The organism is Hymenobacter mucosus (assembly GCF_900188255.1).
Taxonomy (GTDB): domain Bacteria; phylum Bacteroidota; class Bacteroidia; order Cytophagales; family Hymenobacteraceae; genus Hymenobacter; species Hymenobacter mucosus.
The window spans coordinates 115343-209899 of sequence record NZ_FZNS01000007.1 but is presented as its reverse complement, the minus strand read 5'-3'; the positions used below and the strand labels follow the sequence as shown (position 1 = coordinate 209899).

Genomic DNA, 94557 nt, shown 5'->3' with positions numbered 1-94557 from the left:
GCCGGGCGAGTAGGCCAGGGCCAGGTCGAGCTGGGTGCTGACGGGCTTGGTGGGCACTACTTCAATCTTGCCGGCGGGCTCCTGCGAGTGGTAGTCGAGCGCGTCTTGTTTGTTAATCGTAAGCATGGAAAACAAAGGAAGTAGAGAGGGTACGCAGGCTTAGCAGTAAATAGCAGGGCGCGCGTACCCCCTTTTGTGGTTCATGAGGTGCAGCCTACAGAATCACCTGAAGCTGCATGGTCACTTCCGGCCGGTAATCGATATTCTCGACGTTGTTGAAATCGGGGCGGGCGCGGTAGTTCAGGGTTACTTTGGCTTGGTGGCCGTCGAGCAGCACATTCACCCCACCATCCAGGATGTGTACGTCCTGAATGTCGCCGTCTTCGCGGCGCAGGCCCTCGTAGCGGCCGTGGATGTAGGACGCGTACGGCTGTAACCGCACCTTGGGGCCCAGCAGGCGGCGGGGCAGCAAAAACCCGGTTTGAATGGTTTGGGCCGTGCCGGTACCCACTACGGGTACTGAGTTGCCCCGGAGCGCCCCCGACCCAGAGCCTGGGTTTAGCGTGCCACCGTAGCGCACATAGTTCGGGCCCATATTATACTTGTAAGCGGCCGCATACACCGTAAAGGCAGTTTGGTTGCGTGCGGCAGTATCTACCGGCGTATCATAAAACAGGTCGGCCGACAACACGCTCAAGTCGTGTTTGGCGTAGGGAATGGCCCAGGCCCCGGCCGTGGTGGTAGGCAAGGGCGTGGGCGCCTGCTGGGGCCGCGCATACATGCCGTTGGCGTAGTACAGGAAACCCGTACCCAGGTTGAATACCCGCCGGGCTCCGAGGTAATTGCCCACCGCAAAAGGCACCAGGTTCAGCTCTTTATCCAGAAACTCCCAGTCGAAGTAGCCTTGCAATACTTTGCCGCGGCTGCGGGGGTTAAACTGGGCCACGTTGGTAGCCAGCGTAGCCGGCGTGCTGCTCACGTTGTTACGAAACGCATCGTTCACCGCGAGCCGATAATCGAAGTTGCCGACCCGGCCCCGGGCGTACATCCCCAATCCCCGGCCAGTTTGGTCAATAGCATCAATAACCGGCGACTGGGTACCGGGTACGTCGAGGGCTATCAGGGAAAAAGCGGCAAAGCTAGTTTGGCGTGAGATGCCATTGTAGTAGTGCAGCCCACCCCCAACGCTCAGGTACTTGTTCACCTTGTACTCTACTAGCGCGTCGTGCAGGTAGAACTGGGGCTTTTTGCCGGGGCCGGTTGGCTCGCCGGGGGCCCCGCCCGAAATGGTGCTTTGCCCATTGATGCCTAGCTGCGTAACTACTAGAAAGCGCGGGTTTAGCTGCGAAACCAGCAGCACCCGGGAGCGGCGCAGGCCAAAATCAACTTGATCGGGGGTGGCCTCCTCGGTGGCCGACACGGTGCCGGTGTTGTTTTCGTTGTAGCGCACCCAGAGTTGGTGGGCCGTCATAATGCGCACGTACTTCGACCCATCGGCCGAAATATTGATTTTCATGCCTCCCGCATACGGGGCAGACTTCGTGGGCGCGGGTTTGGCTTGGGGCAGGTTGGTGGGGGCGGGGTCGGGGGCACGGCCGGTGGTAGGAGGCACCACCACCTGGGCCTGAGCGCCAGCAACGGTTAAGAGCGTACCTGCCGCTAGCACACAGCGTAACAAGTTATTCATCGGGAAGAGAGCGGAGAAGTGGGAGTTCAGTAGAGGCAAGGCGGCGCCCACATTCCCGGTGAAACCGGGAAGAAACGGAGCCTGGACAGCAGAAGGAGGTTGGGGCAGACGTAGGGAAAGCCTAGCCCGCTACATTGCGGGCCAGGCTCGCCAGCAATGCTTAGTGTTTTACGGCTACCATGGGCACTTCCTGGTGGGAGTGGCCGGGCACTTCTACGCGGGGCAGCAGGGAGGCGGGCTCAGGTGCTAGCTCCTCGGGTACAGAGCGGCCGGCTAGGGCCAGCTGGTGACGGTTCTCGTCGAACTCACCCTCGCTCTTAGCAATTACCAGCGAAGCTACCCCGTTACCAATGACGTTGGTAATGGCGCGAGCTTCGCTCATGAAGCGGTCTACGCCCAACAGCAGAGCCACGCTTTCCACCGGAATGACATTGGTGGCGGCCAGTGTAGATGCCAGCACGATAAAGCCCGAGCCCGTTACGCCGGCCGCGCCCTTGCTGGTAACAATAAGGATGGCAATGAGGCTAAGTTGCTGGGTGAAGGAAAGTGGAATGTTGAAGGCCTGAGCCAGGAAAATAACGGCAATAGAAAGGTAGATGCTCGTGCCATCGAGGTTAAAAGAGTAGCCGGTGGGAATTACCAGGCCTGCTACCGAGCGGGAGCAGCCATAGCGCTCCATCTTATCAATCATGCGCGGCAGCGCCGACTCCGATGAGGATGTGCCCAGTACCAGCAGAATTTCTTCCTTGATAAAGCGCAAGTAGGGCCCCAGCCGCAGCTTGTAGTAGCGCAAAATCAGGTTCAGGACCACGAACACGAACAAGAACATGGTGACATATACCACCAGCATGAGCTTGCCCAAGGGCAGCAGCGTGGCAATACCGTACTTGCCAATGGTGAAGGCCATACCGCCAAAGGCACCCAGCGGGGCCAGCTTCATTACCATGGCAAGCACCCCGAACATAGCGTGCGAAAGACGGTCAAACGTCTTTACCAGGGGCTGGGCCATGTCGCCCATGCGGTTGAGGGCCAGCCCGAACAACACCGAGAACAGCAGCACCTGTAGGATGTCGCCCTTGGCGAAGGCACCTACCACGTTGTCGGGCACGATGTGGGTAAAGAACTCCACCCAGTTCATCTCCCCGGCCTGAGACGTGAACTTGGCCGCTTCCTCGGCTTTCTTGGAGTCTTGCATGACGGCCTGGGCAGTGTCTTGCACGCCGGCGCCGGGCTGGGTTAGGTTCGCCACCACAATGCCAATACCCAGGGCCAGAGTGGTCACAACCTCGAAGTAGAGCAGGGCCTTGCCGCCCACGCGGCCTACCTTCTTCATGCTGCCCATGCCGGCAATACCCAGCACCACCGTCAGGAAGATGATGGGAGTAATCAGCATTTTGATCAGGCTGATAAACGTATCGGCAATTGGCTTGAGCGCGGCCCCGAAGGAAGGAAACAGCGCGCCAACTACCACGCCGAGGGCAATGGCCGTCAGTACCTGCACGGTTAGGTTAGAATACAGTCGTTTCATGGGAGGGAATGAAGAAGAGGTGGGAGATTTCCGGCGCGAGCGTCGGATAGCAAAGGCGTGGCCCGCAACCACCGCCCGGGTGGCGGCACGCTGCTAAGGCCAAATGGGAAAATAGCCGCAGCGGCTAGGGAATATGGTCCGCATCGAGGCGGGAGGCATTTTTGGTTTCTGGCATGCGCAGGAAAACCAAAAACGAAATGGCAATGCAGCCGGCGATGTACCAATAGAAATACGATTCGTGGCCGGCCCCTTTAAACCAGAGGGCAATGTACTCGGCAGTGCCCCCGAACAAGGCTACCGTGAGGGCGTGGGGCAGGCCAATGCCCAAGGCCCGAATTTCTACTGGAAACAGCTCGGCTTTCACTACAGCATTGATGGCACTGTAGCCACTCACAATCGTAAGCGCCACTAGCAGGAGGGGCAGCGCCAGCCACGGGTTGGTGGTGTGGCTCAGGGCCGTGAGCAGGGGCACGGTGCCCACGGCGCCCAGCAGCCCAAAGCCCAGCAGCAATGGTCGGCGCCCAATCTTATCGGACCAGCTACCAAACAAAGGCTGCAAGGCGGCGAAGAAGATCAGGGACAAAAAGCAGACGTTGGTAGCCGTAGCTTTAGCCATGTGGGCAGTATTTACCAGAAACTTCAGCATGTAGGCCGTGAACGTGTAGAACGCCAGCGTGCCGCCCATGGTGAGCCCCACTACCGTAAGCACGGCCCGCGGGTGTTGCCGCAGTACCCGCAAGCTGCCGCGTTGTTCTTCTGGCACCTCGCGTTGAGCCTCAAAAGCGGTAGTTTCATCCAGGTTCTGCCGTAGGTACAGGGCCACAATGGAGAAGACAGCGCCCAGTACAAACGGGATGCGCCAGCCCCAGTCCTGCAGCTGCGCATCGGTGAGCAGCACGTTTTGGAGCACCAGCTGAACCCCGAGGGCCAGCAGTTGCGCACTAATCAGGGTGAAATACAGCACGCTAGAATAAAAGCCGCGCCGGCCCTGGGTAGCCATTTCGCTGAAGTAAGTAGCCGATACCCCGTACTCCCCTCCCACGCTCAGGCCTTGCAGCAGCCGGGCCGTGAGCAGCATCACGGGTGCCACAATGCCCACCGTTTGGTAGGTAGGCGTAAGCGAAATCAGCAACGACCCCAGCGACATTAGCAGCACCGATAGGGTCATGGACTGCTTGCGGCCTACCTTGTCGGCAATGCGGCCAAACATCCAGCCGCCAATGGGGCGCATCAGAAACCCCAAAGCGAAAATGCCAGCTGTTTGCAGGAGCTGCGCGGTGGTATCGTCGGAGGGGAAGAAGGAGGCCGAGAAGTACAGGGAAAACGCCGAGAAAACGTACCAGTCGTACCACTCCACTAGGTTGCCTACCGACCCGCTAAAGATGGCCTTTAGCCGCCGCCGGGAAATCTTTTCCACACTCTGTGCTGACTCCGGCAAAGCAGAGGAGGTAGCAGGAGCAAAGGGAAAAGAAGACGTCATGAAGAAAGGTTAAAAGGCCTACTCTAGGGTGTTTGTTTAAGTGAGTCATTACTCACTGCATTGTATTAGGCAAATGAAGGAATCGATTTTGAAGGAATTTTAAAGAAATGTTAAGTCAGACCTGAAGTTTTGCATTTTGCCAAAATTTGATTGGTCTTTTGCGCTTCCGTAGCTATGCAGAAACTGGAGCAAAAACCACGCGCATGCGGTGCCAACCATCCGCGTAGGTATACTCAATCTGGTGACCATATAATTCGCAAATCCGTTTTACAATGGCCAGGCCAATGCCAATGGAGTCGAGGGCGGCGTTGCCCTTCTTAAAGCGGCCGAACAGTTCATTAACCGGAGTAGAGGGGGCATTACCGGTATTTTCAATTAGCAAGGCGCTAGTAGACAGTAAAATACGGACTTCGCCGTTGGGTAAGTTATGCCGGATAGCGTTGCTGAGCAGGTTGTTGAGTAGCAGTTGGGCCAGGGCTGCATCCAGGGGTACTTGTACGCCGGGGGTAATGTGCTGAACTGTACGTAAGCCCTTCATTTCTGCCAAGTCGGCGAAGGCGGCTTCGGTAGCAGATACCAGGGTGCTTAGGTCGGTGAGGGTGGCCGGGTGCATCTCGAAGTGCTCCAGCTTAGCCAGCAGCGTCAGCGACTGGTTGATTTTAGCCAGGCGCTCCAACTCGTCGTGCATGGCCGTAAGCATCAGCAGCTGTTTCTCCGATAAATCAGAGTCAATGAGCAGCTCAATTTTGGCTTTGATGCTGGCAATGGGCGTTTGCAGCTCATGGGAAGCGTTTTCCGAAAACTCTTTTAGCCCCTGATAATCACTCTGGGCCCGCGTGGTCATGGTCACCAGAAAGTCGCTGAGCACATTAAACTCGGCGGTGCGGCTTGGCTCCAGGCGAAGGGTAGTAGGTTGGCCGAGCTGAAACCGTTGAATACCCCGCAAAATGGCGTTGAAGGGCTTGAGGATGCGCCAGGAAATGACTTCGCTGAGAATAACCACCAGGGCCAGTAGGAACACAAACGTCCAGGCAAACACTAGCACCAAGCCCGTCAGGTACACGTCGCTCGGCTCTACTACCACAGCCTTGCTGGTCACGATATAGTACTGCCCCCGCACTACGGGGTAGGTAGTAAGGCGTACCGCAGTTACCATCGACTGCAGGGTGGAGTCCCACTCGTCGCGCACCTGCACTTGGTCTCCCCGATTAGCCGGAGTAAGCCCCTCCACCTGCTGCACCTGCACGTGCGCCCGCGACGGATGCCGAGAATAGTCGCGGCCGGAGCGCAGCTGGGCAGCTACTACCTCGTTTAAGTGCCGCAGCTTGCCAATGGTGGTTTGCGTGACGCTACGCGACAAGGCCGCGTACACAATGGCAAACCCAATGGACAGCACGAAGAAGGTAATAACCGCGTAAGCTATGGTGTAGCGGTAGTTGAGTTTCACTCTTCCCCGGCGTTTAGTTTGTAGCCCAAGCCATATACCGTACTGATGTAATCCTTGCCACCAGCGTCGGTAATTTTCTTGCGCAGATTTTTTACATGCTGGTACACAAAGTCCACGCTATCAAGGTTGTCGGTGTAGTCGCCCCAGAGGTGAGCAGCAATGGCCTGGCGCGTCAGCATTCGGCCTTTGTTGTTGATAAAGTACAGCAGCAGGTTGGTTTCCTTGCGGGTAAGGTGCAAAAGCTTGCCATTTACCCGGCACTCCATTGATTCCAGGTCGGCGGTGAGGTCGAGAAAGGTAAGGACGTTGTTTTTGTGGGGGCTGCGCCGGCGCATAATGGCCTTGATGCGGGCGTGCAGCTCGGGCAGGGGAAAAGGCTTGGTGATGTAGTCATCGGCGCCTTCGCTCAGGCCGGTCAGCTTGAAGTCGAGGGCATTTTGGGCCGATATAATAATCACGCTACTCTCTATGCCATCCTTGCGAAGCAACTTCAGCAAGTTGATGCCGTTGCCATCGGGGAGCATAATATCGAGCAGCACGCAGTCGTACGTAAACAGGATCAGCTTCTCACGGGCCTCGTCGAACGTAGACGCAACTTCGCAGATATAGCGTTCCTGGGTGAGGTAGCTGGCAATGCTTTTGGCCAGTTCGGGATGATCTTCTACCAACAGTATCTTCATGGGCAAGCAGACTAACGTCGGCTGAAAATACAGAAACCATCCATAAGCTGCTCGGTGCCGGGAGCGAACAGCTCGTTGGCATAAGGCGCACAGTAAGCCAACTCGCCATTCCGAAAGCAAATAGTTTTTGCGTGGAGGCTTAACCAGTAGGTATATACAAAGCAACGTCCTACCCGGCTGAGGGTAGGACGTTGTAAAGTGAGAGATGCTGCTTTTCCGTTCGGCCCGTGGCGAGCCTGCTTACTTGCTTTCGGCTTGGGCAGTGCGGCGCGTTGCCAGCTCGGGAAGGATGCGGTTAATGACGGAGTAGTTGAGGCCCGTCCAATATTCAGAGCGGACTTCATCGGTGAAAGATGCCTCGTCGGCTTCGATAGCCTGGTATTCCGCCGCAAGCAGGTAGTCTTCCACGTCATTCATCGACGCAAACGACAGCACGGAAATAGCATCCATCGGGCTGCCTTCGGGGTCAAACTGCGTGGAGCCGATGTTGTGCAGCTGGGCGTAGCGGCGCACGTAGGTATGCGTGGCCGCTTGGGCCAGGACTAAGTCGGCGTGCTGGTGCAGCAATCGGGCCTGAAACTCCTCCCGTGACAGCCCCGCGCGCCGGTAGTGAATTTTCACCAGGCTGATGGGGTCTCGGTGGGCAGCGCTGGGTAGCAGAATGTACTCGCGGGTGATGGAGCGCGTAACCATGCGAAAAGCCGTTTGCTCGTCGGCCACTACGCGCTTGTCATACTGGGGCTGCTTGAGCACCCGGTTGATGTCGGCCTCCGTGGCGTAGGCGATGTACGCAAACCCATCCCAGCGGGGGCGCTGGTAGGTGGGCACCTGCGCATGCGGGTCGGCCACCAGCTTCTCATCGGCCGCTACCATGGCCAGGTAGGGTGGCCGAAAGAAGGACGACGGCCCCGCCGCCACGCGGTGAACCTGGTCGTAGCGCAGTACTGGTTCGGAGGTGCTGCCGGGTTCCTCGTAGGCAAACTTGGGTCCGTGCACTTTGCGCCAGTACTCGTCCCAATGCTCAAAGGCCAAGTTCGGGTCAGCCTCCAAGGCTATTTCGGCCGGCTCGGTATCGGGGTTATCCAGGGCGATGCCGTGGCGACTACGGGTAGCGCCTTCGTCCAGGGGCCGTTCGGAGCGCGGGGTAGCATCGGCCCGCGTCAGAAACGTAGGCGTCACAATCAGGGGCTCCGTGGTGGTCTGGTAGCTGGTACGGTGTGGAGGGCGGTGCCGGGTGTCGGCCCGGGGGTCGTGAGAAGGCGTGGGAGTAGTAGCCATGAGGTGGACTAGCGAAAGAGAAAACGGCAGTGCGGGCGGCGTGGCCTACGGAATAAGCCGATCCGTACGCAACTGCTCAAACAGGTCGAAGAAGGAGGCTTGCGTAGATTGATAGGCCGTGAAACCCAGCTCCCGACTCTTGCCCATGTCGGTCATCACTTCAATTGGCCGGCCCAAATCCAGATCGGTGTGCCAGGCCGAAGCCAGGCGGTTTAGCTCCGGCTCGGCGAGCTGGTAGCGAGTAGCCATTTCGCGCCACAAGGGACCATCCTGGGCCATTTGCTCTTCCAGTGGGTGCACGGTCCCGTCGAAGCCGGCGGCTTCTACTCCAAACCAATCGGCTAATCGGCCCCAGAGCCAACTCCAGCGGAAGAAGTCTCCATTCACAATATTGAAGGCCTGGTTGCGGGCGCCTTCCGTGGTAGCAGCCCACACCAACTGCTTGGCAATAATGCGGGCGTCGGTTACGTCGGACAGGCCCGACCACTGCGCTTCGGAGCCTGGCCATTGGAAGGGGCGCCCGGTTTCCTTGCAGATGCTCGCGTACACGGCCAGGGTAGTGCCCATGTTCATCAGGTTGCCCACTGCTTTGCCAATAATGGTGTGCGGGCGGTGAATGCTCCAGCTAAACCCGTCGCGCGTGGCAGCGGCGTAAACTTCATCTTCCTGGGCGTAGTAGAAGTTTTCCAGATCGAGGCGTGGCAGCTCTTCACGCAAGGGCGTGGGCGGTAGCAAACCGCCCGTAGCGTAGGCATCAAACGGCCCCAGGTAGTGCTTAAGGCCCGTTACCAGGGCCACGTGCTGCACGGAGTGCTTGGGCGCCAGGGCATCCAGCAGGTTGCGCACCAGGGTGCTGTTGACGCGGATATTCTCGGCCTCGGTGTCTTGGCGCATCCACGTAGTAATAAATACGTGGGTAGGGTTGATATCGGCCAGGGCAGCCTGCAAGCTAGCTGGGTCGAGCAAGTTGGCAGCTACTGGGTGCAGGTTGGGAATGCTGGTGCTAGGGTTGCGGGCAAGGCCGTAGGTAGTCCAGCCATTGGCCACTAATTCGCGGCTCAAGTTGCTGCCAATGATGCCACTGGCCCCAACTACTAAAGCAAGGTTGTTCATACGAGAGAAAAGCAAATGCCCCGCGCTGACCATCGTAGCAGTAGGTTACGTACAGCGCAAGGCAAGGTGAAAGCCGCCTTACGGCGACTATACAAAGATCAGTACGCCCGGTTTGTTCTCTTTGTACAAATGGCGGATTTACTTGTACGCGGCAAATTGCTGCCGGTAGGCAGAAGGGGCTTGTTCGGCGAGTTGCTTAAACCAGCGCGAGAAGTGAGCCGGGTCGTAAAAGCCCAGGCGGTGGGCAATTTCTCCTACCGATAAGTGAGTGCCCGTGAGCAATACTTTTGCTTCCGTCAGCACTTTTTCGCGGAGGATGGCCGCTGCACTTTGACCCGTGGCCTGGCGGCAAAGCGCACTCAGGTATTTGGCGTCCAGGCACAGGTCGTCGGCGTACGATTCCAATAAGAGCACTGACTCCTGGCCCGTGGCCAAGCGGGTTTCTACCAGTTGCAGGAAAGCCGAGACTACTGGCGGCGTGGCCGGTGTTGCCGAAGATGGTGCTAGCGGCGCCGTGCCCCAGCAACGAATATCGGCCAGCAGTAGCCGCAAGTAGTGCTGGGCTTTTTCTAGCTGGTGCTGCTGGGTTAGAAACTGCTCACCCGTTTGCCGAATTTGGGCGTACTCATCGGCCGAGCAGGGGTGGTAGATGTAGGCCACATCTGTGGGCAACACCGAGTTAAGCTGGTAGGTGGGCAGCAGGCCAGCATTGTAGAAATCAGTGGAAAAGAAGCTGTAGAGGCCCGTTTGCGCCCCATCATGCAAGCGCCAGCTCAGGGCCACGCCGGGCTTTACCAACAAAACCGACTGCGGAGCAACCTCTATTACTTCATCGTTGAGGTAGAAAAACCCCCCACCCTCATCAAAAAACGACAGCTTGTAGAAGTGACGCCGGTGCCGCTCGATGTGCTGACGACAGGTGGCAAACTTATCTTCCCGCCGATGCACCACCAGTTGCTCTAAGGCCTCCGTTGCCGAGACTTGGGGAGTAGGCTCCAGCGTATGGGGGTAATCATTAAACGTAAAGGTGGGAATAGCAGAGTTTTCCATGGTGTGCGCGCGCTGCGTGGTCTGGTCGGGTTTGTACAAAAGCGTCTGCTGTCTCGCCTTGTTTTAGCCGGGTGGCTTGCAAAGTCAGGTTACAACTCCGCAGGACCAGCGGCAGCACCCTCCTTCGGGTAGTAATGTCACGAGACGAGAATAGGAATAATTAGGTTAGTAAGGTGGGGCAAACACGCCAAAAGCAGCGCCCTATACGCTCATCTTTGGTAAGCGGGCAAAGCAAACTAACCACTACTCATAGGAGTAGCCTTGCTCTAGTATGAAGCAAGCCAGCAAGAAACTGTATGAGGAGGCGTAAGGGGAGGAGTGCAATTATTCGCTGCAGTGTGACGAAGCTCAACAGTACTGTGTGGCCGGAAAAAATAGGCGAAGCATATGAAAGTCATTTTCCTAGTTTAGTCATATATTTAAACATGCTAAAGCAGCATAAATCAGCTTGATCAAACTTTTTGCTGGATTATTTATAATTTATAGTCCTTGTTATAAGGAAGCAAAGAAAAAGTTGAACCTGGTTGATTTCGTTGGTGGTTTAAACCTTTCTCATTTCCGTAGCGCATGCAAACTTCTACTTTTCAACAAGGCGGTATTAATGTTGATGCCGTTAAGCAACTTCTTCTCAACAACCGGGAGGACCACGTGATGGCCTACTTGCAAGAGAAGCTGCAAGGGGTGTGCTGCCCGGTGCATGGCAGCATCCCAGAAATTAAACTAATTCCGGAGCCAGGAGGGTACTCCGTTGACTTGCTCAACGACTGCTGCCCCGCTTTTACTGCCCTCTGCGCCGCCAAGGTTAAGTAATCAGCCTCGCTTTTCATGTACAGCCTCGCCCAGCGGCGGGGCTGTGCTGTTTCTAAGCAACACCTCGTGAACAGGCCACAAAAAGCGCGTTGCCCTCACGCCTGAGCACGACTCCATGAGTCTCAACACGGCTGTAAGCGGCCGGCCACTTCTAGCTAACTCTGGGTAGCCGTATCGGGTAAACTGTTGATATAACGCTGCACCACGGGAAGCAGGAGGGGCAAAGCAGCTTCTAGGTACTCCCGTTCGGCAGCCGTCCAGTGGTGGGGGTGGGCAAATACGCAGGGCTGTAAAATCCCCCATAACTGGCCCTGGCTAGTAATGTGCCCGTGCACCAGCGCCCGATGACCAAACGTGCGCCGCTCGAATTCCTGGTTCAGCACTTCGGGGCCCGCTTGCAGCACGTCCTCTACGTACACCGATGGCTTGTCGGCTAAGGCGGCCCGGAATAGGGGGTCTTGCTGGGGCAAATCAGTAGTGTCGTCCTGCCAGTCGTGGCGCGGGTCCGGAACAGCCTCATCAAGGCGCCACACAAACGCAATGTGACCTTTCCCCTTTGCGGGGTCACGCACGTACAAAAAGCAACGGTCGGCGCGCACCTGGGGGCCTACCAGGTCAAGGGCTTGCTGTAGCTGCTCGGCTGGTACAAGAGCAGTTGAAAGCACTGCTTCCAACTCGGTAAGGGGAGAAGGCATCAGAGGAAAAGCTAAGGTGTAGCACGAAGGTGGTTATTTACCTACCCCCTCGTGAGTGAAAAATAGGGTAGAGCGGCTTGCGCATCCTTTTAACGGCCCGCTGAGTTACGCGCCTACTTTTATCCCCCCTTTCTTTCTTGCATTTGCCCTCAAGAAGACGATTCTTACCTATCCACTTTCCTCTTAACACCTGCGGCGGAAGGGTGTTTTCCTCGGCCGTGGCTGCGGGTTACACGGTGAGTCGCACGGAACTAGGTAGAAAAAATCAGTAAGAGCGGCAGCGTATTTGCGTAGTTTCTCGGAGGTTACTAGCCTTGTAGAATGCAGACCTTTGTGGCAGAAACATTTGCTTTATTAGTCTGCCATTATGCTTCTAACCTGGCTACACAACGCTGGTTTTTTCCCCATCCGGTGGTTGTCTGTTGGAAATCATCCGCAGCCCCACGCTACCTACGTGCGGCCAGGAGTAGCAGGAGTAGTGCGCGTGGTAGTGCTTGACACCGGCCAGGATGCGGAGGTGTACACTGGCACGCTCTTTGGAGCTCAACTGTACTACCGGGGCCCTATCCGCAACGAGGCAGAGTTGCAGCTGCTGCTGCCCACCTGTGCAACTGCGGGCTGGGCTGCGTAGCATACTGTCTGGCTTTTGCGGCCATCGGGCAGCTTGCTTATTTCTTTACTACCCGTGGTTGGTTTCTGAATGCTTCCTACTACCCAATTTGGGCCCCAGGCCCAAACACCCGAACAACGAGCGCGCGTATTAGAGCAAATGCTGGCGTACTATGCCCAAATGGGTATTAAGCTTTCACCGCATGTTGTTGCCTTGCACCAGCGCTACGTAGCTGGCGAGCTGAGCTGGACAGACGTGTGTGCCCTACGGGCAGCGGCTTAAGTCTTTGTGACCCACCCCTGCTCCAGCGCCAGCTTCACCAAAGACGCTGTGTTTTTCGCCCCCGACTTTTCCAAAATGTTCTGGCGGTGGGTTTCAATGGTGCGCTTGCTGGTGAACAGCTTGTCCGCTATTTCTTGGTTGGTAAGACCGTCGGTTACTAAGTGCAAGACCTCCCGCTCGCGCTGCGACAGGCCATTCGTGGTCTTTCCAATTTCCGTAGGAGCCTCCAATACCTTGCCCAGCATCAGCAGGCCTAGCTCGGAGCACAAGAAGCGCTTGCCGGCAGCTACGCTCTGAATAGCCAAAATGATTTCGCCCTTTTCGGCATTCTTGAGTATGTAACCAGCCGCGCCTGCTTCCAGCACTTGCCCAATACTCAGTTCATGGTCTTCCATGGAAAGAATGAGCACGCGCACTTCCGGAAACTCCTCGCGCAGGCGCTGAGTAGTAGCCAGCCCATCGAGCACAGGCATATGCAAATCCAGCAGCACTACGTCGGTAGGGATGGATGGGAGTTGGTCGAGGAGCTGCTGCCCATCGTCGGCGTCGCCTACTACTACCAGGGAAGGTTCATCGGCGAGGAGCATGCGCAAACCTTCGCGTAGCACAGCATGATCGTCAACTAGGAATAATCGGATCATACGAGCTAAGTAAAAAGCAGGGGGTGAGGGAAGCGAATGCGCACGTAGGTGCCAAATTCGGGCGTAGAGCCAAGGTCTACTGTACCACCGAGCAGCTTTACCCGGTCGCGAATGGTTCGTAAGCCCAGGCCCGTAGCCTCGGCCGGCGAAGTAGTAAAGCCTACTCCATCATCTTCCATTCGCAACAGTACAAATCCCGGAACAGTTTCCAGCGAAAGAGTAGCCTCCTTGGCCTGCGCATGCTTTACCACGTTTTGAGCCAGCTCCTGGGCCATGCGGTACACGGCTACCTGCAAAGACTGGGGTAGCTTTTCTTCCAAATTGGTGTAGCAGTGGAAGAAGAGCTGCCGGGTGCTCAGTGCGCGGCAAATGTCGTGTAGGGCCGCCTCCAGGCCGAACTCTCCCAGTACGGTAGGTACCAATTCGTGAGAAAGGGTGCGCGTTTGGCGAATAGCACTAGACAGCAAGTTGTTAGCCCGCGTCCAGGCTTCCATGGGCGTAATTTTTTCCAGTTGGTCGAGCTGAAGTTTGGTTGCGTAGAGGACTTGGCCCAGGCCGTTGTGCAGGCTTTCGGCAATGCGCTTACGCTCGGTTTCTTGCGCTTCCAACACGGCGTTGAACAGCGCGTGCTGCTGCTGGAGGCGTATGCGGAGGTTTTCTGCTTCCAGGCGTACCACATCAGAAATATCAAGGTCTACACCCAGCATCTTCATGGGTTGGCCTTGCTCGTTGCAGGTTACTTCGCCTCTTACTTGCAGCGTGCGCACCTGCTTATTTACTTGAATGCGCAAGGTTGTGTCGATAGGCCCCCGCCCTTCGCGTAGTTGCTGGATTAGCTGCTCCGCCACGGGGTAGTCTTGCGCAATGGCCGCCTGCGTATACATATCCGGGGTGATGGTGCTATGCAGCGGGATACCAAACAGGCCGTACATACCCGCCGACCACGTAAAGGCTCCCGTGTGCAAGTTGTACTCCCAGCTGCCCAGTTGGGCTACCTGCTCAGACTGTTGCAAGAATACCAGCTGCTTACGTACTTCGTCCTCGGCCAGCTTGCGTTCTGTAATGTCGAGGTTGGTGGCTACAACCCCATCGTCGAGCTTGACGAACATGCAGGAAAACCACTTGTCGAAGCCTTCATAGGGGTAGAAATACTCCATCTGTTGGGCCTCGCCGGTTTCCACGGTGGTACACAACAAGGCAAACAAGCCACTGGCAACAATGCCCGGGTACTCCTGCTTGTAAAGCTTGCCTACCAAGTCGGTGCGGCCGGTTTCGCGTTCCAACTCCTTATTGACGGAAACGAGTCGGAAGTCCTCAATAGCTCCCGTACTATCTCGTACTGCCTGCATCACCGACATGCTGATTAGGCTGGTATCGTACACCGACTGTAGTAGCTCTGTGCTGGCTTGCAGGGCCTTGGTGCGCTCGGCTACTTGCTGCTCTAGCCAGGTTTTGTTAGCCGCCATAGCTTCCTCTGCTCGTTTGCGCGCCGTGATGTCGTCATAAAGGGCCGCAAACTGTTCGCCACCGTAGGGAATGTTGGTAATTTCGTACCAGCGCCCTTGGGAAGCCACGTAGTATTCCGAGCGGCTCGTTTCGGCGGCACCTATCACCTGCTTGGAAACGCTTCCCCACCAATCATCGGGACCCGTTGCCAAATCTCGTAGCCGTTTGCCGATGGCGTCCCGGTTCAGGCCGGTAAGGTGCTCAAAAGCGGGGTTTAGCTCTAGCAGGCGGTAGTCGGGGTCCTGGCGGCTAGCGTTGTGCACTACCCGGAACACGGCGAAGCCTTCGTCCATGGCGTTGAACAAGGTGCGGTATTTCAGTTCCGACTGCCGGAGGGCTGCCTTGGCGCGGACTCGCTCAATGCGCGAAAACAGGCGGCTGTTAATTTCGCTCAGCAACTCAATTTCCGCGGGTTGCCAAGCCCGCGGCACGGTGTCAGAAACACAGAAGAAGTACTTCCACTCGCCCTGCCGGTGCACGGGTAAGCCAGCAAAAGAATGCATGCCCAAGCTAGCAAAGGAGGAGCCGTGCACCCTGGAATCGGCCTGAGTATTCTCTATAATGATGTTGCGTCCCTCGCGGGTTGCCTGGGTTAGTGCCGGGCTCAGAAAATCCTGGCTGCGCAACGGCCCTACCGTGCGGGGCACTCCTGGCTTACTCCAGCTGTAATTGACCGTTAAATCGTGGCCCTGGGTGGGATTTACTTCAAGGAAATTGGTAGTAGCCAAGTCTAGGTAAATACCAATTTTGGCGCCGGCCGTTTGCAGTATCTCGCTGACCAACGTGAGCTGGGCAATAGCATCCTGCAACTCCGCTAGAAAAGTCTTGTTTGCCTCGCGGCGCTTACGTTCGGTAATGTCCTGAAAAATGACGGCCACTTGGTGGCGCTGGGCATTTCCGGCCTTGAACACGTAAAAATTATACCACTGCCGAGTTGGGCTGGCGTATTGCTCTAGGCGCTGACCTTCCCCGGTGCGGGCCACCTCCCCAAAGATGGTGTACCAGTAGTCTTCGTAACCCGGGTTGATGTCGCGTAAGCGCCGCCCTGCAAATTCCTGCCCTAAGATGCGGGTAGCTGCCGGGTTGGAGTCGAGGTACACAATGTCGATGGGTTGCTCCTGGTCGTTGAATAAGACTTCGGCCAGAAAGTAGCCTTCGTCCATCACCTTGAACAAGGCGTGGTACCGGTCGGTAGCTTGGCGAGCCAGTTCTTCTTTCACCCGAAGCACCTCGGCTTGGGCCTGCATGCGTTCGGTTATGTCCTGTACCAAGCCCAGCAGCTTCACAGGCTCACCCTGCGGGTTCATAAACACATTGCCATGCGCTTCCAGCGTCCGCAGTTGCCCATCGGTGCGGTAAATGCGGCGCTGGTAGTGGTAGGCGCTTTTGTTCTGTATGGCCGCCGCCAAAATCTCCTTCACCGCCGCTGCGTCCTCGGGGTGGGAGCGGGCATCAATGAGCTCCAACGTAGGAACAAAGGATTGGGGAACTTCGCCGAACAGGTGGAACAGGCCGTCGGAGAAGTGAATGGACATGGTCGATAAGTTGACCTCGTAGCTGCCCACGTGGGCCACAACTTCCACAGTGGCTAACAGTGGGCTGGATTGGGGCTGGGCCTGCTTGGCCACCGTCACATTATCCCAGTACACCCACACCTGGCCATCGGGTGCCGGGGCCACGCGCATGCGGATCCAGACCTGAGTGTGCGGTAACCAGAACGAGGCATCCGGGCGCAAGTCGGTACCGTGCGTGGCTAGGGCAGCTACCAGCTCCGCAGAAAGCAGGGCGGGCTGTACGTCTGTCGGAGCCTTATGTAAGATACTAGCCACCGGTAAGCCCCACCACGCGGCCGCCTGCGGATTGAGGAAGGTTACCGTACCGTCGGGCGCTAGGCGTATTATTCCCCACGGTGCGCTTTCCAGCGCCGCATGCATAACAGCCGCGGAGGAGGTTGAATCGGGGTTGGGGGTAGGAGTCGGGCGGGAAGCAGGCATACACAGCGCAACAAAAGGGCAGAGAAACATAGCCCTAAGGCCATTTAGAAGCCTTTGGTCCCGCGGGTTACGCTAGCAGGAGAAAAGAACAGCCGGAATCGTGGGGCAAGTAACGGGGTTTGGTTGAGCTCTGCAAGCCTAGCAGCAAGCATCTATGCTACCCCGTTTGCACTAGCCTACTGCTCAGTTTCCTCAAAACATTAACTGATGATAATGCACTGATTATTTGTTTGATGGCCCGCCACTACGACCAGTAAAGTAGTGTTGGGCGCTACGTCAGCTGAACGAGCTTCCTGCTCAGCCAACTGCCTTAGACGCTACTAAACCCACCAAAGCAGATGCACCAAGTAAGCCTGAGAAACGGGACGCAACGCGTCAGCCTACCCCAGAAACAGAACGGCCCCGACAATGTGCCGGGGCCGTTCTGTTTCTGGAGTAGTTGGTAAGAATACTGGCCAATTACGATGAGCTTGCTCTTACGCTGAGCCGGGTCGGTAGCCAACTCGCCACGGCCTGGCCATTCAATGGGATTGAATAATCGGAAGAAAGAAGAAGTATTAGTAACCAGCGTTTTGCTTAAGCTGAGCGTTCAAGGTCAGCTCGGTGGTTGGGATGGGGAAGATACGGCGGTAGGTGTCGGCGTTGGTTTTCATGCCTTGGCCCCACACCGATTCCCATCTGCCGAAGCGGATCAGGTCGTTGCGGCGCCAGCCTTCCCAGGCCATTTCGCGGCTGCGCTCCTCAAACAAGGTGTTCAGCGTCACGGTAGTTAGAACGGGCACTTGGGCGCGGGTACGGATTTGGTTGACGAGGCTTTCCGGTTTGGTACCGTCGGGGTCTTGGCCGCCGCGCAAGATGGCTTCGGCTTTCATGAGCAGCACATCGGCGTAGCGCAGCAGCACGAGGTCGTTGCCTTGGTCGCGGGAAGTAGACGACTTGTCGGGGTAGTACTTGATGTTGCGCGTGCCCTGGGCCTTGCCTAGCTCGTCGTTGCCCACGTCGAACTTGGCCGGGTCGCGGAAGGTGAGCCGGTCGGAAAGTTCTAGGTGGTAGCTGATGGCGGCGTTGCCATCGGCGCCGGTGTACCGCGAGTCGAGGCCTTTCTTAGTGGTCGAAATCAGGATGGGCGTGCGGCCATCGTTGAGGTACTGCTTGCCGGCTAGCCACTGCTGGTTGCGGGTGTCGGTGGGCTCTTTGTACAAGGCGTAAAACTCAGGCCAGGTCAGGCTAGCATTGCTAGGAGTGAAGAGCAGGCTGAACTTGTCCTTCATCTGCTGGTGCAAGGCGAAGCGCGACATCATGTTGCCCTGGGCTAGGTTGGCGTCGAAGGGCACGGCAAAAATGATTTCCGCTACTTGTGGGCCATTTTCCACCGCAAATACATCCATGTAGTTTGTGGCTAGGCTGTACTTCCGGCCCTTGATGATGGCGTTGCAGGCGGCAATAGCCTCGGTGTAGCGGGGCTGGCCAATGTACACCTGCGCGTTCAGGTAGAGCTTGGCGAGCAGAGCTTGGGCTGTGCCCTGGGTGGGGCGCCCGTAGGTCTGGGCCGATACATCGGTGGAGAGGCTAGGTAGCGCCTGCTTCAACTCGCTTTCGATGTAGTCGAATACCTGCTGACGGGTGGCGTTGGTGGGCTGCTCGGTGCTGCCAAACTCCGGCACCAGCGGAATGTTGCCGTACAGGTCCATCATCAGGTAGTAGTACAGGGCCCGCATGGTGCGCAGCTCGGCCGTAAACTGCGTTTTGAATGCTCCATCGGCCGTATTCTGGAACAGGGCTAGGGTGCGGTTGCAGGTGCTGATACCGCTAAAGCCCCATTCCCAGGTGGTGCGCACAAATTCGTTTTGCGGGTTCCAGGTGTGTAGGCTGAGTTGCTGGTAGCGGGCGCCGTCGTAGTAGTTGCCGTTGCGGGCCACAATCACGGCTTCGTCGGTGCTGAGCTCCTGCAAGTTCCAGTAAGCTTTGGCCACTTCGCCGCGCATCTGGCTGTACACCGGCCCGGAGGCGGCAATGAACTGCTCGGGCGTAGTCAGGAAGTTGCTGGGCGTATATTCCGATTCGATGGGCGCATCCAGGTCGGTGCAGCCGGCCGTGAACAGCACGGCCGTGAGGGCGCCGGCCAAGGTGAGGGAGCGAACGGGACGTGTGGTAGACATAAAGAAGGACATGGCGGCAGAAGCTTAAAATTCTAGGTTCACGCCCAGCACGTAGGAGCGGGTTTTGGGGTAGAAGTTGTTGTTGTCGAGGCCGGGCGTGAGGCCACCTAGGTTCATCTCCGGGTCGATGCCGCGGTACTTGGTGATGGTGAACAGGTTCTGGCTCGTCAGGTACACGCGGGCCCGCTTCACGTACTCGTTCTTGATGGGCAGATTGTAGCCCAGCGTCACGTTGTCGAGGCGCAGGTAGGCGCCGCTTTCGAGGTAGCGGTTAGAGTAGTAGTTGGCGCGGTTGTCACCGTAGGGCTCGTTTAGGGAGAAAGCCGGCAGGTTGTTGGCCGTCGATTGGGCCGGAATGTTCAGGTTGGCGAGGGTCGCGTTTAGGATCTTGTTGCCCGTCACGCCCCGCAAGAAGAAGTTCAGATCCAGGCTTTTCCAGCTCAGCGTGTTGCTCAGGCCGTAGAGCAAGGTAGGCTGAGCGTTGCCCTGATACTTGTAGTCGGCTAGGGCTGGTGAGCCGGTGGTGGTGCCATCGGCCTTGTAGAAGAGGGAAAGGCCCGCCTCGTCGCGCCCTGCGTACTCGGGCATAAAGAACTGCCCAATGGGGTAGCCCGTTTTCACAATTTGAGTCGAAATGCCGCTCTGGCCCGAGCCGCCGGGGTAAGCCGTGTACACCTGATCGAGGCGGAACTGCTCGTTAGCTAGCTTTTCCACCTTGTTCACGTTGTGGGCGAGGGTACCGCTCAGGTTCCACTGAAAGTCAGCGGTTTGCACTGGGGTAGCATTCAAGGTCAGCTCCACGCCCTTGTTGCTGATTTCGCCCACGTTGGCGTAGAGCGTATTCACGAAGTACTGAGTCGTCGAAACCGGGTAGTTCCAGATCAGGTCGGAAGTGCGCTTGTCGTAGTACTCCACCGTGCCGCTGAGGCGATTGTCGAATAAGCCAAAGTCCACGCCCACGTTCAGCATAGCCGTCGATTCCCACTTCAAGTCTGGGTTGGGATTCTGCGTCGGGCCGATGGCTTTGATGAAGCTGCCGTTGTAGTAGAAGGTGCCCACGCTGCTATAGCGCTGGGTGGCAATCAGCGGGTCGAAGCCAAGGGAGTTGCCAGTAATGCCGTAGCCGACGCGCAGCTTCAACTCGTTGAGCTTGCTTTGACCCGCCAGAAAGTCTTCGCGTGCGATGTTCCAGGCAAAGGAAGCCGCCGGGAAAGTGCCCCACCGGTTGTTCTGCCCGAATGCCGACGACCCATCGCGCCGCACCGACACTTGCAGAAAGTAGCGGTCCTTGAGGCCGTAGTTCACCCGCGAGTACAACGAGATCAGGCGCAGCGTCGAGATACCTAGGCTGTAGCCGGCAATGGCCGCGTCGTAGTTCGGCGTCACGCCATTGGGGTTGCCTAGTCCTAGGTTGTTGTAGCCCAGCTGGTCCGACACGAAGCCGCGGGTGTCTGTTTGGAAACCGTCGCCGTTTTTGTCTTCCTGCCACGAGTAGCCCACCAGCACTTTCAGATCGTGGGTGGCGTTGTTCAGGGGGTTATAGGTCAGGTAGTTCTCCAGAATCTTGCGGGTGTTCTCCAGGCTGTAGCGCCGGGCTAGGCCGCGAGCCGCTAGGCCCGTCACGTTGTTGCTGTTCGGCACTGGCGACTCACGACCCTGATAGGCCCCACCCTTCACCGACTCGTTCTGCATCGACAAGCTGAGCGTGTTGGTCAGGTTAGGCAGAATGGTGAGCTGGGCGCTGGCGTTGCCGAGCAAGGTGTTGATCTTGCGCTCCTCGCTGTTCTGCTCTAGCAGCGCCACCGGGTTGTAGTACTGGGTGCGGGTCAGGTTTTCTTTGTAGGTGCCGTCGGGGTTCTGGATGTTGGTGGTGGGCAAGTGCGTGAACATGTTGCGGTACACCAGGTCCGAAATCAGGTTCTGCTTGAGCAAGGAGTTGGTCAGCGTGAAGCGAAGTTGCAGCTTGTCCTTCAGCGTTTTCTGATCGAGGTTAATCTTGCCGATGACCCGCTCGCTGTCGGACGTCTTCATCACGCCCTGGCGTTTGAAGTAGTTGACACTGGCGTTGAAGGCCGACTTCTCCGAGCCACCGCCGTAGGAAATCGTATGGTTGTGGCTGATGCCGGTGCGCATCACCTCTTTTTGCCAGTCGGTGTTGGTACCCTCGTCGTTGTCGGCGGGACTGAGGCTCTTGCTGTTGGACTCTAGGTAGTTGCGCAGCTCATCGCCCGAAAGCATGTCAATCGTGTTCGACACCTGCTCCACACCCACGTAGCCGCTGTACGACACGGCCGCATTAGGCTTCTGCCGGCGCGTGGTGATGATAATAACCCCATTGGCCGCCCGTGCGCCGTAAATGGCGGTGGCCGAGGCGTCTTTCAGCACGTCGATGCTCACAATATCGTCGGGCGCCACCAGGTTGATGGACGCCGCGGGCACGCCGTCAATCACGTAAAAAGGCTCCTGGGCCTGCCCCGTGCGCAACGACGAAGCCCCACGCAGTACCACCGACGCCGTGGCGTTCGGGTCGCCGCTGCGGGTGATGTTCAGGCCGGCCACCTTGCCTTGCAAGATCTGGTCGGGCGTGGCTACTACGCCGCGGTTGAACTCGCGTGGGTCGACGTTAGTGATGGAGCTGGTGACTTCGCCCTTTTTGGCTGAGCCATAGCCAATTACCACTACGTCGTTGAGCAGCTTGTTATCTTGAGCTAAGGCTACGTCGATGCTGGTCTGGTTGCCAATGGTCACTTCCTTGGCCACGTAGCCCACGAATGAGAACACCAGGGTAGTTGCGTCTGCGGGTACGGCCAGCGTAAACAAGCCCTCCGAGTTGGTTACTGCCCCAATGGTAGTGCCTTTCACGAGCACCGTCACGCCAGGTAGGGCCGTGCCGGTGCTGGTGTCGGTAACTTTGCCTTTTACTTCCTGAGCGGCGCGGCGGCCCTGACTGCCCACTGGCGTAGCAGGAGCAGGCTGTAGGATAATGACGCCCTGCTTTTCCTCGAAGCGCAAGGGCTTGTTGCGCAGCAGTTGGCGCAGAATTTCGCCCACCTTGGCGCCCCGAAACTCGGCTGCCTCCACCTTGGACTCCTTTAGGTCGTTGGCCTCGTACACGATGTTCACGCCAGCTTGGCGCTGCAGGTGCTGCAAGGCCGTGGAGAGGGTGCCGGTTTGCACAGCGAAGTAGGCTACTTCAGCGTTGGCTTTTTGAGCCAGGCTTTGCTGGGGTATGCTCATGCCAGTCAATAGCACGGCGCTGGCTAGCAGAAGGTTGCGGCCGTACGAGCGGCCGGTAGTCGAGGAGTGTAGGTGCATCATACGGTGGTAGCGTTTGGGCAAGGCGCTGCCCGGCAGGCCAAAAGCCTGGTCTTGAAAGAGGAAGGACAGAAGGAGCCGGCAGCCGGCGTTATTCTACCTGGTAGGTAGCGGTACTGCGCTTGGTAATGCGGAGATGATGGCGTTGTAAAAGCACATTAAGCACGTCGGTGACCTGGTCGGCAGAAAGCGCAGGGTCCAGGGTGCCAGTCAGGGCCACGGTGGGAGCGTCGCGGCGCAGGGTAAAGCGGATAGGGTAGTAGTTTTCCAGCAAAAGCAAAATCTCGGGTAAAGAAGCCTGCTCGAAGGTTAGCATGCGGCTGCTGGGAAGAGTATCGTCGAATTCGTTGCTTGAAAGTTTAACCTGTTGGTTGTGCGAGGTATACACGAGCTGATCGTGCGGCCGGAGTAGGCCTAGTAAGGTGTCTTGGCGGGCTACCTGTACCCGGCCGGTGCGCACGTGCACGGTAGTAATAGAAAGCTGTGGATAGGCCTTCACCAGAAAGGACGTGCCCAGCACCCGCACCGTCACTTTGGGGGTGTGCACCACGAAAGGCTGCGCGGGGTTTTTCGTGACGGCAAAAAATGCCTCCCCACGCAGTTGCACGTCGCGCACGGCCCCAAAGGAGGCCGCACACGTCAGCTCCGACCGGGGCCGCAACCACACGTGGCTTTTGTCGGGCAGTACCACTTCGCGGTGTTCCCCCACGCCTGTAGCGTAGCACAACACCCGCGGCGGCCCTAGCGGCAGCCACAGCACGGCCCCTACTATTAGCAACGGAACCAGCACCGCGGCTAGTTGCAGGGCCGGCCACAGCTGAAAAACCCGCACCGAAGGCTGCGTACGGGCATAGATTCCCGCCAGAATCCGTGCCCGCCGCGCCGCCTCCAACTCCCGATTGATGAGCACGTCATCGTCTGGGGTAGCAGCTGCCAGGTCATCCAACCACTGCCCCCGTTGCTGCTCGGACTGCTGCGAAGCAAGGCGGCTTCGGAGGTAGCGTTGCAGGCGGGAGGGCAGCTGGTGGAATCGGGAATTCGAGGGCTTCATAACAGAGTTGCACAAGCCCGCGGAAGTAACCATCCGCGGTGCTTGATGTAACGAAAGCGTAATATTGACGAGGTAGGATACTTAGCGTAGGGGCACGCTAGCGGCGCTTTTTGATGGGTGCGGGGCTGAGCATTTCCACAATGGGCTGGCCGGTACAAGCGCTGGGCAGCTTGCTTTCTACCAGCATGGCAGCCGTGGGGGCAATGTCGGTGATGGCGTGGTACTGGTAGCTGATGCCGGGTGTAATGCCAGCTCCGAACCACAGCAACGGTACGTGGCTGTCGTAGAGGTAGCCCGAGCCGTGGGTGGCGCCCACCCCTAGCTCCCAAGTCCAGCCGGGTGCCAGCTCAAAGCGTACATCGCCGAAGCGCTGGTAGTAGAGGCCGTTCTGCAGCTTGGTTTCAAGGAAAGCCCCTGTGCTGCTTGTAAGCAGCTGGGCGGTGGTATTCACCTGAGCAATACCGGGCTGGCTGCGCAGGTAGTCGGCCAGGAGGTTCTGCACACGGGCCAGTTCTAGCTTGCGGCTGGCAATGAGGGGGCGGTTGAGGTAGTACATGTTGTTGCGCTCCGTCTCAAGCCACTGGCCCGGCCCGAGTTGCTCCACGAGGTAGTCAGCGGCCCCTTTGTTAAGCGTGGCGTGCGTCTGGGCGCCGCCGGGTGCGTGGTGCTGAGCCAGGTACTTGGGCACCTCACTGGCGCCATGGTCCGCAGTCAAGAAAATGGTGTAGTTGCCTTTGCCCACAGTTTTGTCGAGAGCTTGCAGGAGGCGTGCAATCTCTAGGTCGAGGCGTAGGTAGAGGTCGTTCTCTTCCTTAGAAAGCGGCCCGAACGTGTGGCCCACCGGGTCGGGGCTGGAGTAGCTGATAGCCAGCAAGTCCGGCACATCGTCGCGGCCCAAGTCGGTGTTAGCCAAGGCAGTCAGAGCCAGGTCCGTGAGTAAGTTGTTGCCGAAGGGCGAGATATTGACGGCCTCGTACGCTGGCGGGTTCAGTGGGGCTATCTTGCTGAGTTCGTAAGGAAACGTAGCCGCCGTTTTACCCTTGAAAATGCGCTCAAAGGAGTTAGAATCGGCTACGCTATTGAGGTAGGCCTCCGGGCCGCGAAGAGGCGTCCAGGTTTGCTGGCGGTAGTAGTCGGCCTTCTTTTGGGCGTTAAAATCGGCTACCCACTTGGGCAGGGCGGGCATGTAGTAGGTACTCGAAATAAAGTCGCCAGTGTTCATGTCAAACCAGAACGCCCCATCGGCCATATGGCCAGCCGGTAGAGCCGAGGCACGGTCCTTCAGTGACAACGCCACCACCTTGCTGCGCCCGTTCGACACCATCTTCATTTCGTCGCCCAGGGTGGTGCTCACTTGGTTGCGAGCCGAAACGCCCATGCCTTTGGGTGTGCCCACCAGCTGCACCGTTGTGTCGTCGGTGCAATACACGTCGCGGCGTAGGCTGCGGTCGTACCAGGAGTTGCCCACCACGCCGTGGTAGCGGGGCGTGGTGCCCGTGTACACGGAGGCATGGCCGGGCCCCGTGACGGTAGGTACGTAGTTGTAGTGGGTGTTGCGGCACTGAAACCCCTCGCGCAGCAGGCGTTTAAAGCCATCATTGCCCATCTGGTCGTAGAAGCGGGGGAGGTAGTCGGCCCGCATTTGGTCAACCATGATGCCTACCAGTAGCTTAGGTTTCTTGGTGCCCTGAGCGAGCAGACCTGGCGCACTACCCAGTAGAAGTGCGGAAAGCAGAATTTTTCGAAACATACACAAGATGAGGCACTACCGCACGGAAAAAGTCCGCCCGAGTACCGAAGCAGGAAAGAAGAAAAGGCGCAGTAGGGGTACTGCCGAAAGCAACCCACCGGAAGAGGGCGGACGCTGGAGGTAGCCGCCGGGCGGCTGGTAGATGGCGGGCTATGTGCTTTCCCGGCCGGGGCTGCCACCTACACTTAGCTAGTTGCAGATGGGCACTTCCTCAACCATTGCTACCCTACTATTTAACGAATAGGTAACATAGCGTTCCTCGTTGTGGCGGACTCAGATTAGCTTAACAGCTTGACCAAGAAGGGCGAGAGTTTGTGCAGGGCGCTGTTCATTTGGTTGCGTACCGTTTGCTCCGACGTAGCAAAGCGCTCAGCTATTTCCTTCACTGAAAAGTCGTGCAGCATACCCAGCAAAAACACTTCTTTCTCCTTCGGGGGCAATTCCTGAGCCCGCGCCTGCACGGCCGCCAGCGTATCGTGGCTAACCAAGTGCCGCAGCGTCAGCTCGGCGCTGGCTTCCTGAATGGCGCCATAGTGCTGTAAGTGGCGGCTGCGAATATCCGCGTCGCGAAAACGGGTCAGGATCTTTTTGCGCAAGGCCCCCAAGAGGTAGCCGGCCGCGTTGCTTTGCACATGCAACTGGGCCCGATTCGCCCACAGGTCGCAGAACAGCTCCTGGGTAATGTCTTCCGCATCGGAAGCATTGCGCAGGACTTTGTGCGCGTAGCGGTAAAGGGCACGCCACTGCTCCTCAAACAGCAGCTCGAAGGCTTGGTAGTCGTTGGTGCGGATTCGCTCCAGCAGCTCAAGTAAATTGTCAGTAGCCACAGCGCATTCTTTGCGCCAAAAGTAGAAGGCTGGTTATACGATAGAATGGCGGACGAGCAGATATCACACAAGCTTTACCCGATGGTAATAAATTGATAAAACACCGTGCTGACTGCACGCCAGTGTTTCGGGTGGTAAGAAGCTACCAGAAAGGGCCCCTTTTAGAAGACACAGATGTGCCGAACAGCATGCGTTTACAGTTCAGCTTATGGCTCCCTAGAGTCTGCTTTTAACGTCGTTATAATTCAGTATTAATATCACTTTAATAATTGTGAGTTTGCTTTGTACTTGTAAAAAAGACACAAATTGGAATAAAACTAGAAAGGCGCATGAAGAAAATGTTGCTGCCAACTGACCTGACGCTGTACTCTTTGCACCTGATTCGTTGCGCGCTGAATCTGGTGCAGGAGCAAAGCTGTTATGTCATTCTTCTGTACGTAGCGCCCGTTTCCACCACCAGCACCGACCTACTACCCCTTTCCTCTCAGCAGCCCGATGCAGAGTTTAGCAGCGCCATTGAGCAGCTGCAAAAATTGAACTTTAGCGGGATTGAGGGCCTTGAAATTGCGCGCCTGCACGGCAAAGACTCTTCATACATCACAAAACACGTTCTAGAGGAGCAGATTGACCTGGTCTTGAGTACCATTTCGTGCAGCCACAATACCGCAGCCCTGAGCTTCCGTAGCAAACTGCTGCAAGATGTTCTGTTGCCGGTCCCGTATGGTCCCGGATTTTCCGTCCCAAACTGCTTGCGCCGAATTGTCTTCGTGCTAGACGTAGAAGCAAAAAACGGTTTGCTTCCCAACCAAGAGCTCATTGAGTTGCGGCGGCGGAGGGAGTGCGGCGTCAGCTTCCTGCTAGTAACCAAGCCTGGCTTTAGCACCGATGCGCTCACTCAGGCCCTAAGCCGGCTACACGCTTCGCCCATGCTGGCGAAAGTAGCGGATTCGGGCCAGGTGGTGCCACAGCGCAACTTTACCCAAGGTATTGTCGCGTTTATCAAGAAGTTCGAAGTTGACTTAGTGGTCAACTGCAAAAAGAAAAGTATGCTCGACCACCTGCGCTTGGGCCAAAAAGCCAGTAGCAGTGAGCGGGCCAGCGCCACAAAAGTACCCTGCCTATCCGTCGCCTAAGCGGCGCGGACCATCTCCTATTTCTCCCCTTCTTTTTCTGCCCCCGTTATGTTGTTGAAGACGAAAATCCCACTTTCCTACGTGTTTGGTAAGATAAAATGGGAAGTCTTGTTTGTATTCGTGTACGCCTCGCTCATTGCATTGGAAGATAAGCTCTTGCACGTGATGGAGGTGACCCTTCCCCTGAGCGTGCCCATGGTGCTGGGTACCGTGCTGTCGTTGCTGCTGGCCTTCAAGTCAAACCAAGCCTACGACCGGTGGTGGGAAGCCCGCATTGCCTGGGGAGCCATCGTAAACGACTCTCGTTCCTTAATCCGCCAAGTGCTATGTTTCACGGAAGCCCCCTACGGCTCGGAAGAAGCTGCGGAGTGGGTAAAGCGCCTCACCGACCGTCAAATTGCCTGGGCCTACAGCGTGGGAATGTCGCTGCGCAAGAAAATGGACATTGAGAAAATCCGCATGTTTCTCACGCCGGATGATATAGCCTTTGTGGGCAAACACGACAACGTGCCCAACGCCTTGCTGCAACTGCACGCCCAAGACCTGCGGTTTGCGTTGCGCGAAGGCTGGATCAATGCCTATCAGCAAGTGGAAATGGAAGGCATCCTCACTAAGCTCACCGACTCTATGGGCCGGTGCGAGCGAATTAAGAACACGGTGTTTCCGGCTACCTACACCTTGTACATTCACTTCTGTTTGTTCTTCTTCGTGTTGCTGCTGCCCTTCGCCCTGCTAGAGGTGTTCGGCATGCTGGAAGTCCTGATGGTAGTGGCCATTTCTTCCGCCTTTTTCCTAATCGAGAAAATGGCTATTCACTTGCAGGACCCCTTTGAAAGCAAGCCCACCGACACCCCAGTAACTGCCATTGCCCAAACCATTGAAGGCAACCTCAAGCAGATGGTAGGCGAAAAGCGCGTGGTGCGGGAGCCCGCCCCAGCCGAAAGTACCTTCTACGTGCTCTAATAGCCGGTAAGGCAGTGCCTGCCTTTTCCTGGACACTACATACTACGGATACTGAAACAGCCGCCTGAGAATTCCAGGCGGCTGTTTCAGTATCCGTAGTACTGCGCCAACGTAAGTTGAGCGGGAATGCTAGCTTGGCAGTACGTGCTGCTACAGGGCCACTGTATACTTTACTACTCAATTGGCCGTAGGTAGGGGCAGCAGGACCATTTCCTGCTTGCTCGCTATGTCATACACAACACAGACAACAACCCTGCAAGACGTTGGGCGCGTGGTGCTGGCTACCTTTATGGTAGGCGCTGGCACAGGCCACCTCACCTTTGCCCGCCGCGCCTTTCAGGCACAAGTGCCCGATTGGGTTCCCATGGATAAGGACATAGTAGTGCTGCTTTCGGGCGTAGTCGAAATAGGCCTTGGCTTATCGTTGCTACTTGCCAAGAAGCGCAGAGTGCCCATGGGCCTGGGCTTGGCTACGTTCTACGGGATGGTATTTCCTGGCAACGTGCATCAGTACACCCACCATATCAGCGCCTTCGGGCTTGACTCGGACGGCAAGCGGTTGGCGCGGCTGTTCTTTCAGCCCGTACTCATGGGCTGGGCGCTGTGGTCTACGGGCGCACTGAAGGCCTTGCGGCAGCCAGCGCAGTAGGCATTGGTACTAAGTGGTAGTGCAGAGGTTGGTGAGCATGTGCAGGCCTCGTCTCAGCGACCCTACTTGCTTAATTCACGGCAGCGGTAGTCGAAAGTGTACCTAAGTAGCAGTTATTCGGAATACAATAAGGTCTCGCGTCAGCTGCAAGGCGTGAGCTCATGGGTAGAGGTATGCGCTTCATTCTATGGAGAACTCAGCAATGAATAAAACACCTACCCTAGTTGCCGAATTTTTCGCCCTTTGGGCGGCGTAGCGTTGATAGTATTGCTCTGCCAAAGCAAGGCAGGCGAGATGGATGGTCTTTTATACCGCCTGCGAACTTGTTTTACGCTACCGTACCCGGCTACTTTCTTTTCGCAAATGCACAAGCTCCTTCCTGCGCTTCTTTTACTTGCCTTGTCTTTTGGCCGGGTGCTGGCCCAAGCGCCCAAGCAAGACAAGCTCCTCTACGGCGTGGCGTACTATGATGAGTACATGCCCTACGACCGCCTCGCCCAGGATGTGCAGATGATGAAGGCGGCCGGCATTAATGTGGTGCGCATTGCCGAATCGACGTGGAGTACGCTGGAGCCTCAGGAAGGCAAGTTCGATTTCTCGCACGTGGATCGGGTGCTTAATGCCATGCACAAAGCCGGCATCCGGGTCATCATCGGTACGCCCACGTACGCCGTACCTACTTGGCTGGTGCGCAAGTACCCCGATGTGCTAGCTGTCACGAATCACGGGCAAAACCAGTATGGCCCGCGCCAAAATATGGACATCAGCAACCCCGACTACCGCCGCCACGCCGAGGCGGTGATTCGGGCGCTGCTGGGCCACGTGAAGGACCACCCGGCCATCATCGGCTATCAGGTGGATAACGAAACCAAGGCTTATGGTACGGCTGGGCCCGCTGTGCAAAAGCAGTTTGTGCAGTACATGCAGCGCAAGTTTTCGTCGTTGGACGCGCTGAACAAAGCCTACGGGCTCGATTACTGGAGCAACCGCATCAACGCCTGGGAGGATTTTCCTTCCATGGTAGGTACCATCAACGCGGGGTTGGGAAGCGAGTTCAACCGGTTTCAGCGCCAGCTCGTCACCGACTTCCTGGCTTGGCAGGCTGCCTTAGTGCGCGAATACAAGAAGCCCGACCAATTCATTACCCAAAACTTTGACCTGGGTTGGCGCGGCCACTCCTTCGGCATTCAGCCCGAAGTGGACCACTTTGCCGCAGCCAAGGCACTCGATGTGGCGGGTATTGACATTTACCACCCCAGCCAGGACCAGCTCACGGGCACTGAAATTGCCTTCGGCGGCGACGTGACCCGCTCCATGAAAGGGGGGCAGAACTACCTGGTTCTCGAAACTGAAGCCCAGGGATTTCCGCAGTGGGTGCCCTACCCCGGTCAGCTGCGCTTGCAGGCCTTCAGCCACCTGGCTTCGGGAGCCAACATGGTGGAGTATTGGCATTGGCATTCCACCCACAACTCCTTCGAAACCTACTGGAAAGGATTGCTCAGCCAGGATTTTCAGCCCAACCCGGTTTACGACGAGGCCAAAACCATTGGGCGGGACTTTCAGCGCCTGAGTTCCAACCTGCTTAACTTAAAGAAAACCAACAAGGTAGCCATTCTCTTCAGCAACGAAGCCCTAACGGCCGAAGGCTGGTTTCGCAACGGCCTGGACTATAACGAGGTGTTGCGCTCCTTCTACGACCCGCTCTACCGCCACAATGTGGGCTGCGACCTAGTGGACCCCAGCAGCCCCAACCTAAACCAGTATTCCCTGCTGATTGTGCCCATGCTGTACGCCGCGCCCGCGAGCTTACTAGCCCGCCTCGACCAGTACGTGCAGCAAGGCGGCCACCTGCTCGTGACCTACCGCAGCGGCTTTTCCGATGAGCATGTGCAGGTGCGCAGCTCCATGCAGCCGGGCGGCCTGAGTAAGGTGTGCGGCGTAACCTATAGCCTCTTTACCACCCCCAGCGGAGTAGGCCTGCAGAGCGATGCTTACCCCGCCGACAAGGGCCAGGTGACGAATTGGATAGAGCTGCTCACGCCAACCACCGCCAAAGTACTGGCCCGCTACGAGCACCCGGCTTGGGGGCAGTACGCGGCCATTACGGAAAACCAGTACGGTAAAGGCTTGGCTACCTACGTGGGCTGCCACACCACCGACGCGGTAGTGGATAAGCTGGTGACCGACGCCGTGAAGAAGGCCAACCTGTGGGGCATCGACCAGGAGTTGCAGTTCCCGCTCATTACCCGCGTCGGCCTTAACCAACGTCGTAAGCAGGTGCACTACTATTTTAACTATTCGGCCACGCCGGGCACCGTACGCTACCCCCACGGCGCGGGCAAGGAACTGCTAGCTGGTATGGCCGTGCGCCAGGGTCAAGAGCTACAGCTAGGCCCTTGGGGCGTGCAAATTGTAGAGGAGAAATAACCTTGGCTAGCCTTGCCTAATCAATATCAGTACCTTCTGGATGGAGCAGTAGTCTCCTCTTTTTAGGAGCCGCTTTCCTCATCAGAAGGCAGCCTGGTAGCATCATTTTGTTGGCCTCTGCTAGAAGAAGCGTATTGGGAGCTGAGAAATAGATAACACAGTGGTATAAGCATGATTTTCGTGCAGCTTACTCCCGGGATGTTACTACTTTTAGTTGTCTCACCTTTCGCCTTCTTATGACCCACTACTACGTTTTGCTAGCTTGTGCTGCACTGCTGAGCCGTGCCGCGCTGGCTCAGTCGCCCGCTGCTGAAACCATGCTGCTGCGTGAGCCCGCTCTTAGTCGCAACAAGCTAGCCTTCAGCTACGCCGGCGACATTTGGACCGCCAACCGCGACGGTAGCAACCCGCAGCGGCTAACGGTAGGCCCAGGGGTAGAGACTAGTCCGCACTTCTCGCCCGATGGGCAGTGGATTGCTTACACCGGCGACTACGACCGTAACTCGGATGTATACGTGGTGGCCGTGAGCGGGGGGCAGCCGCGCCGTCTCACGTGGCATCCATCCGTGGAGACCGTGCGCGACTGGACGCCCGATGGGCAGCGCATCCTGTTCAGCAGCTCCCAGGAAGCCTATGCGCGTTCGTTGCAGCTATTTACGGTAGCAACAGCTGGGGGCCTGCCTACCCGTTTGCCTTTGCTGATGGGGGAGAAGGGAAGCTACTCTGCCGACGGGAAGCAACTGGCGCATACTCACATCACCAATGCTACCAGCACCTGGAAGCATTACCGCGGTGGCCAGACGGGACCCATTTGGCTAACCAACCTCCAAACGCTGACCACGGAAGAAATTCCGCATGAAAACGCCACCGATACAAGCCCCCTATGGCTGGGCGGCAAGGTGTATTTTCTCAGTGACCGGCAGCGCACCAACAACGTGTTTGTGTACGACGTGGCAACCAAGCAGGTAGCCCAGCTCACCCGTCATACCGACTACGACGTGAAGGCCCTCAGCGGCTACGCCGACGAGCTGGTGTACGAGCAAGCCGGGCGGCTACACCTTTTCAATACCACCTCGGGCAAAACCACTGACCTGAGCATCCGCATCACGCCCGAAGTGCTGGCCCTGCGCCCTCAGTACCGCAATGTAGCGCCCATGGTGCGCACGGCGGCCATATCGCCCACCGGTATGCGAGCCGTAGTGGAAGCCCGCGGCGACATATTTACGGTGCCAGCCAAGAAAGGCGAGAGCCGCAACCTAACCCACTCCGACGCCTCGCACGAGCGGTACCCCGCTTGGTCGCCGGACGGCACGCGCATTGCGTACCTGTCGGATGCCTCGGGCGAGTACCAGTTGCTGGTGCAAGACCAACGGGGCACTACGCCCGCTCAGGCCTACTCGCTGGGTAAGCCTTCGTTCTACTACCACCCGCTCTGGTCGCCGGACAGTAAGAAAATAGCCTACACAGATAAAAATCTGAACCTCTGGTACCTGAACTTGGCCACAAAAAAGCCAGTGCGGGTAGCTACCGACGCGTTCGGCCCCTTGCTTGATGATGCCGTTATGGCTCCTGCGTGGTCGCCCGATGCGCAATGGTTGGCCTACTCCGTGCTGATGCCTAACCACCTGCGTTCGGTGTACGTGTACCACTTGCCCTCCGGGCGGCGCTTTGCCGTGAGCGACGGACGCAGCGACGCAACGGCGCCCGCGTTCAGTCGCGACGGGAAGCACCTGTTCTTCTCCGCCAGCACGGATGTGGGTTTGCGCACCACCTGGCTCGATATGACCTCCTACGACCGCACGAGCAAACGCACACTTTACGTGGCCGTACTCAACAAGCAGGACCCATCTCCCTTCGCTCCGCAAAGCGACGAGGAGAAAGACGCCGTGCTCAAGCCCGACTCAGTAGTAGTAGGTAAGCCGGTAGGCAACCGCGCCGCTCCCAAAGTAGCCCTCAAGGACCTCAAACCAAAGAAACCGGACGCCATCAAAGTGTCTATTGATACCGTGGGCCTGCGGCAACGCATTCTGGTAGTACCCGGCTCAGCAGTGGGCGATTTGAGTGACGTGCAGGCCGCCGACGGCGACAAGGTTTTCTACCTGGAAAGTACGCCCGCCACTGCCCCGGCTGGCCCCACGGCCACTACTCCGGAGCCCGCGCAGCGCCTGCACCGCTTCGACCTGAAGGAACGCAAGGATGAGGTATTTATGGCTGAAGTAAAGGGCTACGCCCTCAGTGCCGATGGAAAGAAGATCTTATATATGGGCCCTGGCAACGCTTACGGGATTGTGGAAGCTGCCGGCAAGCCCACCGCCACGGATGGCAAGCTAGCCCTCACTGGCCTCGATTCTTATATTGACCCGCGCCACGAGTGGGAACAGATGTTCAACGAGGTATGGCGCCTGGAGCGCGATTACTTTTACGATGCCAATATGCACGGCCTCGACTGGGCCGCTACCAAGAAGAAGTACGCCTCCTTCCTGCCGCACGTGGCGCACCGTGCCGACCTTAACTACCTGTTTGCCGAGATGATGGGGGAGATGGTAGTAGGCCACAACTACGTGAGTGGGGGCGATATGCCCGCCATGCAAGCTGGCCCAGTGGGGTTGCTAGGAGCCGACTATGAAATTGCGAATGACCATTACCGCTTTAAGCGCGTCTTCAATGGGGAGAGCTTCAACCCTGGTCTACGCGCCCCGCTCACCGGGCCCGGCGTGAATGTGCGGGCAGGCGACTATCTACTGGCCGTGAATAACCGCCCTCTGCGACCCACCGATAACGTGTATAGCTTTTTCGAAAACACGGTGGGCAAGCAAATCACCCTCACCGTGAACGATCAGCCTACCCTACGCGGCGCCCGTGAGGTAACGGTGGTGCCCGTTGCCAACGAAGCAACCTTGCGCCGCATTGCTTGGGTAGAAAGCAACCGCCGCAAGGTGGACGAACTGACCGGGGGCCGCGTGGCTTATGTGTACCTGCCGAACACCAGCGCCGAGGGCTACGAGTTTTTTAACCGCTACTATTTCAGCCAGCTGGATAAAGAAGCAGTTATTGTGGACGAGCGTTTCAATGGGGGCGGTTTCGTGGCCGACTACATTCTGGACCTGCTCAACCGGCCCCTGCTGAGTTACTGGGCCCCGCGCGAAGGCCGGGCTTTCACGTCGCCGGGCGCTTCCATCTACGGACCTAAGGTGATGCTGGTAAACGAGTTTGCGGGGTCGGGGGGCGATGCCTTACCCGCTTTCTTCCGGCGGCGGGGGCTAGGCACCATCGTGGGCAAGCGTACCTGGGGCGGTTTGGTTGGCATTTCGGGCTACCCTGTACTCATGGATGGGGGTAGCGTGACGTCGCCTAGCTTTGCCATCTACAGTCCCGAGGGTAAGTGGGAAATCGAGAATGAGGGCGTTGCACCCGATATTGAAGTGGATGTACTACCCAGCGCCACTCAAAACGGCGACGACCCCCAGCTAGCCAAAGCCGTGGAGGTCATCATGGCGGACCTGAAGAAGCAATCCTTCAAGCCTCTACTCATTCCCGTACAGCACCCCGAGCGTGCCAAACCGTAAAACCATCCGCCTGAAGCGCCACTAGTAGTAGCCTTATAACAGGCAGCCCGCGCAACACCCTTTCTCGTTAAAGAGAAAGAGGGTTGCGCGGGCTGCCTGTTATAAGGCTACTGGCTACTAAGGCAGCGGCCTGCGGGACACATACACAATGGCGGGCCGCCCCACAGTTGGGTTGATAGCCTGGCCGGTTTTGACATCAAAGCGCAACCCGGAAGCGGCCACGTATAAGCGTTGCTGCGCATCTACGTGCAAGCCTTTCAAGTAGTGCCGGGCAGGAAGCTGCACCAACGTACGGGCCGTTCCTTGCTCGCGCCATAGGTCAGAAGCCAGCACCAGCCGCGAAGATGAGTTGGGAATGGGCTCAGTGTTTTCCGTTGTACGGTACGTAATGCCGGCTGCTTGCACCTGCCTGCTAGATGCCTGCATCTCGGGGTAGACCCGATATGAGTAGACACTTTGGGAGTACACCCAGGTTTTGCCCCAGTCCGCGGTAAACATGTCGGCGTATCTGGCAAAGAGTTCTCCTTGCGGGCTTATACCCGTCATGGTTAAAGCAAAAATGGTGTCGTTGCGCGGTAGAAATCCGGCTACTGGGCCATAGAAGTTGCGTGACTGACGCCACGTTTTACCTTGGTCGGAAGTTACGTACACCCCTTGCCGCGTGGAAACCAGCAGGGTTTTATCTAGGTCGCCCACGATGGAATACGCCTCATCACCGGAGAGGATGGTTGGAATTTCAAGGGTAATCCAGTCTGCATTTTCGGCCGCTACGGGCTTCACATCTTCTTTTTGCTGGCAGGCTGCTGTTAAGAGCAACAAAGGTAGAACACGGCGTATCTTGTTCAGTAACATAAAAATAGGAGTATGAAGTAACAGCGTTTTGTATATCAACGACTGGCGGCTATGCCTCTTCATCGGGGAGAATAAAGCCCCCGCGCTTACAAATTTAACCTTAAACTCGATCCAGCGCCGCCTGCTCAAACTTTGCCGCCTTATTTGCCGGGCGCTCGGGTGTTCGTGGTATCGGTTAGGGCCAGCATGAAGGCTTTCAGATCGGCTAGCTCTTGCCGGGTTAGGTGCAGCTTGTCTGGCGGTAACGTTTGGTTTTCAATGGCAATGCCCAGACCCGCTCCGCCGCCTTGGTTGTAGAAATCCAGCACTTTCTCTAAGGTGCGATACTGCCCATTGTGCATGTAGGGAGCGGTAAGGGCTACGTTGCGCAAGGTTGGGGTTTTGAAGGCATTGCGCAAAGGCGCCAGCTTGGTTAGCTCGTAGCGGCCCAAATCGGGGTCAAGCCGGGTGGAGCCAGGATGAGTGGGTACGCCCAGTACTTCCGCCTCGGAATCCTGGAAGGTGGGCGGCACGGTGCCATTGGTGAGGGGCAGAAAGTGACACGTGGCGCAACGGGCTTTGCCAGCGTATAAGTTGAAGCCCCGAATGGCGGAAGCACTCAGCTCGGCCCCGTTCTCCCCGCGCACGTAGCGGTCAAAGGGGGAGTTTAGGCGCACGAGACTACGCTCATAAGCTGCCAGCGCATTTTGGATACGCACGGGACTTACCACCGGCTCGGGAGCGGTGGCCGCTTCTGGGAAGGCCGCCCGGAAGCGGGCTAGGTAACGAGGCTGCCGGGCTAGCTGACCAACGGCAGTTTCCAAGGAGCCGTGCATCTCGTCGCGGTTGCCGATTACGTCTACGGCCTGGTTTTCCAGATTTGGAGAGCGGAGGTCGTAGAATTGGCCGGCTTGCAGCGCCGCGTTGAGGATGGTGGGCGTGTTTCGACGCAGCGTGCCACCAGTGAGGGTACTGCTACGGGCCACCCCATCGGTAAAAGCTTTTTCGGGCTGGTGACACGAAGCACAGGAGCGCCCTTTTCCTCCGCTCAGAACAGGGTCGTAGAACAACTGGCGGCCGAGCGCTACCTTGGCCGGGTTGCTGAACCATTGCCGGTTCCCCGTGTAGTAATCCGGGTTGAAAACGTTCGAATCGAACAAGGTAGCCGTTTCGGGCCGTAGCGCCCGCAATTCGCCGCTGAAAGGCTCAATGCCTAGTTGCCGTTGCAGGGCCAGCAGGCCGCGGCTCAGTGGGTTGGCATGCTCACGGACAAAAGCCATGCGGTCGAAGGCCGCAAAATCTGGGTGCCGGCGCAAGAACGCACTAGCCGCTTGTAACTTAGGTATCAAGCTGGGGGCCGCTTCTCTTGGAGCCTTGATGTACAGGCGCAATGGCTTTTCTAGCGCAGAAAGCGCGGCGGCGGCTTCGGGCAAGCAAGCGGCGGCGCTAAGTGGGGTATCGAACCCGGTGATGCCCAAGGCCACCACTCGAAATACTTGCTGCCGAAGCGCATCAAACACGTGGGCATCAGTAAATTCCTGCTCGTCCCAGAGCAGCTGCAAGGACAGTACCTGCCGCCGCAGGCGCACCGTTTGCCGCCGCAATTCGCGGTAGGCTGCCGTATCAGTTGTCACTGGGGCGGGATCAGGATAGAGCAGGGGCTCAAGTACTTGTAAGCCTGCCGGCTCAAACATCTTCGTTTCCTCAACTTCTACCTCGGGCACCGGCGCTCCGTTCACCAGGCGGCTTGTGGCGGGTAAGAAGTACTCGGTAAAGGGCTCTACCCGCTTGTATGCCAAGCGGCACTGCCGGAAGGCTTGGCGTAGCGAGTCGAGGGGTACCGGCCGGGTGGCTGCCCGCTGGGTGAGAGGTAGCAGCCTGACGTCGATGAGGTGAAGCAGGGCAGCCAGGTCCTGAGCCACGGCCGACTTTAGCTGGGCGGGACGGGAGTTTTTCTGCTCGGTAGTTTGCCCAGTTGGGGCCGAGGTAGTAGCAGCAGATTGAGTGGTTGGGGACTCGCAACTGCTTAGTAGAATGAGTATTATCAGCAAGAGGCCCAGCGGGCCGGTCAGGATGTATTTCATATGGGACAGGCAAGCGGCCAGGCTAGTTTTCACCCAGAAGGTAGGAACGGCTCAACCAGATGCTAGACAACCTCCTGCCGCGCGCGACAGGAGGTTGCAGTGTGTTTTACTACTAGTGCGTACTATGGAAAGCTGGTTTTATTTGGCTACCCCGCGCACAATGACAACTTGCCCACCCTCACTATTGGTGTTGGCGGCGGCACCCGAGCCATCAGCGTTTTTAAACTTGGCGTCCTGCCACGTGTGCGGGTGAATGTTCACCAGGAAGGTGTTAGGCGTGTTCACCAGGTCGCTGATGTCATGCATTGCCCCGTATTCCCAGGAGCTTTTCAGTTGGGAGTTGCTGGGGTTGTACTTCGCATTGAAGGTAGCATCAGTGCGGCGGTGGTCCATCTCCAGCATGGCCTTGGCGCGCTGGCCGGGGCTGTTGATGCCCCACTGCCAAATGCGGCCGTCGTGGTCATTGTCACGGTAGAATGAATCCCCATCCTCCTGAATGTACACGTAGTTCTCCGTCACGCAGATGTTATCGGGGTTCACGATGTAGCGACCGGGGTCCTGGGCGCCATCCACCACCACTTCCAGCTTGGCGGCACCAGTGGGGTTAGTTGCGTTGAGGTTCAGCTTATACACGCGGCCCCACATTGTTTTGCCCGCCACCGGGGTTACTTTATCGGCTTGGCTTACGCCGGTAGCCGTAAAGTACAGCTCACGGTTGTTGACGGCGCTGCCTTTACGATAGTCCAAATCTTCCACGCGAGCCAACTGCAATACGCCATTCGCCGTCGAGAAAGAGGCAATCTGCGCCCCCGTCATGGTTTTGGCACCGGTTACTTCCACCCACTCTACATCGTAGCTCGTACCCATCACCATGTTGGTTTCCACTGGGTCGCCGGACGGGCGCTTGAGCATGTAGAGCTTGCCGTTGTCGAGGTCACCGGGGGTATCGCTCACGTACAGTAAAACCTGCCCGTTGGTGTCATCTTCCCCAATGACGATAACCGTTTTGCCAGGGTACGCCTGCTTGTTTAGGGGTACGGCGTTTTCCATGCTGGCTTTGCCCAGGGCTGGTTTGCGGCGGCTAGTGTTTGCTTTGTCAACGGCCCCAACTGGGTCAATAGCGTGCACCATGCTCTCGGCACCGCTTTCACCAGCCGTCAGAAACACAGGAGCCGGAAAGCCGTGCTCTTCGGGGGTAGCCAGGGTAGCCGAGCACAACCGGGTAGTACCGCCGTTATAGTCTAGAATGTATTCGCCTTTTACTGGCTTGAAGGTTTTGTCGAGGTAAACCCGCGACACGGATTGCGAGATTTCATGGTTGTTGATCAGCACGAACCCATCACCCGTGGGGTTGCGCATCAGGCCCGCGCCGTCTGGCTGGGGGCCGAAAACAAAGGCCGGAGATTCGGCCAGTACGTCGTCGGAGGAGATGAGCGGCAAAATCTCCAGGGATTCGTAGCCGGGCATGGCCTTCACCAGCGAGGGGTTGACGGAGTGCGCCTTCAGTTCGATAGGGTCGGTAGGGGTACCCGAAGTATCATCGTCGTTATTGCAAGCGGCCAGGACCGGCAGCAAGCCCAGGGTCGTGAGACGCGCAGCGCGAAGAAGTAGAGAAGAGTCCATGCGGAAAGGATTGAGAACTAGGGCTGATTGGTAGCACAAAGGTTCTGCATCCATGTTATTTCAGCATGACGCGAGCATTAACACCTTGTTACAATTGCGCTTAGATTGAAACCTTTCCACCACCGCATGTTGCGCAGGCATGCACGTAGGATGCCTCTTTATTCCGTCGCTGGTTTTGCTTCGGGCTGTTTCCAGTGTAGTAGGAGAGTGCCCCAGTACTTGCCTACTGGTAGTTCAACCTACTGCCGCTTCATACTTCACAAAGAAGCAAACGCATGTGCTTTCTGCCCCTAGCAGGGCGCTTACCAGAACCTGTTGGTGCACACCACTTGCGCCTTTTTCTTGAGCCGTAGCCCCAGTAGTATTTCGTGGCTGCCACCATGGTAGCCGGCTAGCTCCGAGAGGCCGGCGTCGTAGGAATAGCCCAACGTGAATTGCTCGTAGCTGAGCCCGACCATTGCCACGAACGAGTCGAGGGCGCGCCAGGATACGCCGCCCCAAAGCAGGTCCTGGTACTTGAGCTTGGCGTTGAGGTCAAGGGAAAGGGGAGCGGGGTTAACGGCCTTGACGAGTACCGATGGGACCAGGGACCAGTCGTCGCTGAGCGGCACCCGGACCCCACCCGTAACGAAGTAGTGGCGCTTCAGGGAGTTGCCCACGCCCGCGTCCAGGGACGTCGGGCCGTACGAAAAATCAAGCTTATTGGCCAGCAGCTGCGCACCGGAAACCCCTACGTAGAAATCGGAACTGTACACCCACAGGCCAATAGAGCCATCCAGCACCCGCGAAGCGTCGCTGGCCGCAGTAGTGGTGGGATCGAAAAAGCGCAGCTGCTGCCCATCTACGGCAAACTGCTGCATGCCCACCGACACGCCTAGCGCCGCCCGCAGGTTGGGCCGCAGCACTAGGTTGTAGGCGTACGAAAGGTAGGCCCCCTTCCGGCTCGTAGGGCCAGTTTCGTCGTTGTACACCAGGCCGCCCAGCGCGTGAAACGGTCGACGCCGGTCGCGCAGGGTACGCTTGCTGGTGGTGCGCCATTTGCCCAGCGAGGAGCTGGCACTAACGTAGTACGTCCTGGGTGCTCCTTCCAGTCCCTGCCATTGGGTACGGTAGCTAGCCTTGATATCAATGTAGTCTTCCACCCCCGTTGCGCCGGGGTTTAGAATGTAGTTGTTGTTCATGTACTGGCTGTACTGAGCCTGCTGCTGGGCACGGGCCGGCGCACCGACGAGTAGCAACAGCAACAACAGTAGAGGTAGGGCTCTTATCATAAGCAGAATGCACCTTTGGGCCTTGCAGGAGGAAGGAGGCCCGGCCGCACCAGCGCGGCCGGGCCTCGTATTAATACAGAATCGTAATTGAGCCGCTGTAGGACCGGCCTAGCGGACCCTTCGTGACCACAACATAGTAGTAGGTGCCAACCGGGGCGGGCTGGCCGTTGATGTCGCCGCGCCACTCATTGGCCCGGCTATAGTTGTTGACGGAGAATACCCGATTGCCCCAACGGTTGAACACGCTCACCGTATTGTCGGGGAACTGCTCAATGAACTCAATCTGCCACGTGTCGTCGCGGCCGTCGCCATTGGGCGTGAAGGCGTTGGGGATACGGATGGGCGGGCGCACGGTCACCGTCACCTGATCCGAGTCGGCGCAGCCGCCGCTTCCGGCTGAGAGGGTGTAGGTAGTAGTTACCTTGGGCGCAACCGTGGGGCGCAAAGAATCACTCGAAAACGTCATGCCTTCCATTGGCGTCCAGCGCACGGGGTAAGAGCCATCGGCGCGTCCATCCAGAATCACGGAGGTGCCCGCTAGAATTTCTTTGTCAGGGCCGGCATCCACGTCCACGGGCGGCTGAATGCGCACGGTCACCCCGTTGGAAACGGCTGCAACGGGCTGTCCACACGTGTCGGTGGTGCGCAGGCGTAGAGTTACCACTTGGCCCGCACGTAGCGTTGTGCTCGTGAAGACCGGGCCAGTGGCACCGGCCACGTCGTTGCCATCAACTCGCCACTGGTAGATGGGAGCCGGGCCAGCCTCGCTTACACTGGCAATGCTGAACGTAAGAGGCGCCCCAAGACAGACCGGGCCGCCTGGCTGCACGGCAATGGTGAGGGTAGGTAGGGCCGTGGCCGTGCGAGTCACCGTAACCGTGGCTACGGCGGGTCCGGCGCTGCACAGACCCGTTGTGGGCGTCACCTCAACCCGCACCTGGTCGCCAGTAACAAGCGTACTACTGGTGAAAGTGGGCCCACTGGCAACGGCTGAGTTGTTGACAAACCAGCGGAAGGTAGGAGCGGCCCCCGCATTGGTAGCCACTGCCGTGAAGGTAAGGGGAGTACCTGAGCACTGCACGGGCGGAGTTGCCAAGGTCACGCTGGGCGTCACGAAGGGCTGCACCCGTATCGTCACAACGTTTGAAACCACGGTAGCACAGGTGCCCGTACCCGAGGTCACGCGGCGCCGGAAGAAAGTAGTTGCCGTAAGCGGACCGGGGCCAAAGTTGAAGTTTGTAGCGCCTGGTATGGCCGTCCAGGTTGCATTATCCGTCGAAGACTCCCACTGGTAGGCAAAGGTGCCCGTGCCGCCGCCGGCGCTGTTGCCGTTCAGCGGGGCCGGAGTGGTGCCCGCACAAACTTCTTGGTCAGCGCTAATGGTACCTGCCACGAGGGTAGGAAGCACCGTCAGCTGAACAACAGGTGAGTAGGCGGGGCCGCAAGCACCGGCCGTTACGCGGCGGCGGTAGTAGGTCGTGGTGGTGAGTGGACCTGGCGCGAAGGTCTCGCCCGTAGCACCGGCAATGGCTGCCCAGTTGGTGTTATCCAGCGAGGATTCCCATTGGTAGGCTGGTGTACCTATTCCCCCCGTAGCCGGGGCGGTGCTAGTCAGCGGGGCCGGGGTAGCACCTAGGCACAGCGTTTGGCTACTACCAATGGTGCCAGCGACCAGCGCCGGTGATACCGTGATGGTGACAACGTTGGAGAAGGCCGGTGCGCAGTCGCCTGATGCCGCGCGGCGCCGATAATACGTTGTGGCTGTGAGCGGACCCGGCGTATAGGTTGGACCCGTGGCCCCAGTTATAGCAGACCAGTTGGTGTTGTCGGCTGACGCTTCCCACTGATACGCCACCGTGCCCGTGCCACCGCCTGCTGCGGTGGTGCTCGTAAGGGGAGCTGGGGTGGCCCCTAGGCACAGCGTTTGGTTGGAGCCAATGGTGCCCGCCGTTAGCGCCGGCAACACGGTTAGGGTCACGGAGGAAGAGTACACCGGCCCGCACGTGCCGGAAGTGACCCGGCGGCGGAAGAAAGTGGTTGTGGTGAGCACCGACGGCGTGTAGTCAGCGTTTGTAGCGCCCGCAATAGCAGTCCAGCTGGTGTTATCTACTGATGATTCCCACTGGTAGCTGTAGCTCCCGGTGCCGCCTCCGGGGCCTTCGGTGCTGGTAAGCGGGGCCGGAGTAGCACCAGAACACAACGTTTGGTTGGCGGCAATGCTTCCAGCCACAAGGTCAGGCAATACCGTTAGCTGAATGGCAGGCGAGTACACTGGTCCGCAAGCTCCCGCTGTTACGCGGCGCCGCAAGTAAATAGTGATGGTAAGCGGACCGGGGGCAAATGTCTCCTCGGTGGCGCCAGCAATAACCGTCCAGTTGGTATTATCTAGCGAAGATTCCCACTGATAGGCAAAGGGGCCTGCACCACCGCTGGCTCCAGCTATGCTGGTGAGGGGGGCTGGGGTAGCACCCAGGCACAGCGTCTGATTACTACCAATGGTGCCCGCCGTCAGTGCCGGCGCTACTGTGATGGTAACGACATTCGACAAGGCCGGGGCGCAAGCACTACCCGAACTGGCCTGGCGGCGGAAGTAAGTAGTAGCAGTTAGTGAGGGCGGTGCGTACGTGGCTTGCGTGGCTCCGCTAATAGGGCCCCAGGTTGCGTTATCCGCTGACGATTCCCACTGGTAAGTGATGGTGCCGCTACCGCCCGTGGCCGGGGTTTCGCTGGTCAATGGAGAAGGCGCTGAACCGGCGCAAATGGCTTGGTTAGCAGCAATGGTCCCGGGCACTAGGGCGGGCACCACGGTTATTGTAACGGTATTGGATGGCGCGACGGTACAAGCTCCCGACGTTACTTGCCGCCGGAAGCGGGTTGTAACCGTGAGCGGACCGGGCGCCAAGGTTTCGTTGGTAGCGTTTGGAATCGGCGTCCAGGTAGTGCCGTCTACTGATGCTTCCCACTGGTAGGCAAACGTACCAGTACCGCCGGTAGCTGGGGCGGTGCTGGTGAAGGGGGCAATGGGGCCGCCTGTGCACACGGTTTGGTCGGCGGCAATACCACCGGCCGTTAGAGCAGGCAGAACGGTAAGTGCTACTGAAGCAGTAAAGCTAGGGGTACAGTAAGGTCCTGATTGATCAGGCAGCAGCAGTTGAGCACGCCGCCGGAAATAAGTAACACCAGTTGGTAAGGAGTTAGATGGCTGGTAGCTGGCGTTGGTGGAACTGCCGGGTGCGGGCCCCCAGGTGGTGTTATCCGTTGAGGTTTCCCACTGGTAAACAAGCGGCAGGCCAGCGTCACCGGAAGCCGCAACTGCACTGGTAAGAATGGCCGGCGCTGTGCCTGCGCACAGCGTTTGCGGACTAGCAATGCTACCCGGATTCGGCAAATTGGGCACTTGAATACTGCCCGAGCTTTCGCGGCAAAAGCACGCGGTCGTGATGCGTAGCGTTACGGTGTAGTTGCCAGGTGTAGCGTAAGTATGAACGGGATTCTCTTCTGTTGAGGTGCTACCGTCGCCAAACGTCCAAGCATAGGTTTTTCCGTCGAAGTCAATGGGTGGGGCCCTAAATGAAATTTGCCGGCAACCCGTGATTTGCGCGCTGGGACCCACGCGCAACAGGGAGCTTTGGTTAAAATTGACCAGCCCCAGGCCACTCAGGCGGCCGCCCAATTGCAGGCTGTCGTCGGCGTAAAGGGCTTTTTCCCCCAGCGAGTCGGGGTAAGCAATAAAGCCCAGCGCAGACTGATTCTCGCGGGCCACGTAAATCTTGCCATCAGGTGCGGCCTGCATAGAGCCCAGGTCGGCAGAGGCCTTCTGCTTGAGTGGAATATCCTGCTTAGTAACCGGCCCGCTGCCGCTAATATCAAACTGCAACAGTTGGGGCGGGTTGCGCACCGTGGCGTAGAGGTAGCTACCGGGCGAAAAACTCACCCCGTAGTATTTTCCCGCGCCGCTATCCACGATGTATGGAACCTGAGGGTCGACGCTAACCTGGCCGGTGCCGTTATCGAATCCAAACAGCTCGACGGTGCTGCTACTATCACCTGCTACCTCGCTGTAGCGGGCCAAGGCCAGCCGTTTGCCTTCGGCAGTTACCCTCATCTGGCCCTTGTAGCCCTGGGGTGCCACGCTCGGCGCGTGCAGGCTGCCAATGGCCGAAATAATAGGAGTAGGCTGTACGCCCGTCGTTGTTACGCGGTAGGCTAGGAAGGCATCGCCCCGGTTGTCATTACCAGTCTTGGCATCGCCCCAGCCGTGCGCGATAACCCAAATGTCGCAGCCATTTCTATGAAATACGCCTGTTAGCTTCTCCGCCGTGCCGCGGGCCAGGGGCGTGTTTTTAGTGGCTGCTATGACGGTGCCTGGCCCACCACCCGCGGGAATCTCTATTTCTGAGTAGCTCAGGCCTACCGTGCTGTTTAGGGTGAAGAGCAAGTAGCGCGTCGGCTGACCCGGCGTAACTATGCCCGGCATTCTGATGGGTAGGGGGCCGTCGGTGGTGAAGCGGTTGCCCGCCAGCCCTGTGCCGTTGGTCATTACAGTGCCATCTCCGTTCCATACGGTTTCGCCGTTGCTGTAAAAGAGAATTTTGCCATTTCTATCCGACATCACCCCCGAGCCGGCAGGAGCATCCATTGCCCCATCAGTGAGCACCTTCGGAAGGGAGTCGGCAGAAGCCTCATTGAAGTCTAGCCCCGCTTTAAAGCCGAAGTACCAGGTATTAGCAAACTTCTCATCGGCCGCGCACTCCGGGGATGTTCCCTGGCCGAAGGCGGTAGTAGCCGCGAAGTGTAGCAACATAACCAGCCAGGCCAGCACCCAACCAGCCGTTGGCTTCACCCGCCAGGCCAGATGCTGGTTGCCAGCGGTACCCGTAGCGCTGGTAGAGAAAGTTAGGGTAGGATCCGCGGAAGTAGGTAGAGTAGAAAGCAATAATTCAGTGGGCATAGTGGGGCAGGTAGGCGGGTACACAGAAGGCTGTCATACCGCCCTCTGCCCCTAGAAAAGAAAACCTGATGGTTGGCTCATCCTCAGAAACATTGCCAGCCGTTCTCAGTAAAGCTACGCACTAGTAGTCACGTTTATGCAACTTAATGATAGAATAGTTATAAAACTAAATTACCTGCTCATCTTGGCTCAGATTAGGCAAAATAGCTGCGTACAGAACGCTAAAAGTCGTTAGGCACGTACTTAATCGGGTACTAATTCGTTAGAGCCTATTATTCTAAATATCATATACTTACTTTCTGCTTCAGAAACTTCTTCTACGCGCATATAACAGTACACAGCGGCGCTTCTGAACTAGTACCTACGCCAAATAGCAGGGGCTTCTAACGTCCGCACTTACTAACGCGGAGGAAAAGACGTTGGTGAAGAAATGCTCATCCCAATACACCCTAGTGCCAACTAGAAGCTACACTGCTAAGCTCCTCGGTATCAGCTTTTCTGCAAGCCTAGTGGTGAACTGTCAAAACGAACTCGTTTGGCACCACACAAGTGGAGCCTGCTTGACACGTATATGGGCACGCGCGACGTTACCTCTTACTAACTAACTAGTTATGAGGGCTACGTGCTGATTGACGGCGGCTACCCAGGTACTGCTCCCTGATCTGCAAGAGCATTGCCACGCTGGGTTTTACCATCCGGGATGTGACAATCTTACTCAATTCGCATGCACACTTCGACCATGCTGGTGGTTTGACCGCTTTGCGGGGGCGCATACACCGGGCTACACCACTTGGGCCATTTCTCCTTCAGGAAGGCAATCGGAAGTTACTAGCTATCAGCGTGGGTAGTCTTACGCTGTCCGTATCCACATCCCTGGTTCGCTGGAAGTATGACGCAGCCATGCAGGGCGAAATTGCGCGCGGCTTCGCCCTGCTGCGCCGCTTACCGGCGAACATCTACTTGTCCTCCCACGCCCAAACGTTTTCAAAGTAAGGTTACAGAGCGCACTACGGTTTCCAATCCAGTAACTCCTTTCCTTGACCGCGCTGGTTACCTAACCGACATTGACAAAGCGGGGCGAGATTTGCGGCGGATTCTTCAGGAGCAGCAAAGCCAGTAGCCTTCTTGGTAACAACCTGGGCGCTGCAAGCTTGGGCTACTACATGATGAGCACTCTTCTACTTATCTGGGCAGGGATGCAGTTCCAAGATCAACCACTTAGCGAATGGCTACTCCAATCTTCACGCCAGCTGGGAAGTAGAATCCCTGGTGCCCATAGTCGGAGGTGCCTAAACGGTAACGACTACTAACGGGGCGAGAGTTAGTACGGCTTTGGCTTTCCCGCCACCCGAGCCCGGCGTATAGATCCAGGAAAACCCGCCCCGGCAACAAAGGAGCCTGGTAACCTAGCTGGGCCGTGGCGCCGTAGCGGTTGATGGTCTCGGTGTGGCGGCCATAGCGGTACTCAAGCAGGGGCAGGCCAGTAGGCCCCGTCACTTCTTTCCAGCCCATACCTTGGCGCGAGACGGCCAAATGCTGGAAGGAAGGTCCGTAGCTAACGTACAGCCCCGAGGGATAAGCCGTTTTCGACTCGCTCAGGTACCAGCGGTGTAGCACTTGCAGCCCCGCACCGCGCACTTTCTCCGACTCATCGGTGCCGAGAAAATCCGTATGCTGCTGATTGGGCCGCCCCACAGGACCGGCATATACTTGCGGGGCAACCAGGAAGCTTTGTCGCGGGTGCTGGTTCCAGCGCTGTTCTACCTCCAGCCAATAGCCACCTACCACCACGTACTGCGGCGTCATTTTAAGCAGCAGACCTAGGTCAGGGCTAGGGGTTTGCCCCCGCGCAACTAGCGCCAAAACCAGCAGCGGCAGCCACCCGCCCCTGCGTAGCAGATGTTGTGCGTCCATTACTGCACCGGCGTGATAGGTAGTAGGCTCAGTTGCTGCAATTGGCTGCCCGAGTAGCTATACTGGTACAAGCCAGTAGCACCAATAGCCATCAGCGTGCCACGGTCGGGAATTACGTCAAACACCTTGATAGGGAACGACTGTGTTTGTGTGAGTAGAGGGGCTTTACTGGTATCGAACACCTTGAGGCCGTCGCTGTCGCACACAAATAGCTGGCTGCCATCTACTCCAAGGCCCTGGGGGCCCGTCATTGCGTACGTGCGGGCTAGGCGGGGCTGGCTGAGTGTGGTCAGGTCGATAACTTGAAGTTGATTGGGGCCGCCGCCGCAGTTGCGGCCGCTTCGGAGCGTTACATAGGCGTAGCGCTCATCTACCACTACGGGGTCGCAGCTCACTACGTGTTGGTAGTAGGCCACTTGCTGGGGAGCTTGCGGGGTGGCTACATCAAAGATATACATGCCACGCTGGGTGCCTAGGAAGAGGTAATGATCTTTGGGGTAGATGGTTTCGACGCCAAATTGCAGGGGAATTTTTTGGCCTGGGGCGGGGGTAGCGGGTGCAGCCAAGCTGAACAGGCGCAGGCTTTGCTCGTCCACGGTGTAGAGCGTATTGCCTAACACGGCAAAGCGGGCCAGCGAGCCGCCTTTGCCAATTGTGCCCGGAGCTGCCGACGTAGGACTGGTTGCAAATGAGAGCCGCCACGTGTTGAACCAGTTGTGGTAGGCGGGGGCGGGGACTTTAACCTTCTGCCAGCCAACTACCACGGTATTGCTTGGGCGAGTCCCCGGGGTGCATTCCTGCGGTACGAGCGCCATTTCGGGCATGGGCAGCTCCCGGAAGGCATCCCGCACGCGGCTTTTAACCTGCACCGCTGCGGGGTTGGTAATGTCGATAGTTACCAGATCAGGACCGTTGTCCGCGTAAAGAAGGTTTCCCTTCACGGCCATGTCCACGTTACCGGGAATACGCAGGAAGCTAATTGGGCGCGGCTGCTTCGGGTCTTGGTTATCGATGATGTGAATGCCTTCGTACCGCTCGTTGATAAAGAGGTAGCGGCCTAACAGATAGATCTTGCCCGTGGTGTGCATGGGCCGGGCCGCCAGGGCCTCCACCGATTTTTCTAGTACGGCCCGGTCCAAAAGTTGTGGGCAGTAGCCGTCCACGTAGTAGGTGCTGGGTTGGGGCTCGTCTTCGGCAGGAGCAGTGCAAGACACCATCCCCAATAACAGCATCCAGCTAAACAAATAAGTAGATAGTCGTAGCATGAGGCAACTACAGTAAAGAGAGGAAGAAGAAATAAACGGGTGGTCTGGCAATGCCAGAAACCCAGGCTTAAATCAGATTCTCTTACTGGCTAGAAGGTTGCATTCATGTAGTGATATATAGTTCAGGGGTGATGCCATTGCCTCGCGATTCTTCGCCCGAGGTGTTACTACTTCTAAGGCCAATGTATAGTAGAGTCGTGCCAGCGTCAGTTAATGCAGCCGTAGGGGCCCAGCAGCACAGTTTAGGAATATACTTATAGTTGGTGGGCTATGTATAAGCGTGCTACCGCGTCCTGCTAGCCAACTTGGCCTCACCAGTCAGGGGCTTACTAGCCTAGTGAAGGCTGACCTAGCCATACCCGGAAGGTAGCGCCTTCCCCTTCTTGGCTATCAACCTCGATGCGGCCGCCGCTGGCTTGCACAATACGGTTGACCAAGTATAACCCTACCCCCGAGCCGGAGGTGTGCTGGTGCAGCCGACGAAACAAGTGAAATAGCTGCTCCCCGTACTTCTCCGCGTCGAAGCCCAGGCCGTTGTCTTCCACTACCAGCACGGGCTGCCCGGCGTCGAGCCATACCGAAATGTGAATGCGCGCCGGCCGTTGCGGGTCGGTGTATTTCAGCGAGTTGCTTAACAGGTTTAGCAGGATAGTACGTAGGTTAACCCGTGGGAAGGATAGAATGGGGTAGGCGCCGAAGTCGGTGGTAATACGGGCCCGCGCCGTTCGCACCTGGAGCTCTAACAAGCTAAGCACCTCTTCCGTCAGCTCAGCTAACGACACGGTTTCGGCTGGGGCCTCGCCGGCTTGCTGGGCTTGTCCTAGCGCGGCTAGCTCATCAATGGTGCTGCCGAGCTGCTGCAAAGCCTGCTGAATCAGCGGTACCAACAACTCCTCTTCCTCCGGATCGGTAAACTGAATGCTGCGGTACAGCTCTTCAAACAAGCCACGTAGATTATTGACTGGCTGCTTGAGGTCGTGCGAAGCGGCGTACACGAAGTTGTCCAAGTCTTGGTTGGTGCGCATGAGCCGCGCGTTGGAGCGCTGGTGCTGTTGTTCCGACCGGCGAAGGGCTTCTTCCGCGCGCTTGGCCTCCGTTATGTCGAGTATGAACTTCACGCACTCCGTTTCGCTTAGGCGCTTGCCCGCAGACAAACCCCACCAGGGCGCGCCGTCGGGACGCCGGTACTGCTTCTCCAAGGGCGTACTTTCCCCAGTAGTGCGCAACTCTTGCAAGGCCTGGTGAGAGGCCGCGACAAACTCCGGGTCTGTCAGCGTGTCTATGTGAATGTGGCCGCTGGCTAAGTCGGCGCGGGTATAGCCGCTCATGCGCTCGAAGGCCGCGTTGCTGTCGTGAATATGACCATCCAAGTCGAAGAAAAGGATGCCTACCGTATCAATGGACAACGCTTTTTGCAGGCGCTCCTCGCTTCGGCGTAAGGCTTCTTCTACCTGTTTGCGGTCATGAATATCGACGGAAGAACCAAACCAACGGGTAACTTGACCGCTCACGGGGTCATGAAACGGCTCAGCTCGCACCAGAAACCAGCGGTACGTACCATCAGCAGCTCGAATGCGGTGCTCGACTTCAAAAACGACGCCGGTTTGCCGCGCTTCCTCAAACGCCTGCATCGTGCGGGCGCCATCTTCCGGGTGTACAAAGCCACCGGATATAGCGGCTGCCGTACTGGACTCGTAGGATACTCCAGTATAGCGGCTCCACTGCCGGTTGAAGAACTCCGTCCGGCCTTCTCCATCGGTAATCCAAACAATCTGCGGCACGGCATCGGCCATAACCCGGAAGCGCTCCTCACTCTCACGCAGGGCCGCTTCGGTGCGGGCGCGCACCACGGCGCCCCAGGTGCGCTCGGCCGTTTCCTTCAGCAAGAGTAGCTCATAGTCCGTCCAGGCGTGTGCTTCCGGGTAGTGCATGAAGAGCACTGCAATGAGCTTCCCGTCTTTGAGTAAAGGCACATTAATGGTGGCTCCAAGTTGGAGCACAGCGTGAGCATGCTTTTCTTCGGCGGTGAGCGTGGGGTCGCGGGCAACGTCGGGGCGGACTACCGTTCGGCCTTCTTTGAACGCGTGCAGCAGCTCCGGCCCGTAGTCGTTGTAGTGGTAGCGGCCCTCAATGCTGGGTACGCCAGGCTGGGTGTAGTTGCGCGTGACGACGATGTGCTCGTTGTCGCCCTGGTCCTCGGCGTAGCCTACCCGGCTAGCTCCTAAGTGCTGGCCCAGCGCACACGCGGCCTGATATTGAATATCGGCCGGATCGGACAGGGGCCGCAGCCGGTCGCTGAACTGAAGCAGAAACGCCTGCTGCTGCTCACTGCGGCGGAGGGCTTCCTCGGCCTGCCGACGCTGAGAGATGTCGCTGAACAAGACTGCTACCTGGTGTTGGTTCGGCTCACCCACGCGGAAGGCGTATACGTCGTACCAGCGGTGTAGCTGCTCGGCGCGCTGCTCGAAGCGCACCGGCTTACCGGTGCGTGCTACCTCGCCGTAGATGTCGAACCAGTGCTGCTCGTGCAAGGGTGCAAACTCCCGAATAGTACGCCCAGTGGCTTGCACCAGGCCCGTTTGCCTCTCAAAGGCGGGGTTTACTTCCAGAAAGCGGTAGTCGAATGGGTGCTGGAGTTCATCGAATAACATCTCAATCAGGCAAAAGCCTTCGTCAATGCTATCGAAGAGGACGCGGTACTTACTTTCGCTCTCGCTTAAGGCAGCCGCGGCCTGCTGGTATTCCGTTAGGGGCTGGGTGCGGCCCCCTACGGCTTCCACGCTACCATCGGCTCCTAGTAACGGCACAAATGTGTACTCATAATAGCCCGTGTTGCCGGCCGGACTCGTGTAAAGCGTCTCGCCCATCACGGGCTGCTGGGTGGTAATGGCTTCCTGAATCTGCGCCTGATGCAGTCGGGCTAGTTCATCGGGGTATCCAAGGTCGAAGAAATTTTTGCCAACGGCCTGCTCCAACGTTATACCCCACAGGTTTAGTAGGGGTTTGTTTACGTACCGAAAGCGGCCGTCGAGGTCAAACAGATACACGAATTCTTGCAGCCCTTCGAGCACCGCGTCCAAGAGGTGCGGGTTGCCATCCTCCCAGCGTATTTTCTCCGCAGATGAAGCGCCGGGTAAACTATCTTCTGCGAGGCTCAGGAGCAGGCCGCCCCCCACACGCTGGCTGGTTACGCGCAAGATGTGCTGCGCGCCTCCAATGGAGTAGGTAAGTGAAAATTGGCGCTGCTGCCCTGACTGGAACACATCGTACAAAGCTTCCCAACTGCCGTCCGTGCGGCTGCTGGGAAATTGCTGAGTGTAGGTGCTGGCTGGTTGGGCGGGTAACCGTAGCAGGCCCTGCGCCGCAGGATTGAGATACGTCAGGGCCAGGTCTGAAAGAGCACCCGCGGAGTCGTAGACGGGCGTGCAAAGCACGAGGCCATTTATTGCCAGGTCGAGCAGCGTCGGCAGCAATGATTCGGCGGGAAACAGTTCAACGGCTTGGAAGGGGGAAGCAGCGTGCATAGGAGCGCAAACAGGGTCGTGAATATACACTCTCACCTCATAAGGGAACAGCGTAGTTCCCGCGCATAGCCCAATGCGGCGGCATCCAATTCCTAAACCGCTGCCAGACATCAGGAGCACCCAGCGGCAAGAGCAGTTGGGGAGGTATAGAACGTGGGAGAAGCAACCTTCTCAGCAGGGGTAAGGATAGGGATTCTGCAAGAATACAACGCAGAAAGCTATACCACCCACTAGCATTACCGCAGCAGCCCACCATCTTGGGTTAGCATATCAGAAACGTTTTTAGACTAAATGGGTCAGCTGAACCGTAAACGCAACTTTTAGGAGGTAAAAGCTATACTGGCGCAATAGTTAATGAAGCAGGCACACTTAGCAATAAAATGTTCCGCGCGCTCAGTGGATATGCGGCAGCAAGGAAAATACTCGACAAAGAATTTTACTTATTCAGTGTTAGTGTACCTCCGTTGGCTTGGCATTTGCCTTCATTCGAAGGGTATAATGTGAGTTTCGTATAAGACTAAAAATCAGTTTGAGGCTCATGAAGTTACTTTGCCTTCATAAAGTACATATCGCGGTGTAGCAACATAGCGATTGGCTTTTACTTAGTTTTGCAACCCCTTCCTACTTAGTGTTGCCCACGTGGCGGCTTAGGTATAGGTTATCACAGTATTGCTTTCACTTACTCTTTTTCTTCTTTCTTACTCTTATGCCGTCTTCTAAGCAAGCCGTAAAAGAAATTCTAGAAGCGCTACCTACTCTGTTAGCAGTAGCCGTTGTTGAAACCGAAACCGGAATGCCCTTGGCGTCTCATTCCAACATCGCCGAGTTTGATATTGATACTGCTGCTGCCTACAATACGGAAGTAGTAAAGCAAAAGCTCAAAGCCATTCAGGCTCTGAAGCTTAATCAATCAGTGCAGGACATTCTGCTGACCCTAACCGATCAGCTACACCTAATTAAGCTGTCGCCAAAAGCAGACAAGTTCATCTACCTGGCTGTGAATTCCCGCGACACCAACCTGGCCGTAGCCCGTCAAATCTTGAAATCGCAATCGGCTGTCTTGAACTAAGGTAAGCTGCCTAAACAGAGCAGCCCGCGGCCATTGGCCGCGGGCTGCTCTGTTTAGGCAGTGCAGCCAGAAGCAATGACGCATAGGTGAGCATTGGATTAGTACGTTGAATGTCAAATGCATTACTAGGAGTGCGAGGCGCATGTGTCGATTGACAACCAGGGCATCTAGGCTGCTTCGGCGCAACTCACAGCGCATTGCCTCCGCAGGCCTGTACCGCTTTTTCGGCTCTTATCAGCAAGTAGGTGGCCTTACATAGCGACAAGGTGGTAGCTTAATTAGCAGTAAAATAAAGTTGTGGTTGGTTGGGTAGTATGAACTGCAAGTGACACGCAAGAAATTCGTCTATGCCAGCAAGTCATGTGGTTCAGAAAGAGCGTAGCTGCCATTTGGTAAGGGTAAAATAAAATCTGTAAATAACTGTATGACAGAGTGTTGGAAACTACTTGCCAGGGTAGGGCTTCTATTACTAGTAGGGTAGGAGTACGACACCGTTGGGCATCTAGTGTAGGCGGTGTTCTGCTTCTGGTAAGTCAGCACCGGCCCAGGTTGGGCTTGGCTAACTGGAATGTCGGCGGGGACGGAGACTGTAGCAACGAGGCTCACTCACCGATTACCTACTATATTCGCTGCGTATCTACCCTTGTACTCCAGTGTGAATCGTGCCGTCCGGGCGTAACGTCCAAAAATCAGCATTGCCATTTTAGTGTGGTCAGTACACAGGTTGTACCGGATTTTTGGGTGTGCCCTTGCGGCACTATGTGCACCGGGCGTGAATATTGTGGGCATGTGGGGTATGCGGTAGGGTAGCATAGCATAGCTCTTGTCTTTGTGGGAGGGTTTGGAGTGCGGATGTATCTCTTCTTTTTTTACCTCAGGAACTAGGCTTGATTTCCACAGAAAGGTGGGCAGCTCCTAGGCTCTAGAATGCTATGGGAAGAAGATAAAGGAAATTGACAAGTTGGCATCTGTATATCAGTCACTTAGCTGCTGATACTGCTAATCCTACCTTTCACCCCTGCGTTGGATCCCAAAGGTCAACCATCGGTCCACATTCTACATTATGTTGCTGACACCCTGATAGGATGGGCGCAGTAGCTATTATTTCACTTGGCACTTGTCGTTCTATGATACCACTTCCTAACCTTCCTCGCTGGCAGCAATACTTGCTGGTGATAGGGGCTGCGTTAGCCATTGCCACTGGGATATGCTTGCACCTGCGGGGGCACCAACAAGTAACTACCCTCATGCCGCTGGTGCTTCCCCTAATCCTGTGGTGGCCCCAACCTCCTGCAACGGAGCAACGGTTGTTTTGGTGGCTGTGCGTGGCTGTGCTGTTTGCCTTAGTGGCGGGGCTTTTACTTCTTGCTAAATTTCCCGCCAGCTGGCCGGTAGCCCCTTCCCTGATTAAGCAAGTGCTGGCGGAAAGTATTTGTTAAGCAATGTACTATGTGAGGCTTCAGCGTAACTGAGCCCGCCCCCTACTGCTCCTACTTGTTAGGATTCTACAGACGTTTATCGTCGTCCACTGGCCCGAGGTACTAGCCATCTAGGAGTAGGGCCTTGACACTGGCAATGCTACCTTTCAAACCACGGCGCCCAGTTGGAAAGAGTGGGACAAAGATCATCTAACTCACAGCCGGTTTGTAGCTACCATTGACGGGGGCCGGGCACTGGGCTAGGCGGCTCTTAGCCTAAGGTCGGGCCGCTGCGTGTGCGGCGGCGTGGGGGAGGTGAGCATATACGTGGCGGCCGATGCCCGCAGGCAGGGTGCGGGACGGCAGTTGCTACCAGCGCTGGTGGCCGAATCGGAAGCCCAAGGCATGTGGACGTTGCAGGCAGGCATTTACTGAGAATCCGGCCAGTGTATTCCTGCACGAAGCGGCCGGCTTCCGGCTAGTAAGTCGGCGGAAAAAATCGGACAACGGCACGGCATTTGGCGCGGCACCGACTTGCTGAAGCGCCGCAACACCGTGGGGTAGGCACAATCAGTACTGGCCTGCTCCGTGGGGGTAGTATCAACGCACAGGGGCGCGTAGCTTTGCGCTTGCTATCATCTCATCTACCCCGGCAAGCGCCCAGCAAATTGAACGAAGCCGATAGGTTGCTATCTGCCTTCTGGTCTCATACACCTACATGGAGCACCCCTTAGATAACCCCATCTGGAATGCCTTATGCACTGGCAACCAGACCCTAGCACTAGGCGACGAACTAGCCCGGGTCTTCCCTCGCGACATTGGAGCCTTTGCAGGTATGGCCGATACCTCGACCCAGGCTTTTGCCCGCTTACACGAGTTGTCTCCGCTAGGTGCTCCAACCGTACTTTTCACGGCAGAACCCTTGGTCCTGCCCGTTGGCTGGAAGCTGCTGCTACACAAAGAACTACTGCAACTGGTATACCCCCATTCTGCGCCCCTTGCTGTAGCTGACAGCAACTTGGTGGCTTTGCAAGAGCAGGATGTACCAGCCATGCTCGCTCTCACGTCCCTGACCAACCCCGGTCCGTTTTTGGCCCGCACTATCGCTCTGGGGGAATACTACGGCGTCTTTCAAGAGGGCCAGCTGGTAGCCATGGCTGGGCAACGCCTGCAGCCATCATCCTACACCGAAATCAGCGCGGTGTGCACTCACCCTGAGTACCTTGGCCGCGGGTATGCCCAGCAGCTCATGCTACATCAGCTGAGCCGTATCTTGGCTGCGGGCCGCACGCCCTTTCTGCATGTGTACGAGGACAACACCAGAGCCTACGCCTTATATCGGAGGTTGGGCTTCGAGCTCCGTAAGCCCCTGCACGTATTCGTGCTCGAAAAATACCCACTGTAGTAACCGGACCGCTCAATGAGTACTAGTGAACGGCCAACCGGTCAGAGCTTTTTTGGCGTCGGGTAGGGGTACTTTGCGTACTCCACGCAGATAGCTAGTTGCAATAAGAGGACAGGCGTGGCTTCCCCTAAGTTGAACGGATTAGACTTGCGAAAAAGTGGAGAATACGAGGTGATGTAGCCATCAACGTAAGGTTATTGGGTCGCCCAGTGCTACTAGTGCTGGCAGCGGACAAAAAGGATTTCCCGTTTCTTACTCGGCCTCTTCACCCAAGCACCCTGGTAGTCAACTTCAGAATAGCGTTGCTAGCCCCTACGTTTTATCGCGTAACAGTTCTACTGCACTTGCGGGCTGAGGTGCTAGTAAGGTGCGCCGCTACGGCAAGGGTTGCTTGGTTGGGGCCATTACTTGGTTGAGCACCAGTTGGTAGGCTTCGGGCGTAACGCTGACTTCCCCTAGGTACGGATGATCTAGGGCCGCAATCAGAAAGACCATTATCCCCACCATCAGCGCTAGCAGCCCGGTTAGGAGAGCGTGCAGGCGGAAGCTTGCTACCACGAAGCAGTAGGAAAAGCCAATGGTAACCAATGCGCCAATCAGTACGGCAGCCCATAGCACAGCCGGTACGCCGGTGCCCACACTTTCAATGCGTTGTCGGCGCAATTCTACCAGGGTGTTGAAGGTTTCGATGACCTCCCCATGCAGCACCTGCAGGGCTCGTGTGGGTACGTCGGTGTGCAGGAGCGCAAGCTGAAACTTTGTGAGTACCAACCGTTCGGTGTCGTTGGCTAAGCCCCGCTGCTGGGCCGGCCACGACTCCTGCACAATGAAGCGGGTGTAGTTGTGTAGTTGCCGTTGCAGCGGCTGGCGGGTGCTATCGGGGTAGCCGCTCAGGTCGCGGTAGAGCACGGCTAGGGTGGCTGCTTCCTGAGACGCAATACCGGATGCCGTGGAGTAGTTCTGCCAGCTGGCCACGGTGAGTAAACCCAGGGTCAGGCCATAAAGCACAGTGACGCCCGAAAAAAACCAGCCAACCGTTCCGTTGTCAATTTGGTTGGGCGCCTCACTCTGGTGCAGCCAACGGTGAGTGAAGTACAGGCCCGCCAACGAGAGCAGCAAAGTCAGGCCCACAATCAGCACGGCTAGTAGCCACGTGGGCATTTCATACAGCCAGAGGAAATACGGCAGAGAAGGATTCACAGGGTAAAAGGCAGCATGCCAGGGCAACGAGGGTTCCATACGGAAAAAGGCTACGGAAAGACGAATCGACTAGGCATGCTAGCCCACCGGAACGGGAGCTGGGGCAGGTTCTATCCGGCGAGACCGGCTGAGCAGCACGTAGGCAAAGCCCGACCCGGCCAGTGCCATGCCCACGCCCACAAGTTCGGGCGAGGTATAACCATAGCCCGCCGCCAGGGGTAGCCCGCCCAGAAAAGCCCCTAGGGCATTACCCATGTTGAAGGCCGCCTGCGTGATGGAAGCACCCAGCATTTCGGCACCCTTAGAGCTATTGATCATCAGAATCTGAATGGGCGCGGCCAAGGCTAGGGAGCAGCAGCCAGCCACAAACGTCATTAGCAGCGACAGTATTTGGTTTTCTGACACGAAAAAGATGACCACCAGGGCCCCCGCCATGGCCAGCAGCAAAACCAAACACGCTTGCACCGGCGCAACGCGGTCGGCGAGCTTGCCGCCTACCAGGTTGCCTACGAACATGCCCAGGCCAACCAGCATCATGATGTAGGGCACGTAATGGGCGGGGAAGCGCGAAACCTCCGTCATGAGCGGGGCAATGTAGCTCACCCAGCAAAACAGCCCCCCAGTGCCGATGGCCGTGATTAGAATAATCAGCCAAGTATCTGCTTTCTTAATCAGGGCTAGCTCGGCGCTATGGCTGCCAACTCGTTGAGCAGGTAATGCGGGCAGGAAAAAGTAAATGGCTAATAGCGTCAGCAGTCCTACCCCGCCCAGGCCGCCGAGGGCGTAGCGCCAGGAGTAATGCTGCCCAACGAAAGTGCCTAGCGGCACGGTTAGCAAATTGGCAATGGTGAGGCCGGCAAACATGACGGAAATTGCCTGGGCCTGTTTGCCTTCGGCGGCCAGCCGGCTTGCCACCACCGAGCCCACGCCGAAGAACGCACCGTGCGGCAAGCCCGATAGCAGCCGGGTCAGACATAAAACGGTGTTGCTGGGGGCGAAGGCTGAAAGCGTATTACAGACGGTAAACAGCAGCATTAACAGTAGCAGCAGTTTCTTTGGTGCAAGGTTGCGACCTAGTTCCGTAAGCAGTGGGGCTCCAATAACCACGCCCAGAGCATAGGCAGAGATGCCGTAGCCCGCCTGCGGAATAGAGACGTCGAAGTCGCGGGCAATGTAGGGCAGCAAGCCCATCATCACGAATTCAGTGGTACCGATGGCAAGTCCTCCGAGGGAGAGGGGTAATAAGTGTTTGTTCACGAGAAAAAGAAGAAAGAGAAACAAGCATCGCCCGTTTGCCACAGCTTGAGAGAGAAGGTGCAGCCCTAGAACGTGGTCGGTAGTACCGTGCGAAACTGAGCCGGGGAAAATTCGCCGTACCCAAACTATTCTGGGGCTGCCTACGGTCAGGTGGGCACTTGGGGTCGGGGCTTCAGGAAAAAAGTAAAGGTATAGTGGTGGTCCTGCAATGAGGCCAATAACCAGTACTACTAAATAAGCCAGCCAGGGTGCTCATCATGTCACAACGGTAGCGGCCTTTCCCGGCACCAGCGGGCCGCCAGCAAAGAAGTAGCGTACGCCGGTACCAGGGAGTGTGTGCTAGGGAAAAAGTAGAGAAAAGGGGCGCACATGGGTGCCGCCGATGAGGGGATGAAGTAGAAAGCCTTCGGTTTAACGGCTCTGCTTACCGTTTGGCTTCGGGGTTAGTACGGGTTTGCAGGGCGATAAACCCGTAATTTTGGGCTTCGCAACCTCATAGCTGGGACCCCTAGCGTGCCTCGGCTGCAGGCGGCGCCGGCTACCAGTGCGTAGCAGGCCCGCTAGAAATGATGCTTGGCGCCTAGTTCCATCCCAGTGGCTTCAAACCAGTAAAGTCCTTCGTCAGCGAGTTGCTCCCCCAGCTATTAAGCCACAGGAAAAGAACTCAGGAATAAAAGCTTAGGCAGGGAAAGTCACGGTAAAGGTGGCCCCTGCGTCGGGCTGACTTTGGACGGTAATGGTTCCGCCCGCGTTTTCTACGAGCCGCTTGACGATGTAAAGGCCAACACCAGTGCCTTCTACATGCGTGTGCAGGCGCTGGAACAAGCCGAAGAGTTGGCGCTGCTGTAGCTCACTTAGTCCCAGGCCGTTGTCCTGCACCGTGAGTATAATGGTCTGAGCAATTTGGGAGGCCTGCACCTGCACAAGCGAAGCCCGGTTGGGGGCGCGGTACTTCACGGCATTGCTGAGGAGATTGTAAATAATACTGCGTAGGTTCGCCGGCGAAAAGGAGACAACCAAATTCGCAGGTATTGTCACCGTAAGCTCTGTCTGTGCCTCGTGTAGGGCGGGTGCTAGGTCTTGGCACACCTCTTCCACAAGGGTAGCTAGGTGAACCCACTCAACCGGCCCAGCGTGGACCAATTGCAGCTTGGTAATGTCCGTGAGTTGGGCAATGGTACGCTTGAAGCGGCTCACTGTATTTCCCAGTAGGTGCAGTAACTGCGCAATAATGGCCTCGTTTTGCACTTCGGGGGCTAGCTGCGTGCGAAGGGCCAGCAGAATAGCTTCGATATTGGCAATGGGTGCTTTCAGGTCGTGAGAGGCCGTGTAGATGAACGTGTCCAGGTCTACGTTGGTGCGCGTGAGTTGCGCATTTGCCTGATGTAGCTCCGCATTGGTAGCCTGAAGCTCCTCGTTGGCAACGGCCAGCTCCTCATTTAGCGCTTGCACCTGTTCGCGCGCCAGCACCTGCTCGGTAACGTCTGTTACCAAAGCGTAGAAGCCCTCCACTTGCCCCGCCCGGACATCGGGAATGTAGTCGGTGTGAATGTGGCGGACAAAGTCTTTGCGGTAGGGCATACGGGTCTCGAACGCCAGCCGCTCGCCCGCCAGCACCCGATCCTGATAGTTTACCACCGCTGCATAAGCCGTTTCGCCAATCACCTGCCAGACGGGTTTGCCCAGTAGCTGGGCGGGGTCTTGCCTAAACCAGTTCCGGTAGGCTTCGTTGGCGAACTGGTAGCGCCGCTCCCGATCGACGTAGCTAATCAGTACGGGCAAAGAGTCGGTAATTAGGCGCAATTGTTGGGTGCTGGCTTCGACCTGCCGACGCGTGCGAACTTGCTCGGTAATGTCATGAGCAAAGATGCGCACGCCATCTATGTCGCCTTGTGCGTTCCGCCGGGCCTGGCAGGTAAACGACCAATACATTTCTTCCAGTGCCTGCCCTTCGTAGCGTGCCATCCACAAGGGTAGCTCCTCCATCGTAACCGGCTCGCCAGTTTGGTACACCCACGTGAGGAGTTTTGGAATGGGCGTGCCAACTAGTTCAGGTAAGGCCTGCAATAGCGGCTTACCTACCAATTCCCGCCCAGGAAAATTGCGCTGGTAGGCTGGGTTCACGAGTTGAAACACCCACTCCGGACCGTCGAGGATGACAATGGGCGCAGGGGCTTGCAGGAAAAGCTCCTGGAGCTGTTGCTGTTGGTCTTCTTGTTGCTGCCGGGCCAGCACCTGCTCGGCTACGTTGTAGGCGAAGGTAGAAATGCCCGCAATTTCTCCGTTCTCGTGAAAGGCCTGATAAGTGAAGGTAAAGTACATCTGACGGAACGAACCGTCGGGCTGCTTAATCTGCAAAGGCAGCTCGGTGCCATAATACGTTTCCCCCGTTTGGTAAACGTGGTCTAGCAAAGCCAGCACCCCGCTGTCCACAATTTCGGGAATGGCCTCGGCCGCTGTTTTTCCTACAATCTCGCGACCCGGAAAGAACTGCAAATACGCGTCATTGGCATACGCAAAGAGGTGTTCGGGCCCGCGCTGGATGCAGATTGCCGCCGGCGTCATGGCAAACACCTGGTAAAAGGTAGCGCGCTCCTGGTTTAAAGCGGCTTGGGCTGCGTGCGCCGCCGCTACCCGTGCCGCCTTCTCCTTTTCCTTGCTTTTGCGCAAGGACTGCTCAACCGCCGAGTGGGAAAATCGGCCATGTCCGTGAAGTTGACGACCAGCAGTTCGCCGCTGCGCTGAGCCACCAGCCGAAAGAAGGTGTCGATGCCGTCTCCCTCATAGGGCACATCACATGTTGACGCGTGGCCTGTCAGGTAAGCTGTGCGATACTGGGCAAAGATGCCGCTGGGTACGCTATGCGGGTACTGCTCCCGAAAAGTCTTGGTTGGCTCCGGGGGTAGCCCCAATAAACGCTGCCCCGCCGGGTTGAGGCGCACGAAGCGAAAATCGATTAGGTCGCCGTCGGCGTCGAAGACCGGCGCGTAAAGCACTGCCCCGGTAGGAACCAGGTCGAAGAAAGCCTCGAAGGGGTTAGTAACGGACATGACCAAGAGTGGAAGGGGAGTACGAACACTAGCGAAAGAATACGGCGGCACGGGACGCAAACTCCGCAAAGCCGAGGCGGCCTGCTGCTACCGAGTTGCCGGGTACGTACGGCACCCCGGCCAGCCGCTACCAAAAAACGATTAGGCTTCTAGGGCGGGCATCTCCACAACGAAGGTAGTGCCTACCCCTTCCGTACTCTCAAAGGAGATGTGCCCGTTGTGCAATGCAACAATGGTCTGAATAATGGACATGCCCAGCCCATTGGTTTTCTCTCCGCGCAAACCCGGGCGGCGGGCCTTGGTGAATTTGTCAAACAGAACCGGCTGCACCGCCTCCGGAATGCCCACGCCCGTATCGGCCACCGTGACTACCGCCTGGGTACCATGGCGTGCCACCGTAACATGAATGCGTCCTCCGTCGGGGGTAAACTTGATGGCGTTGCTAATGAGGTTGTTGATAACCTGCTGAAACTTGTTGATGTCGAAGCTGACGTACAAGGGCTGCTCGTGGGCAGTGAAGGCAAACTGCAAATGGGTGTGCCACTCCGACTGCTTGTACTCTTGCAGAATCACTTCCAGCCAAGCAACCAAATCTGCCCGCTCGCACTTAAGCTCCACATTGGCCGACTCCATAAATTCGTTGTCTACGAAGTCGCGGATTAGCCCTACCCCCTGGGAGCAAGTGCGCTCCATAAGCTCCAGCAGATGATGCACCATTGCATTCTCCGCCGATGCTTCGCTGCGCAAATGCTCTGTCAGCTGTTGGAGCAGCACGAGCGGAGCTGCCAAGTCGTGAGAGAGAATCTCCAGGGTGGCATCCTTCTTCGTATTAAACTTCTGCGCGTTCAGGCTTACTGCCTTGGCATGGGTGATGTCGCTGGCAGTGCCACTCAAGTAAACCGAGCCGTCGGAGACTTGCTCCCGGCTGGCGGCCAGGCATAGCCAGCGGGGCCCGCCCGTGGGCTGCATCATGCGCACTTCTACACCTTCCACCTGTTCGCCCGCCAAGGCCCGCTGCCAGTGTTGGCGTAGTAGGGGCTGGTCCTCGGGGTGCACGTGCGTCAGGAAGGTAGGCAACTGCTGATTTGCAAGGGAGGCGGGGCTGGCAAACACCTGCTCGTAGGCGGGGCTTACGTAGGCCAGGCGGTGTTGGACCACATCGTACGAAAAAAAGACGGTCTGGCTCTGCTGCAGGAACGAGCGAAATAACTGCGGGTAATCGTCAAACATCAGGAGGATAACTAAAGCGTAAACCTAAGCAATATGCGCGTGGGGAAGGTTCCTCCTCCGTAATAAACACAAAGCGTACGCCAGGGGCTATTGGTGCTTAATGAAGCTGTGATTTGACCCGGCTTGCGCAACGCATGAAGAAGGCTGATTTTCAGTAGTGGGTAGCTTCTGCCTACTAATGGTGCGGGCATGAAATTGAATCCTATCCAGGTGAGTTATCAATTCTCTACACCAGCTTACAACAGCAGTGTGCCGCGGGCCTTTTCCTTAGTATCGAAGTTCTTCATTCCTGCGGCCTGCGCCCGAGGAAACCAGTCTCGTGCTATCCACTGCGCCTCATCGGGCCAGGGTCCCAGAAAGTTCGCTGGTCCTCACCCGGGCGTACTGCACCCGGGTGAGGACCAGCAATATCTCCTCGTAGCCGTGAGCAAGGTGGGCAACGCAGGCAGGTCATTCCACTGAGCCTCAATGTATTCGTTGAATAGGTCGTAGGTGAGCGTAAGAGTAGGCAATTTGAGCAGTAGATAGTGGTGCAAAGCGGGCAGTTGTACGGCAAGAAAACGAATCTTGAGGGTAGGTTCCTACCAGCCTTTGGTTTGAACTGCCGGGGGTATTTGCACAAATGCAGACCTGGCCTTTAGAGCTAGGGCGTTACTAAGAGTTGCTATTCTATCTGTAGTAGGTAGAAAGGGAATAGCATAGCAGGCATCTTCCCTACTTGTAGTAGCAGTGATTTTCAGAATAAACATAAACGTGTAGTATCACTCAACAGTCTGAGCAAGTTCCCACGCTTGCCTGAACTGCTGCTGAGTGTAGCAGCGCTTGCACCTGTGCTTTTAGCAAACACCGTCCCTTACAAGTGTGTGCTGAGGATTGCAACCTGCGCCGAGTGATACTACACGTTCAAAGCTTGGTGTGGAGTAAGATGAAGGGTTAAGTGACGTCAAAGGGTATGCTCGGTACATTAGGGACTGGTTTATTGAAGTCCGGAAGGTCTTCGGGCTACATCAAGGATTACGCTTGGGTAGCCTTGTGAGAGGAAATACCGCGGTAGGTTGGTATGATTGCGCATACTCACCTGTTGCAGAATGCGTAAGGCGCCGCACCACCAATTGTCCCACCTTATGACCCTGTAGTTGACCTTGGCGCACAGCGTCGGGGAAGTGAATGCCGCCGTAGAGGCGCGACACGGCCGCCTCGGCCGCCGCTTGTTGGAAGGACGTAAAGCGCCTAGGTTTCAGGCCAAATTCTTTTTCGGTATCGTCGGTGTAGGCATATGCGGGGCCAAAATAGTGACTAAGCACACCTGCTGCCGCCGTGGAAATGACCGAGTGTCCGCTCAGGTACTCCGGGAAAGGCGGGGTTTGAAGCATGGGCTTCCACTGCGGATCGAGGTAGCGACGGATGGCCGTTTCGGGGCGTATCCGATTGCTCCGGTACTTTTCCTTCCAGCAGCAGATAAAGGCATCGGTGAGGGTGAGGGCCAGCACGGTGTGCACTTGCATAGCACGGCCAAAGGAGACTCGGCTCTGCCGACAGGCAGTGCCGGCAATCTTCATCCAGTGCGCTCCCGGCGACATTTTCTTGAGTCCAACCTGCAAATGCCCTTGGTCTTGCATCGCAAACGGGTTGCAGTCCCAAAAGCTAGCTATCTGCCGTTGTTCCGTGGTGAGCGTGTTGCCTACTTGCCGCACGCTGTCCATTAGTTGGTAAAAACCAGAGCCTTTAGTGGGAGCAAAAGCTAGGGGTGGTGCTGGCGCATATTGTCCGGCCGAATCCAGGAAAAAGGGACGGATCGTGCTGAAATAGGGCTCCACGGCCGCGAAGTAGCCGGGCGGGGTCGGGTACCAGTAGCCCGTGCCCTCGGTGGGCGAGTAGCGCGGCCGGTCGCTGATGCGATAGTAGCCGTCTTGCTTGGCGTACGCCAGCACCGCTTGCGCAACTTGCTGGGCCACCTGCTGCGAGGCCGCTAGCACCTCCGCCGGCATGCCTCGGTGGCGGCAGTCGTCCAACAATTCTTGTTCGCGGGCTTTCAGCTCACTGCCGGAAGGTTGGAGCTTACCAGCCGTTTGCAGCATGGCGAGCAGCGCAGCCACCCTAGGTGAGTAGCCTGGGGTTGCCGGCCTAGGTACCGTTAGCGGAACGTGTAGCTGGCCTGCTAAAGCGGGGCAAGTGGAGTCGGTTTGGGCCAACACTTCGTTGCCGGCGAGCAGCGCATAGGCAAAAAACCGGGCGGCCAGCGGCGGGTTGGTTACGTCGTGCATCATCAGCTCGTTCATCTCATCCACGACCCAGCCGATCCGATCCGCCGGGGGCTCGTAGTCCGCGGGCACCATGCGCCGGCAGGATTGCCCGCCCACGCTGGCAACTAACAGCAACATGCTCAGCAGAAAACGGCTCACGGGCAAAGGCATGGAATAAATGAGTATGAACTTGATGAGGGAACGGAAGCTAGATTACTCCACCTTGCGTGCCTTGGCCGCCTGAATATCCTGGGCAACTTGCTCGCGGTACTTATCGAAGGTGTCGTCGGCGAAGGTGATGGTGGGGATGGGGCGCTGGCTGGCCGACACAGGCCGGGGCTTGCTGAAGCCGTACTCATGTACGCCCGTGCTGCCCGAGCCCGGCGCCGGGGTGCTGAGGTGGTTGTAGCTATCCACGTAAGTGTAGAAGCCGGCCGGGTACTGCGCGTAGCGCGGCACCTGCGTCAGGGGGAACACGCTCATCAGGGCGTCGTAGTGCATTTCGGCAATGGGCAGCACGCCGGGGTGGCGCCGAGCTAGGTCCGTTACCAACTGTTGGGTGCCCACGTACATGTCGGCTTTGGGGTTGTTTTCCCAGAGCCCGGCAATGTCCATAAAGTACGAATCGACGTGGTAATCCTTGATAACTTTGTCGATCCGGTCGCGCAAGTAGTTGCGCCACGAGGCCACGCCCACGTTCATCACCGGCATCCAGCCGTCGCCGTGGCGGTCGTTGTCCCAATCCACCCAGTTCAGGTCCCAGTTGTCGCCGTCGGTGTGCTGGGTGATGGCATCGGCAAACTTCTTGAACACGGGCAGCTCGCGGTTGGCCGAGTTGGTGCCGAACATAGCCGAGAAGTGAAAACCTAGCTTGTGGCCTTCATTGATGAGCTGCCGAAAGCCTTTGTCGCCGCCCATGCGCGGGTCAGTTTGGTAGAGTGGGTAGTTCCAGTAGTAGCGCCCATCCCAGCCGGGCAGAAACACCAGCACGTTTTTCGGGTCAATTTGAGTGGCTATCCAGCGCAAAATGCTGAGCTGCTTGGCGTAGTCGTTGAAGATAAAACCCGTCCAGTGGGCGCCGTGCAGGGCCACTACCAGCTTGGTGTCGCGCAGCCAAGCGGGTACGTCGGGGCGGGTGGCGTAGGCTGGAATGCGGTAGGCTTGGGAGACGTGGGCAAAGAACGGTTTGGCAATGGCCTCGTAAGTCGGGGCCGCCCCGATGCGCCAGAGGCAGCTTTGCACGCGCTTGCGCCTGTCCCAACCGGCTTGCTCATAAATCAGCTCGGCGCGGTAGCTGTCGGGGCCAGGTTGTAAGTAAAACCTAGCGGGGCGCACTTCCGTCTGCCGGGCCGAAAGCTCGAAAAACCCACCCTGGGGCTTCTTAATGACAATCAGCGGCGTAGAAAGCTGGCCAAATAGCTGCGGGTACTCAAACGTGTTTTCGTCGTCGTGCGGGTCCATGAAGTTGCTGCCCGCCAACGACAGTTCGCCCCGCGGAATGCCCCGTACCACGGTGCTAATGGACTTGATCGGCTGGTTCATTTGGGCTGATACGCGCCACTTCACACTGCCATCAGGGTTGCGTTGCAGCTCGGCTGTGAGTTCGCCGGCCGCCTTTTCCTGCCCGCCGGCCCACGTAAAGCCCTGGCACACGTAGCGCAGCCGGTCGCCGGAGCGCTCCAGCCGCGTGCGGGCCGGGTCGATGGCGTAGGCATTCTCGAACGTCTGCACCCGAAAGCTAAACTGAAAGCCCGCAAACTCTGCCGATGGCTCGGGCCACGCGAAGCTGAATTTCATTTCGCCCTTGCCCTTGGCTGGCGTATACACCCCATCAAGGGAAGTGAGGGGCAGCAGCTCATTTTGAGCCCTGGCCGGCTCCACAAACACCCCCAACCACCCTAGGGTAGCCAACAAAAACAAGTGCGCCCGACGCTGCATACTATTTGGTAAATACATGGTTTATGCAAAAGTCTTGTCTCGAAGCAAAAGGTCGGTAACATATGGCGGTCATGCTGAGCTGGTCGAAGCATCTCTACCGCTTTGTTACCCGGTGTAGAGACGCAATATTTTGCGTCTCCTCGTTGCTGATGTTGTTTAGCTGGGTCGTTCTAGGTGGATCGTTCCACGAGGAGACGCAAAATATTGCGTCTCTACATGGTTCTGACGTCTGCAACGACGCGGTAGAGATGCTTCGACCAGCTCAGCATGACGTTCTTTCTTGCTAATGCTAGTTCAGGACGAAGTCTAAACTAACGACCTGCGGAGCCACTGCTGGCCGTGCTGCCCCGCGACACGTCCTTACGCGGCTTGGCGTCGCTGCCTTTCACCCGAATCACCGTGAGCGAATAAGGCGCAGCCGTGTAGGCGAAGTTGCCGCTAGCTTTGAACGGAGCTGTTTTGGGCACTACCGTTTGCGGGCTGGCGAAGGTGTTTTTGGCATCGCGCGGACCGGAAAGCGTGATGACTTCGGCCGTGGGGCGCAGGCGCTTGAAGCGCGACAAATCCACGCGCACGGGCTGGGCGGTAGCGCCGGAATTCACCAGCTTCAGAATCACGTCGCCGCTGTTGGCGTCGCGCACGCAGGAGCTGACCACGGCCGAGTCGGTGGCCGTGAGCACGCCGCCGAAGTACTCGCTGCCCTGGTTGCGCGAGAACAGCTGCTGCACGTAGTAGTTCGCGGTAGGGCACACAGTGGAGTTGTTGAAGTATATTAGGTCGGGGTTCCACTGGGTGTGGCCTTCTTTCGCGAGCAGCGGGGCGTAGGAAGCGAGGCGTACTACGTCGCCGTTGCGCTCCAACGAGGTCATGTAGGCGGCTTCGGCCAGGGCGTTGAAAAGGGTGTTGCCCCGCGAAGCGTACTCCCCTAGGTACACGGTAGACTTCTTGCGGTCGTAGCTGTCGTAGCGGCGGTTGTTTTTCAGGAACCACTCGGGACTCTCGTAGTAATGCTCATCCACCATGGGCACGGCCAACTGATTGGCGAAGGTCCAACCCTGGTCAAAGTCCTCACCGCGAGGGGCTGGCCCCACGGTACCAATCACCGTGACTTCGGGGTGCTTTTGCTTGACGGCGTCGTAGATAAGCTTGAACCGCTCGCGAAACTCTGGAGTCTGCTTGTCTTCGTTGCCGACGCCTACATACTCTAGGTGAAACGACTCGGGGTGGCCCGCCGCGGCCCGCTTGGCGCCCCAGGTAGAGGTAGTGGGGCCGTTGGCGTACTCAATCAAGTCCAGTACTTCCTGCACGTACTCCGGCATTTCAGCCATGGCAATGCTCTGCTGCCCGGTGCCGCCGATGCGCCACGTGCCGCCCGAGTTTTGGCATGATACTGCCGCTGGTACTACCGGCAGAGGCTTAGCACCAATGTCTTCGCAGAATTGAAAATACTCGAAGTACCCTAGGCCGGCGGTCTGGTGGTAGTTCCAAATGTTGCGCTGCGCCACGCGCTGCTCCAGGGGGCCGATGGTGTTTTTCCAGCGGTACATGTTCTCCAAGCCGTCGCCGTGGGCGAGGCAGCCGCCGGGAAAGCGCACGAACTTCGGTTGCAAGTCGGCTATGGCCTGGGCTAGGTCGGCGCGCATGCCGTTGGGGCGGTTCTTGAAGGTTTTCTGCGGGAACAGGGAAATCAAATCAAGGTCGACGGTGCCTTTGCCGGTGGCCACCACCACTAGGCTGCCGGCGGCATCGGTGCCCGTGGGGGTAAGCGTTACGCGGTAGGGCTGCCAAGAGGCGTTTTGCACCGGTAGCGATGCCGTCGCCAGCACGCCGCCTTCTTTGTCGCGCAATTGAACAAGCAGCGGAACGGTTTTGCCGCCCTTTACCCGGGCCTGCACCGAGAAATTATACTGGTCGCCAGCCTTCACCGGAATGCCATCGAAGCCGCTGTTCTTCAAGCCAAGCCCTTTCTGCATCTCATTCTCCACGTGCAAGGTCACGTAATGCGGGTTGCTGGGGTTGACGGGCGCCGCCGTTTCCACCGACATGGTGCCGAAGGAGTAGCCTTCCCGCAGAAACTCCCAGGCCGTGAGGGAATGCCAAGCGGCGTTGTCGTTGGGAGTGTACTCGAAAGAGCGGTTTTGCACTAGCTCGGCGTAGAGGCCCCCGTCGGCGGCGTAGTTGATGTCTTCGAAAAAGATACCGAACAGATCCTGGCTGATAGGTTTGCCAGCGGCTAGGTCGGGCTGCGCTTTTCTGGGGGCTTTCTGCGCCTCGCTACGACCAGGCAGCAAGGATGCTAGGCCTAAGCACGTCAGCAGCAGGGAAGACGGGGAGATTTTCATAGGGGTATGCTAGTGAGAACTGAACAGGTTTGACGTTACGTACCGGAACCTAGGTCTGTCGGAGAGAAGCTCGTGTTTCGGTAGCGTGCGAATAATCAATTGGTTATGGACTTTGCAAAGCATAGGCTTGCAAAGGCTGGTTGTTGCGCCCTACCACGAGCACCTTACCGAGTTGGGCGAAGCTGCGCACATCGCCCTGCACCCGCAAGCCCGACTGCCGCTGCGGAACCGTGGTGAAGCCGCCCCGCCCGTTGCCGCGCAAGAGCAGGCCATAGCCCGCATCGTTGTTGCCGAAGCGGATGCGGCTGTGGGTAGCGTTGCCGCCGAGCAGTAAGTCGGGGTTGCCGTCGTGGTTGTAGTCGAGGGTAGTGAGGGCGAAGATGGGGGTGTATTGCGCTTCGGGTGGGAGGGAAGCTAGCCGATACCTAGCTTGCGGGGTGCTCAGTAGGCAGCTGGTTTGCAGATGGTTGGCGCGTAGTACGTTGGTGCCCTTTAACTCGTCTGGTTTAAAGATGTCGGTGAGTTGGGCGTCGGCGTAGCTCTTGTAGTTCGGGAAGCGGCTGCGCGTCATGCTGAGCTGGTCCAGCAGCTCATCGCGCGACACGAAGGGGTAGCTTTTGCCTTGCAAATACATGCACAAAATCGGGTCGATGGCGCCGTTGTCGTCGAAGTCCTTGTAGTGCAGCTCCGCGGGTTGCTGCGCATTGGCCCGGCACTGAGTGTTCAGGCCCATGTTGCCGATTACTAGGTCCGGTTTGTTGTCCTTGTTCAGGTCGGTTACTAGCAGCTTGTTCCACCAACCCGACAGCTTGCCGGGCAGGTAAGTCGCAGTTTGGTCAGTAAGCCGGCCGTTCTGGTTCAGCCATACTTGCACGGGCAGCCATTCGCCTACCGTCACCAGGTCGGGGCGTTGGTCTTGGTTCAGGTCCACCCAGGCGGCGTCAGTTATCATACCTAGCTGCCGGAGCGCAGGGGCTAGGTTCGCGGTTTGGTCGCGGAAGTGGCCGTGGCCATCGTTAAGCAGCAGGTAGCTGGTGGGCGGTTCGGGGTAGCGGCCGGGTGTCACGCGGCCTCCCACGAAGAGGTCGGGGGCGCTGTCGCCGTTCACGTCGGCTACTCGCACGCAGGCGGTGCTGGTGGGCATGGCGGGCAGGCTGCCCGCGGGGCTTTTGCTGAAGTTGCCGCGCCCGTCGTTGAGGTACAACCGATCTTGCAGGAGCGCGTCGCCGGGTAAGAAGTTGTCGTAGCCGCCGCTGGCCACGTAGAGGTCTAGGTCGCCGTCGTGGTCTGCATCCAGGAAAGCGGCGTCGGTGTCTTCCTGTAGGTAATCAGCTTCCAAAGCAGGCTGCGGCAACTCCGTAAATTGGCCCGTAGCCTGTTGTACAAAGAGTCGGCTGGCATGGCCCGAGGCGCCACCCATGAACATATCCTGCCGACCGTCGCCGTTCACATCAGCCTGCACCAGGCACGGCCCACTGTACGATAAGCTGTTGACGAGCAGCGGTTGGCGCTTAAAGTCGTTGACGTTGTTTTCTTCCGCCACCGCCGTAATCGGCGAAGCTACCGCCGCAAACGCCGGTAGGCTAGCTTTGGTCGGAGCTGATGCCATTGGCTTCTGCGCCTCCGCTTCGCGCAGTACCAGCAGCTTACCTGCTGCCACGGCGCGCACCACCTGCTGTCGGCCGCTCGGCCACGCCACGCGCACCGAATCGGCTTGGCGCTGCTGACCTAGGCCAAAGTGCAGCACCGGCGACACGCTCGATTCGTAGCCGCGCCCGACTAGCTGTTCCTGGGTCTGGGTCAGGCCGTTGCTATACAGCAGCACCTTCGCCCCGATACCTAGGCGGTTGGCACCTAGGCCTTCCAACCGCACGGATAAGCCCCGGTTTTTAAGCCGTTTCTCCGCGGTGTTGCGGTATAGAAACGCCTCGCCGTTGAGGTTGTTGACCACCACATCTAGGTCGCCGTCGTTGTCGAGGTCGGCGTAAGCGGCACCGTTGCTGTTGGCGGGTTCCGTGATGCCCCAGTCGGCGCTGACGTTGGCGAAGGTCGCGTTGCCCTTGTTACGGAATGCGTAGCCCATCACGTTGGAGGAAGGCATCTTGCGCACCAGATCTAGTAGGTTTTTGCGCTGCACGTCGCCTTGGCGGTCGTGCAGAAAGTCGCCCATGTACTTCAGGAAATCTAGGTTGGTGTAGTCGTGCAGAAAGCCATTGGTGATAAACAGATCTTTCCAGCCGTCATTGTCATAATCGGCCAGCAGTGGGGCCCAGCTCCAATCAGTATTCGAGATGCCGGCTAACTGCCCAATCTCGCTGAAGGTGCCGTTGCCGTTGTTGAGGTGCAGCATGTTGCGCATGTACTGCTTGTGCAACCCTGCTTCGTCGCGGATGCGGAACAACTCGTAGTTGTCGCTGGCGAAGAGCAGCTTCTGCCGCCGGTTGTCCTCGGGCAGCATGTCGAGGGTGCACACATCGGCGTAGCCGTCGTTGTTGAGGTCGGCCGCGTCGTTGCCCATCGAGGAGAGCGACGTGTGGCCCATTTGGCTGCCGAGTTGGTCGGTGAACGTGCCGTCGTGGTTATTGAGGTAGAGATAGTCGGGGGCTAGGTAGTCGCTCGACAGGTAAATATCGGGCCAGCCATCGTTGTTGAGGTCTGCCACAGAGGCGCCGAGAGCAAAGGACAAGCGCGTGTTCAGCAAGCCCGCCGCGGTGGCCACCTCCCGAAACTGCGGCAAGCCCTGTCGGCTGCCTTCATTGCGGTACAGCTTTAGCCCCGTCAGCGCATCGGGCGTGCGCATGAGTTGCTTGATGTAAAACTCATCCAGGTTCTCAAATCGGCGCGGACTGTGGTTCAGCAGCAGCATGTCGAGGTCCTGGTCTTTGTCGTAATCGAAAAAGACGGCCTGGGTGCTGTAGGCCGAATCGGCTAACCCGCACGCAGCGGCTTGCTCCCGAAAGTGGGGCACCCCTTGCGTATCCGGACCTAGGTTGAGGAAGAGTTGATTTTGGCGGAGCTTACCCGGCAAGTCGCCCGAGCGGCACACGTAGAAATCGAGGCGGCCGTCGGCGTTCAGGTCTACTATCGTGACGCCAGTTTTCCAGCCTTTCGGCAAGGCCACGCCCGCCACATCAGTAGCATCCTCGAAACGAAGGTTTCCTTTGTTCAGGTAGAGCTTGTTGCTGCCTTTGTTAGCCGTGAAGTAGATGTCGTCGAGGCCGTCGTTGTTCACGTCACCGAGGGCCACGCCACCGCCGTTATAGGTGTACTCGTACACCAGCACGTTGGTCAACTCGTCCTCCTGGAAGTCGTTGCGGAACGTGACGTGGCTTTGCTCCGACGGCACTAGTTGAAACAGCGCGTTCTTATTCACTACGGCGCGCTGCTCGTGCTGGCACCCAGACAAGTAAAGCAAAATCAGCAGGCTAGCCGCTAGAAGGAACGGGTGCTTGCAAAGCATGAATAACGAGAATGGAGACGGGTGGGGGACGATGGAGCATACCTCAGCGCGTAACAGTGCTTAGACCGCAGCTACCCGAGGCTTTAGAGACGAGGAGCAACCCATCTTTGTGCTGGCTCCTCGCCTCTAACAGCACCTATATCAGTAGCCTGGGTTTTGCTTTAACTTGGCGTTGGTATTCAGGACGTTCTGTGGAATAGGCATTAGCGTGCGGTAATCCCCATTGGGCACGTGCGAGAGCCACGACTTTTTGGTGTACACTCCGAAACGAATCATATCCTGACGGCGGTGACCTTCGGCTGTGAACTCCCAGCCTAGCTCATCCAGGAATCGGCCGTACTGAATATCGGCGCCGCCTTCCACGGGGCTCACCACGTTGTTGCGAGCCGGACCATATTGGTACACGCTGCCCCGCAACAGGTCGGCCGCCGTTACGGTAGCCTTCGCAGCAGTTGCAAAGTTGCGCCGCCGCACCTGGGTTACGAGGTCAGCCGCTTGCGTGGTTTGGGATAAGCGCAGCAAGCTTTCGGCTTTCATCATGAGAATATCGGCGTAGCGGAACAAGGGGAAATCGTTGCTCAAATCAACCCGAACGCCTTGCTTGATTTCAAACTTGCCTACCCGGAAGCCATCTACTTCCGCAGAATTGTCAATGCCAGGTAAGGTGTTCGTAAAAATTAAGGGCTTGCCCGTAAAGGCCCCAAATACTCCCACCAGGGGCACCCCCGAGGAGGAAAACTGCTGGCCTTGAATCCAGTTCTGCCTTAAGCGAGTATCGTCGGGGTCGTACGTGTTGATGAACTGTGGAATGGCGCAGATGCCACCGCCCCACATACTGGCCTGGGCATTGTACGTTGCTTGATTCTGCGGCTGTAGGGTTTGCATGTGCACGCGAAAACCCGTGGCATACACTTCATCGAAGGGAATGGCAAAGATGATTTCCTTCGAGCCCTCATTTTGCGTTTTGAATACGTTGGCTTGAATGGGCTCCAGTGCGTATTTGCCCGAGTTTATTACGGCATCACAGGCAGCAATACACTTTACCCATTCAGCCTGACCGGTATATACCTGCGCGTTGAGGTACATTTTGGCTAGTAGGGCTTGTGCCGTCCACTTGTTGCTAAAGCGCCCGTACGTGGTGGCGTCGGCCGCGTCGCTGAGTAGGGGTAGGGCTTCCGTTACTTCCTTGATGATAAAGTCGTAGACCTGCTTGCGGGTATTTTGCTCTGGTAGAAAGCCGGCTGGTACGTCAAACCGGTCTACAATTGGCACGTTTCCAAATAGGTCGCACAGCATGTAGTAGTACGAGGCCCGCAGCACGCGCAGTTCCGCAATAAGCTGCTCTTTGCCAGTAGGCACAGGCACCTGACCCGATTCCACTTGGAAAAGTACACGGTTACAGTTGGTGATGCCGGCGAACGACTGATTCCAAGCGTCGCGCGGGGTAGCATCCAGCGCCGTCCATTTATGCTCATGCAGGCGCCGGAACGAACCATCATCTACCCAGCCATTGGGGCGGGCAGGGGTAACCGTCTCGTCCGTGGATGTTTCATTGATGCGGTAGACGCCGTTGAACTCTAGGTATAAGGGGCGCCACGTGCTGTAGGCAGGACCAATCAGGGCCAGTACGTCCTGAGACGTGGGGGTAAACTGACTGGTAACAATTTGATTGTAGCTCTCATCGTCGAGCTTGGTGCAGGCGTTGAACAGACCGAGCGCAGTAGCGGCCAGTACGCTAACCCGCAGTGACTTAGCAATAGTATTCATGATAAGGGAAGGCGGGTTAAAAGGTTAGGTTAGCGCCAAAAGTGAAGGTGCGGACGGTGGGGTACTTGTCACGCTCATCGTTGCCGGGAGCCAGGCCGATCCGGTTCACTTCGGGGTCGATGCCCGAGTAGCCCGTAATGGTAAAGGTGTTGAGCGTGGCCACGTACACGCGCATGTTTTTGATGTACTTCACCAAGTTCGGCTTGAAGTTGTAGCCGAGGGTGATGTTGTCAATTTTCCAGAAGTCGCCGTCCTCAATGTAGTAGCTATTGTACTCTAGGGGCATGCTCTTATTGAGTACTGCCTTGTCAAACACCTTATCGAAGGCCGTATTCAGGCGGTTGTACTGCGTTACACCGGTGTTCTCATAGTACATGCGCTGGAAGTTCAGAATCTGGTAGCCGAATGCACCGCGCATCGTGATGCCCAAGTCGAGGCGCTTGTACTGGAAGTTGTTGTTTCACCCGGCGTAGTACTTGGGCAACCCGTTGCCGAGCACTTGCTTATCGTCTTCGCTGTGTGAGAATTGGCTGTAGGGTAGCCGCTCGCCCGTTTTGGTTTCGTAAATCCACTGCCCATCGTCGGTTACGTCTACTACCTTATAGCCGTAGAAATCACCGAGGCGCTTACCAACCTCTATCCGGTGGGTGTAAGTCTGAATTGGCTCGCCGGTATAACCCGTGTTGAAGAAGTTATTGGTAAGCGTGTAAAGGTCGTTGGTGAGCGAAACCAGCTTGTTTTGGTTGGTAGAGAAGTTGAAGCTTGAGTTCCAGACAAAGTTTTTGGTTTGCACCGGAACCACGTTGACTAGCACTTCAATGCCCTTGTTTTCCATGGCGCCCACGTTGGCGGTTGTCGTCGTAAACAGGTTTGGAGGCGAAGGCACCTGGTAATCGTACAGCAGACCGTTCGTGCGCCGGAGGTAGTAGTCTACCGTACCGCTGATGCGCCCTTTGAACACGGAGTAGTCAATACCCACGTTAGACTCCTGCTTCTCCTCCCAGCGCAGGGATGGGTTGGGGTTGCTCACGGGGCTCAAAGTTTGTACCCACGTACCATTGGAGAGGAAGTAACCTGTATAGCCAAGGCGAGCTACCCCCAGGAACGAGGCATCAGGAGCCGTGCCCGTCACGCCGTAGCCTACTCGTAGTTTCAGATCGTCAAGGAAGGTAGCGCCCTGCAAGAAGTTTTCCTGGTTGATACGCCAGCCCACCGACACAGCCGGGAAGGTGCCCCACGGCTGCTTAGCTCCTAAGAAGCGCGATGAAGCTTCGCGTCGCACACTTGCCAACAGCAAGTATTTTTCCTTGTAGTTGTAAGTCACGCGGCCGAAAAAGCCGACCAGGTTCCAACGTGTCTTATCGCTATAAATAGGTGCCCGGCCAAGTCGTAGCGCATTGCCAATGCCAATGTTGTTGTACGTAAACAGATCAGTGGGAAAATCCCAGTTCTGCATGAAGTAGTTCTCGGCCGTATTTTGCTGGTAGCTATAGCCACCCAGGGCGGAAAAGCGGTGCTCACCAAAGCTACGGTTGTACGAAGCGGTCAGCTCGGCCAGCTTATCAATAATCTGAGTTGTGCCCCGGGACGCGAAGCCATTTAAGCCATCCCGCAGAGTAGAAGGATGCTGCTTATTTTCTGAGTAGCCCCGTATTTGGTTATAACGCGTGTTAGACGCCAGCGCCTTCAACTGTAGATTGTCGATGGGCTCCCACACAATACTACCGTTCAGGCGAGTATTCTGGAATGTGTTTTCACCATCTGAGTTGTAGAGGCGTGAGAGGGGATTTTCGTAGTTGAAGAGGGAAAGCTGCTGAGCATAGGTGCCGTCAGCATTGTAGACTGGGGCAGTTGGATTGCGAATGACAGCTTGCCGGTAGGTATAACCATTGAAGCTGCCGCCGTCGGCTGTTGTCGTAAAACGGTTGTTGGTGTTTAGAATGCCAAGATTGATCTTCACCCGCCCATCATACATGGCGTGGTTGATGTCGGCCCGACCGGTGAATGTACGGTTATCCGATTTCTTAAAAATGCCCTCGAGGTAACGATAGTTACCATTGAGTAGGTAGTTCGTTTGCCCATTTCCTCCCTTAAAGGTTAGGTTGTGCACGTGAATGAGCGGGTCTTGGCTAATTTCCTTTATCCAGTCGGTGCTGCTGCCTTGGTCAGTGAAGGCCACGCCGCCCGCTAGCTGCTGCCGGTACTCACTGGCGCTGAGCATTTCGGGGCGGCGCGCAATACGCTGGGTGCTCACGTAGCCACTGTATTCAATAGTAGGCTCAATGTTGCCTTTCGGGCGGCGCGTAGTAATGAGAATTACCCCGTTGGTGCCGCGCGTACCGTAAATAGCAGCCGCGGAGCCATCTTTTAGCACGTCAATCGACTCAATGTCTTCGGGGGCTACTGTGTTTAACGTGCCCGGAATACCATCAATCAACACCAGCGGTTGGGTACTGGAGTTTAGTGTAGCCGTGCCGCGCAGCAAGATCTGGCTGTTAGCGGTTGGGTCGCCGCTAGGCGTACTCACCGTGAGGCCCGCCACTTTGCCTTGTAGTAACTGGCCCGCGTCCTTGGTTGCGCCTTTAATAAAACTCTCCTCCTTTACGCTTGCTACCGAGCTGGTCAGGTCAGCGCGCCGCTGGGTGCCGTAGCCTACTACCACCACGTCACCAAGCGCTTTCGAGTCCGGTTGCAGCGTTACGTTGATGACTGAGCGTCCGCCAACAGCCACCTCTTGCGCCGTAGAACCGACAAAGCTGAACACGAGCACGGCATTGTCGGGAGCCGTGAGCGAGTAGTTGCCATCTGCGTCGGTTTGGGCCCCAGTAGTTGTGCCTTTTACCACCACGTTCACGCCGGGTAAGCCAGCACCAGTGTTATCGATTACTCGACCCTTGATTGGCCCATCTGCTTGGAAAATAGACGTGCTAATCCGAGTAGCGGCCAAGTTTTTCTGGGGCATTGTTACGGCTACCCCGCAGAGCGAAGCGAGCAGCACCAGATTGTTTGTGTGGGGTAAGGGAATTTTCATGGGCAAAACATTAGATGGGGAAAGAACCAGGGACAAGGCAACAACCGACCTATCAGTTGCACAATCGATTGCGCAACTGGGGAACTAAGGACACAAGCGGAGGGTAAGTCGAGGCCACTAGAACCTGATGTGGGCCAGGGTCTAGTGGCTCAATATTCTTATTTGTTGACTACTGCTTCGACAATAGGTTGACTGATGAGGTCAACGTCGGTTACGCGTTGGGGAAACCACACAGTCATTTCTCCCTTGCCCCGGTTGGCCCAGGCGTAGTAGGGAACGGCGGTCATGGTCTGCTGCACGGTACGAACGGAGTTCTTGGCGGCATCTACTTGCACGGCCGGTATGGTAGCGGTGAGCTGCATGATGCCGTTGAGGACCTCAGGCGTGTAGGCAGCAGTGAAGGTGGTCGTGGTTGGCACAATCAGGTTGCTGGTTTTGCCCCCATTGTCCTTCCACTCAGCGCAGTATACCACGGGGCCGCGTTGCAACGCCACTTTGTCCAAGTCAGCTTTCACGTTAGAATTTGCTACCACTTGGCGCACTTCCATAGGCAGCGTTACTTCTACCACGTCATTCTTACGCCACTTCTTGGCTAGCACCGCGTAGCCTTTCTGCACGGTGTAGGTCACGGGTTTGCCGTTGATTTTGATGCTTACCTTTTCCTGCGAAGGCGTCGCAAACGTGTACAGGTCGGAGGGGACAGCCTCGTTGCGAGCCCAGCCCGGCAAGCGCACTAGCAGGTTGAAGTCGGTGCTGGCGGCAGGGTTTACCGTGAACTTCAGGTCGCCTTGCCAGGGATAGTTGTTTTGCTGGGTAATCTGCACCTTCTTCTTGTTCACGAGCAAGTCGGTGCTACCGCTCACAAAGAGGTTGACGTACACCTCGTTGCCTTTCTGGGCGTACACATAGCCCGGCAACGAAGGAAACAACCGCGCCAAGTTGGTCGGGCAGCAGGAACAGTCAAACCAGCCCGCGCGCTGAGGCTCGCTCTGTGCGAAGCTCACGCTGTTCTTGATTTGCATGGCGTTGGAGTAGAAGAAGGACTTGCCATCCAGTCCTACCCCGGAAATCAACCCATTGTAGAGCACCTTCTCCAGCACGTCCACGTACTTCGAGTCGCCGTGGAGCTGAAACATACGCTGGTTCCAGTACACGTTAGCCACCGAGGCGCAGGTTTCGTTGTAGGCCGTGGTGTTGGGCAGCTCATAGTTGCCCCCGAACCGCTCGCCCCCCGGCACGGCGCCCGTCCCCCCCGTCACGTAGAGCTTCTTCGAGACCATGTTGTGCCAGATGCTGTCTACCGACGCCAGCAGCTGCTGGTCGCCCGTAAGAGCGGCCACGTCGGCCATAGCCGAGTAGAGGTACTCCGCACGCACGGCATGGCCCACGGCCTCGCGCTGGTCTGCTACGGGCTTGTCATCTTGCCAGTAAGAGCCGTTTTTCCAGGCGTCCTGGCTTTGGGGGTCATAGCCCTTGTAGTGGCCCCGGGCTTCGAGGAAGAACTTAGCCGTGCTCAGGTATTCTGGTTTGCCCGTTACGCGGTAGAGCTTCACCAGGCCCATTTCCACAATCTCGTGGCCAGGTGCCACGCGGCGTTTGCCGGGCCCGAACACTGCACACACTAAGTCGGCGTTTTTCAGCGCAATGTTGAGCAGGGTTTTCTTGCCGGTCGCCTGGTAGTGCGCCACGGCGGCCTCGTACAAGTGGCCTGAGTTGTACAGCTCGTGGCTTAGCTCCCGTTCTTTTTCCCAGCGTTCTGGTCCGGCCCAAGGATGCGGGTGGGCGGGGTCAATGGTGCGGGCTGTGTACAGGTACCCATCGGGCTCTTGCGCGGCGCCTACTTTGGCAACGAGCGCATCCACGTAAGCACCCAGTTTTTCGTCGGGATACAGGCTCATCGAGTAGGACGCGCCTTCAATGGTCTTGTAAATATCCGTATCGTCGAAAGGAAAAGTAGTGGCAAACTTGCCCTGTTTGGCGGCCGCCATCTCAAAGTTTTTCACGCGGTTAGTAGCCTCACAGCGCTGAAACGAAGCGGGAATGGTGACGTCGGTGTTAGTCTTGAGGCGGGGCAACCAAAAGGTGTCGGTTAGCTTGACTTGCGTGAACGGCACCGCCCGAATAGGATAGTCGGAGCGCTGTGCCAAGGCAGCAGTTGTCAGGCTGAACGCTAGAGCGGTAAAAGCAAATTTGACCATGTATGCTAATCAGAGAAGTGAAGAATAGCGCGTCGGGGTCCGCCACCTAGGGAGACAAAGCAGTGTAAGAGTCCTCAGTTGTCTACTGACTGAGTTATCGTGGCTGCTACGGATGGAGTAATGAGTAACTACTTACTCCTTCACAAACATATTATTTAACTGTGCTTTGCGCAAACGTTTGAACAAATATTTATAGGTTAATTACAATGCAAAAGCAGCATGTTAAATCATGAGTTAACAGCTCCCAGCGGTTTACTTACTTACCCTATAGAGAAGCAGCCCTCAGAATTGGCTAGAACCTCTATGTAAGCTGTTGGTTAAGGCTAGTTGAGATTACTCTTTCGGTTTAACCAAGGAGCAGGGCCATGCCTTTTTATCTTTGCGCACTATAACTATTCAGATCTTGGCCAAAAGAAGAGAAACGAAGCAAGTATCGATAACGGACCTAGCAAAGCAGCTGGGTTTATCAGTATCCGGTGTATCGAGGGCTTTAAATAATGACTCTCGCATCAGTCAAGCAACCAAGCAACGAGTGCAGGCACTGGCCTTACAGCTGAATTACCAGCCTAACCACTTGGCTGCCGGACTGCGCAAGGGCAAAAGCAAGCTGCTGGGCGTAATTGTACCCTACATTGATGGTCGCTTTTTCGCGGTAGTTATCAAGGGTATTGAACTGGCCGCCAGCCAAGCGGGCTTTAGCGTCATCATTTGCCAGTCGAATGAGGAGGTGGCTCATGAGCGGCAGAATATCGAGACCTTGTTGCGGGCCCAAGTAGAAGGCATTTTAGTTTCAGTTTCGCGCACTACCCACGATTTCGCTCACTTCGAAAAGGTGCAGAACCGAGGCATTCCTTTGGTTTTCTTTGACCGAGTGTTGCCAGGTACGGAAGTAAATGCCGTACTGCTGGACGACTACACAGGTGGGTTTATTGCCACGGAGCACCTAATAGAGCAAGGCTGCCAGCGCATTGGTCACTTTGCCGGTCCCCAGCACCTCGGCATCTACACCCATCGGCGGCAAGGCTACCTTGATGCCCTGCGTAAGCATGGACTACCAGTGGCGGAAGAGCAAATTGTATACTGCGACCCCATCACGCTGGACGCCGGCCGCGAAGCCATGCGCCAAGTGTTGCAATTGCCCGAGCGCCCAGATGCTATTTTCTCCAGCAGCGACGCCGCCATAGCCGGAGCGCTGCAAGTGTTGGAAGAGCACGGGCTGCAAGTGCCGCAAGAAGTGGCCTTGGCGGGCTTCAGCAACGAAATGTTCACGTCCCTGACCACGCCGCGGCTTACATCGGTAGACCAGTGCTGCGAACAGATGGGCGAGGCGGCGGTGCGCCTATTTCTGGACCTGCAGCAAGCATCTCCGCCCACGGCTACCCACCACATTGTGTTGCAGCCCGAACTGCTCATACGCGCCTCCTCCCTGCGCAATAGCTAGGTGATGGCCTGCCAGCGCGCCGCTTTCTGATTAGTAGGCTGAAACTGTAACCACCTCAAGAGACGGCAAACCAAGCTGAACTGAATGCTTGCTGCCGCTAGGCGCTCAGCTATAGTGTCTTTGGGGTAAGCATGCTCCGGTTCACGCTGGTAAGTCGGGCAGCTATTGTTGCACGTTGCGGATGCCGTAGACTGGGCCAGCGCTATTATTCGGCTTGGCTTGGAAAGTCACTTTTACCTGCTGCTTACCCTTCGTTAGCGCGGAAGGGATGGGATACGAAATGTCGTAGAAGCGGCTCTCTTTGTATTTGTTGAGGTCTTCGGTGGCAATCTTCTCGCCATCAACCAGCACATCGAATACGCGGCCACGGTTGTCCGTGCCCCAGTAAGTGAGCAGCAGGGTGTTGGCTTTGGCGGGGGCTACTTTTAGGGTGAACGTCATGTTGCCGCCTTCATTTACCATGCGCCACTTACGGCCGTGTTCCTCACCGGTTTCGGCTTTCTCCGTGATGGTGAAGCTATGGTCGCGCTCAGGCTGCATTTCGCCCACGCGCAGCACATCTACGGTTTGGGCTTCCAGCTCTTGCTGCTTCTTGCGGGCGGCCTCGTATACGCGCTGCTGGGTAGCCCACTTCTCGGGCGTAAATACGTCCCAGTACACGGTGTAGTACTCATTGCCGGTTTGGTTGAAGGGAATCAAGGGCACATCATTCGGCACGCCTAGGCCCGCTGTCTGGAAGCGTAGCTGCTTGGCATCCACCGGTTTCACCCAGTCGTTGGCGCTGTTGTTTGCTGTCACGAGTACGGGCACGCCGGTGACGGGTTCCGGCTCAGTGTTTCCTAGCACGCCGGCTAGCAGCGTTGGGCCATAGAACACTGCACGCCGGTCGGGGTTATCGGGCAAGGCTTCGGTGTAGAAGTCGGCGGGCAAGGTCAACTCTACTCGGTCCTTGTTTTTCCACTTGCGGTCAAGCACAAGGTAACCTTCCGCGTCGGGCCTCACGGCTGCTACTTTGCCGTTCACACGCACTTGCGGGTTCTTAGCCCACTTGGGCTGACGCAGGCGCAGCTTAAAGGCGCGAGGCTTGGCGGCCGCTACGGTAAACGTAACCTGGTTGCTGGCCGGCAGCTGGCTTTCCTGGTGCAGGGTCACGCCTTTTTCCTTCCAGTTTAGCTCCGAGGGAATGAACAGGTTGACGTACAAGCTACCGTCCGCGCCCTGGAAGTAGATGTTCTCAGCATATTTCACGTGGTTTTCCATGCCCGAGCCTACACAGCAGGTGAAGGTGTTAAACTCGTCGCTGTAGGTTTTGCGGCCCCCCATGCGCAGCGGCACGAAGTAGGTCGTCATGCCAGTTTCGTGGTGCTGCGAGGCCAGAATATGATTGTAAAGTCCCTTTTCGTAGTAATCCATCAGCTTCGCCGAGGGCTGTTGGGCAAACAAATGCTGCGTGAGCTTCAGCATGTTGTAGGTGTTGCAGGTCTCGGTGGTGTTTTCGCTGAGCTTGTCGTTAAGCTTGCGGGGCTCCCCCAAGTACTCATAGTTGCTGTTGCCGCCGGTGGCGTAAGAGTGGTTTTCGGTCACAGTTTGCCAGAAAAACTGGGCAATGGCGGCGTCCTTTTTGTCGCCGGTTAGCTCGTAGCGGCGGGCACTGGCAATGGCTTTCGGAATCTGGGTGTTGGAGTGCTTGCCGGGCAGAATATCAGTGCCGGCGGCCAGTGGGTCCAAGATTTTTTTGTCGTAGAAGCGGTACGAAAGGTCGAGGTACTTCTTATCACCGCTCAGGGCATAGGTATTGGCGAGGGTTTCAGCCATGCCCCCGTACTCGCACACCATCATTTCTTGCATCTTAGCGTCGTCGAGGCCTTTGATGATGTTACCCGTCCAGTCGGCAATACCTTGGTTGACAGTGAGGGCCGTCTTGTTGTCGCAGTACAAGTACGCGTCGAGCAAACCAGCCATGATTTTGTGCACCGTGTACCACGGCGACCACGCCCCGTTCAAGTCGAAGCCACGCGAGCGAATGGTACCGCTGGCTACCTCCGCCCATAGCTGGTCTTCCTTCGGAATGGCTCCTACGTAGCCATTTTTGCGGGCCTGTTGGCACTCATCTAGCTGGGCCACAATGTAGTCCACCCGCTGTTTGAATTCGGCGTTGCCGGTGGAGGCGTAGGCCAGCGCGCAGGCCGACAGGTAGTGCCCCAGCGTGTGCCCCGCCAGCCCTGATGATTCCCACCCGCCGTAGCGGGCGCCCTTGGCTTTCAAGCCGCTGTGCTCCCGAAAATCAGCCAGCAACCGGTCGGGCTCAATTTTCAACAAGTATTTAGTGTCAGCTTGTTCGGCCACCTTAAATGGGCTATCGAGTAGCTTCACCTGAGCAAGATTGAACGCATACGCCTTCACTGGTACCTGAGGCTGCACCTTCATCCGCGCATCGTTGGGGGTAGGCAGGTAGGTTTGGGCCTGTGCTACGGGGCCGATGAGAGCACCAAGTAGTATCGGTAGCAACCAAGCGCGTTTCGGGAGGGGAGTCATGGTGAAGGAATAGGGATGGGAATTGGAAAAGAGTAAAAGCTAGCTTGAGGTACGCAAAGAATGGATGCCCCCGAACCCGCTTGCTTCGGTGACTATCTTACCAAAAACATGTTTCAGTTTTCAACTACTGGTTATACTTGACTGACCGAAGCATCTCTATCGGGTTGTTAATTGGCCCTGTGCAACTAGAAGAGATACTTCGATTAGTCAGGTTTAACTACTTGAAATAAACTATATTAAATTCAAGAAACGTGCTACGTGTACCCTTGCCTACTTAACCATCCACTCGTGAATGCCGGTGGCGTTGTCGACGGGCAGCTGCACTTCCAGCTTGAGAGCGGTGGTGCGCACGGGCTCAAAATTCACGGTGTTATAGTTGTCTTTGGCTACGGTGTAGGGGGTAGTATTTTTTACGGGCACCCACTTGCCGTCTTTCTGGTAGTATACCTTGTAGCTAGCCGGAATGCGGCAGCCGCCCCAGGGACCATCGTCAAACCAATATACCTTGGACTCTGACACCGTGGTGGGCTCGGCGAAATCATACTGCACAAACTCAATGGTGTTCTTCTTCGGCCACCAGTGCAGATAGGGGTAGTTGGCGTCCTTTGAGTCGATGGGGTCGTATTGGTCGGCGAGGGCCTTGAGTGTTTTCGTGCTTTTCAGCGACGAGCTAGGGGTGCTGCGCGAGGCCACTGTGGGCGCGGGCTGGGGCTTGGACGCCGAGGCTTCGTAGGGGACCCACACCGTCATGTCGCTCGGCCCCCGGTTGGCCCAGGCATAGTAGGGAATGGCTTTCACCGCTTGCGGTGTGGTTAGGAGCTGGTCGGAATTAAGCTGGCGGCGGGTACTCACACCGTTGGTAGTCAGTAGGTTGATACCATTAAGCAAGCCATTCTGGTACACTACTTCTACGGGGGCTTTTTGGTCGACGGTGATGTTCTGCACGAGGCCGTTGGCGTTATCGGGGCCTTCGAGGCAATACACCACGGGGCCGCGCTGGAGCGCAAATTTGCCTAGGTCGTCTTTCACCTGGGTGGTTGCCATTACCTTTTCAGTAGCCATCGGCAAGGTTAGCGTCACCTGGTCGCCTTTCTGCCAGCGCCGCTTCAGCACCGCGTAGCCATGGTCGAGGGTGTACTGCACCGGCTTACCGTTGACACGCAGCGGAATGGGCTGGGGTGTGGCATCCATGAACCGGTAGAGGCCGCCGGGGCTAGCTTGCTGCTGCGCCCACCCCGGAATACGAATGCGGAGCGTAAACTCCTGCCGTTTCTGCGGATTTACGGCTAAATCAAGCTGGCCATCCCAGGGGTAGTTGGTTTTCTGCTCTATGCCGACTTTGCCCGAGGGCAGTTGCATGTCGCTGGTGCTGGTCATGAACAGGTTCACGTACAGGTTATCGGCGTTTTGGGCGTACACGTAACCCGGCACCGAGGCCATGAAGCGCGTCATATTGGAAATGCAGCAGGCGCAGGCAAACCACGCGCCCCGCTGGTGCTGCCCCATGGAAGCCAGCGGATTGGGGTAGAAAAAATGGTCGCCGCTCAGCGACACGCCCGCAATCAGGCCATTATAAAGAGTACGCTCCAGTACGTCCACGTACTTCGCGTCGCCGTGCAGTAAGAACATGCGCTGATTCCAGTACACGTTGGCAATGGAGGCACAGGTTTCAGCGTAGGCCGACATATTCGGCAGCTCAAACGGCTTGCCGAACGCCTCTCCGTTGCCGGTGGCCCCAATGCCGCCCGTGATGTAGAGCTTTTTGCTCACCACGTCGTTCCAGATGGCGTCGATGGCCGTGAGGTAGCGCTTATCACCGGTGAGGGCAGCCACATCGGCCATGGCCGAGTACATGTAGGTAGCGCGCACGGCGTGGCCTACGGCTTCATCCTGGTCCACCACGCGTTTGGCAGCCTGGTTGTAGTCGTTGCCCTTGGGGCCGCGCACGTCCAGGAAGAACTTGGCCAGGTCGAGGTACTGCTGCTTGCCCGTTACACGGTAAAGCTTGGCCAGCCCGATTTCCACTACTTGGTGACCGGGGTACACCTCCACCTTGCCGGGGCCGAGGTCCCGCACCAGCAGGTCGGCATTTTTGGTGGCGATGTCGAGCAGGGTTTTCTTACCGGTCGCCTGGTAGTGCGCCACGGCCGCTTCGTAGAGGTGGCCCGAGTTATACAGTTCATGGCTGAGGTCTTCCTCCTTCTCCCAGCGCTTCGTCCCGATCCACTCGTGGGGCTTGGCGGCCTTCACCGTACGGAAGGTGTAGAGGTAGCCGTCGGGCTCCTGGGCCTTGCCAATGAGGGTAATCAGCGAATCGACGTAGGTTTCCAGCTGGGGGTTCTTCTTCACCTGCATAGCGTACGACGCACCCTCAATCACCTTATAAATATCGGTGTCGTCGAACGGAAACTGGGTGAGCTTGTCGCCCGGCAGTTCGCCCGCCGCCCGCCGGAAGTTGTCGATGTGGCCATCCTGCCGGCACTGTTGCAGCGTGTGCGGAATGGTCACGTCGGCGTTGGTTTGCATCTTCGGCGCCCAAAATGTGTCGTGCACGTGTACTTGCGTAAACGCCACGGGCTGAATGGGGTAGTCGCGGGGAGGCGCCTGCTGGGCACTAGCAACGCCAGTAAAACCTAGGTACAGCAGGCTAACAAAAAAGGGTGAGCGCATAGTAGCAAAAGTGGATAGTTTAGGTGGGGGTGGGCTGGCCCAGAAACTAGCGAATCATCAAGCTTGGTCCAACTCAGTACACCATTCAATGTGACAAGGCCCAACGTAAAGGCTATTTCTCCAGCGTGACCCGGGCGCACGCCTATGCATTCAGTTCGGGAGCAACTGGAGGCAATTGCTAGGCTGTGAAATGCTACCCTACGCGTTTTCTACCCTGCTGCTAAGGCCGGTACGGGCGGCCCACGACCAGCTTATTGCCCGCTACATCTACTTCAAATAGGTGCGGGATGCGGCGGTAGTGGCCCCGGATATCTTTATGACTGTGCAACGACATCAGCAGTTGCCCATCAAATGTGTGAAACAACATGCCATGCCCGTAGTTGGGTGGCGTAATAGGGGCTGGCTCTTGCACCCAGGGTCCATCTAAAGTGCCACTAGAGGAATAGGCCACGCCTTGGGTATATGCGTCATATATCCAGCTTGTCCAGATCATCCCCAAGCGTCCGGTGCCAGTCCGGAACAGGTAAGGACCGTCGGTTACTTTGTTTGGCCGGTCCTGGCCGTTTTTGTCCTTTTCCCGGCTCCACGGTGCATCACTAGCCCGGAAGAGTAGCTTTCCTTGCCCGATAGATCCACTCAAGTCAGGCTTCAATTCAATCTTTTCGATGGTTCCATTGAGATTCTGCAACCATTCATAGCAGTATACCAAGTAAGGCTTGCGGTCTTTATCAATCCAAAGGGTGCCATCGAGGGTAGGCTTATTGGCTGGCAGATACGTAGCGTCCTTCATGGGTACATAGGGGCCCGTGGGCTGGTCGCTGACTAGTAAATGGCTGGCCCGACGCTCAATGGCAATGCCCTGAACAGTATCAATCTTAACGCTTTGATTGGTGAAGGTGGCAAAGTAATAGTAGCGTCCTTGGTAGGGATGAATTTCAGCCGCCCAGATCATTGGGTTTGGTCCCATCCAAGACGTAGGGTCTGGCTTAGTCACGGAGTATGGTCCGTCCCAAAACCGCAAATCCTTGCTTTTCCAAAGTAATCCACCCGTCCCGGTCATGTAATACTGGTGGGTTTTCTGATCGGCTAGAATAAAAGGGTCGCTTAACCCAATAGAATCCAACGGAACCTGCAGGCGCAGGTCTGGCCGCTTGGTGCCCTGCGCCCAGACGACCATGGGCAACAGCCAACAGCCGAGTAGCAGCAACCAATAAGATGCTCTACTTGGTGGATACAACTGGCGAGGAAAAAGCAAGCGCATAGGAGGAAAAGCAATTGTTAGTCAATAAGTTAAAAGCGCTTATCGGGAGATGGGTAGTATGCGGGAAAGGTACAGACTTCCATTGGCCCTAGGGGAGCCATTTTCGTCATAATAGGGTCCTGCATTCGACTGACTAAGCCTTTGCACTTCAGTTGCTATCAGGCGTGCTGTTCACTTTGCCTCTGTAAAAGAAATGCCAGCCAACCTGCTCGCGTGGGAAGTTGTGCTAATACAACAAGGGTAGCTGACCAATTCAAGGTATCCGCCAATGTCGTCTTGGATAGAATAGCTACGAGTGAAGGAGGATAGTAAAATGAGCGTTTTTCAGTTACACCAGCGCCGTTCCAAACACCAAACAGACAGAAAAAGGCGTGGCAAATGAGTTGCTTGGGTAGGGAGTATTTAACAATAGGCTAGTTGTTCGTTACGGAACTGAAGCTATTACTATTCCGGGATGTAGTCGTAGCAGTATAGTGCCCTACGATGGCAACTCAGATTCGTGGTAGAATAAGCTGGCCGCAGCAGGGCTAGCTCCCAGCCAGCGGTAGGGTCAAGTAGGCCGTAGTGCCTTGGCCGGGGGTACTGGTCAGCCGGAAACTACCTTGCTGGCGCTCGGCCAGCCGGCGCACCAGCGGCAGGCCCAGGCCGGTGCCGCGCTGCTCCGGCAGGCGCGGGGCCAGCCCGGTACTGGCATCCTGCGTGCGTAAGGCAGCTAACTGGGCGGCGCTCAGGCCGGGACCAGTGTCGGTCACGAGCAGCTCCAACCCGTGGTCGGCCGTGCGGGCAGCCAGGGTGATGGTGGAGCCCAGCGGGGCAGCCTGAAGGGCATTACCGAGCAGATTGCGCAGCTGGGTGAGTACCATGTTGCGGTCGGCCCGAAGTAGGGGCAAGCCGGGGAGAACGACCACCTGCAGGGTTATCTGACGGGCACGGGCAGCAGGGGTATAAAGGGCCGCCACTTCGTCCAGCAGCTCGTCGGCGGCCAGGGTTTCGGGCTGGTAGGCTAGCTCCCCACTTTGGTTAGCGGCCCAGTGCAGCAGGTTGTTGAGCAAGCCGGTGAGCTGGCCGGTGGTCTGGCGTACCTCAGCCGTTACCTCCGCCAACTCGGCGGGGTCCGGGGGGCCGGTCCGGCGGTAGTAGTCGAGCAGGGTAGCTAGACCTTCGAAAGCCGCAAGTGGGGCGCGCAGATCATGACCAATAATGGAGTAGAGACGATTCTGAGTGGCCTGGGCGGTACGCAGACGCGCCGCTAGGCGGCGGGTGGTGCGCAGGGCCAGGGCTACGCCACCTAGGGCCAGGGCTAGCCCGGCGGCTCCCAGCCCGGCCCAACGTGCGACCTGATGCTCCTGCTTGCCAGACTGTGTCAACTCCCCAATACGAAGTTCTTTGAGGCTGGTGCGGTAGCGGGTTTCTGCATCGGCCACCGCCAAGCGCTGCTGGCGGCCACTGAGCGTGTCGGCCAGGGCCATGGCGCGGCCCTGGGCTTGGTAAGCACTGTCGTACCAGCCCTGGCGGGCGTAAGCGGCCGCCAGCAGGTGCAAGACCTGGCTGAGAGCCTGGGGTTCCTGGATATGAGCATGGCGCCGGCTGAGGGGCCGCAGCAGAGCAGCGGCGGCCAGGTAGTCACCCTGGCGCATCCACTCGCGGGCCAGCATCATGCCCAGCCGGTCGCGCCGCCCGGGTTCGGGTACTGAGTCATGGCTGGCTTGAACGCGAGCGGCGTACCCGGCAGCGGGCGGGCCACTAGCCCGGCTAACCCAGCCGGCTTGCAGCTGGGTTAGCCGGGCGGACAACTCGTAGTAGCCTAGCTCAACCCGAAACTCAGGGCCAGCGGCCGCCCTGAGCCGGGGTAGTAGCATAGCGGCGCGGGCCAGGGCGGGGCCGGTGGCGCGGGTGCGGGCGGCCAGGCAGCCCTGGGCTTCCAGTACGGCCAGGGCGCTGGCGTGGGCCAGTAGGTCGCGGTCGGTGGGGCGGGCTTGCAGGCGGCGGCTTAGCTCGGGTTGCGGCTCGGCGGCTAAGGCGCGCAAGTGGTCGGGGCGGGTGGGGAGTAGGTAAGGCGCGTAGCCATTGAGGGTAGTGGCCCACTCTTGGGCGGCATCTTCCCAATTGTAGCGGCGCTGGGTACGCAGAGCCGCCAGGGCCTGCTCGTAGTGGCTAGCGGCTAAGGCGGGCTCGCCCTGCTCGTGGAGGGTTTCAGCTAGCAGCGTATGCACCCAGGCCAGGCCACCTAGCTTTTGAGGGGCGCTGTCGGGGGGGCACTGGTAGGCGCGGCGCGCCAGGTCATAGCAGCGCAGGGCGGCGGGCAAGCGGCCCTCGGCCCGCCAAGCCTGGCCCGCGTTGGCGTAGTGACCAGCCAAGTTGACGCCCACAGCTCCCCGGTGGCCATCCACCACCCGGAACGCGGCCCGAGCGGCGCTGTCTGGAAAGGCCGTGGCCAGCACCCGTGCCGCGTGCAGAAACGTCAGCCGGGCACTGTCGTAGTGCTGGCGGCGCCAGTGCAGCTCGGCCAGCCGGCCCAGCACGGAGGCCTGCTCAAGTGGTAGGGGCTGGTGGAGCGTCTCACCTAGTCGGGCGGCGGCTCGCAGGGGGGCCAAGCCTGAGTCGGGGGTAGCCGCGTAGCTTTGATAGATACCAAAACGGCGCAACTGCCGGAAGCGTAGCTCGGCCGGGGCCGGGGCAGCCAGGGCCACCCGCAGTCGCCGCAGGTCAGCATCGCGCCCCGCCCCGGGGTCGAGTAGGCGCGCGGTAAGCCAGGGCGCTGGAGGGGCCGGCGGGGTGGGCTGGCAGGCAGGGCCCGCCAGGACCAGCAGTCCAGCCAGTACTCTGGCCGTTCTACCTAGCCACCGGCCTATCCGAAACCGCTTCATGCTCTGTTGGCTGGTAGGTACGACACGGGAAAGAAAACTGTATATAGCCCCTCTATTGCACCAGCCGTAACAGCGCGTCGCGGTGCGTGCGGCTCACAGGCAAGTCGGCTCCGGCCGCCGTGGCTGGGGCTACCGAGCCTGCAATTTCGCCGGCCAATATCCGCCCCTGCGCTGTCAGGGTGAGGGGCAGCGGAGATTCAATGTCACCTAACAGCAGCCAGATGGGAGTAGCGGAAGCAGGCATTCTGGGAACAAGTACGAGGAGTTGGCAGGGAATACTACAAAATTACGTTAATCTCATTAGTATCAGAGTAGTGGTGCCGCCGCATTTGGTCCGCAACGCGGTGGCTAATGGCCCGGGTGGTATGCCAATAATAAGTTTTTTGCGCCGCTACGCGCAGATGATCTGCTCGTTCCTATTCCAGCCCTTTGGCAGAAGGCAATTATTTCCCACGGCTGCGCTTCATGCGGCTCCTATAGGGAGGTTTTGTAGGCTTGGTAATATATAATTTCTACAGTTATCGCCTGCCTTTTTGCAGTTGGGAATATGTTCCTGTGGTAGCCTTTAACATGCCTGATCTTTCTTATGCTCGCTCGTTGGCCTAGCGCCGGCAGCCCCGGTTTTCGAACCCTATTATCTTATCGGTCAATCAACCTATCTTAGCTATGAGTCAGACTCTTAGCGAAGTGGTGGTGCTTGTAGAGAAGCTACCTGATTCTCGCACGGCCCATTTATAGCCCGTTATCGACTTTCTGAAAGCCCAGGGCAATGGCCCCGCCAGCAGCGACGAGTTTAGCTACAATTGGGGCGGCTAATCGATACCCAAAGAAAGAGCGGCTAGCTAGCCGCTCTTTCTTTGGGTATCGATTAGACACAAGCTTATTTTTTCAGAACTCGGATGCTGACGCGACGGTTGATAGCTCGTCCTTCCGGGGTGGCATTGGTAGTGAGAAAATACTTGCCGCCATAACCCTTGGCCTCTATCCGGCCCATATTAATCCCGACACTACCTACAGCCAACATAGCGGCTTTGGCCCGGTCTTCACTGAGCCGAAAGTTCTTAAGGGAGCTACCCGTGCTATCTGTATATCCTCCAAATTTCACCCTTGCTGTCGGAAATTCCCGCAGAATGCTGGCAATGTTGCGTAATTGCTCCCCAGAGCCTTTTGTTAAAATTGCTTGGTTAGATTCAAAATAGACCCGGTCGCAGTTGATCCAACCTTTCGTGCGGTTCACCGAGTCAACCTGCATATTCGCGTCAGCTAGAAACCGATAAAGTCGGTTCTCCGTGGAGTTTTCACCCACCTTTAGGGTCCTTCCATCAGCGAGTTTAAGAAGGGTAGGCCGGCCCGTGTGGTAGATATAGGTGTCCGTTGCCAGATCATAGCGTCCAGGGAGTAGAACAGCCTCGTCTGGTTCGTTTCTGCGGATAGTCCGTTTGTTATTTCCAGGGCTACTCGCCAACGCGGGAGTACTCGTGGCTGGCGAAGTGCTAGTGGCGATAAGCGAGGCAGTTGACACCGGGGTTGTCGTCGTTGTCTCGTCTTGGGTAGGAGAAACGGGCGACTTTGGATCATGCCCTATTGCGTAGCCCAGGCCAATTGCCAGCACCAACAAGCCGCCTAACTGCCAACGTAGCTTAGTTGGAGAACTATTTTGGCCGGTGTTGGTGCCCTCACTATAGGTTGTAACTGAGGCCGTGGGCGCCGGAGCCGAAGCCGTCTTTTTTACTATGGGTTCCGCGGACGGCCGACGGCTATAGGCAGGTACGGCCTGTAGAATTTCTGTTTTCTGGCTCAGCATCCAGGTCAAGAGCTCAAATTCGCGCAGTTGGTGTTGAGCAGCAAGTTCTCCCACTGCACCCAGCGTTACGGCCATGGTATAGCCTAGAATTGTCTCTCCTTCCACTGGCCTGATACCGGTGGCGGCCGCTAAGCAATGCGTGATCATCCCATAAGCATCATCCAGAAGGGTCTCCATCAAAATACTGCACCGAGCTCCCCAGCCCGTGGTGGTCAGTACCATTCCATTGTGAGGAAGTCCAGCCGCCGCCGCTTCATGCGCTAACTGCCCTACCACATCCACTTGGCGTTCCGCTTGCCCCATGCTCAGCAAGCTGTTGACAGCCAAAGGAATAGTATGACCTAGTGCTAATTTGACCTTCTCTTCTTCCGCTTTAAACTTTATACTTAATAAGCTGATGACTTCGCTGGAAAAACAACTCCTTACTACATCCAACACCTTTTGTTCCATCACTATTATGCTAAGTAGATTATAGCTAAAGGTACCGCTTTACGTATAATAATATTATTTCTCCAAATGATATTATTCAGTAGTTGTTAGTCATCATCGGTCAATCAATATGCTATTAGCGGGGCTAAGCGTACCGCAATACACCCAACTCGCACAACAACTGGATAGTATTTGTCGCGTGCGGCATTTAGAAGGCTAGCTACACTGGCCCTTTCATCCTGCTCGCTCTACTATGGTGCTCTTTACGAGCAACTCTGTGGCTACCTCTTCGCCTTATGCGTGGCGCAAGAATAATGGGTGCTACGTAAGCCGTGAACCAGGCGCCAATCAACGCCTTCTTAAAGCGCCTGCAGCCTAAGCAACTGCCCAAACGGGAGCCGTACCGTCAGTCGCTACCCAGCTGTGGCGGCAGTTGGCACGTTCAGGTATTCCTAATCGTGCTGGGCCACGTGATTGGTGCTCTTCTAGTCTTATAATTGCTGTAAGCTCCTCCATGCACTGCCCTCACGTTGATCTAAGTGGGCTTCCTAGATTAAAATTGTATTAAAGCACCGCTACTTTTCTACGAAGAGTCCCGTACTAGTACCCATACATCACTGGCTAGTCCTCCGCTCGTTACCTGCCTAGCTGCGAACGACAGGCGACCAGCTGTAGTTACTTCTTCGCTAGTCGGTAGTTATGAAAGAAACCCGCGACAGTATTGCTGACATTTGGGGCCCGCGCACAGGATACGAAGGCCAGTGGCCCGAACGCGTGGACGAACGGGTTGAAGAAGAACCCGACCATTGGGTACAATCAGCCTGCGTACTGTGTTCCAATGGCTGCGGCTGCGACATTGGAGTAAAAGACGGTCGCATCGTGGGAGTGCGTGGGCGGGCCGCCGACAGCGTCAACCATGGCCGCTTAGGACCAAAGGGGCTGCACGGCTGGGTAGCTAACAACAGCCCAGACCGCCTGACCAAACCCCTCATCCGCCGCAATGGTCAGCTAGAAGAAGCTACCTGGGATGAGGCTATGAGCATGATTGTGAGTAAGTCCAAGAAGCTGATTGACGAACACACCGCAAGTTCTATTGGCTTTTATACCTCGGGGCAGCTGTTTCTGGAGGAGTACTATGCCCTAGGAATTGTAGGCAAAGCTGGCCTCGGCACCCCGCACATGGATGGTAATACCCGATTGTGCACCGCGACGGCCGCGGCGGCCCTGAAAGTGTCTTTTGGCTCAGATGGGCAGCCGGGTTCCTACTCGGACCTCGATACTACAGAGGCCATCTTGCACGTAGGTCATAACATTGCCTCCCAGCAAACGGTGCTGTGGATGCGCGTACTTGACCGCCTCGCCGGGCCTAACCCGCCCAAGTTGGTTGTCATTGACCCCCGTGCCACCTACACCGCCGAGAAGGCAACGGTGCACTTAGCCCCGCGTGTGGGTACCAATATTCCGGTGATGAACGGGCTGCTGCACCTGATTATCGAGGCTGGGTACATCAATCAGGAATACATTAAAGCCCATACCCTGGGCTTTGAGGAATTAAAGCAGGTAGTAGCCAAGTGGACGCCCAGCCGGGTAGAGCAGCTTACTGGCGTGCCGGCCGATAAGCTGCGCGAAGCAGCTCGTATCCTGGGCACTTGCGAAAGCCTCGTCTCGACGGCCTTGCAGGGCGTCTACCAGTCTATGCAGGCTACAGCGGCGGCCGTGCAGGTCAACAACCTTCATTTGTTACGCGGCCTCATTGGCCGTCCCGGCAGCGGCATCTACCAAATGAACGGCCAACCTACAGCCCAGAATACCCGCGAGTGCGGCGCTGACGGCGACTT

Annotated in this window: 58 protein-coding genes (1 of these 58 running past the window's edge); 15 read left to right on the top strand and 43 right to left on the bottom strand. The window is 57.2% G+C overall.

Annotated features, from left to right (window positions below):
- Positions 1 to 214 precede the first annotated feature (214 nt).
- The 8 genes from CHB83_RS17060 to CHB83_RS17025 form a co-directional block, all read right to left on the bottom strand.
- On the bottom strand, positions 215 to 1687 hold the full coding sequence (locus tag CHB83_RS17060; RefSeq protein WP_089333505.1) for a hypothetical protein: 1473 nt from the start codon (positions 1685 to 1687) through the stop codon (positions 215 to 217).
- Between the two features lie 160 nt (positions 1688 to 1847).
- On the bottom strand, positions 1848 to 3215 hold the full coding sequence (locus CHB83_RS17055) for a dicarboxylate/amino acid:cation symporter (RefSeq protein ID WP_089333504.1): 1368 nt from the start codon (positions 3213 to 3215) through the stop codon (positions 1848 to 1850).
- Positions 3216 to 3339: 124 nt separating this feature from the next.
- The gene (locus tag CHB83_RS17050) at positions 3340 to 4695 is read right to left on the bottom strand and encodes an MFS transporter (protein ID WP_089333503.1); all 1356 of its coding nucleotides are present in this window, start codon (positions 4693 to 4695) and stop codon (positions 3340 to 3342) included.
- A 172-nt stretch (positions 4696 to 4867) separates the two neighbouring features.
- Positions 4868 to 6142 (bottom strand): sensor histidine kinase, encoded by a 1275-nt coding sequence (locus tag CHB83_RS17045; protein WP_089333502.1) that lies wholly within the window; start codon positions 6140 to 6142, stop codon positions 4868 to 4870.
- Positions 6139 to 6822: a response regulator transcription factor gene (locus tag CHB83_RS17040; protein WP_089333501.1), complete on the bottom strand. Its 684-nt coding sequence runs from the start codon at positions 6820 to 6822 to the stop codon at positions 6139 to 6141. Before CHB83_RS17040 ends, CHB83_RS17045 begins: the two co-directional genes overlap by 4 nt.
- 240 nt (positions 6823 to 7062) lie before the next feature.
- Complete coding sequence (locus CHB83_RS23855) at positions 7063 to 8100, bottom strand: EthD domain-containing protein (RefSeq protein ID WP_089333500.1); 1038 nt, start codon at positions 8098 to 8100, stop codon at positions 7063 to 7065.
- Positions 8101 to 8145: 45 nt separating this feature from the next.
- Positions 8146 to 9213 (bottom strand): SDR family oxidoreductase, encoded by a 1068-nt coding sequence (locus CHB83_RS17030; protein WP_089333499.1) that lies wholly within the window; start codon positions 9211 to 9213, stop codon positions 8146 to 8148.
- Positions 9214 to 9351: 138 nt separating this feature from the next.
- Complete coding sequence (locus CHB83_RS17025) at positions 9352 to 10263, bottom strand: helix-turn-helix domain-containing protein (protein WP_143437170.1); 912 nt, start codon at positions 10261 to 10263, stop codon at positions 9352 to 9354.
- A 567-nt stretch (positions 10264 to 10830) separates the two neighbouring features.
- Between CHB83_RS17025 and CHB83_RS17020 the strand changes: the two genes are divergently transcribed.
- The gene (locus CHB83_RS17020) at positions 10831 to 11073 is read left to right on the top strand and encodes a dimerization/docking domain-containing protein (protein ID WP_089333497.1); all 243 of its coding nucleotides are present in this window, start codon (positions 10831 to 10833) and stop codon (positions 11071 to 11073) included.
- Positions 11074 to 11228: 155 nt separating this feature from the next.
- On the opposite strand, the gene CHB83_RS17015 is transcribed toward CHB83_RS17020, so the two are convergent.
- Positions 11229 to 11768, bottom strand: a complete 540-nt coding sequence (locus CHB83_RS17015) for a GAF domain-containing protein (RefSeq protein ID WP_089333496.1) — start codon at positions 11766 to 11768, stop codon at positions 11229 to 11231.
- 367 nt (positions 11769 to 12135) lie between these two features.
- On the opposite strand from CHB83_RS17015, the gene CHB83_RS17010 reads away from it, so the two are divergent.
- Both CHB83_RS17010 and CHB83_RS17005 read left to right on the top strand, forming a co-directional pair.
- The gene (locus tag CHB83_RS17010) at positions 12136 to 12399 is read left to right on the top strand and encodes a hypothetical protein (protein ID WP_089333495.1); all 264 of its coding nucleotides are present in this window, start codon (positions 12136 to 12138) and stop codon (positions 12397 to 12399) included.
- 69 nt (positions 12400 to 12468) lie between these two features.
- Positions 12469 to 12660 (top strand): hypothetical protein, encoded by a 192-nt coding sequence (locus tag CHB83_RS17005; RefSeq protein ID WP_089333494.1) that lies wholly within the window; start codon positions 12469 to 12471, stop codon positions 12658 to 12660.
- On the opposite strand, the gene CHB83_RS17000 is transcribed toward CHB83_RS17005, so the two are convergent.
- The 7 genes from CHB83_RS17000 to CHB83_RS16970 all read right to left on the bottom strand — a co-directional run bounded on the left by CHB83_RS17000 (position 12657) and on the right by CHB83_RS16970 (position 25903).
- Positions 12657 to 13301, bottom strand: coding sequence for a response regulator (locus CHB83_RS17000; RefSeq protein WP_089333493.1), 645 nt, complete (start codon positions 13299 to 13301; stop codon positions 12657 to 12659). The genes CHB83_RS17005 and CHB83_RS17000 overlap by 4 nt on opposite strands.
- Before the next feature lie 5 nt (positions 13302 to 13306).
- Complete coding sequence (locus CHB83_RS16995; protein ID WP_179225551.1) at positions 13307 to 16801, bottom strand: PAS domain S-box protein; 3495 nt, start codon at positions 16799 to 16801, stop codon at positions 13307 to 13309.
- Between the two features lie 557 nt (positions 16802 to 17358).
- Positions 17359 to 18972 (bottom strand): RagB/SusD family nutrient uptake outer membrane protein, encoded by a 1614-nt coding sequence (locus CHB83_RS16990; RefSeq protein WP_218823189.1) that lies wholly within the window; start codon positions 18970 to 18972, stop codon positions 17359 to 17361.
- Between the two features lie 12 nt (positions 18973 to 18984).
- Complete coding sequence (locus CHB83_RS16985; protein WP_218823188.1) at positions 18985 to 22278, bottom strand: SusC/RagA family TonB-linked outer membrane protein; 3294 nt, start codon at positions 22276 to 22278, stop codon at positions 18985 to 18987.
- An 88-nt stretch (positions 22279 to 22366) separates the two neighbouring features.
- A complete protein-coding gene (locus CHB83_RS16980; RefSeq protein WP_143437169.1) occupies positions 22367 to 23326 on the bottom strand; it encodes a FecR family protein in 960 nt (319 codons plus the stop codon).
- Positions 23327 to 23423: 97 nt separating this feature from the next.
- Positions 23424 to 25076 (bottom strand): alkaline phosphatase family protein, encoded by a 1653-nt coding sequence (locus CHB83_RS16975; protein ID WP_089333490.1) that lies wholly within the window; start codon positions 25074 to 25076, stop codon positions 23424 to 23426.
- A 278-nt stretch (positions 25077 to 25354) separates the two neighbouring features.
- Positions 25355 to 25903, bottom strand: coding sequence for an RNA polymerase sigma factor (locus tag CHB83_RS16970; protein WP_089333489.1), 549 nt, complete (start codon positions 25901 to 25903; stop codon positions 25355 to 25357).
- A 329-nt stretch (positions 25904 to 26232) separates the two neighbouring features.
- Between CHB83_RS16970 and CHB83_RS16965 the strand changes: the two genes are divergently transcribed.
- The 5 genes from CHB83_RS16965 (at position 26233) to CHB83_RS16945 (ending at position 34641) form a co-directional block, all read left to right on the top strand.
- Positions 26233 to 27036, top strand: coding sequence for a universal stress protein (locus tag CHB83_RS16965; protein ID WP_089333488.1), 804 nt, complete (start codon positions 26233 to 26235; stop codon positions 27034 to 27036).
- 48 nt (positions 27037 to 27084) lie between these two features.
- Entirely contained in the window at positions 27085 to 27999 is a 915-nt protein-coding gene (locus CHB83_RS16960) for a bestrophin family protein (RefSeq protein ID WP_089333487.1), read from the top strand.
- Positions 28000 to 28225: 226 nt separating this feature from the next.
- Positions 28226 to 28648 carry a DoxX family protein gene (locus CHB83_RS16955; RefSeq protein WP_089333486.1) on the top strand — a complete coding sequence of 141 codons (423 nt, stop codon included), beginning with the start codon at positions 28226 to 28228 and terminating at the stop codon, positions 28646 to 28648.
- Between the two features lie 363 nt (positions 28649 to 29011).
- Positions 29012 to 31075: a beta-galactosidase gene (locus tag CHB83_RS16950; RefSeq protein WP_218823187.1), complete on the top strand. Its 2064-nt coding sequence runs from the start codon at positions 29012 to 29014 to the stop codon at positions 31073 to 31075.
- Positions 31076 to 31311: 236 nt separating this feature from the next.
- Positions 31312 to 34641, top strand: coding sequence for a S41 family peptidase (locus CHB83_RS16945; RefSeq protein WP_089333485.1), 3330 nt, complete (start codon positions 31312 to 31314; stop codon positions 34639 to 34641).
- A 117-nt stretch (positions 34642 to 34758) separates the two neighbouring features.
- Here the strand turns inward: CHB83_RS16945 and CHB83_RS16940 are convergent, their stop codons facing one another.
- The 5 genes from CHB83_RS16940 to CHB83_RS16920 form a co-directional block, all read right to left on the bottom strand.
- Positions 34759 to 35460, bottom strand: coding sequence for a hypothetical protein (locus CHB83_RS16940; protein ID WP_143437168.1), 702 nt, complete (start codon positions 35458 to 35460; stop codon positions 34759 to 34761).
- Positions 35461 to 35633: 173 nt separating this feature from the next.
- The gene (locus CHB83_RS16935; RefSeq protein ID WP_089333483.1) at positions 35634 to 37556 is read right to left on the bottom strand and encodes a cytochrome-c peroxidase; all 1923 of its coding nucleotides are present in this window, start codon (positions 37554 to 37556) and stop codon (positions 35634 to 35636) included.
- Positions 37557 to 37694: 138 nt separating this feature from the next.
- On the bottom strand, positions 37695 to 39179 hold the full coding sequence (locus CHB83_RS16930; RefSeq protein WP_089333482.1) for an alkaline phosphatase PhoX: 1485 nt from the start codon (positions 39177 to 39179) through the stop codon (positions 37695 to 37697).
- Between the two features lie 302 nt (positions 39180 to 39481).
- On the bottom strand, positions 39482 to 40450 hold the full coding sequence (locus CHB83_RS16925) for a PorP/SprF family type IX secretion system membrane protein (protein WP_089333481.1): 969 nt from the start codon (positions 40448 to 40450) through the stop codon (positions 39482 to 39484).
- Positions 40451 to 40520: 70 nt separating this feature from the next.
- Positions 40521 to 45401 (bottom strand): T9SS type B sorting domain-containing protein, encoded by a 4881-nt coding sequence (locus tag CHB83_RS16920; protein ID WP_089333480.1) that lies wholly within the window; start codon positions 45399 to 45401, stop codon positions 40521 to 40523.
- Between the two features lie 657 nt (positions 45402 to 46058).
- Between CHB83_RS16920 and CHB83_RS16915 the strand changes: the two genes are divergently transcribed.
- Positions 46059 to 46394 (top strand): MBL fold metallo-hydrolase, encoded by a 336-nt coding sequence (locus CHB83_RS16915; protein ID WP_089333479.1) that lies wholly within the window; start codon positions 46059 to 46061, stop codon positions 46392 to 46394.
- A gap of 225 nt (positions 46395 to 46619) precedes the next feature.
- On the opposite strand, the gene CHB83_RS16910 is transcribed toward CHB83_RS16915, so the two are convergent.
- The 3 genes from CHB83_RS16910 to CHB83_RS16900 form a co-directional block, all read right to left on the bottom strand.
- On the bottom strand, positions 46620 to 47315 hold the full coding sequence (locus CHB83_RS16910; protein ID WP_089333478.1) for a hypothetical protein: 696 nt from the start codon (positions 47313 to 47315) through the stop codon (positions 46620 to 46622).
- Complete coding sequence (locus CHB83_RS16905) at positions 47315 to 48580, bottom strand: LVIVD repeat-containing protein (protein WP_143437167.1); 1266 nt, start codon at positions 48578 to 48580, stop codon at positions 47315 to 47317. Before CHB83_RS16905 ends, CHB83_RS16910 begins: the two co-directional genes overlap by 1 nt.
- Before the next feature lie 329 nt (positions 48581 to 48909).
- Positions 48910 to 52104, bottom strand: coding sequence for a PAS domain S-box protein (locus CHB83_RS16900; protein WP_179225549.1), 3195 nt, complete (start codon positions 52102 to 52104; stop codon positions 48910 to 48912).
- Between the two features lie 706 nt (positions 52105 to 52810).
- Between CHB83_RS16900 and CHB83_RS16895 the strand changes: the two genes are divergently transcribed.
- The 4 genes from CHB83_RS16895 (at position 52811) to CHB83_RS16880 (ending at position 55996) form a co-directional block, all read left to right on the top strand.
- Positions 52811 to 53173, top strand: a complete 363-nt coding sequence (locus CHB83_RS16895; protein ID WP_089333475.1) for a hypothetical protein — start codon at positions 52811 to 52813, stop codon at positions 53171 to 53173.
- A gap of 1127 nt (positions 53174 to 54300) precedes the next feature.
- Complete coding sequence (locus tag CHB83_RS16890; protein WP_089333474.1) at positions 54301 to 54612, top strand: hypothetical protein; 312 nt, start codon at positions 54301 to 54303, stop codon at positions 54610 to 54612.
- Positions 54613 to 54885: 273 nt separating this feature from the next.
- Positions 54886 to 55026, top strand: coding sequence for a GNAT family N-acetyltransferase (locus CHB83_RS24420; protein ID WP_394340156.1), 141 nt, complete (start codon positions 54886 to 54888; stop codon positions 55024 to 55026).
- Positions 55027 to 55309: 283 nt separating this feature from the next.
- A complete protein-coding gene (locus CHB83_RS16880; protein ID WP_089333473.1) occupies positions 55310 to 55996 on the top strand; it encodes a GNAT family N-acetyltransferase in 687 nt (228 codons plus the stop codon).
- A 375-nt stretch (positions 55997 to 56371) separates the two neighbouring features.
- Here CHB83_RS16880 and CHB83_RS16875 read toward each other — a convergent pair whose 3' ends face one another.
- The 13 genes from CHB83_RS16875 to CHB83_RS16815 all read right to left on the bottom strand — a co-directional run bounded on the left by CHB83_RS16875 (position 56372) and on the right by CHB83_RS16815 (position 79712).
- Positions 56372 to 57235, bottom strand: coding sequence for a bestrophin-like domain (locus CHB83_RS16875; protein ID WP_089333472.1), 864 nt, complete (start codon positions 57233 to 57235; stop codon positions 56372 to 56374).
- Positions 57236 to 57274: 39 nt separating this feature from the next.
- Positions 57275 to 58453 carry an MFS transporter gene (locus CHB83_RS16870; protein ID WP_089333471.1) on the bottom strand — a complete coding sequence of 393 codons (1179 nt, stop codon included), beginning with the start codon at positions 58451 to 58453 and terminating at the stop codon, positions 57275 to 57277.
- A gap of 678 nt (positions 58454 to 59131) precedes the next feature.
- The gene (locus tag CHB83_RS16865) at positions 59132 to 61123 is read right to left on the bottom strand and encodes a PAS domain-containing protein (protein ID WP_089333470.1); all 1992 of its coding nucleotides are present in this window, start codon (positions 61121 to 61123) and stop codon (positions 59132 to 59134) included.
- Positions 61084 to 61503 carry a PAS domain-containing protein gene (locus tag CHB83_RS16860; protein WP_089333469.1) on the bottom strand — a complete coding sequence of 140 codons (420 nt, stop codon included), beginning with the start codon at positions 61501 to 61503 and terminating at the stop codon, positions 61084 to 61086. The genes CHB83_RS16865 and CHB83_RS16860 overlap by 40 nt, the downstream gene beginning before the upstream one ends.
- Before the next feature lie 141 nt (positions 61504 to 61644).
- A complete protein-coding gene (locus CHB83_RS16855; protein WP_089333468.1) occupies positions 61645 to 62733 on the bottom strand; it encodes a PAS domain-containing sensor histidine kinase in 1089 nt (362 codons plus the stop codon).
- A gap of 1007 nt (positions 62734 to 63740) precedes the next feature.
- Positions 63741 to 65147 (bottom strand): vanadium-dependent haloperoxidase, encoded by a 1407-nt coding sequence (locus CHB83_RS16850; RefSeq protein ID WP_245855377.1) that lies wholly within the window; start codon positions 65145 to 65147, stop codon positions 63741 to 63743.
- Between the two features lie 42 nt (positions 65148 to 65189).
- The gene (locus tag CHB83_RS16845; protein WP_218823186.1) at positions 65190 to 66914 is read right to left on the bottom strand and encodes a hypothetical protein; all 1725 of its coding nucleotides are present in this window, start codon (positions 66912 to 66914) and stop codon (positions 65190 to 65192) included.
- 311 nt (positions 66915 to 67225) lie between these two features.
- Entirely contained in the window at positions 67226 to 69256 is a 2031-nt protein-coding gene (locus CHB83_RS16840) for an alpha-L-arabinofuranosidase C-terminal domain-containing protein (protein WP_089333467.1), read from the bottom strand.
- A gap of 103 nt (positions 69257 to 69359) precedes the next feature.
- The gene (locus CHB83_RS16835) at positions 69360 to 72716 is read right to left on the bottom strand and encodes a VCBS repeat-containing protein (protein ID WP_089333466.1); all 3357 of its coding nucleotides are present in this window, start codon (positions 72714 to 72716) and stop codon (positions 69360 to 69362) included.
- Between the two features lie 141 nt (positions 72717 to 72857).
- Positions 72858 to 74483, bottom strand: coding sequence for a RagB/SusD family nutrient uptake outer membrane protein (locus tag CHB83_RS16830; RefSeq protein ID WP_089333465.1), 1626 nt, complete (start codon positions 74481 to 74483; stop codon positions 72858 to 72860).
- A 16-nt stretch (positions 74484 to 74499) separates the two neighbouring features.
- Positions 74500 to 74901: a hypothetical protein gene (locus CHB83_RS16825; RefSeq protein ID WP_089333464.1), complete on the bottom strand. Its 402-nt coding sequence runs from the start codon at positions 74899 to 74901 to the stop codon at positions 74500 to 74502.
- 42 nt (positions 74902 to 74943) lie between these two features.
- A complete protein-coding gene (locus tag CHB83_RS16820) occupies positions 74944 to 77514 on the bottom strand; it encodes a SusC/RagA family TonB-linked outer membrane protein (protein ID WP_089333463.1) in 2571 nt (856 codons plus the stop codon).
- 158 nt (positions 77515 to 77672) lie between these two features.
- A complete protein-coding gene (locus CHB83_RS16815; protein WP_089333462.1) occupies positions 77673 to 79712 on the bottom strand; it encodes a glycoside hydrolase family 127 protein in 2040 nt (679 codons plus the stop codon).
- Between the two features lie 403 nt (positions 79713 to 80115).
- Between CHB83_RS16815 and CHB83_RS16810 the strand changes: the two genes are divergently transcribed.
- Complete coding sequence (locus tag CHB83_RS16810) at positions 80116 to 81153, top strand: LacI family DNA-binding transcriptional regulator (protein ID WP_089333509.1); 1038 nt, start codon at positions 80116 to 80118, stop codon at positions 81151 to 81153.
- Positions 81154 to 81315: 162 nt separating this feature from the next.
- Here the strand turns inward: CHB83_RS16810 and CHB83_RS16805 are convergent, their stop codons facing one another.
- From CHB83_RS16805 to CHB83_RS16780, 6 genes are all read right to left on the bottom strand, one after another.
- Entirely contained in the window at positions 81316 to 83688 is a 2373-nt protein-coding gene (locus CHB83_RS16805) for a glycoside hydrolase family 127 protein (protein ID WP_089333461.1), read from the bottom strand.
- Between the two features lie 270 nt (positions 83689 to 83958).
- Entirely contained in the window at positions 83959 to 86358 is a 2400-nt protein-coding gene (locus CHB83_RS16800) for a glycoside hydrolase family 127 protein (RefSeq protein WP_089333460.1), read from the bottom strand.
- Positions 86359 to 86578: 220 nt separating this feature from the next.
- Positions 86579 to 87619 carry a glycoside hydrolase family 43 protein gene (locus CHB83_RS16795; protein WP_317044797.1) on the bottom strand — a complete coding sequence of 347 codons (1041 nt, stop codon included), beginning with the start codon at positions 87617 to 87619 and terminating at the stop codon, positions 86579 to 86581.
- A 527-nt stretch (positions 87620 to 88146) separates the two neighbouring features.
- Positions 88147 to 90486: a sensor histidine kinase gene (locus CHB83_RS16790; protein ID WP_089333458.1), complete on the bottom strand. Its 2340-nt coding sequence runs from the start codon at positions 90484 to 90486 to the stop codon at positions 88147 to 88149.
- A gap of 52 nt (positions 90487 to 90538) precedes the next feature.
- On the bottom strand, positions 90539 to 90730 hold the full coding sequence (locus CHB83_RS16785) for a hypothetical protein (RefSeq protein WP_089333457.1): 192 nt from the start codon (positions 90728 to 90730) through the stop codon (positions 90539 to 90541).
- Between the two features lie 636 nt (positions 90731 to 91366).
- Positions 91367 to 92740, bottom strand: coding sequence for an OmpA family protein (locus CHB83_RS16780; protein WP_089333456.1), 1374 nt, complete (start codon positions 92738 to 92740; stop codon positions 91367 to 91369).
- Between the two features lie 678 nt (positions 92741 to 93418).
- Between CHB83_RS16780 and CHB83_RS16775 the strand changes: the two genes are divergently transcribed.
- Positions 93419 to 94557, top strand: partial view of a molybdopterin oxidoreductase family protein gene (locus CHB83_RS16775; protein ID WP_089333455.1) — the beginning only. 1165 nt of this gene lie beyond the right edge of the window; only the first 1139 of its 2304 coding nucleotides appear in the window; the start codon lies at positions 93419 to 93421; its stop codon lies off the right edge, out of view.

Coding starts and splice junctions, on each gene's coding strand:
- CHB83_RS17030 (WP_089333499.1), bottom strand. CDS start 9,213: ATGAACAACCTTGCTTTAGTAGTTGGGGCCAGTGGCATCATTGGCAGC.
- CHB83_RS16860 (WP_089333469.1), bottom strand. CDS start 61,503: ATGTCCGTTACTAACCCCTTCGAGGCTTTCTTCGACCTGGTTCCTACC.
- CHB83_RS17060 (WP_089333505.1), bottom strand. CDS start 1,687: ATGAATAACTTGTTACGCTGTGTGCTAGCGGCAGGTACGCTCTTAACC.
- CHB83_RS16835 (WP_089333466.1), bottom strand. CDS start 72,716: ATGCTTTGCAAGCACCCGTTCCTTCTAGCGGCTAGCCTGCTGATTTTG.
- CHB83_RS16920 (WP_089333480.1), bottom strand. CDS start 45,401: ATGCCCACTGAATTATTGCTTTCTACTCTACCTACTTCCGCGGATCCT.
- CHB83_RS16825 (WP_089333464.1), bottom strand. CDS start 74,901: ATGCGCGGTGCATTCGGCTACCAGATTCTGAACTTCCAGCGCATGTAC.
- CHB83_RS17000 (WP_089333493.1), bottom strand. CDS start 13,301: ATGATCCGATTATTCCTAGTTGACGATCATGCTGTGCTACGCGAAGGT.
- CHB83_RS16965 (WP_089333488.1), top strand. CDS start 26,233: ATGAAGAAAATGTTGCTGCCAACTGACCTGACGCTGTACTCTTTGCAC.
- CHB83_RS16985 (WP_218823188.1), bottom strand. CDS start 22,278: ATGATGCACCTACACTCCTCGACTACCGGCCGCTCGTACGGCCGCAAC.
- CHB83_RS17025 (WP_143437170.1), bottom strand. CDS start 10,263: ATGGAAAACTCTGCTATTCCCACCTTTACGTTTAATGATTACCCCCAT.
- CHB83_RS16980 (WP_143437169.1), bottom strand. CDS start 23,326: ATGAAGCCCTCGAATTCCCGATTCCACCAGCTGCCCTCCCGCCTGCAA.
- CHB83_RS16795 (WP_317044797.1), bottom strand. CDS start 87,619: ATGCGCTTGCTTTTTCCTCGCCAGTTGTATCCACCAAGTAGAGCATCT.
- CHB83_RS16900 (WP_179225549.1), bottom strand. CDS start 52,104: ATGCACGCTGCTTCCCCCTTCCAAGCCGTTGAACTGTTTCCCGCCGAA.
- CHB83_RS17015 (WP_089333496.1), bottom strand. CDS start 11,768: ATGCCTTCTCCCCTTACCGAGTTGGAAGCAGTGCTTTCAACTGCTCTT.
- CHB83_RS17010 (WP_089333495.1), top strand. CDS start 12,136: ATGCTTCTAACCTGGCTACACAACGCTGGTTTTTTCCCCATCCGGTGG.
- CHB83_RS16830 (WP_089333465.1), bottom strand. CDS start 74,483: ATGAATACTATTGCTAAGTCACTGCGGGTTAGCGTACTGGCCGCTACT.
- CHB83_RS16840 (WP_089333467.1), bottom strand. CDS start 69,256: ATGAAAATCTCCCCGTCTTCCCTGCTGCTGACGTGCTTAGGCCTAGCA.
- CHB83_RS16935 (WP_089333483.1), bottom strand. CDS start 37,556: ATGAAATACATCCTGACCGGCCCGCTGGGCCTCTTGCTGATAATACTC.
- CHB83_RS16950 (WP_218823187.1), top strand. CDS start 29,012: ATGCACAAGCTCCTTCCTGCGCTTCTTTTACTTGCCTTGTCTTTTGGC.
- CHB83_RS16815 (WP_089333462.1), bottom strand. CDS start 79,712: ATGGTCAAATTTGCTTTTACCGCTCTAGCGTTCAGCCTGACAACTGCT.
- CHB83_RS17040 (WP_089333501.1), bottom strand. CDS start 6,822: ATGAAGATACTGTTGGTAGAAGATCATCCCGAACTGGCCAAAAGCATT.
- CHB83_RS16780 (WP_089333456.1), bottom strand. CDS start 92,740: ATGGAACAAAAGGTGTTGGATGTAGTAAGGAGTTGTTTTTCCAGCGAA.
- CHB83_RS16820 (WP_089333463.1), bottom strand. CDS start 77,514: ATGAAAATTCCCTTACCCCACACAAACAATCTGGTGCTGCTCGCTTCG.
- CHB83_RS16975 (WP_089333490.1), bottom strand. CDS start 25,076: ATGTTTCGAAAAATTCTGCTTTCCGCACTTCTACTGGGTAGTGCGCCA.
- CHB83_RS16960 (WP_089333487.1), top strand. CDS start 27,085: ATGTTGTTGAAGACGAAAATCCCACTTTCCTACGTGTTTGGTAAGATA.
- CHB83_RS16875 (WP_089333472.1), bottom strand. CDS start 57,235: ATGGAACCCTCGTTGCCCTGGCATGCTGCCTTTTACCCTGTGAATCCT.
- CHB83_RS16850 (WP_245855377.1), bottom strand. CDS start 65,147: ATGCCTTTGCCCGTGAGCCGTTTTCTGCTGAGCATGTTGCTGTTAGTT.
- CHB83_RS17020 (WP_089333497.1), top strand. CDS start 10,831: ATGCAAACTTCTACTTTTCAACAAGGCGGTATTAATGTTGATGCCGTT.
- CHB83_RS16955 (WP_089333486.1), top strand. CDS start 28,226: ATGTCATACACAACACAGACAACAACCCTGCAAGACGTTGGGCGCGTG.
- CHB83_RS16890 (WP_089333474.1), top strand. CDS start 54,301: ATGATACCACTTCCTAACCTTCCTCGCTGGCAGCAATACTTGCTGGTG.
- CHB83_RS16910 (WP_089333478.1), bottom strand. CDS start 47,315: ATGGACGCACAACATCTGCTACGCAGGGGCGGGTGGCTGCCGCTGCTG.
- CHB83_RS16925 (WP_089333481.1), bottom strand. CDS start 40,450: ATGATAAGAGCCCTACCTCTACTGTTGTTGCTGTTGCTACTCGTCGGT.
- CHB83_RS16785 (WP_089333457.1), bottom strand. CDS start 90,730: ATGCCTGCTTCCGCTACTCCCATCTGGCTGCTGTTAGGTGACATTGAA.
- CHB83_RS16845 (WP_218823186.1), bottom strand. CDS start 66,914: ATGCAGCGTCGGGCGCACTTGTTTTTGTTGGCTACCCTAGGGTGGTTG.
- CHB83_RS16990 (WP_218823189.1), bottom strand. CDS start 18,972: ATGTCCTTCTTTATGTCTACCACACGTCCCGTTCGCTCCCTCACCTTG.
- CHB83_RS17050 (WP_089333503.1), bottom strand. CDS start 4,695: ATGACGTCTTCTTTTCCCTTTGCTCCTGCTACCTCCTCTGCTTTGCCG.
- CHB83_RS17005 (WP_089333494.1), top strand. CDS start 12,469: ATGCTTCCTACTACCCAATTTGGGCCCCAGGCCCAAACACCCGAACAA.
- CHB83_RS16995 (WP_179225551.1), bottom strand. CDS start 16,801: ATGCCTGCTTCCCGCCCGACTCCTACCCCCAACCCCGATTCAACCTCC.
- CHB83_RS23855 (WP_089333500.1), bottom strand. CDS start 8,100: ATGGCTACTACTCCCACGCCTTCTCACGACCCCCGGGCCGACACCCGG.
- CHB83_RS16800 (WP_089333460.1), bottom strand. CDS start 86,358: ATGCGCTCACCCTTTTTTGTTAGCCTGCTGTACCTAGGTTTTACTGGC.
- CHB83_RS16805 (WP_089333461.1), bottom strand. CDS start 83,688: ATGACTCCCCTCCCGAAACGCGCTTGGTTGCTACCGATACTACTTGGT.
- CHB83_RS16930 (WP_089333482.1), bottom strand. CDS start 39,179: ATGGACTCTTCTCTACTTCTTCGCGCTGCGCGTCTCACGACCCTGGGC.
- CHB83_RS16790 (WP_089333458.1), bottom strand. CDS start 90,486: ATGAAGCGGTTTCGGATAGGCCGGTGGCTAGGTAGAACGGCCAGAGTA.
- CHB83_RS16895 (WP_089333475.1), top strand. CDS start 52,811: ATGCCGTCTTCTAAGCAAGCCGTAAAAGAAATTCTAGAAGCGCTACCT.
- CHB83_RS16905 (WP_143437167.1), bottom strand. CDS start 48,580: ATGCTACGACTATCTACTTATTTGTTTAGCTGGATGCTGTTATTGGGG.
- CHB83_RS17055 (WP_089333504.1), bottom strand. CDS start 3,215: ATGAAACGACTGTATTCTAACCTAACCGTGCAGGTACTGACGGCCATT.
- CHB83_RS16880 (WP_089333473.1), top strand. CDS start 55,310: ATGGAGCACCCCTTAGATAACCCCATCTGGAATGCCTTATGCACTGGC.
- CHB83_RS16855 (WP_089333468.1), bottom strand. CDS start 62,733: ATGTTTGACGATTACCCGCAGTTATTTCGCTCGTTCCTGCAGCAGAGC.
- CHB83_RS16945 (WP_089333485.1), top strand. CDS start 31,312: ATGACCCACTACTACGTTTTGCTAGCTTGTGCTGCACTGCTGAGCCGT.